At 59.5% G+C, this 86,003-nt stretch carries 100 protein-coding genes, 1 tRNA gene, 1 pseudogene and 1 riboswitch; of the genes and pseudogenes, 10 read left to right on the top strand and 92 right to left on the bottom strand.

All coding sequences use genetic code 11. From position 1 onward, the window contains the following. Positions 1 to 637 precede the first annotated feature (637 nt). From ABH944_RS39250 to ABH944_RS39220, 7 genes are all read right to left on the bottom strand, one after another. Positions 638 to 713 (bottom strand) — tRNA-Thr (locus ABH944_RS39250). A gap of 18 nt (positions 714 to 731) precedes the next feature. Next, positions 732 to 1,247, bottom strand: a complete 516-nt coding sequence (locus ABH944_RS39245) for a ClpXP protease specificity-enhancing factor (RefSeq protein ID WP_404613542.1) — start codon at positions 1,245 to 1,247, stop codon at positions 732 to 734. Positions 1,248 to 1,310: 63 nt separating this feature from the next. After that, positions 1,311 to 1,922, bottom strand: coding sequence for a glutathione S-transferase N-terminal domain-containing protein (locus ABH944_RS39240; protein ID WP_031362199.1), 612 nt, complete (start codon positions 1,920 to 1,922; stop codon positions 1,311 to 1,313). A 97-nt stretch (positions 1,923 to 2,019) separates the two neighbouring features. Then, positions 2,020 to 2,772, bottom strand: a complete 753-nt coding sequence (locus tag ABH944_RS39235) for a cytochrome c1 (protein WP_404613545.1) — start codon at positions 2,770 to 2,772, stop codon at positions 2,020 to 2,022. A 32-nt stretch (positions 2,773 to 2,804) separates the two neighbouring features. Then, a complete protein-coding gene (locus tag ABH944_RS39230) occupies positions 2,805 to 4,187 on the bottom strand; it encodes a cytochrome b (protein ID WP_404613547.1) in 1,383 nt (460 codons plus the stop codon). After that, positions 4,187 to 4,807 (bottom strand): ubiquinol-cytochrome c reductase iron-sulfur subunit, encoded by a 621-nt coding sequence (gene petA, locus ABH944_RS39225; RefSeq protein WP_404613549.1) that lies wholly within the window; start codon positions 4,805 to 4,807, stop codon positions 4,187 to 4,189. Before petA ends, ABH944_RS39230 begins: the two co-directional genes overlap by 1 nt. A 204-nt stretch (positions 4,808 to 5,011) precedes the next feature. Next, positions 5,012 to 5,758: a Nif3-like dinuclear metal center hexameric protein gene (locus ABH944_RS39220; protein WP_404613551.1), complete on the bottom strand. Its 747-nt coding sequence runs from the start codon at positions 5,756 to 5,758 to the stop codon at positions 5,012 to 5,014. Between the two features lie 20 nt (positions 5,759 to 5,778). Here ABH944_RS39220 and ABH944_RS39215 point away from each other — a divergent pair, with 20 nt between their 5' ends. Then, positions 5,779 to 7,002 carry a Do family serine endopeptidase gene (locus tag ABH944_RS39215; RefSeq protein WP_062092247.1) on the top strand — a complete coding sequence of 408 codons (1,224 nt, stop codon included), beginning with the start codon at positions 5,779 to 5,781 and terminating at the stop codon, positions 7,000 to 7,002. Between the two features lie 111 nt (positions 7,003 to 7,113). Here the strand turns inward: ABH944_RS39215 and tatC are convergent, their stop codons facing one another. The 29 genes from tatC to ABH944_RS39070 form a co-directional block, all read right to left on the bottom strand. Then, positions 7,114 to 7,914, bottom strand: a complete 801-nt coding sequence (gene tatC, locus ABH944_RS39210) for a twin-arginine translocase subunit TatC (RefSeq protein ID WP_404613554.1) — start codon at positions 7,912 to 7,914, stop codon at positions 7,114 to 7,116. 69 nt (positions 7,915 to 7,983) lie between these two features. Further along, positions 7,984 to 8,529, bottom strand: coding sequence for a Sec-independent protein translocase protein TatB (gene tatB / locus ABH944_RS39205; RefSeq protein WP_404613557.1), 546 nt, complete (start codon positions 8,527 to 8,529; stop codon positions 7,984 to 7,986). 81 nt (positions 8,530 to 8,610) lie between these two features. Then, positions 8,611 to 8,841: a Sec-independent protein translocase subunit TatA gene (gene tatA / locus ABH944_RS39200; RefSeq protein ID WP_050381548.1), complete on the bottom strand. Its 231-nt coding sequence runs from the start codon at positions 8,839 to 8,841 to the stop codon at positions 8,611 to 8,613. Between the two features lie 192 nt (positions 8,842 to 9,033). Continuing rightward, positions 9,034 to 9,396: a histidine triad nucleotide-binding protein gene (locus tag ABH944_RS39195; protein WP_062092250.1), complete on the bottom strand. Its 363-nt coding sequence runs from the start codon at positions 9,394 to 9,396 to the stop codon at positions 9,034 to 9,036. 54 nt (positions 9,397 to 9,450) lie between these two features. After that, a complete protein-coding gene (locus ABH944_RS39190; protein ID WP_097265561.1) occupies positions 9,451 to 9,843 on the bottom strand; it encodes a DUF4870 family protein in 393 nt (130 codons plus the stop codon). Between the two features lie 45 nt (positions 9,844 to 9,888). After that, positions 9,889 to 10,269, bottom strand: a complete 381-nt coding sequence (locus tag ABH944_RS39185; protein ID WP_047845404.1) for a phosphoribosyl-ATP diphosphatase — start codon at positions 10,267 to 10,269, stop codon at positions 9,889 to 9,891. Further along, a complete protein-coding gene (gene hisI / locus ABH944_RS39180) occupies positions 10,269 to 10,682 on the bottom strand; it encodes a phosphoribosyl-AMP cyclohydrolase (protein ID WP_404613560.1) in 414 nt (137 codons plus the stop codon). Before hisI ends, ABH944_RS39185 begins: the two co-directional genes overlap by 1 nt. Before the next feature lie 3 nt (positions 10,683 to 10,685). Further along, complete coding sequence (gene hisF / locus ABH944_RS39175) at positions 10,686 to 11,459, bottom strand: imidazole glycerol phosphate synthase subunit HisF (protein ID WP_404613562.1); 774 nt, start codon at positions 11,457 to 11,459, stop codon at positions 10,686 to 10,688. Positions 11,460 to 11,707: 248 nt separating this feature from the next. Further along, complete coding sequence (gene hisA, locus ABH944_RS39170) at positions 11,708 to 12,460, bottom strand: 1-(5-phosphoribosyl)-5-[(5-phosphoribosylamino)methylideneamino]imidazole-4-carboxamide isomerase (protein WP_062092255.1); 753 nt, start codon at positions 12,458 to 12,460, stop codon at positions 11,708 to 11,710. Positions 12,461 to 12,632: 172 nt separating this feature from the next. Beyond that, positions 12,633 to 13,283 carry an imidazole glycerol phosphate synthase subunit HisH gene (gene hisH, locus ABH944_RS39165; RefSeq protein ID WP_404613564.1) on the bottom strand — a complete coding sequence of 217 codons (651 nt, stop codon included), beginning with the start codon at positions 13,281 to 13,283 and terminating at the stop codon, positions 12,633 to 12,635. A gap of 31 nt (positions 13,284 to 13,314) precedes the next feature. Next, the gene (locus tag ABH944_RS39160; protein ID WP_404613566.1) at positions 13,315 to 13,935 is read right to left on the bottom strand and encodes a MarC family protein; all 621 of its coding nucleotides are present in this window, start codon (positions 13,933 to 13,935) and stop codon (positions 13,315 to 13,317) included. 105 nt (positions 13,936 to 14,040) lie between these two features. Further along, entirely contained in the window at positions 14,041 to 14,628 is a 588-nt protein-coding gene (gene hisB, locus ABH944_RS39155) for an imidazoleglycerol-phosphate dehydratase HisB (RefSeq protein ID WP_031362181.1), read from the bottom strand. Between the two features lie 29 nt (positions 14,629 to 14,657). Then, entirely contained in the window at positions 14,658 to 15,728 is a 1,071-nt protein-coding gene (hisC, locus tag ABH944_RS39150) for a histidinol-phosphate transaminase (protein WP_404613569.1), read from the bottom strand. Positions 15,729 to 15,809: 81 nt separating this feature from the next. Further along, positions 15,810 to 17,135, bottom strand: a complete 1,326-nt coding sequence (gene hisD / locus ABH944_RS39145) for a histidinol dehydrogenase (protein WP_404613571.1) — start codon at positions 17,133 to 17,135, stop codon at positions 15,810 to 15,812. A 32-nt stretch (positions 17,136 to 17,167) separates the two neighbouring features. Further along, positions 17,168 to 17,860: an ATP phosphoribosyltransferase gene (hisG, locus tag ABH944_RS39140; protein WP_097265573.1), complete on the bottom strand. Its 693-nt coding sequence runs from the start codon at positions 17,858 to 17,860 to the stop codon at positions 17,168 to 17,170. Beyond that, the gene (murA, locus tag ABH944_RS39135; protein ID WP_404613574.1) at positions 17,857 to 19,125 is read right to left on the bottom strand and encodes a UDP-N-acetylglucosamine 1-carboxyvinyltransferase; all 1,269 of its coding nucleotides are present in this window, start codon (positions 19,123 to 19,125) and stop codon (positions 17,857 to 17,859) included. The genes hisG and murA overlap by 4 nt, the downstream gene beginning before the upstream one ends. A gap of 131 nt (positions 19,126 to 19,256) precedes the next feature. Further along, positions 19,257 to 19,496, bottom strand: coding sequence for a BolA family protein (locus tag ABH944_RS39130; protein ID WP_031362176.1), 240 nt, complete (start codon positions 19,494 to 19,496; stop codon positions 19,257 to 19,259). 52 nt (positions 19,497 to 19,548) lie between these two features. Further along, on the bottom strand, positions 19,549 to 20,304 hold the full coding sequence (locus tag ABH944_RS39125; protein ID WP_404613576.1) for an ABC transporter permease: 756 nt from the start codon (positions 20,302 to 20,304) through the stop codon (positions 19,549 to 19,551). Next, positions 20,301 to 21,227: an ABC transporter ATP-binding protein gene (locus tag ABH944_RS39120; protein ID WP_062092262.1), complete on the bottom strand. Its 927-nt coding sequence runs from the start codon at positions 21,225 to 21,227 to the stop codon at positions 20,301 to 20,303. Before ABH944_RS39120 ends, ABH944_RS39125 begins: the two co-directional genes overlap by 4 nt. A gap of 219 nt (positions 21,228 to 21,446) precedes the next feature. Next, the gene (locus ABH944_RS39115) at positions 21,447 to 21,716 is read right to left on the bottom strand and encodes an STAS domain-containing protein (protein WP_404613579.1); all 270 of its coding nucleotides are present in this window, start codon (positions 21,714 to 21,716) and stop codon (positions 21,447 to 21,449) included. After that, complete coding sequence (locus tag ABH944_RS39110; RefSeq protein ID WP_062092263.1) at positions 21,713 to 22,342, bottom strand: MlaC/ttg2D family ABC transporter substrate-binding protein; 630 nt, start codon at positions 22,340 to 22,342, stop codon at positions 21,713 to 21,715. The genes ABH944_RS39115 and ABH944_RS39110 overlap by 4 nt, the downstream gene beginning before the upstream one ends. Positions 22,343 to 22,464: 122 nt before the next feature. Next, positions 22,465 to 23,361 carry an MlaA family lipoprotein gene (locus ABH944_RS39105; RefSeq protein WP_404613581.1) on the bottom strand — a complete coding sequence of 299 codons (897 nt, stop codon included), beginning with the start codon at positions 23,359 to 23,361 and terminating at the stop codon, positions 22,465 to 22,467. A 97-nt stretch (positions 23,362 to 23,458) separates the two neighbouring features. Then, positions 23,459 to 24,022 carry an outer membrane lipid asymmetry maintenance protein MlaD gene (gene mlaD, locus ABH944_RS39100; protein WP_404613583.1) on the bottom strand — a complete coding sequence of 188 codons (564 nt, stop codon included), beginning with the start codon at positions 24,020 to 24,022 and terminating at the stop codon, positions 23,459 to 23,461. A gap of 112 nt (positions 24,023 to 24,134) precedes the next feature. Beyond that, entirely contained in the window at positions 24,135 to 24,902 is a 768-nt protein-coding gene (mlaE, locus tag ABH944_RS39095) for a lipid asymmetry maintenance ABC transporter permease subunit MlaE (protein ID WP_062092266.1), read from the bottom strand. Beyond that, complete coding sequence (locus tag ABH944_RS39090; RefSeq protein ID WP_404613585.1) at positions 24,899 to 25,717, bottom strand: ABC transporter ATP-binding protein; 819 nt, start codon at positions 25,715 to 25,717, stop codon at positions 24,899 to 24,901. The genes mlaE and ABH944_RS39090 overlap by 4 nt, the downstream gene beginning before the upstream one ends. 117 nt (positions 25,718 to 25,834) lie before the next feature. Further along, positions 25,835 to 26,893 carry a thiamine phosphate synthase gene (gene thiE / locus ABH944_RS39085; RefSeq protein ID WP_404613659.1) on the bottom strand — a complete coding sequence of 353 codons (1,059 nt, stop codon included), beginning with the start codon at positions 26,891 to 26,893 and terminating at the stop codon, positions 25,835 to 25,837. 2 nt (positions 26,894 to 26,895) lie between these two features. Beyond that, positions 26,896 to 27,708: a thiazole synthase gene (locus ABH944_RS39080; protein WP_404613587.1), complete on the bottom strand. Its 813-nt coding sequence runs from the start codon at positions 27,706 to 27,708 to the stop codon at positions 26,896 to 26,898. A 21-nt stretch (positions 27,709 to 27,729) separates the two neighbouring features. After that, positions 27,730 to 27,927 carry a sulfur carrier protein ThiS gene (gene thiS, locus ABH944_RS39075; protein WP_062092273.1) on the bottom strand — a complete coding sequence of 66 codons (198 nt, stop codon included), beginning with the start codon at positions 27,925 to 27,927 and terminating at the stop codon, positions 27,730 to 27,732. An 8-nt stretch (positions 27,928 to 27,935) separates the two neighbouring features. Further along, entirely contained in the window at positions 27,936 to 29,087 is a 1,152-nt protein-coding gene (locus ABH944_RS39070; RefSeq protein ID WP_404613589.1) for an FAD-dependent oxidoreductase, read from the bottom strand. A gap of 207 nt (positions 29,088 to 29,294) precedes the next feature. Further along, positions 29,295 to 29,425, bottom strand: a riboswitch (TPP riboswitch). 350 nt (positions 29,426 to 29,775) lie between these two features. Between ABH944_RS39070 and ABH944_RS39065 the strand changes: the two genes are divergently transcribed. After that, on the top strand, positions 29,776 to 31,527 hold the full coding sequence (locus ABH944_RS39065) for an ABC transporter ATP-binding protein/permease (RefSeq protein WP_404613591.1): 1,752 nt from the start codon (positions 29,776 to 29,778) through the stop codon (positions 31,525 to 31,527). Between the two features lie 153 nt (positions 31,528 to 31,680). Beyond that, a complete protein-coding gene (locus ABH944_RS39060) occupies positions 31,681 to 32,934 on the top strand; it encodes an MFS transporter (RefSeq protein WP_404613661.1) in 1,254 nt (417 codons plus the stop codon). A 76-nt stretch (positions 32,935 to 33,010) separates the two neighbouring features. On the opposite strand, the gene ABH944_RS39055 is transcribed toward ABH944_RS39060, so the two are convergent. The 4 genes from ABH944_RS39055 to ABH944_RS39040 all read right to left on the bottom strand — a co-directional run bounded on the left by ABH944_RS39055 (position 33,011) and on the right by ABH944_RS39040 (position 41,329). Then, a complete protein-coding gene (locus ABH944_RS39055) occupies positions 33,011 to 33,781 on the bottom strand; it encodes a carbonic anhydrase (protein WP_404613593.1) in 771 nt (256 codons plus the stop codon). A gap of 231 nt (positions 33,782 to 34,012) precedes the next feature. Further along, entirely contained in the window at positions 34,013 to 35,479 is a 1,467-nt protein-coding gene (locus ABH944_RS39050) for a glutamate synthase subunit beta (protein WP_404613595.1), read from the bottom strand. Between the two features lie 90 nt (positions 35,480 to 35,569). Beyond that, a complete protein-coding gene (locus tag ABH944_RS39045) occupies positions 35,570 to 40,273 on the bottom strand; it encodes a glutamate synthase-related protein (RefSeq protein ID WP_404613597.1) in 4,704 nt (1,567 codons plus the stop codon). A gap of 348 nt (positions 40,274 to 40,621) precedes the next feature. Next, on the bottom strand, positions 40,622 to 41,329 hold the full coding sequence (locus tag ABH944_RS39040; RefSeq protein WP_062091285.1) for a transposase: 708 nt from the start codon (positions 41,327 to 41,329) through the stop codon (positions 40,622 to 40,624). A 267-nt stretch (positions 41,330 to 41,596) separates the two neighbouring features. Between ABH944_RS39040 and ABH944_RS39035 the strand changes: the two genes are divergently transcribed. Together ABH944_RS39035 and ABH944_RS39030 are read left to right on the top strand one after the other, a co-directional pair. Next, a complete protein-coding gene (locus ABH944_RS39035; RefSeq protein WP_404613599.1) occupies positions 41,597 to 42,322 on the top strand; it encodes an OmpW/AlkL family protein in 726 nt (241 codons plus the stop codon). 309 nt (positions 42,323 to 42,631) lie between these two features. Further along, entirely contained in the window at positions 42,632 to 43,009 is a 378-nt protein-coding gene (locus tag ABH944_RS39030) for an ElaB/YgaM/YqjD family protein (protein WP_404613601.1), read from the top strand. Between the two features lie 78 nt (positions 43,010 to 43,087). On the opposite strand, the gene ugpQ is transcribed toward ABH944_RS39030, so the two are convergent. The 13 genes and pseudogenes from ugpQ to ABH944_RS38965 form a co-directional block, all read right to left on the bottom strand. Further along, positions 43,088 to 43,831, bottom strand: a complete 744-nt coding sequence (gene ugpQ / locus ABH944_RS39025; protein ID WP_404613603.1) for a glycerophosphodiester phosphodiesterase — start codon at positions 43,829 to 43,831, stop codon at positions 43,088 to 43,090. Between the two features lie 13 nt (positions 43,832 to 43,844). Then, positions 43,845 to 44,927 (bottom strand): sn-glycerol-3-phosphate import ATP-binding protein UgpC, encoded by a 1,083-nt coding sequence (locus tag ABH944_RS39020; protein WP_404613605.1) that lies wholly within the window; start codon positions 44,925 to 44,927, stop codon positions 43,845 to 43,847. A gap of 10 nt (positions 44,928 to 44,937) precedes the next feature. Then, positions 44,938 to 45,246, bottom strand: coding sequence for an antibiotic biosynthesis monooxygenase family protein (locus tag ABH944_RS39015; RefSeq protein ID WP_404613607.1), 309 nt, complete (start codon positions 45,244 to 45,246; stop codon positions 44,938 to 44,940). A 14-nt stretch (positions 45,247 to 45,260) separates the two neighbouring features. After that, positions 45,261 to 46,106: a sn-glycerol-3-phosphate ABC transporter permease UgpE gene (gene ugpE / locus ABH944_RS39010; RefSeq protein WP_404613609.1), complete on the bottom strand. Its 846-nt coding sequence runs from the start codon at positions 46,104 to 46,106 to the stop codon at positions 45,261 to 45,263. Next, complete coding sequence (ugpA, locus tag ABH944_RS39005) at positions 46,103 to 46,987, bottom strand: sn-glycerol-3-phosphate ABC transporter permease UgpA (RefSeq protein ID WP_031361536.1); 885 nt, start codon at positions 46,985 to 46,987, stop codon at positions 46,103 to 46,105. Before ugpA ends, ugpE begins: the two co-directional genes overlap by 4 nt. 6 nt (positions 46,988 to 46,993) lie before the next feature. Next, on the bottom strand, positions 46,994 to 48,316 hold the full coding sequence (gene ugpB, locus ABH944_RS39000; RefSeq protein WP_404613611.1) for a sn-glycerol-3-phosphate ABC transporter substrate-binding protein UgpB: 1,323 nt from the start codon (positions 48,314 to 48,316) through the stop codon (positions 46,994 to 46,996). A 75-nt stretch (positions 48,317 to 48,391) separates the two neighbouring features. Beyond that, the gene (locus ABH944_RS38995; RefSeq protein ID WP_404613613.1) at positions 48,392 to 49,618 is read right to left on the bottom strand and encodes a deoxyguanosinetriphosphate triphosphohydrolase; all 1,227 of its coding nucleotides are present in this window, start codon (positions 49,616 to 49,618) and stop codon (positions 48,392 to 48,394) included. A 182-nt stretch (positions 49,619 to 49,800) separates the two neighbouring features. Beyond that, positions 49,801 to 50,877: a 3-dehydroquinate synthase gene (gene aroB / locus ABH944_RS38990; RefSeq protein WP_472975147.1), complete on the bottom strand. Its 1,077-nt coding sequence runs from the start codon at positions 50,875 to 50,877 to the stop codon at positions 49,801 to 49,803. Positions 50,878 to 50,885: 8 nt separating this feature from the next. Continuing rightward, positions 50,886 to 51,392 carry a shikimate kinase gene (locus ABH944_RS38985; protein WP_404613663.1) on the bottom strand — a complete coding sequence of 169 codons (507 nt, stop codon included), beginning with the start codon at positions 51,390 to 51,392 and terminating at the stop codon, positions 50,886 to 50,888. A gap of 152 nt (positions 51,393 to 51,544) precedes the next feature. Beyond that, positions 51,545 to 52,528: pseudogene (gene pilQ, locus ABH944_RS38980) on the bottom strand (type IV pilus secretin PilQ); the annotation flags it as partial. Beyond that, positions 52,527 to 53,108 (bottom strand): fimbrial assembly family protein, encoded by a 582-nt coding sequence (locus tag ABH944_RS38975; protein ID WP_404613617.1) that lies wholly within the window; start codon positions 53,106 to 53,108, stop codon positions 52,527 to 52,529. The pseudogene pilQ and the gene ABH944_RS38975, both read right to left, overlap by 2 nt. After that, positions 53,105 to 53,449, bottom strand: coding sequence for a hypothetical protein (locus ABH944_RS38970; RefSeq protein ID WP_404613619.1), 345 nt, complete (start codon positions 53,447 to 53,449; stop codon positions 53,105 to 53,107). The genes ABH944_RS38975 and ABH944_RS38970 overlap by 4 nt, the downstream gene beginning before the upstream one ends. 27 nt (positions 53,450 to 53,476) lie before the next feature. Next, positions 53,477 to 53,956, bottom strand: coding sequence for a type IV pilus biogenesis protein PilM (locus tag ABH944_RS38965; RefSeq protein ID WP_404613621.1), 480 nt, complete (start codon positions 53,954 to 53,956; stop codon positions 53,477 to 53,479). Between the two features lie 323 nt (positions 53,957 to 54,279). On the opposite strand from ABH944_RS38965, the gene ABH944_RS38960 reads away from it, so the two are divergent. Further along, a complete protein-coding gene (locus ABH944_RS38960) occupies positions 54,280 to 56,685 on the top strand; it encodes a penicillin-binding protein 1A (RefSeq protein ID WP_404613622.1) in 2,406 nt (801 codons plus the stop codon). A gap of 58 nt (positions 56,686 to 56,743) precedes the next feature. Here ABH944_RS38960 and cyaY read toward each other — a convergent pair whose 3' ends face one another. After that, entirely contained in the window at positions 56,744 to 57,061 is a 318-nt protein-coding gene (gene cyaY, locus ABH944_RS38955) for an iron donor protein CyaY (protein ID WP_404613624.1), read from the bottom strand. Between the two features lie 35 nt (positions 57,062 to 57,096). On the opposite strand from cyaY, the gene lptM reads away from it, so the two are divergent. Both lptM and lysA read left to right on the top strand, forming a co-directional pair. After that, positions 57,097 to 57,420 (top strand): LPS translocon maturation chaperone LptM, encoded by a 324-nt coding sequence (lptM, locus tag ABH944_RS38950; protein ID WP_404613626.1) that lies wholly within the window; start codon positions 57,097 to 57,099, stop codon positions 57,418 to 57,420. Positions 57,421 to 57,481: 61 nt separating this feature from the next. Then, positions 57,482 to 58,744, top strand: a complete 1,263-nt coding sequence (gene lysA, locus ABH944_RS38945) for a diaminopimelate decarboxylase (RefSeq protein ID WP_404613628.1) — start codon at positions 57,482 to 57,484, stop codon at positions 58,742 to 58,744. Between the two features lie 79 nt (positions 58,745 to 58,823). On the opposite strand, the gene msrQ is transcribed toward lysA, so the two are convergent. The 5 genes from msrQ to ABH944_RS38920 all read right to left on the bottom strand — a co-directional run bounded on the left by msrQ (position 58,824) and on the right by ABH944_RS38920 (position 65,003). Further along, positions 58,824 to 59,489: a protein-methionine-sulfoxide reductase heme-binding subunit MsrQ gene (gene msrQ, locus ABH944_RS38940; RefSeq protein ID WP_404613630.1), complete on the bottom strand. Its 666-nt coding sequence runs from the start codon at positions 59,487 to 59,489 to the stop codon at positions 58,824 to 58,826. A 16-nt stretch (positions 59,490 to 59,505) separates the two neighbouring features. Continuing rightward, positions 59,506 to 60,495 (bottom strand): protein-methionine-sulfoxide reductase catalytic subunit MsrP, encoded by a 990-nt coding sequence (msrP, locus tag ABH944_RS38935; protein WP_062091267.1) that lies wholly within the window; start codon positions 60,493 to 60,495, stop codon positions 59,506 to 59,508. Between the two features lie 165 nt (positions 60,496 to 60,660). Continuing rightward, positions 60,661 to 61,863 carry a c-type cytochrome biogenesis protein CcsB gene (gene ccsB, locus ABH944_RS38930; RefSeq protein WP_404613633.1) on the bottom strand — a complete coding sequence of 401 codons (1,203 nt, stop codon included), beginning with the start codon at positions 61,861 to 61,863 and terminating at the stop codon, positions 60,661 to 60,663. Between the two features lie 4 nt (positions 61,864 to 61,867). Then, complete coding sequence (locus tag ABH944_RS38925; RefSeq protein ID WP_404613635.1) at positions 61,868 to 64,096, bottom strand: cytochrome c biogenesis protein ResB; 2,229 nt, start codon at positions 64,094 to 64,096, stop codon at positions 61,868 to 61,870. Positions 64,097 to 64,325: 229 nt separating this feature from the next. After that, positions 64,326 to 65,003 (bottom strand): c-type cytochrome, encoded by a 678-nt coding sequence (locus ABH944_RS38920; protein WP_062091264.1) that lies wholly within the window; start codon positions 65,001 to 65,003, stop codon positions 64,326 to 64,328. 311 nt (positions 65,004 to 65,314) lie between these two features. On the opposite strand from ABH944_RS38920, the gene yihA reads away from it, so the two are divergent. Both yihA and hemB read left to right on the top strand, forming a co-directional pair. Next, positions 65,315 to 65,980, top strand: a complete 666-nt coding sequence (yihA, locus tag ABH944_RS38915) for a ribosome biogenesis GTP-binding protein YihA/YsxC (RefSeq protein ID WP_404613638.1) — start codon at positions 65,315 to 65,317, stop codon at positions 65,978 to 65,980. Positions 65,981 to 66,293: 313 nt separating this feature from the next. Continuing rightward, positions 66,294 to 67,295 carry a porphobilinogen synthase gene (hemB, locus tag ABH944_RS38910; RefSeq protein ID WP_097265639.1) on the top strand — a complete coding sequence of 334 codons (1,002 nt, stop codon included), beginning with the start codon at positions 66,294 to 66,296 and terminating at the stop codon, positions 67,293 to 67,295. Between the two features lie 279 nt (positions 67,296 to 67,574). Here the strand turns inward: hemB and ABH944_RS38905 are convergent, their stop codons facing one another. The 33 genes from ABH944_RS38905 to ABH944_RS38745 all read right to left on the bottom strand — a co-directional run. Then, positions 67,575 to 68,429, bottom strand: a complete 855-nt coding sequence (locus ABH944_RS38905; RefSeq protein WP_404613641.1) for an AraC family transcriptional regulator — start codon at positions 68,427 to 68,429, stop codon at positions 67,575 to 67,577. 263 nt (positions 68,430 to 68,692) lie between these two features. Further along, entirely contained in the window at positions 68,693 to 70,543 is a 1,851-nt protein-coding gene (gene dsbD / locus ABH944_RS38900) for a protein-disulfide reductase DsbD (RefSeq protein ID WP_404613643.1), read from the bottom strand. Next, positions 70,536 to 70,862, bottom strand: a complete 327-nt coding sequence (gene cutA, locus ABH944_RS38895) for a divalent-cation tolerance protein CutA (RefSeq protein WP_404613667.1) — start codon at positions 70,860 to 70,862, stop codon at positions 70,536 to 70,538. The genes dsbD and cutA overlap by 8 nt, the downstream gene beginning before the upstream one ends. A 194-nt stretch (positions 70,863 to 71,056) precedes the next feature. Next, positions 71,057 to 71,452, bottom strand: a complete 396-nt coding sequence (rplQ, locus tag ABH944_RS38890) for a 50S ribosomal protein L17 (RefSeq protein ID WP_062091258.1) — start codon at positions 71,450 to 71,452, stop codon at positions 71,057 to 71,059. 142 nt (positions 71,453 to 71,594) lie between these two features. Continuing rightward, a complete protein-coding gene (locus ABH944_RS38885; RefSeq protein WP_047845349.1) occupies positions 71,595 to 72,572 on the bottom strand; it encodes a DNA-directed RNA polymerase subunit alpha in 978 nt (325 codons plus the stop codon). Positions 72,573 to 72,697: 125 nt separating this feature from the next. Continuing rightward, positions 72,698 to 73,321, bottom strand: coding sequence for a 30S ribosomal protein S4 (gene rpsD, locus ABH944_RS38880; RefSeq protein ID WP_062091257.1), 624 nt, complete (start codon positions 73,319 to 73,321; stop codon positions 72,698 to 72,700). A gap of 158 nt (positions 73,322 to 73,479) precedes the next feature. Then, a complete protein-coding gene (rpsK, locus tag ABH944_RS38875) occupies positions 73,480 to 73,884 on the bottom strand; it encodes a 30S ribosomal protein S11 (RefSeq protein ID WP_006052224.1) in 405 nt (134 codons plus the stop codon). Between the two features lie 28 nt (positions 73,885 to 73,912). Then, positions 73,913 to 74,278: a 30S ribosomal protein S13 gene (gene rpsM / locus ABH944_RS38870; RefSeq protein ID WP_031361562.1), complete on the bottom strand. Its 366-nt coding sequence runs from the start codon at positions 74,276 to 74,278 to the stop codon at positions 73,913 to 73,915. 41 nt (positions 74,279 to 74,319) lie between these two features. Further along, positions 74,320 to 74,436 carry a 50S ribosomal protein L36 gene (rpmJ, locus tag ABH944_RS38865; protein ID WP_004199844.1) on the bottom strand — a complete coding sequence of 39 codons (117 nt, stop codon included), beginning with the start codon at positions 74,434 to 74,436 and terminating at the stop codon, positions 74,320 to 74,322. A 20-nt stretch (positions 74,437 to 74,456) separates the two neighbouring features. Continuing rightward, positions 74,457 to 74,675 (bottom strand): translation initiation factor IF-1, encoded by a 219-nt coding sequence (gene infA, locus ABH944_RS38860; RefSeq protein WP_047845346.1) that lies wholly within the window; start codon positions 74,673 to 74,675, stop codon positions 74,457 to 74,459. Positions 74,676 to 74,683: 8 nt separating this feature from the next. Beyond that, on the bottom strand, positions 74,684 to 76,030 hold the full coding sequence (secY, locus tag ABH944_RS38855) for a preprotein translocase subunit SecY (RefSeq protein ID WP_062091256.1): 1,347 nt from the start codon (positions 76,028 to 76,030) through the stop codon (positions 74,684 to 74,686). A 44-nt stretch (positions 76,031 to 76,074) separates the two neighbouring features. Next, a complete protein-coding gene (rplO, locus tag ABH944_RS38850) occupies positions 76,075 to 76,509 on the bottom strand; it encodes a 50S ribosomal protein L15 (protein WP_050382046.1) in 435 nt (144 codons plus the stop codon). Positions 76,510 to 76,538: 29 nt separating this feature from the next. Next, positions 76,539 to 76,721 (bottom strand): 50S ribosomal protein L30, encoded by a 183-nt coding sequence (gene rpmD / locus ABH944_RS38845; protein ID WP_047845343.1) that lies wholly within the window; start codon positions 76,719 to 76,721, stop codon positions 76,539 to 76,541. 14 nt (positions 76,722 to 76,735) lie between these two features. Next, positions 76,736 to 77,254: a 30S ribosomal protein S5 gene (gene rpsE / locus ABH944_RS38840; RefSeq protein ID WP_031361566.1), complete on the bottom strand. Its 519-nt coding sequence runs from the start codon at positions 77,252 to 77,254 to the stop codon at positions 76,736 to 76,738. A gap of 14 nt (positions 77,255 to 77,268) precedes the next feature. Next, positions 77,269 to 77,634, bottom strand: a complete 366-nt coding sequence (gene rplR, locus ABH944_RS38835; RefSeq protein WP_047845342.1) for a 50S ribosomal protein L18 — start codon at positions 77,632 to 77,634, stop codon at positions 77,269 to 77,271. Between the two features lie 12 nt (positions 77,635 to 77,646). Beyond that, the gene (rplF, locus tag ABH944_RS38830; protein WP_056355422.1) at positions 77,647 to 78,180 is read right to left on the bottom strand and encodes a 50S ribosomal protein L6; all 534 of its coding nucleotides are present in this window, start codon (positions 78,178 to 78,180) and stop codon (positions 77,647 to 77,649) included. 19 nt (positions 78,181 to 78,199) lie between these two features. Then, positions 78,200 to 78,595: a 30S ribosomal protein S8 gene (rpsH, locus tag ABH944_RS38825; RefSeq protein ID WP_031361569.1), complete on the bottom strand. Its 396-nt coding sequence runs from the start codon at positions 78,593 to 78,595 to the stop codon at positions 78,200 to 78,202. A 14-nt stretch (positions 78,596 to 78,609) separates the two neighbouring features. Then, on the bottom strand, positions 78,610 to 78,915 hold the full coding sequence (gene rpsN / locus ABH944_RS38820; protein ID WP_031361570.1) for a 30S ribosomal protein S14: 306 nt from the start codon (positions 78,913 to 78,915) through the stop codon (positions 78,610 to 78,612). A gap of 7 nt (positions 78,916 to 78,922) precedes the next feature. Beyond that, complete coding sequence (rplE, locus tag ABH944_RS38815) at positions 78,923 to 79,462, bottom strand: 50S ribosomal protein L5 (protein WP_035933066.1); 540 nt, start codon at positions 79,460 to 79,462, stop codon at positions 78,923 to 78,925. 13 nt (positions 79,463 to 79,475) lie between these two features. Beyond that, entirely contained in the window at positions 79,476 to 79,784 is a 309-nt protein-coding gene (gene rplX / locus ABH944_RS38810; protein ID WP_047845340.1) for a 50S ribosomal protein L24, read from the bottom strand. Between the two features lie 9 nt (positions 79,785 to 79,793). Next, entirely contained in the window at positions 79,794 to 80,162 is a 369-nt protein-coding gene (rplN, locus tag ABH944_RS38805; RefSeq protein WP_006052212.1) for a 50S ribosomal protein L14, read from the bottom strand. Positions 80,163 to 80,450: 288 nt separating this feature from the next. Next, entirely contained in the window at positions 80,451 to 80,723 is a 273-nt protein-coding gene (gene rpsQ, locus ABH944_RS38800; protein ID WP_031361574.1) for a 30S ribosomal protein S17, read from the bottom strand. Continuing rightward, positions 80,720 to 80,914, bottom strand: coding sequence for a 50S ribosomal protein L29 (gene rpmC, locus ABH944_RS38795; RefSeq protein WP_047845339.1), 195 nt, complete (start codon positions 80,912 to 80,914; stop codon positions 80,720 to 80,722). The genes rpsQ and rpmC overlap by 4 nt, the downstream gene beginning before the upstream one ends. 9 nt (positions 80,915 to 80,923) lie before the next feature. Next, complete coding sequence (rplP, locus tag ABH944_RS38790) at positions 80,924 to 81,340, bottom strand: 50S ribosomal protein L16 (RefSeq protein ID WP_031361576.1); 417 nt, start codon at positions 81,338 to 81,340, stop codon at positions 80,924 to 80,926. Between the two features lie 2 nt (positions 81,341 to 81,342). Then, on the bottom strand, positions 81,343 to 82,155 hold the full coding sequence (gene rpsC, locus ABH944_RS38785) for a 30S ribosomal protein S3 (RefSeq protein WP_062091254.1): 813 nt from the start codon (positions 82,153 to 82,155) through the stop codon (positions 81,343 to 81,345). 11 nt (positions 82,156 to 82,166) lie between these two features. Beyond that, entirely contained in the window at positions 82,167 to 82,496 is a 330-nt protein-coding gene (gene rplV / locus ABH944_RS38780) for a 50S ribosomal protein L22 (protein ID WP_031361578.1), read from the bottom strand. Positions 82,497 to 82,508: 12 nt separating this feature from the next. Next, complete coding sequence (rpsS, locus tag ABH944_RS38775) at positions 82,509 to 82,784, bottom strand: 30S ribosomal protein S19 (RefSeq protein WP_031361579.1); 276 nt, start codon at positions 82,782 to 82,784, stop codon at positions 82,509 to 82,511. 10 nt (positions 82,785 to 82,794) lie between these two features. Then, on the bottom strand, positions 82,795 to 83,622 hold the full coding sequence (gene rplB, locus ABH944_RS38770; protein ID WP_062091253.1) for a 50S ribosomal protein L2: 828 nt from the start codon (positions 83,620 to 83,622) through the stop codon (positions 82,795 to 82,797). Positions 83,623 to 83,624: 2 nt separating this feature from the next. Then, a complete protein-coding gene (rplW, locus tag ABH944_RS38765) occupies positions 83,625 to 83,939 on the bottom strand; it encodes a 50S ribosomal protein L23 (RefSeq protein WP_031361581.1) in 315 nt (104 codons plus the stop codon). Beyond that, complete coding sequence (rplD, locus tag ABH944_RS38760; protein WP_047845336.1) at positions 83,936 to 84,556, bottom strand: 50S ribosomal protein L4; 621 nt, start codon at positions 84,554 to 84,556, stop codon at positions 83,936 to 83,938. Before rplD ends, rplW begins: the two co-directional genes overlap by 4 nt. Further along, positions 84,556 to 85,215 carry a 50S ribosomal protein L3 gene (gene rplC / locus ABH944_RS38755; RefSeq protein WP_062091252.1) on the bottom strand — a complete coding sequence of 220 codons (660 nt, stop codon included), beginning with the start codon at positions 85,213 to 85,215 and terminating at the stop codon, positions 84,556 to 84,558. Before rplC ends, rplD begins: the two co-directional genes overlap by 1 nt. 200 nt (positions 85,216 to 85,415) lie before the next feature. Further along, a complete protein-coding gene (rpsJ, locus tag ABH944_RS38750) occupies positions 85,416 to 85,727 on the bottom strand; it encodes a 30S ribosomal protein S10 (protein ID WP_031361584.1) in 312 nt (103 codons plus the stop codon). A gap of 138 nt (positions 85,728 to 85,865) precedes the next feature. Continuing rightward, positions 85,866 to 86,003 (bottom strand): EF-Tu C-terminal domain-related protein (locus ABH944_RS38745; protein ID WP_472975146.1); only part of this gene is annotated, 138 nt, incomplete at its 5' end.

The raw sequence follows: 86,003 nt of genomic DNA, 5'->3' as shown, positions 1-86,003 counted from the left end.
AACCACCAGAACCCTGCCGCTTTCGCGTCGCTGCATCTGCAGCACAGAAACGAGATTATGTCCTGCGTTTCGCTTTTCGTCAACAGGTTTTTTACCGCTTCGTGACAAACATCATCTCGACTACCTGGACTTTTCAATTCCCTCGAAGCGCCGCCCTGCTTGGCTCTCCGGCTACCGAAATTGAACAGCTAACGCCCTTACTTCCCGCTTCTCTTCGCCTCATCCAGAAGCGAAGAGGCCGAATTCTAGTGCCCTCCCAGACGTTGCGCAAGCGGTTTGTGAAAAGAATATTAAGAGTACGTGAAGAGTCCGCGCGAATCCGGCGAAATACGAGGAAGAACCAGGCCCGTGCGTGATTCCATCGAGAAAACCTCCTGAAGGAACGTCGAGGTTGAATCAGGGGCCAACTCGCTATCGTTTCGGAAATTTGCTCCCGGACGCCATCTCAGAAACGGACCCGCTCTTCGAACCAAGGTCCTGCCTTGCGGCGAACGACGACGCGAATGTCCCGTCACGAACAACGCCAAGCGCGTCATTCAACGCCAAACGGTTTAATGCCCGCCAAAAACAAAAACCCCGCGAACCGTTACCGGGCGCGGGGTCGAACAACATCTTGGTACATCATGAAACGCCAAACTGGTGCCGGCTGCAGGACTCGAACCCGCCACCTTCTGATTACAAATCAACTGCTCTACCTGATGAGCTAAGCCGGCGAAGTCAGCGATTTTACTTCATTTGACGACCTTGAGGTGACCTCGACCAGATGATTTAGATCCATCGTCGTCAGGAGGAGACTCATCGTCATCTCGTGCCTCTCTTGCAGACGCGACCGTCTCACGTTGCTCGATCCGCTCAGTCCCGTTTTCGTCCGGACCCAGCTCCGACGATCGCGGTCCGTCCTCGCCCGACACGTCCGGCGCAGCACCAATCGCAGCGGGATCAACGGGAAAGGCCATGCCCTGGCCATTCTCTCGTGCATAGATAGCCAGCACGTTGGTGACCTGCACCTCGATCTTGTGCGACTTGCCAGAAAAGCGCGCACTGAATTCGATCCACTCATTACCCATCTGCAACTGGCTCGTAGCCTCGAAGCTGATGTTCAGAACGATCTCGTCGTTGCGCACGAATTGACGCGGCACGCGCGTGCCGTTGTCGACCCGCACCGCAATATGCGGCGTAAAGCCGTTATCCGTGCACCACTCATAGAGCGCGCGCAGTAGATAAGGCTTGGTGGATATTTCTTGCATCGACTTGCCCTCTATCGAAGGGGCGCGCGCCGGTCGAGCCGGCGCACCCCGCCATCGAAAATATTAGCGACGCATCACCTTTTCCGAAGGCGTCAGCGCTTCGATGTAAGCCGGCCGGCTGAAAATCCGTTCAGCATACTTCATCAACGGCGCAGCGTTCTTCGACAGCTCGATCCCATAGTGATCCAGACGCCACAGCAACGGCGCGATGGCGACGTCGAGCATGGAAAACTCTTCGCCGAGCATGTACTTGTTCTTCAGGAAAATGGGAGCGAGTTGCGTCAGACGATCGCGGATGGCGTTGCGCGCCTTCTCGTGATTCTTTTCCGCTGCCTTGCCCTTTTCGTTTTCCAGCGTGCCGACGTGCACGAACAGCTCTTTCTCGAAGTTCAGCAGGAACAGGCGAGCGCGGGCGCGCTGCACCGGATCGGCCGGCATGAGTTGCGGATGCGGAAAACGCTCGTCGATGTATTCGTTGATGATGTTCGATTCGTACAAGATCAGGTCGCGTTCGACCAGAATGGGAACCTGGCCGTACGGATTCATCACCGCGATGTCTTCCGGCTTGTTGAACAAGTCAACATCGCGGATTTCGAAGTCCATGCCCTTTTCGAACAACACCAGCCGGCAGCGCTGGGAGAACGGGCAGGTAGTGCCGGAGTACAAAACCATCATGATTAAAAGTCCCTTCAGAAAAACATAAGGGCCAGCGTGCGAAAAGCGCCTGCTAGGAGGCGCTTTGCCGACGCTGACCCACACCGATCGCGGCGTGTTATTTAATTTGCTTCCAGTATGCCGCGTTGAGGCGCCACGCCAGAAAGCTCAAAACTCCCAAGAACATCAGGACCCAGACACCCAGTTGCTTTCGCTCCTGCTGGGCCGGTTCCGCCATCCACGAAAGGTACGAAACCAGATCGGCCATAGCCGAATCATAATCTACTGGCGACATCGTCCCCGGAGTCACTTGGGTATAACCCGCGAAATGTTTGGTCTTTTCACCGGTTTTTTCGTCGACTTCGGTATCGAATTTCGCCGTCCGTACACCCTGCAACTCCCACAGCACGTGCGGCATAGCGACGTTTTCATACACTAGATTGTTCCAGCCGGTCGGCCGGGTATCGTCGCGATAAAAACTGCGCAAGTACGTGTAGATCCAATCCTTGCCGCGTGCCCTCGCCTCCACCGACAAATCCGGCGGCGCTGCCCCGAACCACGTTTTTGCGTCATCGGGGCGCATGGCGATCGTCATCGTGTTACCAACCTTGTCCGTGGTGAACAGCAAATTCGCCTGGATCTCCTTCGGATCGATGCCGATATCCGTCAGCCGGTTGTATCGCATCAAATTGGCACTGTGGCAATTCAGACAATAGTTTACAAACAATTTTGCGCCATGTTGAAGCGAAGCAAAATTTTCGGAGCTATCGGGCGCGGCGTCTAGCGGAACTTCCTGCGCGTGCGCCGGCGTCAAGCCGAACGACAGCAGTGCCACGCCAATCACCGCGAGGGTAGAAAACCATTTTTTCATCGTCATGTCTCCTGTTGCTGTCTGGGCGCGGGTCAATGCGGCTTGAACCGCACGCGGTCGGGCGGCTGCTTGAAGCGGCCGCGCGTCGTCCAGAAGGGCATGCCGAGGAAAAACCCAAAATAAATCAACGCACAAATCTGCGCAATCAGCGTGCTCGCCGGCGACGGCGGTTTCGTGCCCAGATAGCCCAGCACCAAAAACGCAAACACGAAGACGCCGTAGAACACCTTGTGGAAAAGCGGCCGGTACCGGATCGACTTGACGGGACTTCGATCAAGCCATGGCAAGAAGAACAGCGACACCACGGCCGTGCCCATCACCACCACGCCCCAGAATTTCGATTCGGTCAGCGCCATGAACACGACCAGCAGCAACGCCAGCACCGGCAAGCCAAATCGCCATTTTCCACGCGCTCGCAGCAGCGCCAGCACGCCCAGCAAAGCCACCACGATCATCAGCACGATCTTGAACGGGTCGGTGGTCGCGCGCAGCATGGCGTAGAAGGCGGTGAAGTACCACACGGGCGCGATCTCGTTCGGTGTCTGCAGCGAGTTCGCCGGCACGAAATTATTGGCTTCCAGGAAGTAGCCGCCCATTTCCGGCGCGAAGAAAATGATCGCGGCGAAGATGAACAGGAACACGCAGACGCCCATGAAATCGTGGACGGAGTAATACGGATGGAACGGGATGCCGTCGAGCGGAATGCCCTTTTCGTCCTTCTTGGCCTTGATCTCGATGCCGTCCGGGTTATTCGATCCCACTTCGTGCAACGCGACCAGATGAGCAACCACCAGACCGATCAGCACGAGCGGAATGGCGACCACATGGAACGCGAAGAAGCGGTTGAGCGTCACGTCCGACACCACGTAATCGCCGCGAATCCAGAGCGACAGATCCGGGCCGATGAACGGAATGGCCGAGAACAGGTTCACGATCACCTGTGCGCCCCAGAACGACATCTGGCCCCACGGCAGCAGGTAACCGAAGAACGCTTCGGCCATCAGGCACAGGAAAATCGCGCAGCCGAAGATCCACACGAGTTCGCGCGGCTTGCGATACGAGCCGTATAACAGCCCGCGAAACATGTGCAGATACACGACGACGAAGAACATCGACGCGCCGGTGGAGTGCATGTAGCGGATCAGCCAGCCCCACGGCACCTCACGCATGATGTATTCGACCGATGCAAACGCAAGCGTTGCATCGGGCTTGTAGTTCATCGTCAGGAAGATGCCGGTGACGATCTGGTTCACGAGCACGAGCAGCGCCAGTGAGCCGAAGAAGTACCAGAAATTGAAATTCTTTGGTGCGTAGTACTCGGAAACGTGCGTCTTCCAGGTCGATGTCAGCGGAAAGCGCCGGTCGATCCAGCCCAAAAAACCTGTTGTTTCCACTTCTTTATCGGTCGCCGCCATTACGCTTCTCCCTTTTCGTCCTTGCCAATCACGAGTGACGTCGCCGAAGTGAACATGTAAGGCGGAATGTCCAGGTTGTCCGGTGCGGGCTTGTTCTTGAACACACGGCCGGCCAGGTCATAGGTCGAGCCGTGGCACGGGCAGAGAAAACCGCCGGGCCAGTCGTCGGGGAGATTGGGCTGGGCGCCTTCCTGAAAGCGCGGCGTAGGGGTGCAGCCAAGGTGCGTGCAAACGGCCACGGCAACAAGCAGGTTCTTGTGATCAGTGCGCGAGCGGTATTCGTTATTGCAGTATTCCGGCAGCGGCATGCTGAATACTTTCTTCGACTGCGGGTCGGCGAGCTCGGGATCGGCCTTCTTCACGTCGGCGAGCATTTCGTCGGTACGGTTCAGAATCCAGACCGGCTTGCCGCGCCAGGCGACCGTCATCAGGTCACCAGGCTTGAGACCTGATATATCGACTTCGACCGGCGCGCCCGCTGCCTTGGCCTTCTCCGACGGTGCAAACGACCCGACGAACGGGACGCAAGCCGCTACGCCACCAATTCCGCCCATTACGGTCGTCGTGATCAGCCAGGTTCGGCGGCTGCCGTCGACGCGTTGATCTTCGTTGTCTCGCATCACACGCCCCACTTCTGAGTTGGATTTATACCGTCAGTTCGTTCTACCGACGCTAGTGTGCGCGAATGGAGTCGTCATTTACAAGAGTTGAATAGCAAAAAACGCTCGAAGTCCTTCATTCTTAAGGGTTTCCCCGCACTTATCGTGACTATCGAATGAAGGGGTCATTTAACCCATTCGATTATTTATTGCACCGCAAGATAATCACACCGGATTATCAATATCGATAAAGACATGCTCGATATCGAAATGCTCGGCCACATGGGCGCCGAGCGCCTGGACGCCGTACCGTTCAGTGGCATGATGCCCTGCCGCAACGTAGGCCACGCCGCTTTCCGCCGCGATGTGCATGGTCTGCTCGGAGACTTCGCCGCTGATGTAGACGTCGGCACCGGCGGCAATGGCTTCGTCGAAAAAGCCCTGCGCGCCGCCTGTGCACCAGGCCACGCGACGCAGTTCCCAATCAGGATTGCCGAACACGAGCGGCTTGCGCCCGACTTCGTTCTCGACCGTGGCGGTGAAATGCTCAAGCGACAACGGCACCGGCAACGACGCGATCCACCCGAGTTCCTGGTCGCCGAAGCGGTTATCCGCGATCAACCCAAGACGCGCGCCGAGTTGGGCGTTGTTACCGAACTCGGGATGCGAATCGAGCGGAAGGTGGTACGCGAACAGGTTGATATCGTGGTCCAGCAGCGTTTTCAGCCGCCGGTATTTGCGCCCGATGACCTGCGGCGCTTCGTTCTTCCAGAAGTAGCCGTGATGGACGAGCACGGCGTCGGCGCCCCACTCGATGGCCGCATCCAGGAACGCTTGCGACGCCGTGACGCCGGTCGCCAGTTTGCTCACGCGACGTGAGCCTTCAACCTGCAGACCATTCGGGCAATAGTCCTTGAAGCGCCCGATTTCAAGCAGATTGTTCAGATACAATTCTAGTTCGATCCGATCCATGAATTCCTCTATTCCATCAAATGCTTAGACGCTTCTGGCTGTTTTTTGCCCAAGCGGTGACCGTGCTTTTGGCGCTGATGTTCATCGTCGCGACCTTGAAACCGCAGTGGCTTCAACGCCAGGGAACGTTCGGCAAGCAACTCGCCGAACCGATCGTCGCGTTGCAGGAAGTTGCGCCGAGCATCGGTTCCCGGCCTGCCCAGTCGTCCTATGCGGATGGCGCACAGAAAGCCATGCCCGCCGTGGTCAACGTGTTTTCGAGCAAAGACGGCACGTTACCGCCCGATCCGCGCGCGAAAGACCCGCTGTTCCGCTATTTCTTCGGTGACAAGAACAAGCGCAAGGGCGACGAAACGCCGGCGTCGAATCTCGGCTCAGGCGTGATTGTCAGCTCCGAAGGCTACATTCTAACGAACCAACATGTCGTCGATGGGGCTGATCAGATCGAAGTTGCTTTGGCTGACGGACGGACGTCGTCGGCGAAAGTGATCGGCGTGGATCCGGAAACCGATCTCGCCGTGCTGAAAATCAACATGACGAACCTGCCCACCATCACGCTCGGCCGCATGGACCAGACGCGCGTGGGCGACGTGGTGCTGGCGATCGGCAATCCGTTCGGGGTCGGGCAGACGGTGACCATGGGTATTGTCAGCGCACTCGGGCGCAATCACCTCGGCATCAATACCTTCGAGAATTTTATCCAGACCGACGCGGCCATCAACCCGGGGAATTCGGGCGGTGCGCTGGTGGACGTGAACGGCAATCTGCTTGGCATCAATACGGCAATTTATTCGCGCAGCGGTGGCTCGCTCGGGATCGGCTTCGCCATTCCCGTGTCAACGGCGCGCAGCGTGCTTGAGAGCATCATCACCACAGGCACGGTCACGCGCGGCTGGATTGGCGTGGAACCGCAGGACGTGACGCCGGAGATCGCGGAATCGTTCGGGCTCGAGCAAAAGTCCGGCGCGATCGTGGCAGGCGTATTGCAGGGCGGACCGGCCGACAAAGCGGGCATCAAGCCCGGCGACATCCTGATCAGCATCAACGACGACACCATCACCGACACCACGCGCCTGCTGAACGTAGTCGCGCAGATCAAGCCGGGGACATCGGTGAAGGTGCATCTGATGCGCAAGAGCAAGGAGCTGGACTTGAGCGTGGTGATCGGCAAACGGCCGATGCAGCCCAAACAGCCCCAGCCGCCGGACGATGACAATGGCGGTGGAGATCAAAGCGACGAGTGAGGCGATCTGCAACTCGCCATGACGTGTGCGATACAAAGACAAAGGGGCCGTTCCAAACGTGGTTTGGAACGGCCCCTTCGCTTTCCCACCGTCATCCGCCCGCTGAAACCCTCAATCCCCTTCTCGTTTCGCGTCCTCCGCGGCTTCCGCTTCCTGCTCCTTGATCTTGTCCTTGCCCACGATCAGCCGTGCCGCAATGATGCCGACCTCGTAAAGAATGATCAGCGGCACGGCCAGGATCAATTGCGAGAACACGTCCGGCGGCGTCACCACAGCGGAAATCACGAACGCACCAACAATCACATACGGCCGGATCTGCCGCAGTTTCTTGATCGTCACGAACCCCATGCGCGCCAGGATCACCACGATGATCGGCACCTCGAAGGTCACGCCGAATGCCAGGAACATGGTGAGGACGAAACTCAGGTAATTGTCGATATCCGTCGTCATTTCCGCACCGAGCGGCGCGTTGTAATGCGCCATCACGCGGAAAATAGTGGGAAACACGACGAAATACGCGAACGCCATGCCGCACAGGAACAGGACATAGCTGCTTCCGACCAGCGGCACGACCAGCTTCTTCTCATGCTGATACAGCCCCGGCGCGATAAACGCCCAGATCTGATACAGCACGATAGGCAGCGCTATCACCAGCGCGACCATCATGGTCACCTTCATCGGCACGAAGAACGAGCCGGTGACGTCGGTGACAATCATCTTGCCGTCCTTCGGCAAATTCTGCATCAGCGGACGCGCGAGCAGCCGGAAGATATCCGGTGCCCAATAAACCAGCCCGATGAACACGACGATGACTGAAGCGCCTGCGCGGATGATGCGGTCACGCAGTTCGACCAGGTGCGAGATAAACGTCTCTTCGACGGGCTCGTCTTTAATCTGTTGCGGGTCGCTCACGCCGGCCCTCTGCTGGGATTCATCGATGGAAGGGAAGTAGGTATTCGCGCAATGAAAGCGAAGCAAACATCAGAAAAACCGCGTGGGACGGCGCAGCGTCTCAGGTGTATGCCGCGCCACGCGCGCCGCACCTGACTGAACGCGCGTCTTGCGCAACGTGGTGCGCTTGTACCAGTTCGGAATGGCGGCCTGCTTGACGCGCCAGTTCTTGCGTTTCGTAGGCGACGCGTTGCTGCTGAACGTGTTGTCCGCGTTCGAACGCCAAGTGTCGCCGGAAACGTGCGTCAGATTCGGGTCACCGCCGCCCGCCACGCTGTCGGACACCGACGTGCCCTGGTTCCACGCCTCGTTGAGTTCGTTTTCGTGCTGGCGAAGATTGTCGTGAATCTTGTTCTCGACATTCGATGCCGCCGTTTCGAACTCGGTACGCATCTTCTTCAACTCGTCGAGTTCCATCTCGCGCGAGACTTCGGCCTTGACGTCGTTGATATACCGCTGCGCGCGGCCGAACAGCGCGCCCGCAGTTCGCGCCACGCCGGGCAAGCGTTCCGGCCCGAGCACTACCAGCGCGACGACGCCGATCAGCGCCATTTTGGTCAGACCAAGGTCGAGCATGGAATCGAAGATCCTGAGGGTGGCGAGTGGGAGTGGCCGGTGCCGGGCTTAACCGTGCTTAATCAGTTCAATCAGCTTGGGTTAGCGGTAGTCGCTCGAACGGGTCTTGTCCTTCGCTTCCACGTCGACCGTGCCGTTGCGCGGCAATTCACGCTGCTCGGTCGGTGTTGCTTCGCCTTCCTTCATGCCTTCCTTGAAACCCTTTACCGCGCCGCCCAGATCGCCGCCGATGTTGCGCAGTTTTTTCGTGCCGAAAACCAGTGCCACGATCAGCAAAACGATCAACCAATGCCAAATGCTCAACGAACCCATGACTGAAAACTCTCCTTGGCTCCGCCACGCATGTCGCTCGCGACGAAGAATGTGGACCTTGCGGCCCGAGTCGGAGCGTCTACGCCCCGATGATTAAACCTATATTTTGCGCGCCCAATATTGCGCTGGAAAGACGCTTTCGTTTTCATTACATCCTGACCGGACGATCACGTACATTCGCAAAAAAACCCGTCACCCCATCCGGCGCCACGGACGTTCCCCGGCGAGGATATGGGCGTGAATGTGATACACCTCTTGCCCGCCGCCCGGCCCGGTGTTGATGACCGTGCGGAAACCGGTGTCGCCGCCGGTGTACGCCACGCCCAGCTCGTCAGCAAGCCGCGCCGTCAGGCTCAGCATTCTACCAAGCAGCGGCGCATCGGCTTCGGTGCAGCTCGACAGCGTCTCAATATGTTTACGCGGGATCACGAGCACATGAACGGGTGCGGCCGGGTTGATATCGTGAAAAGCAACAAATTCATCGTCCTCATGGACTTTCTTGCTTGGAATTTCTCCCGCAGCGATCTTGCAGAAAATGCAGTTCTCTTGGCTCATGTGTGTCGTGTGATATCCCGATATGAATGCAAGTTAAGGGGCCAGCGTTCAGCCTCAAACCCAGGCACCCGGTTGCAGGGGCTTGTTCTCGTACAAGAACAGCCAGCCCTTTATAACGCGATAAAGTGTCCAGATCCCGACAACGAACAAAATGGGGAAGCCGATAAACACCCAGATCAACGCTATGCCGATCACGTGACCGAGCAGCGCCAGCCAGAACGTGCGGATTTGCCATCGGAAATGCGCTTCGTAAGGTGTTCCGGCGACATCATCGCGTTTCAGGTAATTGATGATGACGGCGACCAGCACAGTCAGTCCACCCGTCAGCCAGTAGGCGGCGTAGAGCGCGTAAAGCACATGGGTCAACGTGCGCAAGCTGCGCAGGCGCTCGGATTCGGGCGAGTTTTGATAAACAGGCGGCGGATAAGGCTCGTAAGACTGATTCATTTCATCCTCCTCGGCGACCGGTCGAACGTGACTCGACCTTGCAACTTAGCCGCCGTTTTCGTTCTGCTCGCGATCGCGGGATTTGCGTAGCGCCTTTTCTTCGATTCCCGACATTCCTTCCCGCCGTTCCAGCTCGGCAATGACGTCTGCCGGACCGAGGTCGAAATGGGACAGCATCACGAGACAATGGAACCACAAGTCGGCCACTTCGCCGACAAGTGCCTTGGGTGCACCACCGTGTCGCGTGTCCTTGGCGGCCAGCACGACTTCGGTTGCTTCCTCGCCGATCTTCTTGAGAATAGCGTCGTCACCTTTATGAAAGAGTCGGGAAACGTAGGATTGTTCCGGGTCCCCGCCCTTGCGGCTATCGATAATCGCCGCGAGGCGCAGTAGCGTGTCTTGCGTGGAAAGCGTGGCTTGAGTCATTACTTATAGATATGTTCGGGGTCCATCAAGACCGGTTCAACAGCGACCCAGTCGCCCGTTTCCACCGACCCCTCGAATTTCTGGAAAAAGCACGAATGGCGGCCTGTGTGGCATGCAATGCCCGACACCTGTTCCACTTTCAGTAGTACGACGTCTTCGTCGCAATCGAGCCGCACTTCGTGCACGTGCTGGACGTGTCCCGATTCCTCACCCTTGAACCATAAGCGCTGGCGCGAACGCGAGTAATACACCGCGCGCTTCAGTTCGATGGTTTTCGCCAATGCTTCGCGGTTCATCCACGCGAACATCAGTACGTCGCCCGTTGTGGATTCCTGCGCGATCACCGGTACAAGGCCGTTCGCGTCCCACTTGACCTTCTCGATCCAGGCCGCCTCTTCAGTTTGTGCAGTCACCGCTTAAATCCTCACCGATATGCCCTGAGCGGCCATGAAGCGTTTTGCCTCGCCGACCGTGTGTTCGCCATAGTGGAAGATGCTGGCCGCAAGCACCGCATCGGCGTGACCTTCGGTGATGCCGTCGGCCAGATGCGCGAGGGATCCCACGCCGCCCGAGGCGATCACAGGAATGGAAATGGCGTCCGATACCGCCCGTGTCAACGCAAGGTCGAAGCCGCTTTTCGTGCCATCGCGATCCATGCTGGTCAGCAGGATCTCGCCCGCGCCAAATTCCGCCATCTTGCGAGCCCACTCGATCACGTCAAGCCCTGTGTTCTTGCGGCCGCCGTGCGTGAAAACTTCCCAGCGTGGGGTTTCGTCCGCGGCGCTGACGCGCTTCGCGTCAATGGCCACCACAATGCACTGTGAACCATGTTTATCCGACGCGTCGCGTACGAGTTGCGGATTCGCCACCGCCGATGAATTCATGCTGATCTTGTCGGCGCCCGCGTTCAGCAGCCGGCGCACGTCTTCCACAGCGCGCACGCCGCCGCCAACCGTCAGCGGGATAAAAACCTGTGACGCCACTTGTTCGATGATCGGCAGAATCAGGTCGCGCTGGTCGGAGGTGGCGGTGATATCGAGGAACGTGAGTTCGTCAGCGCCCTGGTCGTCGTATCGGCGAGCAATTTCGACAGGATCGCCCGCGTCGCGCAATTCGAGGAAATTAACACCCTTGACCACGCGGCCGGCGGTGACGTCGAGACACGGGATAATGCGTTTAGCGAGAGCCATGTTGGTGCGAATGCCGTTTTGTTGCGAACGAGTGCTTAGGAAAGCGAGGCGGTTTAATCGAAATTGACCGTCGCGAGAAGAAACCACGAAACGCCGCCCCGCCTGAACGAACTTGCGGCATGCCCTCGGTCAAGCCGAGCGAAAAGCCATCCGCCAAGCACATGAGGCGCTTAAATCAGGCGTGCTGAAAAGCTCACCGCGATGTCAGGTTATCCGCGACCGCCGGCGCCCTCGCAGCATGCTGCAGCTCAGGCGTCGTCGGCTTCGCGCAGCTTGTCGGCGCGCGCTTGCGCAGCCGCGAAATCCAGGTCGCCCGAATAGATCGCACGTCCACAGATCACGCCTTCAATGCCCTCGTCTTCCACTTCGCACAGCGAGTCGATGTCGCCCAGGTTCGACAACCCGCCGCTCGCGATCACTGGAATCTTGACGGCTTGCGCGAGGCGCACAGTGGCTTCAATGTTGATGCCCTGCAACATGCCGTCGCGGCCGATATCTGTGTAGATGATCGCCTCGCAGCCGTAGTCTTCGAACTTGCGGCCAAGGTCAATGACTTCATGACCGGTCAGCTTGCTCCAGCCGTCGGTGGCAACCTTGCCGTCCTTCGCATCCAGCCCGACGATGATATGACCCGCGAACGCGGTGCACGCATCTTGCAGGAAGCCCGGATTTTTCACCGCCGCCGTGCCGATGATCACGTACTCCAGACCGTCGTCAAGATATCGCTCGATGGTGTTCAGGTCGCGAATGCCGCCGCCGAGCTGCACCGGAATGTCGTTGCCGACTTCCTGGATGATGGCGCGGATGGCTTCTTCGTTTTTCGGCTTGCCGGCGAATGCGCCGTTCAGGTCGACGAGATGAAGCCGCCGCGCGCCCCGATCGACCCATAGCCGGGCCATTGCCGCCGGATCTTCGGAAAAAATGGTCGCCTGGTCCATATCGCCTTGTTTGAGGCGTACGCACTGACCGTCTTTTAGATCGATGGCCGGAATGAGCAACATAGAAATAGCATTATCGGATAAGGGTTAATCGAACGGTTGCAAACTTGGGCACAGCGCCTTTGTTTTGCTTGCCGTCTCGCTAGTGTAGTACAAGTGATGCAAGGCTCGCCGCTGCAAACGGCATAAGCCAAAACGTCAAACCAACGCTAAAACAGCACCAAAAACGCGAACTTTACGGTTTCCAGTGTACGAAGTTTCGATACAGCTGCAAGCCCGCGTCCGCGCTCTTCTCGGGGTGAAACTGGGTCGCGAACAGATTGTCCCGTGCAATGGCCGAGGTGAACGGTGCGCCGTACAGGGTTTCGCCGGACGTATGCGCCGGATTGTCCGGGACGCCGTAATAACTGTGCACGAAATAGAAAAACGATTCGTCGGGCACGCCGTCCCACAATGCATGTCGCTGCGTCTGGCGCACGCGGTTCCAGCCCATTTGCGGCACTTTGAAACGCGAACCGTCGTCCTGCAGCTGGCCTTGCAGGTCGAAGCGCAAGACCTTGCCGGGTATCAGGCCAAGGCCGTTCGTACCCTTCTCGCCCCCTTCCTCGCTCCAATCGAACAGCATCTGCTCGCCGACACACACGCCCAGCATGGGTTTGTCGCGCGCGGCTTCCATCACGGCTTCCTGCAAGCCCGACGCGCCGAGGTGTGCCATGCAGTCGCGCATGGCGCCCTGTCCCGGCAGCACGACACGCTCAGCTGCACGGATCGCTTCGGGCTGCTCGACTATCGCCACGTCCGCTTCGGGCGCGGCCTTGCGGAGCGCCTGATATACGGAGCGCAGGTTGCCCATGCCATAGTCCACGATTGCTATTGAAGTTTTCATCGAAGTATTCAATTCAGCACGTTCCAGAACGCTATTTCAAAGAGGGCAACAACACCTTCAATCCATTGACGATAAATTCCACCGCCAGCGCCGACAACATCAAGCCCATCAGCCGCGTGCCGATGTTGATGCCGGTGCGCCCGACCCAGCGCGCAATGGGTTCGGCGAGCATCAACGCGCCGAAGCACAATCCCGCCAGAACCGCGCCGATCACGACCAGCCCGAGACGGTCATACCAGTGCACCACACTTGCAGAATAGACGATCACCGTGCTGATGGAACCCGGCCCCGTCAGCAGCGGAATGGCGAGCGGCACGACCGCGATGCTGTTTTTCATCTCGGCTTCGTGTCGCTCTTCCGGCGTGGAGCGCGTGTTGCCGACTTGCGCGTTCAACATGTTGATCGCCATCAACAACATGATGATGCCGCCGCCCACTTCAAGAGAACCGACCGAAATCCCGAAGAACGCGATGATCTGCTGTCCGAGCAGCGCGGTCACCGCAATCACGCAGAAGACTGAAATGGACGCAATCCGGATCGTGCCGGCCTTTTCCGAGCTCGACATGTCGGTCGTCAGGCTCAGGAAAAACGGGATGGCGCCGACCGGATTGATCAGCGCGAGCAACGAAATAAACGACTTGAGTAGATTCATCGCAGGCCAGCATGGCTCGTATCGACGCGGACGGCCGGAACGTGCTCGATCACGCTTGAGAGCACGCCCTTCGTTTGCCGGTTTTCCGCGTTATTTAGAAGGCGCTTAAAGGCTGCCCTTGGTCGATGGAATCTGCCCGGCCGCGCGCTCGTCCAGCTCAACAGCCATGCGCAACGCGCGGCCGAATGCCTTGAAGACGGTTTCCACCTGATGATGCGCGTTGATACCGCGCAAATTGTCGATATGCAGCGTCACGCCCGCATGATTCACGAAGCCGCGGAAGAATTCGATGGTGAGATCGACGTCGAACGTACCAATACGCGCACGCGTGAACGGAACGTGAAATTCCAGTCCCGGCCGGCCCGAAAAATCGATCACTACGCGTGACAGCGCTTCGTCGAGCGGCACGTAGGAATGTCCATACCGGCGAATACCCTTGCGGTCGCCGATCGCCTTCGCCACTGCCTGGCCCAGCGTGATACCCGTGTCTTCCACCGTGTGGTGGTCGTCGATATGAAGGTCGCCATGCGCTTCGACTTCAAGGTCGAAGAGGCCGTGACGCGCGATCTGGTCAAGCATGTGATCGAGAAACGGCACACCCGTGGCGAGCTTTTGCTTGCCGGTGCCGTCCAGGTCGAGCTTCACACGGATCTGCGTTTCGCTGGTGTTGCGAACGACTTCCGCAATGCGCATGGTGTTTCCTTCGAGGCTTTTAAGAGATTTCAGTGCAGCGCGAGTTTCAGGGCAGCGATCATTTGCGCATTCTCTTGCGCCGATCCAACCGTCAAACGCACGCAATTTGCCAATAACGGATGCATTTTACTCACGTTTTTGATCAAAACCCGCGATGTCAACAGGGTTTCGAATACAGCAGCGGCATCGGGAACACGAACGAGCAGGAAGTTGCCGGCACTCGGGAAAACGGTCGTGCCGGGCAGCGCCTTGATCGCGTCTTCCAGGCGCGTGCGCTCGGCGCGGAGCTCGGTTGCCTGAGCGTCGAGTACGTCGAGGTGATCGAGCATGAAATCCGCGGCCGCCTGCGTCAGCACATTGACGTTGTATGGCGGGCGCACTTTATCGAATTCGGTCGTCCACGACGCCTTGCCCGCCAGATAGCCCAGGCGAATACCCGCCAGACCGAGCTTCGACATGGTCCGCATCACGACAACGTTGTCGAAGTCCGCCGCGCGCGGCAGCCAGCTTTGCTGCGCGAACGGTTGATACGCTTCATCGATCACGACCAGGCTATTCGATGCCGCCGCGATCACGCATTCAATGTCCGCGTCATCGTAGAGCGTGCCGGTCGGATTGTTCGGATACGCGAGATATACCAGCGCGGGGTTGTGCGTTTCGATTGCGGTAATCAGCGCATCGACGTCGAGCGTGAAATCCGCGTTCAACGGCACGCCGATAAACTCAAGCCCCGCGAACTTCGCCGACATCGCGTACATCACGAAGCCGGGAACCGGTGCAACAACTGCAGCGCCGGGTTTCGCGCACGCCATCGACATCATGCTGATCAATTCATCCGAACCATTGCCGAGCAGCAATTCGCACGCGGCGGGCACCTGCATGACGCGCTTGATCTTCTCGATCAACGCAGTTGGGCGCGGTTCGGGGTATCGGTTCAACGCAACGTCCGCCAGTCGTTCGCCCAACTGAACAGCCAGGTTCGCCGGCAACCGATACGGATTTTCCATCGCGTCGAGCTTCACGAGGCCGGTTGAATCCGGCACGGGATAACACGTCATCGCGAGGACGTCGGGGCGCAGAATGTCTTGTGGTCGTGTCATGGTATTGCCGGACTCCAGCGCCGGACGTTGGGCGGCTCTAAGGCCGCCTCGGTGTTTAACTCGGTTTGCGTCGTTGCTCAGTTACTGCGACGTATTTTTCATCCGGTATTCAGCGCTGCGCGCGTGCGCCTGGAGGCCTTCGCCATACGCCAGTTCGGCCGCAATCTCGCCAAGCGTCTGCGCGCCTTCCGCGCTGACTTCAATCACGCTCGAGCGCTTCAGGAAGTCGTACACACCCAGCGGCGATGAGAACCGTGCAGTCCGCGACGTCGGCAGCACGTGATTCGGTCCCGCGCAGTAATCGCCGAGACTTTCGCTCGTGTAGCGGCCAAGGAAGATAGCGCCCGCATGACGGATCTGCGCCGCCCAGTGATGCGGATCGAGCGCGGAAATTTCGAGGTGTTCCGGCGCGATGTCGTTGGCGATCGCGCAGGCTTCGTTCATGTCCGCGACCTTGATCAGCGCGCCGCGGTCTTCGAGCGAGCGCTGGATCACGTCGCGACGGGGCAACGTGGGCAGCAATTCGTTGATTGCGTCTTCCACGCGCTGGATGAATGCGGCGTCCGGGCACAGCAGGATGGATTGCGCGAGTTCGTCGTGTTCGGCTTGCGAGAACAGGTCCATCGCGACCCAGCGCGGATCCGTGGTGGCGTCGCAGATAATCAGGATTTCCGACGGTCCCGCGATCATGTCGATACCGACCGTGCCGAACACGCGTCGTTTTGCCGATGCCACGTACGCGTTGCCCGGGCCGCAGATTTTGTCGACGGCAGGAATGGATTGCGTCCCATAGGCCAGCGCGCCAATTGCCTGCGCACCGCCAATCGTGAACACGCGATCCACACCGCCCAGCAACGCGGCTGCGAGCACCAGCGGATTTTTCACGCCGTCCGGCGTGGGCACGACCATCACGATTTCCTTCACGCCGGCAACGCGCGCGGGAATCGCGTTCATCAGCACCGACGACGGATACGCCGCCTTGCCGCCCGGCACATAGATACCCGCGCGATCCAGCGGCGTGACTTTCTGGCCGAGCACCGTGCCGTCGGCTTCCGTGTACTGCCAGCTATGACTGCCGCACTCGATCCGCTGTTTCTCGTGATACCCGCGCACGCGCGCCGCCGCGGCTTCCAGCGCGGCGCGGCGCTTCGGTTCGAGCCCTTCGAGCGCCGCTTCCAGTTCGGCCGCCGGCAATTCCAGCGATGCGACGCTTTCGGCCTTCAGCCGGTCAAACTTGTTCGTGTAGTCCAGGACGGCGTCGTCGCCACGCTTTTTGACATCGGCGAGAATCTGCGCGACCGAGCGCTCAATGGCTTCGTCCTCGCTCGCCTCGAACGCGAGCACCGCGTGCAGCGCCGTGTGAAAACCATTGGCACTGGAATCGAGTTTGCGAATCTTGATAGACATGCTGGTATCCGTTTGTTTGCCCTGCTCTACTTTTACGCGCCGGCCGACGCGCGCTCGAACGCATCGAGATACGGCTTCAACGCAGCACGCTTCAACTTCAGCGCGGCCTGATTGACGACCAGACGCGACGATATTTCCATGATTTCTTCGACTTCGACCAAATCATTCGCACGCAACGTATTACCTGAACTGACCAGGTCGACAATGGCGTCGGCCAGACCGACCAGCGGCGCCAGTTCCATCGATCCATACAGCTTGATCAGATCGACGTGAACGCCCTTCGCCGCGAAATGCTCACGTGCCACTTCAACATATTTTGTCGCGACGCGCAGCCGGGCGCCTTGCCGCACTGCAGTGTCGTAATCGAAGCCGTTTTTCACCGCCACCGACATCCGGCAGCGCGCAATATTCAGATCGATCGGTTGATACAACCCGCCGCCGCCGTGCTCGATCAGCACGTCCTTGCCCGCCACGCCGAAGTCGGCTGCGCCGTACTCGACGTAGGTCGGGACATCGGTCGCACGCACGATGATCACGCGCAAATTCGGATTCGTGGTCGGCAAGATCAGCTTGCGTGACGTTTCGGGATCTTCGGTCACTTCCACGCCGGCTGCGGCGAGCAGCGGCAGGGTTTCATCGAAGATCCGTCCCTTCGATAACGCCAGCGTCAACATCGCGCTGGACGGCACCGAGCTCAGCGACCGGGAAGTTTGCAGCGAACTCATTGCTCGCCTCCGCTACCCTTGATGCGCCGCACGTTCGCGCCAACCGCCGTGAGTTTGCTTTCCATACGGTCGTACCCGCGATCGAGGTGATAAATACGATCAATCAGCGTTTCGCCATCCGCGCACATGGCCGCGATCACCAGGCTCGCCGATGCCCGCAGGTCAGTCGCCATCACCTTGGCACCCGACAGTTTCTGTACGCCGGTCACCAGCGCCGTGTTGCCGTCGATAGTGATGCTCGCGCCCAGCCGGTTCAGTTCCTGCACGTGCATGAAACGGTTTTCGAAGATGGTTTCCACCGCCTGCGACGTACCGGTCGCGAGCGTGTTGAGCGCCATGAACTGCGCCTGCATGTCGGTGGGGAACGCCGGATATTCCGATGTACGGAAGCTGACCGCACTCGGACGTTTGCTCATGCGCACGCGAATCCAGCTCTCGCCTTCTTCAACAGATACACCCGCTTCGTGCAGCTTTTCAATCACTGCTTCGAGCAACGAGGGATTCACGTTGCGCAACGTCACGTCGCCGCCGGTCGCCGCGACCGCACACAGGAACGTGCCTGCTTCAATCCGATCCGGCACGACCGAATGACGCGCGCCGTGCAACTTGTCGACACCTTGAATCACCAGCCGGTCCGACCCGATCCCATCGATCTTCGCGCCCATCGCGACAAGCAGATTCGCGAGATCGCTGACTTCCGGCTCGCGCGCCGCGTTTTCGATGACCGTTTCGCCTTCCGCCAGCACCGCCGCCATCAGCAGGTTTTCCGTGCCGGTGACGGTGATCATGTCGGTGACGATGCGCGCGCCCTTAAGCCGCTTCGCCCGCGCTTCAATGAAGCCGTGCTCGATCGTGATCTCGGCGCCCATCGCCTGCAGGCCCTTGATGTGCTGATCGACGGGACGCGCGCCGATCGCGCAGCCACCCGGCAACGACACCTTCGCTTCGCCGAAACGCGCAAGCAACGGCCCGAGCACGAGGATTGATGCCCGCATGGTCTTGACCATTTCATAGGGCGCTACAAGATTGTCGACCTTCGATGCATTCAGCCAGACCTTTCCGTCCGCTGATTCGGAACGCAGGCCCATCTGGTTGAGCAATTTGAGCATCGTGCGCACGTCTTGCAGGTTCGGCACGTTCTCCAGATGGACGTCGTCAGCGGTGAGCAAGCTGGCGCAAAGAATGGGCAACGCCGCGTTCTTCGCACCCGATACGACGATTTCGCCCGAGAGCTTCGCGCCCCCGACAATCACGAGTTTATCCATGCTTGGCGTTCCTTCTACGGAGCTTCCTGCTGCGGCGCCGTTATCGGCGTCGCGGTTGTCTTGAGTGAATCGCACTAAATTGTCAGCCAGTCGGTTACGGGTGATGCGTGGACATTAAATGTGAAGAACGCTCAGACGGGTTTCCACTCGGCCGGGGTCAGCGTTTTCATGCTCAGCGCGTGGATTTCCGCGCGCATGCGGTCGCCGAGCGCCGCGTAGACGAGTTGATGGCGCGCGATAGGCCGCTTGCCTTCGAATGCGTCGCTCACGATGGTCGCGAAGAAATGCTGGCCGTCGCCTTCTACTTCGACATGCTGGCAAGCGAGGCCGCCAGCAATGTATTCCTTCACTTGTTCCGGAGTCGGCAACATGGAAGTCTCCTGAAAATTATGCGAACTGATGAGTGACTGTTCGCTGACGGTATCAATGACGCAGTTTGTAACCGCTTGCCAGCAAGCGCATGGCGATCACAGCCAGAACGATGAAAAACCCGCCGACAATGCCAAGGCTCACGAGCGGATCGATGTCGGACATGCCGAAGAAGCCGTAGCGGAAACCGTCGATCATGTAGAAGAACGGATTCAGCCGCGACACTTCGCGCCAGATGGGCGGCAGCGTATGGGTGGAGTAAAACACGCCCGACAGGAAAGTCAGCGGCATGATCAAAAAGTTCTGGAATGCCGCAAGCTGGTCGAATTTATCGGCCCAGACCCCGGCGATCAATCCGAGCGTTCCTAGAATTGCAGAGCCGAGGATCGCAAAGCCGAGAATGTAGAACGGCGCGGCGAAGCTCATGGGAATGAACCATACCGTGACAATAAACACGCCGAAGCCAACCGCAATCCCGCGCACGACGGACGCGAGCACGTACGCGAAATACATTTCCCAGTGAGAGAGCGGCGGCAGCAGCACGAACACCAGGTTGCCCGTGATCTTCGACTGAATCAGCGACGACGAACTGTTCGCGAACGCGTTCTGCAACACGCTCATCATCACGAGGCCCGGCACGAGGAAGCTGGTATAGGCCACGCCCGGATAAACCTCGACGTGATTCGTCAGCGCGTGCCCGAAGATCATCAGGTACAAAAGCGCCGTGATGACCGGCGCGAGCACCGTTTGAAACGCAACCTTGTAGAAGCGCAGGATTTCTTTGTAGAACAGGGTACGAAAGCCGCTCATGAAAGACCCTCGATCACTTCCGGCTCGTTCATCACCTGCACGAACACATCCTCCAGATCGGCTTTGCGCACGTCGATTTCATCGAACGTGCAGCCCGCCGCGCGGCATTTCGCCAGAATCGGCTCGACGTCGTCATAACTTGCAAGCCGCAGCAAATGATTGGTCCCGGAGGCTGCGCGCGGATCGACTTCCAACGCGCGCAACTCAGCGGGCAATACGCCCTGCGTAAAACGCAACGAAAGCTGCATTCCGGCGAAGCGCTGCAACAGTGTGCTGGTCCGCTCAAGTGCGACGACTTCACCGCGACGCAACATGGCGAGCCGGTCGCACAGCGCCTCGGCTTCTTCAAGATAGTGCGTCGTCAGCACGATGGTGTGGCCTTCGCGATTCAACCGGGAGATGAACTTCCACAGCGTCTGGCGCAATTCGACATCGACGCCCGCGGTCGGCTCGTCGAGCACGATCACCGGTGGCTTGTGGACCAGCGCCTGGGCCACCAGCACACGACGTTTCATGCCGCCTGACAGTGCGCGCGTGTTGACGTCGGCTTTCTCGGTGAGATCGAGATTGGCCATGATTTCGTCGATCCAGTCATCGTTCTTGCGCAGGCCGAAATAGCCGGACTGGATGCGCAGCGACTCGCGGACCGTGAAAAACGGATCGAAGACGAGCTCCTGCGGCACGACGCCCAGCGAGCGGCGCGCCTGGCGAAAATCCGTGATCACGTCGTGGCCGAGCACGGAAATGGATCCGCTATCGGCGCGCGCGAGACCCGCAAGGATGCTGATGAGGGTAGTTTTACCGGCACCGTTGGGGCCGAGCAGGCCGAAAAACTCGCCTTCTTCGACGACGAGGTTCACGCCTTTGAGCGCTTGCAGCTCTTTGTAGCGCTTCTTGACGTTGCGTATTTCTATGGCTGACATGACAGTGCGCGCGCCGGCGGGGGCTGCGCCTCGATGTGTGCGGATCGGAACCGGAACCGGCCTTTACAAAAATGAAAGGCAGACAGCGGGCCGAAAAAACGGTTGATTATAGGCCAAACGCGGCAGAGCTTAGCCGCTAGCGAGTCCAGAACAACCCTGCCAACCCTGCGAGGCACGTTCGTCGATATCGAAACGCGCCGATGATTCAGCAGGACAGGGTCAATGTCGGAAGGTGAGGAGCGTATCTACGCCATAGGCTTGCGCGAGACTGGCAAGCCCGGAGGGAAGGTTGATGACGATGAGCGCTGCGCCGCGTGCCGCTGCCGCGCGTTGCCACGCGAGCAGCACGGCGAGCGCCGACGAATCGAATTGTTTGAGCGACGCGCAATCCACTTCGGTCGCGCCCGCTGCAATCCGCGACAAACCCGCGTCGAGCGCGCTTCGTGCGCTCTCGTGCGTGAGCGTCGCGGCGGTTTCGAAGCGACTCACGATGTCTTGCCGCTCGCCAGTTGCTGGTTGCGCTGGGTGAGGAACTGCAGCAGCCCGTCCACGCCGTGTTGCTGGATCTGCTCGTTGAACTGCTGCTGGTAAGCCTGGATCAGCCACGCGCCGAGCACGTTGATGTCATAGACCTTCCAGCCCTGCGGCGTCTTGTACAGACGGTAGTCGAGTTCGATCGGCGAACCGTTGTTCAACACCACCGAACGCACCACCACGTCTGTGTCGCTAGGATCGGCACGGAACGGCTTGTACTGGACCTGTTGATCACGAACCTGCGCCAGCGCACCCGAATACGTACGGATCAGCAGCATCTTGAACTGCTCGACAATGTCCTTCTGCTGCTGCGGCGTGGCCGTATTCCAGTTGCGTCCCATGACGAGACGCGTGGTCCGCGTGAAGTCCGTGTAAGGCAGGATCTTCTCGTTCACCAGTTCCGTGATGCGCGTGATGTTGCCCGACTGGATCTGCTTGTCGGACTTGATCTGGTCGAGCACTTGCGACGTGACTGTCTTGACCAGCCCGTCGGGGGTGGACATGTCCGCGGCCTGCGCGAACGCACCGCTACAAAACGCCATCAGCAAAGCAAACAGGGGAAGTAGAAATAGTTTTTTCATTACGGGCTCTGCAAAAAAAGTGGCCTGAGTTTGAGCGCGGTGTTCAGCACGAGTTCATCTCGCGCCCTCTATTCATCGGTCACAACACTTTCGTTATATTACCGGGCCGCCATTATCCACGCTTATCGCAGCCTAAACGACGGGAATGACGGCACCCGCGGCGGCACCATTTGGTCCGGCCGCACCGAAGTCGCGCCCGGTTCGCTCGCAGCCGCCGCACCGGAAGCCGCTTCGGATCCTGACGCGGCTGTAGCTGCGGAAGCAGGCTCCGCGCCCGCTGCCGCGCCGCCTACATCTTCGTACTTCGGCAGCGATTCACTGCTTGCGCTTGCGCTGTTGTCGCCGCCAATCAGATACTGGCGGCGCTGCAGATACGCGTTACGCACGAACGAATACTTGTCGAGCGCGGCACCGGACAGCACATCGCCTGCACCAAGCAGGTTGGCCCGCGTGTTGACCAGTTGCACACCGAATAACGTGGTGCGGAACCAGGTCGGGTCCACGTAGCTCGTCACACTGCCGAAATAATCGACAACCGTGCCCGCCGTATCCCGCACCGTGCTGGGTCCGAGCAACGGCAGCACCACATACGGACCCGCCGGCACGCCGTAATGGCCAAGCGTCAAACCGAAGTCCTGCGTGTGTTTCGGCAGCCCGGCAACGCTCGCTACGTCGAACAAGCCGGCCACGCCGAAGATCGAGTTCATCACGACGCGCATGATGTCCGACACGCCGTCGGCAATCTTCAACTGCACTAGGTTATTCGCGGCCGTATAAATATCGCCGATGTTGCCGAAGAAATTCGTGACGCTGTCGCGCACCGGCTGCGGCGTAACGTACACGTAACCCTTCGCAATCGGCTTGAGCGCGACCTCGTCGATCTTGTCATTGATCTTGAACATCGTCCGGTTGTAACTCTCGAACGGATCGCCCTTGGTCGGCGTCGTGACGGTTGCGCACCCGGCAAGCACCGCCACTGCGATCATCACAGCCACGCTGTTTACGCGCATTGCCTGCATTTCTTTTTCTCCTTATTGATGCTGCCCCGAAGGCAGGCCCGTACTGCGAGATCGGCCCGACTTCGACTGGCTGGAATCTGGATTTGCCCGACCAGGCTCATTGAGCGGCCGCGCTAGCGCCCATCGCGCTCGCCGCGCCCGGGAAAGCCGGTGCGGCAGGCGTGGCAGGCGTCGCAGGCGTCGCAGGGCTTTTTGATGCACCCGAATCCGCCGCCTTGTTGTACAGGAATTGCCCGATCAGATTCTCGAGAACCACGGCCGACTGCGTCATCGAAATGGTGTCGCCGGCCTTGAGCATCTGGTCGTCACCGCCCGGCTCCAGGCCGATGTACTGCTCGCCGAGCAAGCCCGACGTCAGGATCTTCGCGGACGAATCCTTCGGAAACTGATACTGCTTGTCGATATCGATCGTGACCAACGCCTGATACGTGTTCTGGTCAAAGCCGATGGAATCCACGCGGCCCACCGTCACGCCAGCACTCTTGACCGGCGCACGCGGCTTCAGCCCGCCAATATTGTCGAATTTCAGCTTGACCGCGTAGGTCGGCTGAAACGACAGCGAACTCATGTTGCCCGCCTTCAACGCAAGGAATAACAGCGCCACGAAGCCCAGCACCACGAAGAGGCCGACCCAAAAGTCGAGAGCAGCAGTCTTTTTCATCGTCTTCCCAAAGAATCTTGTCGCAGTTTTTTGCGTGAAGGACCGTGTCCTTCACAACATCCACGAACCGGTGAGCAGAATCGCCCCGCAAAGAGCGTCCCGGCCGGAGTAGTCAGTTGAACATCAGCGCGGTCAGCAGGAAGTCCAGCCCGAGCACGGCCAGCGAGCCGTACACCACCGTCTTCGTGGTCGCGCGCGAAACACCTTCCGGTGTCGGCTGGGCTTCATAACCCTGGAACAACGCGATGAACGTGACGGCGAAGCCGAACACCAGGCTCTTGACCACGCCGTTACCTACGTCGCTCCATACGTCGATGCCGCCTTGCATCTGAGACCAGAACGCACCCGAATCCACGCCGATCATCAGCACGCCAACCACATAACCGCCGAAAATGCCGACCGCACTGAAAATGGCGGCCAGGATCGGCATGGCGATGATGCCCGCCCAGAAGCGCGGCGCCACCACCACCTTGAGCGGGTCAACGGCCATCATTTCCATGGCCGTAAGCTGCTCGCCTGCTTTCATTAGCCCGATCTCGGCGGTGAGTGACGTTCCCGCGCGGCCCGCGAACAGCAGCGCGGTGACCACCGGCCCGAGTTCGCGCACCAGCGAGAGCGCGACCAGGAGGCCGAGCGCCTGCTCGGAGCCGTATCGGTTAAGGGTGAGATACCCCTGCAAGCCGAGCACGAACCCCACGAACAAGCCGGAAACCGCAATGATCAACAGCGAATAGTTACCGACAAACAGGATCTGTTTCGTGACAAGCCGCGGCCGGCGCATCAACGGGAAGAATTCGACGACCAGGCGCAGGAACATGCGCGTGGCGTAGCCAATGGTGCCGAAGCTGCCGAGCACCGTACGTCCGATGGCGCTGATCATGCTTTTGCTCCGAGTCCAAAGTCCGCCGCCAGCGGCGTCGTGCTTGGATAGTGAAATTTGAACGGCCCGTCCGGCGCACCGTCGATGAACTGCCGGATCGACGGCTCCTGGGACGCCCGCAACTGCGCCGGCGTACCTTCAGCCAAAACCGCGCCGTTCGCGATGAAATACACGTAATCGGCAATGGCGAACGATTCCGGCACGTCGTGCGTCACCAGAATGGACGTGGCGCCCAGCGCGCTGTTCAGCGTGCGGATCAAATTGGCCGTGATGCCGAGCGAAATGGGATCGAGGCCTGCGAAGGGCTCGTCGTACATCATCAGTTCGGGATCGAGCGCGATGGCGCGGGCAAGCGCCACGCGGCGTGCCATGCCGCCCGATATCTCCGACGGCGCAAGATCGCGCGCGCCGCGCAAACCGACCGCGTTGAGCTTCATCAGCACGAGGTCGCGCAGGAGTTCTTCGGGGAGATCGGTGTGTTCCCGGAGCGGGAACGCGACATTGTCGAATACGGACTGGTCGGTGAAAAGCGCGCCGAACTGGAACAGCATGCCCATCTTGCGGCGAAGCTCGTAAAGGCCGTCACGGTTCTGGGTGCCGACGTCCTTGCCGCCGAACAACACCTGCCCGCGCCGGGCCTTGACCAGGCCGCCGATCAAGCGCAGCACGGTCGTCTTGCCACAGCCGGAACCGCCCATGACAGCCACGACCTGACCGCGCTTGAAGCGCATGTTCAGGTTCGATAATACGAGCCGGTCGCCGTAGCCGAAATCGACGTCGCGAAGCTCTAGCAAGGTCTCGGGAGAAGCTGACACGGAGGCTGACAATCCTTTTACGCAAGAGGCCGAATTATAGGGCCTCTACGCGACGGGTGTCGTGGCGGTCCCTTTCGGCTGGTTTAGCGGGCTGAACTTCTTTCCGAACGCGGGGCATTATCGCCCGAATTCGTGTTGCAGCGCAGAAATGGCAGCAGCCAGTTCCGGCGCCTCTGTAACAGCCCGCACGACTGCTGCGCTTCCGACACCAGTCGACAGAACCTGCCGCAGAACCGCACCGTTCACGCCACCGATTGCAACGAGCGGCACGATACCGTCGAGCAGGCGCACATAACGGGCGAGGCGCGGCAAACCTTGCGGCGCTGTCGGCATGACTTTGGTCGTGGTCGGGAACACCGCGCCGAGCGCGAGATAGCTCGGTTTGAAATGCAGCGCCTTCAGTATTTCATAGTAGCCGTGCGTTGAAAGGCCAAGGCGCAAGCCCGCTTCGGCGATCGCATTCAGGTCGGCCGTGTCCACGTCCTCTTGGCCGAGATGCACGCCGTATGCGCCGGCCTTGATGGCCTCCTGCCAATGATCGTTGATGAAAAGCCGTGCCTGGTGCTTCGCGCCCGCAGCTACCGAACGTTCTATTTCTCGTTTGAGATCGCCGGAATCGGTGGTTTTGCGGCGTAATTGCGCCGTTTCAACACCTTGGTCAAGTACCCGTTCGACCCATTCCGCGCTCGGCAGGACGGGGTATAGGCCCAATCTGTCCGGGCAATGGGGGAAAGGCTTTGAAGGCGCTGCCGGCAAATTCGCGACCCTCGGGAAGGTGGAAAAATCGACAGGCCAGGCGTCGAGTTCATCCAGGTTGGCCGGACGCCACGCGAGCGCCAGCACAAGCGCGTCGTGCGGCTCGAACCCGCAATCGAGGAAGGCCGCCAGTGCGGCCGGCCAATCATCCGACCATTCGCCTTCCAGCTCGTATTCGACATCGTCCAGATGCAGGGTCGCCCGTCCGGCGCCTACCGTCAGCCGTCCCACTCCGTCGGGTAGCGGCTCGACATTGCCGACGATCAAATCGCCTGAGCGCGGATGATCCGGCTCGCTCAGGCAGATTCGCCATGCCTTCGACCCCGCCGGCCACTCACCCAGCCGACGCCGGATTCGCTCGGCGGCTTCCAGCAGTTCGTCGGCGGGCGGCCAAAATACTTCCTTATCCAGCAACACCATACTCATGCAGCACTCCCGTCTTGATGCCAGAACGGCATGCCGACCACCGGCGTGCTCGCTTGTGCGCTATCACGCTCGGCCATTGGCCCGGCGAGATAGGCCATCCGCCCCGCTTCGACGCCCAGCGCAAACGCGCGGGCCATCTGCGGCGGAAACGTCGCCTGTGAGACGGCCGTGTTCAGCAATACGCCGTCGAAACCCCACTCCATCACCTGACACGCATGCGACGGCACGCCAAGACCGGCGTCGACGATAAGCGGCACGTCCGGCAACCGCTCGCGCAACGTGCGCAATCCGTAGGGATTCGTTACACCTTTGCCCGTCCCGATAGGCGCACCCCACGGCATCAAGGCTTCGCAGCCGACATCGAGAAGACGCCGGCCGATCACCAGATCCTCCGTGCAGTAAGGCAGCACCTTGAAACCTTCGCGGATCAGTATTCCAGCGGCTTCCACGAGGCCGATAGGGTCGGGCTGCAGGGTGTAGTCGTCGCCAATCAGTTCGAGCTTCAGCCACGGTGTATCGAAGAGTTCGCGGGCCATGCGCGCCGTGGTCAGCACTTCGTCCACGGTCTGGCAACCGGCCGTATTGGGCAGCAACGCGACGCCGTGACGCTTGAGGACATCGAAGAAACCGGCCTCACCCGTGTTCGACTGGCGCCGCAACGCGACGGTCACCATGCCGGGACGGGCGGCATCGATGGAATCCGACAGTGACTGCAGCGACGGATAGCGCGATGTTCCCAGCAGCACCCGGCTCGGGAACGGCGTGCCATAGAGCGTGAGGGTATCGGCTGTGGTGATGGTGGAAGTCATGATTCGATTCCTGTTGGTGGATCAGCCGCCGGCGACCGGCGAGACGATGTCGAGTTTGTCGCCGGCGGCAAGCGCCTTCGATGCATGCTCGCCACGCGCGACGAATTGTCCGTTCAGCGCCACGGCGAACGGCGGTTTTGCGCCGAAAGCCGCGAGGGCGTCGGTGACGGTGGCGGCGTCGGGCATGGAAAACGGCTGCTGATTGATATGAATGTTCATGATGAAAGTCAAAGCACGGGCGCCGCGTGTTCGCAGCGCAGCAAGGCGGACCAGCGGGCTTGGCGGCGCCAGTCGTCAAAGGAATCCGGATCGGAGATCACGCCGCCGAGAAGCGCTTCGGCGAGTGCGCGGGCGGAGTCGGCAACTTCGGGCGCGATCATATATCCGTGCCGATACAGCCCGTTCACCCGCAAGGTTCGTGCGCCGTCCCAGACAATCGCCGGGCGATGGTCGGGCAAGGTCGGCCTGCATTGCGAATTGAGCTCGAGAATGCGCGCCTCACCGAAACCGGGATGCACGGCGAACGCCGCGCTCAGGAGTTCGAGCGCTGAGCGCACGGTCACGGGCGACATGTCTTCGCCCTCCACTTCGGTTGCGCCAATCACATAAAGGTCGTCCTGTTTCGGCGCGATATAAAGCGGATAACGCGGATGCAGCAAACGCACCGGCCGCGTCAGGCCGATACCCGGCGCATGCACACGCGCCACTTCGCCGCGAACGCCTCTTAACGCCGGCCACGCCGGTTTCCCGCCGAGACCGCGGCAATCGATAACAAAACGCGCGTCCGGCGGGGTATCGACTGAGGTATTCCAGTGAAGATCCACATTTCGTTCGGCCAGCCCGGCCGCCAGCGCCGTCAGCACCTGCCGGTTGTCGAGCTGGCCTTCGTTCGGCAACAGCCAGCCTTGCGGGAAGCGCGTGCCCAGTGCAGGCTCCGCCGCCGTGACTTGCGCACCGGAGAGTTTGACAAAGCCGTCCTGGAACAGCTCGGAAGGCGCGTTCGCGCGCAAACGCCGCTCGAATAGCGGCGCTTCGGCGCGGTCGCCGGCATGCCAGACGACCAGCGTGCCGTGGCGCTGGAAAAACACCGGCTCAGGCATATCGGCGATAAAACCCGGCCAGCGCTCAAGCGACGCCGCCCCGAGCTCGGTGATCAGCAGTTCGGCGCTGGCGGCCTCGGCGAGCGGCGCAAGCATTGCCGCCGCGACCCACGCGGCGGATTGCGTGCCGGCGGCGTCGCCGCGGTCGTACAGCGCCACGCGACGCCCGGCGCCCGCCAGCAGCCAGGCGACCAGCCGCCCGCACAAGCCACCGCCGACGACGGCAAAATCGTCTCGCCCGGACGCACGGGAGTGAGTGGAATGCACAACGGTGTTCACGATGACGATGCCTCCTCAGCAAACGCTGCAGAACGCACGGAGCACACAGCACGGAAATCGAGATCGGGAGTCATGCCCGTTTCGAACCCTGGTTGCACGCGCGGCGCACAAAACCTGTTTCAGGGACGAAACCACGGCGAGAAAGCGGCCTCGGAGCGCATGACCTGCGGCTCCTGAGCCAGCCAATACTGGAAGAAACTGGAAACGCGGCGGTTTCCGGAAACTTCCCTCGCCGGTATTACCCGGATCGGGTGCAAAGGGACTCTCTCAGCCTCGCCGCGCGTTTTTCCCTTCTCATGAGCCGGGAGACGCGTGCCGAAGCACCCCTGTTTCGTCGTCGATCATTAAAACATAAAAGCGAAACGCCCCGCAAACGGGGAAAAGCCAGGGGCGGGAGTAAAGGAAAGCGGACCGCCTTCCCTTTCGTTCCGTCGGCGCGCACTCTGGCACAATGCCGCGAACACCAGGACGCGTCTGCAGCACATGCGTGCGGCAAGCGCCTCGCTGTTGCACTGCGTTGGCAGCTCAGCCGGGCGAGGATTAAGGAACAATTAAGCCACGCCCGAAACAATGCTCCGGCGCGCCGACTTTAATGGTCTCTTACGATCGTTGAGACGGAGCAGGACCATCCGCATCGATACCGCCAAGTTACAACCTGCCGCCGAGCCGGCACGTCTTCAGGAAGCTCATGACCACCACACCTCCAGGCAACACAGAACAAAACGGCGACAAAGTGTCGGCGTGGAGTCTTATCAAGCCTTACTGGGTATCGGAAGAACGCGGCGTTGCATGGCTTTTGCTGATCGCGATCATCGCGATCAACATGACGGTCGTGTACATCAACGTCCGCCTGAACAAATGGAACGCGGACTTCTACAACGCGCTGCAGAGCAAGAACGTCCACGATTTTCCGCAGTTGCTGCTGGTCTTCACGGGACTCGCGTTCGCGTACATCCTGCTCGCCGTGTACGGCCGGTATCTGCGCCAGATGCTCGGCTTCCGGTGGCGCCAGTGGCTGACGCACCGGTACCTCGAACAATGGCTTGGAGACAAAGCCTTCTATCGGATAGAACGCGATCGTCTCGCCGATAACCCCGACCAGCGGATCAGCGATGACCTGCAGTCGTTCGCCACAACCACGCTGGCGTTGTCGCTGGATTTGCTGTCCACGCTCGTCACGCTCGTCACCTTCATCACGATCCTGTGGACGCTGGCTGGTGCGCTGACCCTCTCGTTGTTCGGCACGCCACTCACGATTCCGGGCTACATGGTCTGGGCCGCCGCGCTGTACGCGGTGCTCGGCTCGCTCGTGATCCAGCGCTTTGGCCATCCGTTGGTATCGATCAATTACCAGGCTCAGAAGGTGGAGGCCAACTTCCGTTTCGGCCTGATCCGCATTCGCGAGAACGCCGAGCAGATTGCCTTCTACGACGGTGTCTCGACGGAAACCCAAAACGCCAAGACCATCTTCCAGACGATCCGCCAGAACTACTGGCAGATCATGAAGTACACGAAGCGGATGACCTTCGTGCTGTCCTTCTACGGTCAGATCGCGATTATTTTCCCGATCATGGTCGCAGCGCCCCGCTACTTCGCGGGCGCGTTCTCGTTCGGCGTGCTGATGCAGATCAGCTCGGCGTTCGGCACGGTCAGCGACTCGTTTTCATGGTTCATCAACAGTTACTCGACCTTGGTCGAATGGCGCGCCACCGTGAACCGGTTGCGCGAATTCAAGCGTGTCATGCGCTCCACCCACATCAAGGAAGCGATCTCGCCGGCGACTGCCCACGGCGGCATCAACCTGCATTACACCAGCACCAGCGCGCTGACCACGACCGGGTTGAAGCTCGCGTTGCCGAACGGTACGCCGCTTGCGAACGTCGCGGATGTAGTAGTGAAGCCGGGCTCGCGCTGGCTGGTGCAAGGTCCGTCCGGCTCGGGCAAGAGTACCTTGATGCGGGCGCTGGCCGGCCTGTGGCCATTTGGTGACGGCACGATCGACGCGCCCGTCGACGCCAAGCTGATGTTCATTCCGCAGCAAAGTTACTTGCCGATCGGCACGTTGAAGGCGGCGTTGACTTATCCGTCGGCAGCGGAAGTCTTCTCCGATGAAGCCTGCCGCGAAGCCTTGCGCGCCTGCAACCTGAACGCTTACGGCACGCGCCTGGAGGAGTCGGGACACTGGGCGAAGATGCTGTCACCGGGCGAGCAGCAGCGGCTGGCGGCGGCCCGCGTGCTGCTGCACAAGCCCGACTTCATGTTCCTCGATGAAGCCACCAGCGCACTCGATGCCGAGAACGAGATGCTGATCTATACGGCGATTATCGACGCGTTGCCGAACGCGGCCATTGTCAGCGTCGCGCATCGCGAGTCGGTGTCAGGGTTCCACGAGAGCCGGATCGAGATCGAGCGTGCGAGCGCTGAAACCGCGGTGGTGTGAGATAGAACCGCTGGTTCGATGGCCGGTGACCATGGGCATCAACGCCGTGTGAATTGCCGCAAGCAGGTTCTTTTTTGGCTTGCTTTTCTCGTTTGACGACGCACCGTAGAATGCTCCTGCGCCTGCATGGCAGGCTTTGAACGGGAGACCGGATTGCGAGCGTTCGAGTGGTTCACCGAGCTGACGACGCGTGAGCGCCGCACGCTTTACGCGGGTTTCGGCGGTTACGCCGTCGATGCCTTCGACTTCATGATCTACTCGTTCCTCATTCCCACGCTGATCACCGCGTGGGGCATGACGAAGAGCGAAGCCGGGATGATCGCGACGAGCTCGCTCATTTCATCGGCTATTGGCGGCTGGCTCGCCGGCATTCTCTCTGACCGGTACGGCCGCGTCCGCGTACTGCAATGGACCATCGGCACGTTCGCGTTCTTCACGTTTCTTTCCGGCTTCACCCATTCGTTCGGACAGTTGCTGACCACGCGCACGCTGCAGGGCGTGGGCTTCGGCGGCGAGTGGTCCGTGGTCACCGTGATGATGGCCGAGACCATTCGTTCACCGCAGCATCGGGCGAAAGCCGTGGGTACGGTGCAAAGCAGCTGGTCATTCGGCTGGGGCGCGGCGGCCATTCTCTATTGGGCGTTCTTCGCCTTGTTGCCCGAAGATACCGCCTGGCGTGCGTGCTTCTGGATCGGTATCTTGCCGGCGCTGTGGATCCTCTACATTCGCCGCAACGTCAGCGATCCCGACATCTACATCGCGACACGCCGCGCCCGCGATGCCGGCACTGAAACCGCCGCGTTCACCGATATCTTCAAAGGCTCGCACCTCAAGACAACGCTGCTGGGCAGCGCGTTGTGCACCGGCATGCTCGGCGGCTATTACGCCATCACCACGTGGCTGCCAACGTATCTCAAGACCGAACGCCATTTGTCCGTGTTCAACACCAGCGGTTATCTGGTGGTGCTGATCGTCGGGTCGTTTCTGGGTTATGTGTTCGGGGCCATTCTCTGCGACAAGATCGGGAGGCGCGCGTCGTTCGTGCTGTTTGCCGTCGGCTCGTTTCTGCTCGGGATGATCTACACGATGATCCCCATCACCGATCACGCCATGCTGCTGCTCGGCTTTCCGCTCGGCATTGTCGTGCAGGGGATTTTTGCGGGCGTAGGTGCGTATTTATCGGAGCTGTATCCGAACGCGATTCGCGGCTCCGGACAGGGTTTTTGCTACAACCTCGGGCGCGGACTCGGCTCGTTTTTCCCGATACTTGTCGGCGTGCTTTCGCAGGGAATGTCGCTTGTCAAAGCGATTGGCGTGGTGGCGGGGACGGGGTATCTGCTGGTGATCGTTGCGGCGTTGTTGTTGCCGGAAACGCGTGGCAAGGCGCTTGGTGCGGTGACGGGATGACTAGGCGACGTTGGACCGTCAGAAAGTAAAGGCCGTTTAACTCAGGTTAAACGGCCTTTTGTCTGGCGCAGTCAGATCACTCCACTTCCCAGATGTCGCGCCCGTTGAGCGCTTGCACCGGACGTTGATTGCCGTGATAGAAACGTTGCATGGCATCGAGTTGCTGCTGCGTAATACTCACCCGTTGCTTGAACTCGATCCACGTCACCCCTTCCGAACAAGGCGGCGTATTCAGCGAACCGCTGTACGTGTAATAGCTCGTTTGTCTGGGCAGCAGGTCGAGCGGATTTACCATCACAGCATTCACCTTGAACTCAGCCCCCTTCTCCTTCGGGATGCGGTCCAGCATCGTCTGGATGACAGGGTTGGGTTGATTGCCGACCTGGAATTGAACAGCCAGCACAAGGAGCTTGCCGTCTTCGGAACGATGCACGAGATGTGCGTCCATCACGCTGTCCTTGCCGGCGAAACGTTCTTCGCCCGGCGAATGGAAGTGAAACTGAACGAGTTGATAAGCTTGATCGCCGAGGGTGATGCTGTCGGAACCGGGCGTCGCGTTGAATTGAACGGCGTGTCCCGTGTTGATGATATCGATGGGAAGGGGCCGGTAGTTGACCTTAAGACGGGGCATATCGGCGGACGCTTTCTTTGCCTTCTCGATGTCAATCGGCGATTCAGCGCGGCCGCTTTCGCAAGTGTGAAAATCTTTGCTGATTGAGCCCCAGTGCGCCGGCCCGTGTTCGCCTTCGTACGCCCACCCGTGACCCGTGGTTTCAGCCGATGCGGTGAGTGAAACGAAAGCGGATAACAGGAACGCGCCGCCGGACAATCGTTTGATCTTGTTCATTCCATGCCCCTGAAATTGTGAGGGCATTAGCATGCGCGGATCTGCGAGGGGGTGATATCGGAGAAGTCGTAATTGTGGGAAAGGAAAGGGAAACAATGGGACGGACATAAGCGCACACATTTGTGCGTTGTGCTCAACGTTTCTATATCGTCTCCCGAGCGCTACAGCCAATAAAAAACCGGGCTCAAACTTCGAGCCCGGTTTCTCATCACACATCTCACGCCAAAAATCTCAACGCGGCAACTCACTAGACCCCATCAAAAACGCATCGACTGAACGGGCGCACTGCCGTCCCTCGCGAATCGCCCAAACAACCAGCGACTGGCCGCGCCGCATATCGCCCGCGGTGAACACCTTCGGCACCGAAGTGAAGTAAGCCTTCTCCCCTTCGGTCGACGCCTTCACATTCCCGCGCGTGTCTTTATCGACACCAAACGCCTCGAGCACCGGCGACGCCGGCTGCGTAAAGCCCATCGCGAGCAACACCAGATCGGCTTTCATTTCGAACTCCGATCCCGCCACTTCCTGCATCTTCCCGTCCTTCCACTCCACGCGCACGGCAATCAGCTTTTCAACCTTGCCGTTCTTGCCTTCGAAGCGCTTGGTCGCCACCGACCAATCGCGCTCGCAACCTTCCTCGTGCGACGACGACGTGCGCAGCTTGATCGGCCAGTACGGCCACACGAGCGGCTTGTTTTCCGTCTCAGGCGGCTGCGACAGCAACTCGAACTGCGTTACGCTTTTAGCACCATGCCGATTCGATGTCCCAACGCAATCCGAACCCGTATCGCCGCCACCGATCACAACAACATGCTTGCCTTTCGCAATCAACTGATCGACGACTGTATCGCCGGCATTGACCTTGTTCTGCAGCGGCAGGAATTCCATCGCGTAATGGATGCCTTGCATCTCGCGCCCGGGCACCGGCAAATCACGTGGCGTTTCCGAGCCGCCCGCAATCACAACAGCGTCGAATTGCTCACGCAACTCATCGGGCGAAATGGTTTCACGCGATGAATTCGCGATATGCCCCGGCAGCGGTTCTTTACCAATAAACACATTGGTCCGGAACGCCACGCCCTCGGCTTCCATCTGCCGCATGCGGCGATCGATCAGCCACTTTTCGAGCTTGAAATCGGGGATGCCATAGCGCAGCAATCCGCCGATGCGATCGTTCTTCTCGAACACCGTCACGTCATGTCCAGCACGCGCGAGTTGTTGCGCAGCGGCCAAGCCGGCGGGACCAGATCCGACCACGGCCACTTTCTTGCCGGTCTTGTGCTTCGACGGCAACGGCGCGACCCAACCTTCGGCCCACGCTTTGTCGATGATCGCGTGTTCGATCGACTTGATGCCGACCGGATCGTCGTTGATACCAAGCGTGCACGCGGTTTCGCACGGAGCCGGACAAATGCGCCCGGTGAACTCCGGGAAGTTGTTCGTGGAATGCAGCACTTCAATGGCGGACTTCCAGTTCTGCTGGAACACCAGGTCGTTGAAGTCCGGAATGATGTTGTTCACCGGACAGCCGTTGTTGCAGAACGGAATGCCGCAATCCATGCAGCGCGCGCCCTGGATCTTCGCGTTCTCGTCCGACAGCGCGTGGACGAATTCCTTGTAATGCTTGACGCGAGCGAGCGGCGCTTCGTACGTCTCATGCTGGCGCTCGAACTCGAGAAAACCGGTTGCCTTGCCCATGTGGTTCTCTTTCTCTGTATTGGGGGTTGATCCACCCTTCCGCGCTCAACGCCGAAGGGCCGTACTAGTCATTGGATGTCAGCAGAAGACTCAGGCCGCGATCGCATCCTTCGCTTTCTTCGCGCCCAACTCGCCAAGCGCGCGCTTGTACTCTGTCGGGAATACCTTCACGAATTGACGACGCGACGCGTCCCAGTTCTCGAGCAGCGCTTTCGCGCGCGGCGAACCGGTGGACTGGAAGTGCTGCTCGATCAGATCCTTGAGCAACGCTTCGTCGGTCTTGCCGGTGTGCCACAAAGCCCGATCCACCGTGCGTTCCTGCTCTGCCTGCTGCAAGACCGGATCGAGTGCGACCATCGCCTTGTTGCACTTGCTGCCGAAGGTGCCGTCCGGATCGAAGACAAACGCCACGCCGCCCGACATGCCCGCTGCGAAGTTGCGCCCGGTTTCGCCGAGCACCACCACCGTGCCGCCGGTCATGTATTCGCAACCGTGGTCGCCAGTGCCTTCCACAACCGCCGTCGCACCCGAGTTACGCACGGCGAAACGCTCGCCCGCGACGCCCCGGAAATACGCTTCGCCTTCAATCGCACCGTACAACACCGTGTTGCCGCAGATGATGTTTTCCTCCGACTTGCCGCGGAAGTCGTTGGTCGGGCGAATGATGATGCGACCGCCCGACAGACCCTTGCCGACGTAGTCATTGCCGTCGCCGACGAGATCCAGCGTGATGCCCTTCGCCAGGAACGCACCGAAACTCTGTCCCGCCGTACCCTTCAACTGGATATGGATCGAGTCGTCCGGCAAGCCGTCATGACCGTACTTGCGCGCGATCAAACCGGACAACATCGCGCCGACCGTGCGGTTCACGTTACGCACCGGCTGGATGAACGAGACGTGCTCGCCCTTCTCGATAGCCGCCTTCGACTTCTCGATCAGCACATGATCCAGCGCCTTCTCGAGCGCGTGATCCTGCGCCTCGACGTGCTTCGTCGCAATGCTGCCGTCGTTCGGCACTTGATAAAACACCTTCGAGAAATCCAGGCCCTTCGCCTTCCAGTGCTCGACGCCCTTCTTCGTATCAAGCAATTCGGCGTGGCCGATCAGATCGTCGAACTTGCGGATGCCCAGTTGCGCCATGATTTCGCGCACTTCTTCAGCGATAAAGAAAAAGAAGTTCACCACATGTTCCGGCTGCCCCGTGAACTTGGCGCGCAGCACCGGATCTTGCGTCGCAACGCCGACCGGGCACGTGTTCAGGTGACACTTGCGCATCATGATGCAACCCTGCACGACGAGCGGCGCGGTCGCGAAACCGAATTCATCGGCGCCGAGCAGCGCACCGATCACCACGTCGCGGCCGGTCTTCATCTGGCCGTCGGCCTGCACGCGGATACGGCCGCGCAGACGGTTGAGCACCAGCGTTTGCTGCGTCTCGGCCAGACCCAGTTCCCACGGCGTGCCGGCGTGCTTCAACGACGACAACGGAGAAGCGCCCGTGCCGCCGTCATGGCCCGCGATCACGACGTGATCGGCCTTCGCCTTCGCAACGCCGGCGGCAACGGTCCCAACCCCCACTTCCGACACAAGCTTCACCGAGACGCTCGACGACGAGTTCACGTTCTTCAGGTCGTGAATAAGCTGCGCCAGATCTTCGATCGAATAAATGTCATGGTGCGGCGGCGGTGAAATCAGGCCCACGCCCGGCACCGAATACCGCAGCTTGCCGATGTAATCGCTGACCTTGTGACCCGGCAGTTGTCCGCCTTCGCCCGGCTTCGCGCCCTGCGCCATCTTGATCTGGATCTGATCAGCCGACGACAGGTACTCCGCCGTCACGCCGAAGCGTCCGGACGCGACCTGCTTGATCCGCGAGCGCAGCGAATCGCCGTCTTTCAACGGGATGTCCGTAACGACTTCGTCGCCGATCACGGATTTCATGGTGTCGCCGTTCTTGATCGGAATGCCGCGCAGTTCGTTGCGATACCGGTTCGCATCTTCACCGCCCTCACCCGTGTTCGACTTCCCGCCGATACGGTTCATGGCCACAGCCAGCGTGGCGTGCGCTTCGGTGCTGATCGAGCCCAGCGACATGGCGCCGGTCGCGAAACGCTTGACGATTTCCTTCGCCGGCTCCACTTCATCCAGCGGGATCGCCTTGGCCGGATCAACCTTGAACTCGAACAAACCACGGAACGTCATGTGGCGGCGGGTCTGGTCGTTGATCAGGTGCGCGTATTCCTTGTACGTCTGGTACGAGTTGCTGCGCGTGGAATGCTGCAGCTTGGCGATGGCGTCCGGCGTCCACATGTGCTCTTCACCGCGCACACGATACGCATACTCACCACCGGCATCGAGCATTGTCGCGAGCACGGGGTTATCGCCAAACGCCTCGCGATGCAGGCGAATCGCTTCCTCGGCCACTTCAAAAATGCCGATACCGCCGACCTTCGACGCCGTACCCTTGAAGTACTTCTCCACGAGTTCGCTGGAGAGCCCGACCGCCTCGAAAATCTGCGCGCCTGTGTACGACATATACGTGGAAATGCCCATCTTCGACATGACCTTGTACAAGCCCTTGCCGACCGCCTTCGTGTAGTTGTAGATGGCTTTGTCGGCGGAAAGGTCGCCTTTCAGGCCTTCGGCCATTTGAGCGAGCGTTTCCAGCGCGAGGTACGGATGGACCGCTTCCGCGCCGTACGCCGCGAGCAACGCGAAGTGATGCGTCTCGCGCGCCGATCCCGTTTCCACGACCAGACCCGTGCTCGTGCGCAAACCGTGCTGCACGAGATGCGTGTGAATAGCGGACGTGGCGAGCAGCGCCGGGATAGCCAGGTTGTCGCGATCCATCTTGCGATCGGACACGATCAGCATGTTGTAACCGGACTTCACCGCATCCACAGCTTCCGCGCACAGCGAAGCCAGGCGTGCTTCCACGCCTTCGTTGCCCCACGCCACCGGATAGCAGATGCTCAGTTCGTACGAGCTGAACTTGCCGCCCGTGTATTTATCGATAGCACGGATCTTCGCAATGTCCTTGAAGTCGAGCACAGGCTGCGAGACTTCCAGACGCATTGTCGGGTTGATGTTGGTCGTGTCGAGCAGGTTCGGCTTCGGGCCGACGAACGACACCAGCGACATCACCATGTTCTCGCGGATCGGATCGATCGGCGGGTTCGTGACCTGCGCGAAGAGCTGCTTGAAGTAGTGATACAGCGTCTTGTTCTTGTTCGACATGACGGCCAGCGGCGAGTCATTGCCCATTGAACCGACGGCCTCTTCGCCCAGCTGCGCCATCGGCGCCATCAGGAATTTGACGTCTTCCTGCGTATAGCCGAACGCCTGCTGGCGATCCAGCAAGGCAGCTGCTTCGCGGCGCTGCGTCTCGACGTCTTCCGCCTTCGGCTCGATTTCGTCGAGCTTGATGCGCACGGCGTCAATCCAGCTCTTGTACGGCTTGCCGTTCGCGAGGTTGTCCTTGAGCTCCTTGTCGTCGATGATCCGGCCTTGCTCCATGTCGATCAGGAACATCTTTCCCGGCTGCAGACGCCACTTCTTAACGATCTTCGATTCCGGCACCGGCAACACGCCGGACTCCGATGCGAGGATCACGAGGTCGTCGTCGGTGATGACGTAGCGCGCCGGACGCAGGCCGTTACGGTCGAGCGTCGCGCCAATCTGGCGGCCGTCCGTGAACGCGATCGCGGCGGGGCCGTCCCACGGCTCCATCATGGCGGCGTGATATTCGTAGAACGCGCGGCGGTTGTCGTCCATCAGCGTGTGCTGTTCCCAGGCTTCGGGAATCATCATCATCATTGCGTGGACGAGCGGATAACCCGCCATGACCAGGAGCTCAAGGCAGTTATCGAACGATGCCGTGTCCGACTGGCCCGGATAGATCAGCGGCCAGAGCTTCGGCAGGTCGTCACCCAGCACGTAGCTAGCGATTGCGCCGGTACGCGCGTTCAGCCAGTTGACGTTGCCCTTCACGGTGTTGATTTCACCGTTGTGCGCAATCATGCGGTACGGGTGCGCGAGTTCCCACGCGGGGAACGTGTTCGTGGAGAAGCGCTGGTGAACGAGCGCGAGCGCCGAGACCGTGCGTTCGTCCTGCAGGTCGCGGTAATACACGCCAACCTGACCGGCCAGCAGCAGGCCCTTATAAACGACAGTGCGCGCCGACATGGACGGCACGAAATATTCCTTGCCGTGTTTGAGCTTGAGCGCCTGGATTCGATGGCTGGCGGTCTTGCGGATCACGTACAGCTTCCGCTCGAGCGCGTCCGTCACAACAATATCCTTGCCCCGGCCAATGAAGATCTGCCGGATCAGCGGCTCGCTGGCCTTCACGGTCGGCGAAATGGGCATGGTGGCGTCGACGGGAACATCGCGCCAGCCAAGCACGACCTGGCCTTCGGCCTTCACCGTGCGCTCCAGTTCCTGCTCGCACGCGAGACGCGACGCATGTTCCTTCGGCAAGAAGATCATGCCGACGCCGTACTCGCCTTCCGGTGGCAGCGTCACGCCCTGCTTCGCCATTTCCTCACGATAAAACCCGTCGGGGATCTGGATCAGGATGCCCGCGCCGTCGCCCATCAGCTTGTCGGCGCCGACTGCGCCGCGATGGTCGAGGTTTTCAAGGATCTTCAGACCCTGCTCGATGATTTCGTGGCGCTTCTTGCCCTTGATGTGAGCGACGAAGCCGACGCCACAGGAGTCGTGTTCGTTCTCGGGGTCATACATGCCCTGCGCGGCGGGAGCGGAACCGAGAGTCGGCGGCAGTTGATCGTTCATGGGTCACCGTGTTCTGTGGGGGGCCGCGGGCGGCCGTTGAACATGTTTTGTGTTGCTTATGTGCGTTGCTCGCGCCTCCGGCAGGCCAAGACCCCGAACCTGGACGAAAACCGCGAAGCCCGTCGTGCAAACAGACGCGATGCGTCCTGAACTGCCGGAAAACGAAATATACGCGATGAATCAAAAACTTGGCAATCAAAATCAGATGATATGACACCTATTATCGAGTTGGTGCATGATTGCCCCATTAAATTGGTTCCATATCAAAATAGATCGAAAATAAAACGGCATGCCGATTTTTGTCGTCATGCCGTTCAGTCATTCTTCAGTTGCGGCGCAAAAACTCCGTTAACGAGTCTGAGGAGTCTCTCGGATCTTGCGTGGACGGCCGCGGGGCAACGGTGAGACGCGCCGGTTGGCGGCTCGCCCGGCCCACTCCCTGTAGGAATCGCTACCGAGCACCCAGCCTTTGAGCGTTGCCTGAAGCAAGCGGTTGGCTTCGCGTTGGTCGAGCGGTTGCTCGCACAGCTCCGTGTAGGCGCGCTGGCGTTCGAAGGGCGTATTGCCGAGCTTCCAGTACAGCGGATGGTCGGTGATGAGGCTGTCGAGCGTCAAACCGATGTGATGACGGTAGCTCGACCATTTGTAGTCTTGCGGCAGGGCCGCGAGTTCGGCGTGCACCGGCGCCATCTCGACTACCCGGCTCGCGAGCAGGAAGTAGGTTTCACCTTCGATCACCGTCGCCCGGTAGCGGCCTTCCCACAAGGTGCCGCGGCGGGCATAACGGCGATTGAAATGCGCAACGTAGCGCCTGCCGACCGCCTGCATGGCTTTCGGAAGGCTGGCTTCGTCGCGGGGCGTAACGAGAAGGTGCACCGCACCGGGCATCAGCGCGTAAGCGTGGATGGCGAGATGGTGGTCGCGGGAGGCGGTGCGCAGGCATTCGATGAAAAGCTCGTAGTCCGGAGCTTCGACGAAAGCGGGCTGCTGGTCGAGACCGCGCAAGATGACATGCTGCGGCTGTTCGGGAACGTAGAGTCGTGCTAGCCGTGCCATGCTGGATTTTCCGTTGGTCGAGCGTTGGTCGGGTTCGGGGTATTCCGGCGGTCCGTCAAAGCCACATTCTGGGCCACCTTGAAATTTTTCGTTCAAGTCGTGCGGGACAAGTATCAACCGATGCGTCAGGCGGGGAAATCAGGAACCTGGCACCGCGCTAACCCAATTGGAGCCGGCATTCTTCTTAGGGAAAACGCTCTGAGGCCAAGCATGGTTTGTTTCAAGTGTTCTGTTCATAATTAGCGTGCTTTTTCGGAGGAGCACTCAATGAAAATAAAACGGGTTGTTACGGGGGTCGCCACATTCGCGTGTGTATCTGGCGCAGCACATGCACAGTCGGCGAACACTTTCTACGTCACCACCGGCTGGTTCCATTTCGCCCCTATCTCCAGCAGCGGCCCGCTCAAGGAAACGAGCGTAGGCGGATCACCAGTCGGCATTGAAGTACCCAACACCGGCGCGGACCTCTCTAGCGCCGACACCGCCGGCTTCACCGCCGGCTACTTTGTCACCGACCATATTGCTGGCGAATTCGTTATCGGTATTCCGCCCACCTTCAACCTGCAGGGTGAAAAGTCATATTCGCAATATGGCACGCTCGGTACGGCCAAGCAGTGGAGCCCGACGCTGCTGCTGAAGTACTACTTCATGCAGCCGCAGTCGAAGATTCGCCCGTACGTGGGTATTGGCGTGACACGCGTGTGGTTCACCGACGCCAAGATCACGAATGGCTCCTTCGAAACGAATGTACTGCATGGTCCGACCGACGTATCGACGGATAGTTCGTGGGCTCCCGTGTTTAATGCAGGCCTTACATACGCCTTCAACGACCACTGGTTCGCCGGTTTTTCCATCTCCTTCGTGCCCCTCCACGCAACGGCCAAGCTGACGACCCAGGCGCAGACGCCGGTTGGCCAGCTCACCGTGAAGTCGGAAGCAAAACTGAAGCTGAACCCGATCGTGACGTACCTGAACGTCGGATATCGGTTTTAAGCAACTCCGTCCGCCCTGTTTTCGCGCTGTTCCGTCAAAGCAAGCCAAGACAAACGCCGTTGCGAGGATTCCTCGCAACGGCGTTTGTCTTTCGGCGTTTGTAAAAATGATACGCGCCAGACTATTTTTCTCACTCATCCAGGTAGTTTCTACTTTCCCTGATTTTCTGCTTTTTCCCGGATGCCTTGCGTGGCAAGGCTCCAGCATGCAATGTTGAACGCGGTGGATGAATCGGCATCCAACTTGCTCACCTTCTGTTTTCCGCACTTCCGCGGCCCATCCACATTCACCCATCGACGGAGCGATCCTATGAACGCATTCCCTAATACGCGAGATGCCATCGGAGATTCATGGAACTCCACCAGCCGCCATGCGCGCCGCATTTCGCGCCACAGCCAGGACGCGGCGCAAGACATTGGCGGCGAATTGCGCAAGCTGATTTCGGAGATTGAAGAGACGCTGTCAGAAGGGACGTCGGCCGACGTCGCCGCGCTGCGGGCTCAGTTGAGCAAGAGCGTGGATTCGGCACGCGAGCGTTTGAATAATACGCACGACGCGGTACGCGCTCGCGCGAATACGGCCCTGGCCGATGCGGACACCTATCTTCATGACAAACCGTGGCAAGTCATTGCCCTGGTGGGCGGTCTGGCGCTGGTGACGGGCGTATTGCTGGCCCGCGCCCGATAAGCTTCTTGCTTGTATCAATGGAAAACGCGCGCCCGAATTGCTCGGGCGCGCGTTTTTTATGCGTTCACCGGGTTCCGCTCAGTCCAGGAAATCTGCACCGATCACATCGATACGGTCCGTGCAGATCGCGTCCACGCCCCAAGTCGCGAGCTCGCGCGCCCGCTCCGGGTCGTTGACGGTGTAGGCCAGGATCCGCAAGCCGGAATCCTTGATCTCGGCGACCAGACGCTCGTCCAGCCTCTTGTGATCCGCATGCAGCGATACGCACGCCAAAGCCGCGGTCTGGGTCCGCCAGTCGCCGGGAATGGCTTCGTAAAGCATGCCGCGCGGCAGATCAGGGGCAGCCCCGGCAGCGGCCTCAAGCGCCGCGTAGGAAAACGACGACAACAGCGGCGCAGGTTCCGCGCCCGACCACAGCCGCGCGGCTTCCTGCGCCACTAAAACGCCCGTTTCAACATCGCGCCCTTCGCACGGCTTGATTTCGATATTCGCCGCCAATCCGTGCGAAAAACACCGCTCCGCGACCTCGGCAAGCGTAGGCATGCGCGCCCCCGCGAAACTCGGATCGAACCAACTGCCGGCATCGAGTTGCTCGAGTTCTTCGTAGCGAAGGTTTTTCGCGGCGCCACGCCCGTTCGACGTACGGTCGACGAGGTCGTCATGTAGCAAAAATACGACATTATCCGCCGATAATTTCGCATCGAATTCGATCATTTTCAGACCGAGCCGCGCGCCGGTATCAATCCCGTCGAGCGTGTTTTCCGGCGCGACCTTCCCTCCGCCGCGATGCGCGACGATGCGCGGATAAGGCCAGATTTTCATGTTCCTGTATTCCTCAATTGACGCGCAAACCCGTCGCCGGATCGAAGATGTGCAGCCGGTGCGCCGGCAGCGCCACTTCAAGCGCCTCGCCCCGCGCCGGACGATGTTCGTGCGGCAAACGCGCCGCGACGTCATGTTTGCCCCAACGGCCGTGTGCCAGATTATCCGCGCCGAGGAGTTCGCAGGAGTCGACAGTCAACGTGACGTGCGCGCCCTGGTGCTCCGGCAGCATGTGTTCCGGCCGGATGCCCAGCACCCACTCGCGGCCCTTCAGATCCTGCTGCAGCGACTGCATGCCCGCGAGCGGCAGGCGTGGCCCGTTACCCGCGACCTCGAAGCTCAACCCGTCGTCCGATACGCGGCCTTCCAGCAGATTCATGGCCGGTGAGCCAATGAAACTCGCGACAAACACCGTCGCCGGCCGCTCGTAGACTTCGGTCGGCGGCCCGATCTGCTCGGCCCGGCCGCGATTCATCACGATCACGCGCTGCGCGAGCGTCATTGCCTCGATCTGGTCGTGCGTGACGTACAGGCTCGTGGTTGCGAGACGCGCGTGCAGCCGCTGGATTTCCAGCCGCATTTGCACGCGCAACTTGGCGTCGAGGTTGGACAGCGGTTCGTCGAAGAGGAACACGGCCGGTTCGCGCACGATCGCGCGGCCCATTGCCACGCGCTGCCGCTGCCCGCCGGACAGCTCGCGCGGCTTGCGGGCGAGCAACGGCTCGAGTTCCAGGATCTTCGCGGCATTCTGAACACGCCGGTCAATTTCCGATTTACTGACACCGCTGATCTTCAGCGCATACGCCATGTTCTGCGCGACGCTCATGTGCGGATACAGCGCATAGTTCTGGAACACCATCGCAATGTCCCGATCCTTCGGCTCGAGCGTGTTCACCACTTTCTCGCCGATGGAAATCGTCCCTTCGGACACGCTTTCCAGCCCCGCGACCATACGCAGCAAAGTCGATTTCCCGCAGCCGGACGGACCGACCATCACGACGAATTCGCCGTCCGTCACTTCCACATCGATGCCGTGAAGAACGAACTGCTTGCTGTCGTAGGTTTTCTTGACGCCTTGAAGGCTCAGTGCAGCCATCGACCCGCCTTCATTTAAGAGCGCCCGCGACCGTCGCGAAATGCGCGACCGCGATGCCCGGTTCATAGAATTTATGCAGCAGCGCACGCCACGTCTGGTAGTCGGCCGAATTGCGGAAGCCTTCCTGATGCGCGGCCACCGTTTCCCACCGTACGAGCAGCACATATTGCGAACCGTTGTCCGCGTCGGCGCCACGCACCAGTTCGTGCGAGAGATACCCCGGTTGCGCCGAGATGATCTTTTCGGCTTCAGCGAACGCCGCTTCGAACGCGGTCTCTTCGCCCGCCTTCACCGGCAATTGAGCAACTTCAAGGATCATTGAATGAACCTCCGTTATTTTTCGGAATCGACGAGACCGCGCACGAACCAGCGCTGCATGGTCAGTACCACCGCGAGCGGCGGCAACATTGCCAGCAGTGTCGCGGTCATGACCAGATGCCATTCGGTGGCGGTGTCGCCGGAAGCGATCATGCTCTTGATGCCGACCACCGCGGTTTGCAGCGACTGGTCGCTCGTGATCAGGATCGGCCACAAATACTGGTTCCAGCCATAGATGAACGTGATCACGAACAGCGCGGCAATGTTCGTCTTCGACAGCGGCAGCACCACGTCCCACAGGAACCGCAATGCCCCGGCGCCGTCGATGCGCGCCGCTTCCATCAGTTCATCGGGCAACGTCATGAAGAACTGGCGGAACAGGAACGTCGCCGTCGCCGATGCAATCAGCGGCAGCGTCAGGCCGGCATACGTGTTGCTGAGATGCATCGATGAAACGACCTGGACCGTCGGGAAAATGCGCACTTCCACTGGCAGCATCAGCGTGATGAAGATGAGCCAGAAGGCTAGGTTTTTAAACGGGAAGCGGAAGAACACGATGGCGTAGGCCGACAGCATCGAGATGGCGATCTTGCCGATCGAAATCACCAGCGCCATGACAAGGCTGTTCAGCAGCATATGGCCGAACGGCGCCGCTGCATTGCCGCTGCCGTGCGTCCAGATGTTCGCTATGTTCTCGAACAAGTGCGTGCTCGGAACCAGCGAAAGGGGCACGCTGAATACTTCCTTTTCGCTCATGGTGGCGGCGCAGAACGCGATGTACACCGGAAACACGACCAGCACCACGCCCACGATCAGCACCGCGTGGCAAAACAGGTCAAAACCGCGACGGTTCTCGATCATGAGTACTGCACCCGACGTTCAATGAAGCGGAATTGCACGACAGTCAGCGCCACCACGATCACCATCAGCACAACCGACTGCGCGCCGGAACTGCCGATATCGAGACCCTGGAAACCCTCGGCGAAGATCTTGTAGATCAGCGTTTTTGTGGACTGCGCAGGACCGCCGCCGGTGGCTGCATCGATAACCGGGAAGGTATCGAAGAAGGCGTAGACCACGTTCACAGTCAGCAGGAAGAAGCTGGTCGGTGAGAGCAACGGCAGCGCGATCCCGAAGAACCGCCGCACGGGTCCGGCGCCGTCAATAGCCGCCGCCTCAATCAGCGAACGCGGGATGGCCTGCAGGCCGGCATAGAAGAACAGGAAGTTATAGCTGACCTGTTTCCACACCGACGCCAGCACGACCAGGAACATGGCCTGGGAACCGTTGAGCGCATGGTTCCAGACAATGCCGTATTTCGCGAGCGCATAAGTCACCAGACCAATACTCGGGTTGAACAGGAACGACCACAGCACGGCGGCAATCGCCGGGGCGACCGCGTACGGCCAGATCAAAAGCGTCTGATAGACCTTCCGGCCACGCGTCACCCGATCGGCGCACGCGGCGAGCAGCAGCGAAATCACCAGGCCCGACACGGTGACGAGCGTGCAGAAGATGATCGTTGTATTGAACGAGGCGAGGTAAAGCGGATCGGTGAAGATCTGCTTGAAATTCGCCAGTCCGACAAACTCGCTCGATGTACCGAACGCATCCTGGGTCTGCGTGGCCTGCCACAGCGCCTCGCCGGCCGGCCACAGAAAAAAGAGCGCGGTGATGGCGAGTTGCGGCGCGACCAGCAGATAAGGCAGCAGGCTCGTATTGAACCGCGATCGTTTTTCCATGGCGAGTTAGTTTCCGGCCTTTTCGAAGCGGCGCAGCAGGTCGTCACCACGCGATGCAGCCGAATCCAGCGCGTCCTTTGGCGTTTTCTTACCCGCCCAGACCTGCTCGAGTTCCTCGTCGACGATCGTGCGGATCTGCGGCATGTTGCCCAGGCGCAAGCCCTTGGTGAACGGCAGCGGCGGTTTGTTCAGCATCTGTTTGATCGCGGTATCGGCACCGGGATTCTTTTCATAGAAGCCCTGCTTTTGCGTCAACTCGTAAGCGGCTGTCGTAACCGGCAGATAACCCGTGTCCTGATGCCATTTAGCTGCCACTGCCGGCGAGGTCAGGTAAGCCAGGAACTTGGCGACACCCTTGTAGGTGGCCGCATCTTTCCCGGACAGAACCCAAAGACTCGCGCCGCCGATAATCGCGTTCTGCGGTGCGCCCTTCACGCTCGCGTCGTACGGCATCATGCCCGTGCCGAAATCGAACTTCGCATACTTCTTGATGTTGGCGAGCGACCCCGACGAGTTGGTCAGGATGCCGCAATCGCCGCTATAGAACTTCGACACCGCCTCGTCCTTGCGGCCGACATACGTGAACGTGCCGTCCTTCGCCATGTTCTGCATGAACTGGATGTGCGCGATCTGCAGCGGCTTGTTGAATTCGAGCACCGCGTTGGTGCCGTCGAAGCCATTGTTCTCCGACGCAAACGGCAGGCCGTGCCATGCGCTGTAGTTCTCAAGCTGAATCCAGCTCTGCCAGCCGGACGAATAACCACACATGCCAATCGCTTTCAGCTTTTTCGCATCGGCTGCGAGCTCGTCCCAGGTTTTCGGCGGATGGGTCGGATCGATGCCGGCTTTCTTGAACGCGTCTTTGTTGTAATACAGGACCGGCGTCGAGCTGTTGAACGGCATCGAAATCAGGTGACCCGTCTTCGAGTCGCTGTAATAACTGGCGATGGTTGGTACGAACGCCTTTTCATCGAGCGGAACACCGGCTTGCTTGAATACGTCGGAGACCGGAATGACGGCTTTCTTGGCCTGGATCATCGTGGCGGTGCCCACTTCATACACCTGCAGGATGGCCGGCGCGTTGCCGCTGCGATACGCCGCAATGCCCGCGGCCATCGTCTGGTCGTAGCTGCCCTTGAAGACCGGCACGATCTTGTAGTCGCTTTGCGATGCGTTGAAATCGTTTGCGATGTCGTTCACGCGCTCGCCGAGCGCAGATTCCATCGCGTGCCAGAACTGGATTTCGGTGGCGGCTTGTGCCTGACTGGCGCCAAAGGCGAATACAGCGGCAATGGAAAACGCGCTGACCAACAACTTGCGACTACTCATGACTAACCTCTCCTTGAACCCCGGTGGAGTTTTTTTGGTTGGGACAAACGCAGAAAGCGCCTGGAACGCGGCATTCTAATTGTCGTCTATGACGAATAGACGTCCATATTCTTTTAATGCGTATCGATCCGTCATGCCCGCGATGTAATGGGCGATCAGGCGCGCTTGCGGGCTGCCCGACGCGCTCTCGCTGCCGCGGGGGTCGTTGGCCGACTCTTCCGCAATCGGTCCGCGCGCCTGATAGGCCGGTGGCAGCAGGCGCGGGTCGTCGTTGAACGCCTTGAAAAGGCCACTCACCACGCGTCCCGCTTTGTTAGCCATCCGCATGACCTTGTAGTGCCGATACAGGTTCTTGTAAAGGAAGCGCTTGAGTTCGGTCGCCTGGGCGGCGACTGTCTCGCTGTGGGTGACCAGCGCCGGGGCGTCGCGCACGTCGTCGACCGATTGCGGATTCAGCCGCGCCAGGTTCTCGCTCGTCGAGTCGATCAAATCCACGATCAGCGTGTTGATGATCCGGCGGATGGTCTCGTGAATCAGCCGGCGCCCTTCAATATCCGGATACTCCCCGCGCGCTGCTTCGTAGTGCGTCTGCCACAGCGCGACATCGGCGAGCTGGTCGAGGGTGATCAGGCCGGAGCGCAGGCCGTCGTCGACGTCGTGATTGTTGTAGGCGATTTCGTCGGCTACGTTCGCGATCTGGGCTTCTATCGACGGCTGCTTGCGATTCAGAAACCGCTCGCCCAACGCGCCGAGCTTCAGCGCATTCTCATGCGAGCAGTGCTTGAGAATGCCTTCGCGGGTTTCGAAGCAGAGGTTCAGGCCGTTGAATGCGCCGTAGTGTTCTTCCAGCTCATCGACCACCACCAGGCTCTGCAGATTGTGTTCAAAGCCGCCGTGATCGCGCATGCATTCATTTAGTGCATCCTGCCCGGCATGGCCAAACGGCGTATGGCCGAGATCGTGCGCCAGCGAAATGGCTTCGACCAGATCTTCGTTCACGCGCAGGTTACGCGCCACGGAACGGGCGATCTGCGCGACTTCCAGGCTATGCGTCAGGCGGGTGCGAAACAGGTCGCCTTCGTGATTCACGAAAACCTGTGTCTTGTATTCGAGCCGGCGGAACGCCGTGGAGTGAACAATACGATCACGATCGCGCTGGAACTCGGTGCGCGCAGCGGGCGGTTTTTCTTCGAAGCGCCGGCCACGCGACTCGGCCGAATGCGCAGCATACGGGGCGAGATGCGCCTCGAGTGCGAAGGACGTCGGCGTGACGCTGGAAAACTGAAATGTCTTGTCGCTCACCGGCTGCTCCGAATCATCGTCGTTTCGTTGTTGGCTTCGTTTGTGGCCATGAACTGTGGCGTTCTCTGCCGCGATGGCTACGGCCGACGGTCAGCCGGTGTAACGAAAGTCAGCGCACAGGTAAACCCGGAAGTCTCACGACTGAGCTTTGTCGCAACAACCCGCTGCTGAACGCAGCCGCGTCAGACGCTGGCGGCGAGCGTTGCGCGCACTGCATCGTCAGGCGCACCCGCGATCTTTGTATTGCCGAAACGCTCGAGCAGGATGAACTTGATCTCGCCTGCTTCGGCTTTCTTGTCGACCTTCATCAAGTCGATATAACGATCCGCGCCAAGCGCCGGCGCCTTGACCGGCAGCTTCGCCGCAGCGATCACCCGGGTAAGCCGCTCACGCGAGGTTTCATCGAGCCGGCCAAGCCGTACGGACAGGTCGGCTGCCATTACCATGCCGCAACCGACTGCCTCACCATGCAGCCACTCCCCATAACCAAGGCCGGCTTCAATTGCATGACCGAACGTGTGGCCGAAATTGAGAATGGCGCGCAAGCCGCCTTCGCGTTCGTCGGCGGCTACCACCGAAGCCTTCACTTCGCATGAGCGCTTCACTGCATGCGCGAGCGCAGTCGGATCGCATGCGTTCAAAGCCGCGACGTTCGTCTCTATCCAGTCGAAGAATTCGCTGTCGGCAATGGCGCCCGTCTTGATCACTTCCGCAATTCCCGCTGCGAGTTCGCGCGGCGGCAGCGTGCGCAGTACCCCAATGTCGGCGATGACCGCTTGCGGCTGATAAAACGCGCCGATCATGTTCTTGCCGAGCGGATGGTTGATGCCAGTCTTCCCGCCCACCGACGAATCGACCTGCGCGAGCAGCGTGGTCGGCACCTGGATAAAGGGCACGCCGCGCATATAACTGGCAGCGGCAAAACCCGTCATGTCGCCGATCACCCCGCCGCCCAGCGCAATCAGCGTGGTCTTGCGGTCGGCGCGGCCGGCCAGCAGCGCGGTGAAAATCTGGTTGAGCGTCTCGAGATTCTTGTGCGCCTCACCGTCGGGCAGAACGATGGTCGTGACTGCCTTGCCGAGCGGCGCGAGCGCGGCGCGGAGCGCTTCGCCGTACAGCGGATCGACAGTCGTGTTGGTGACAATAGCGACCGACGAGCCCGCAATATGCGGCGCGTACAGTTCGGTCCGGTCAATCAGCCCGGTGCCAATATGGATGGGGTAGGCGCGATCGCCCAGTTCGACGTTGACGGTAATCATGGCGGACATTATGACGTAGCCGGCTTGACGATACCGGCCATCTCCAGTTGCATCAACACCATGTTGACGAGGTTATTCACGGTCGGCCGGCCGGTTTCCACGATGAAATGCGCGCACTCCTGATACAGCGGATCACGCGTCTTGTAGAGCGCTTCCAGCTTGCCGCGCGGGTCGTCGGTCTGCAGCAGCGGCCGGTTTTTATCGCGTCGCGTACGTTGCCACAATTCGTGCGGCGTGGCGCGCAGGTAGATCACCAGCCCGCGACTCTTCAGATGTTCTCGATTCTCCGCGCGGAGAATCGCGCCACCGCCGGTCGCAAGCACAATATTCTCGCGCCGCGACAACTCGTCGATCACATCCGCTTCGCGCTGCCGGAAGCCGTCCTCTCCCTCGACCTCCCAGATCACCGGGATGCGCGCACCCGTGCGCACCTCGATTTCGTGGTCGGAATCAACGAAAGAACGTTGTAACCGGCGCGCGACCGCCCGCCCCACGGTGGTCTTTCCAGCCCCCATGAGTCCGACAAAAAATACGTTCGCGTTCGCTTGCCCGGCTTCCAACTCGCTTCCTTGTGCATTGATTCCGGTCCCGATTCTGGTCCCGTCCGTGCGGGAGCTTAAGGGCAAAAGGGCCGCTTTGTCGAGTCGGGAAGGCTTGCCGGCGGCCTTCACAGAGGCGCCGGAACGATATGTGGGGTGATGAAAATGACCAGTTCGCTGCGTGCATTGCGGCGCGCGGTGTGACGAAAAAGCCAGCCCAATACCGGGATTTTACCGAGCAGCGGGACCCTCGTGACATCCTCGCGTTCATCAGTGGAATATATCCCGCCGATTGCCACCGTGCCGCGGTCCTCCACCTCCACGCGCGTCTGGACGTGCTTGGTGTTGATCGCCGGGCCGGCCGCCGTCTGCTCATCGACACTGTCTTTCGAAACATCGAGATCCAGGATCACGTGACCATGCGGTGTTATTTGGGGCTCGACCTCCAGTTTCAGCGCGGCCCGGCGAAACTGGACGCCCGACACGCCGTTACCCACTTTTGCCTGATACGGTAATTCCGTGCCCTGCTCGACTATCGCCTTCACGCGATCCGCCGTGATCACGCGGGGACTCGACACAATCTGACCGCGCCCCTCGTTTTCAAGCGCGCTCAACTCGACGTTCAGCAAGCGCGTAGCCTGCGCGGCGAATAGCGTCAGGCCGGCGGTCGCGGCGTCGAACCCGCCAATCGGCCGCGCCGATAAGTCGAATACCGCGCCGTCCGCGCCTGCTACAAGACCGCGCGCGGTGGAGTCGCCGGTGGGCGTCATCGATAGTTTCACGCCGAGATTGCGCGAAAAACCGGCGTCCCCTTCCACAATGCGCGCTTCGATCATCACCTGCGGCGTCGGTCGGTCGATCTGCGCGATCAGCTCGGCGATCTGCGCGACGCGGGCCTCCAGGTCAGTTACGAACAGCAGGTTGGTGCGGGCATCGGCCATGACTGAACCGCGCTTCGATAACACCCGCTGGCTGCCCGAGCCCGTCAGGAGCTTGCGCACGTCGTCGGCACGCGGGTAGCGCAAAACGAACGTGCGGCTGCCGAGCGGTTCGAGATCGGCTGCACGGGCGTGCGCTTCGTAGCGAAGGCGCTCGCGCGCCGCCAGTTCGCTAGTAAGGGCCCGTCTTGCCCGGCGAATTCACCGCGCCCGGTTGCGCGACAGCGACTGCCGCAGGTCGCGCAGCAGCCACCCGCCGGCGCATTTCCACGATCTCCACAGCTCGTACGCCTGTCACGTTCTCAAGCGCTTTAAGCCACACGGCGGCCGTGTGCGAATCCGGTGCGCTGGCGGCAAGCTCAACTTCGCTCACACGCTGCGTCACCCGCTGCAAGCCGATATTCCCCCGCGATGCCCCCTGCGCCAGCGCGTCGAGCAAGCCGAGACACCGGGCACGCGGCTCGGCTATCGGCGTGGCGGCGGCCTGTGCTCGCCGCTCCAGCGCCTGGCGCTCGACCAGACGCGCATGTTCCGCGACCGGCGCACTCAACTGCCGCAACGCGACGTGAAGCGAGTCTCGCTTCTCTTCCATATGCACCCGTTCCAACGCGTCCCAGCCAGCCACCGCGCCGACAGCAGCACACCCGGCCAGACCCGCTCCCGCAAGCAGCGACAGCGCCCGGTTACGTGCTCGACGCCGGGCACCTGACCGGTACGGCAGCAGATTGAATGCATGCAAACCGACCGCGCTCATGGCATCACCTCGCGCAGCGCAAGTCCCATTGCCACGGCAAACAGCGGCGAATGCGCGAGACGTTCGTCCACCCGTTGCGCGCCGTTGCAAAACGGCGCGCATTCAAACGGCATGACCGGACACCCGAACAACGCGGCCAACATAGGTGTGGAAACGCCGGCTCGATTGAGCAGTTCGATATCTCCGCCGATATAAATCCAGTACACGCGTGGATCGTCGCCAACCAGATCCGTCAGCGCTTCAGCCGCGCTCGAATATTCCGGCGACGGGTAACGTATCTCGTTCTCCACGCCATCCTCTCCGACAAGCCACGCATGCAGCCCGGCGCTCTCTACCAGCAAGCGACGAAACGCTCCAGCGGATCAATCTCAATAGACGCCGAATAGCGCAGGGCGCGCAGCGCCGCGCCGGGTTCGATCCCCGCCACGCGCTCGGCTGCCGCCAGCACGGCCGGTTCGAGCAAACCGCGCGGATCGTGTCCCCGCCACCGAAATGGACAGCTGGCTGGCCTGCGTAAGCCGCGCGAGCGGCGCTCGCGTGGTGAACGTAGCCGACGCCGGCAACGCCATTGCACACCGCAGCGAGCGCAGCGGGGCTCGCGCCGGCAACCGTGAAAACGCTTCGCGCAGCGCAGCCGAGATAGCCGGCCGGTCGATGAAATCACCGCCTATCACTGCGCCCGGTTCAAGCAGAACCTCCCCCAGCCGCTCGACACAAACCGGCCGGTCCGCCTGCAACCGCTTGCTGACAACGGCCAGCCTCACCGCCCCTTCGGTAATGTCGATACCCGCCGCGAACCGGCGCGTGACGGTCAGGACCGATCCGCGCAATGGTGTTTGCGTACCCATGCTCATTCTCTCTTTCAAGGCCGCGCACCGAACCGTTCGGGCGCTGGCAATGAAACGATTGTGGGCAGCAGAGGTGGTTGCCACCATTCGTCCAAGTGGCTAACGTAAAGGGTGGACGAGGATTAAACGCCGGACGGCAGCGAGCATGAAACGAGCGTGGACAGCATCGAAACAATGCGATGCAAACGTTAGCCGCGTCAGTCCGTCAACGCTTATCGTGATGAAAAAGGTGTCGCCGCACCCTGTGCGCAACACCTAAGTAAGCCAGACGAAAGCCTTAAAGTTGGGCAGCTATAATCGCGGGACCGTTTTTTGGTGGTGCCATGCAATCTCAGTCTCCGTCGTCCCCTCCGTCCCGTCATCCCGATTCCCCGAAGCGTGTTCGCCCGCTCTGGATCAGGCTTCTGCTCGGATTGTTAATTTGTATTGTCGGATTGATTGTGAGCGCGGGGCTCGTGCTCGGTTACGCGCTGGTCGTGGCGCAGCCCAATCTGCCGTCGCTCGAGGCGCTCACCGACTACCGCCCGAAAGTGCCGCTGCGGGTCTACACGGCCGATCACGTGCTGATTGGCGAATTCGGCGAGGAACGGCGCAGCGTCGTGCGCATCCAGGACGTGCCGGATTATCTGAAGAAAGCGGTGCTCGCCATTGAGGACGCGCGTTTCTACGACCACGGCGGTGTCGACCTGACCGGTATCCTGCGCGCCGGCACGGTGGCGTTGACGAACGGCCATGCGTCCCAGGGCGCAAGCACGATCACGATGCAGGTCGCGCGAAATTTCTTCTTGTCGAGCGAAAAGACCTACACCCGCAAGATCTACGAGATGCTGCTCGCGTACAAGATCGAGCGCGCGCTCACGAAGGACCAGATCCTCGAGGTCTATATGAACCAGATTTATCTGGGACAGCGGGCCTATGGGTTTGCGAGCGCCGCGCGGGTCTATTTCGGCAAAGATCTGAAGGACATCACGCTAGCCGAAGCAGCCATGCTCGCCGGCTTGCCGAAAGCGCCCTCCGCGTACAACCCGGTGGTCAATCCGAAACGCGCGAAGGTGCGCCAGCAATACATCCTGGAACGGATGCTCGAACTGCACTACATCACGCAACAGCAGTATGAGGACGCGGCGAAACAACCGCTCGTGGTGAAGGGCGCCGGGCGCGAGTTCAGCGTGCACGCCGAGTACGTGGCGGAAATGGTGCGCCAGATGATGTACACGCAGTATCGCGAAGAGGCCTACACGCTGGGCCTGAACGTGGTGACAACCATTGATTCCGCCGATCAGGACGCAGCCTATCGTGCCGTGCGCAAAGGCCTGATGGATTATGAGCACCGGCATGGGTATCGCGGGCCGGAAGGGTATATCGATCTGCCGACTGACGCCGACGATCGCGAGCAGGCTATTGACGACGCCCTCGTCGACCATCCCGACAACGGCGAAATCGTGGCGGCGGTCGTCACCGAGGCAAACCCGAAGCAGGTGAAGGCAAGCTTCATCGATGGCAATGTGGCCGTCGTTCAAGGCAACGATCTGAGGTTTGTCTCCAGCGCCCTCAGCACGCGGGCGCAACCGAACCAGCGTATCCGGCCGGGCGCGATCGTACGCCTGATGAAAAACGACGACGACAACTGGGTCATCACCCAACTGCCGCAGGTGGAAGGCGCATTCGTTTCCATCGTGCCGCAGGACGGCGCGATCCGCTCGCTGGTGGGCGGCTTCGACTTCAACAAGAATAAATTCAATCACGTCACTCAGGCGTGGCGCCAGCCGGGTTCGAGCTTCAAGCCGTTCATCTATTCGGCGTCGCTGGAAAAGGGCTTGTCGCCGGCGACCATCATCAACGACGCGCCGCTGTTCTTCAGCGCTGCCGAGACCGGTGGCCAGGCATGGGAGCCGAAGAACTACGGCGGCGGTTTCGACGGCCCCATGCCCATGCGCACGGCATTGATGAAATCGAAGAACCTGGTTTCCATCCGGATCCTGAACAACATCGGTCCGAAGTATGCGCAAGGCTATGTGACGAAGTTCGGTTTCGACGCTTCCCGTCAACCGGCGTATCTGCCAATGGCGCTTGGCGCAGGCCAGGTTACGCCGCTGCAGATGGCGACGGGCTATTCAGTGTTCGCAAACGGCGGATACCGTGTGAATCCCTATCTGATCGCCGATATCACCGATCCGCGCGGCGCCGTGGTCTCGCATCCGCAGCCGCTGGTCGCCGGCAACACCGCGCCGCTCGCCATTACCCCGCGCAACGCCTACGTGATGAACAGCCTGCTTCAAAGCGTGGCGCAACGCGGTACAGGCGCACGAACCAACCAGTTGAAGCGGACCGACCTTGCCGGCAAGACCGGCACGACGAACGATTCCCACGACGCATGGTTCGCCGGTTACCAGCATTCACTGGTGGCCATCGCGTGGATTGGGTACGACGCGCCGCGCAGTCTCGGCGACAAGGAAACGGGTGGCGGACTAGCCCTGCCGGTGTGGATGGAGTACATGAGCCGGGCGTTGCGCGGCGTGCCGGAATACAAGTCGACCATGCCTCCCGATGTGGTCTCGCTCGGGGGCGAACTCTATTTCGACGACATGACGCCGGGCCACGGATTCGTGGCAACCATCGGTGTGAGTCAGGCCGCGCCGGAAGACGTCAGCGGCACAGCGCCCGCGCCCGCGCCGCAAGTCGGCGAGCAGGAAAAGCAGGACATCATGAATCTGTTCAAGGGTCAGTAAGTCCTGAATTCAAGCCCCGGCCAGCCCGGGGCTTGAACGCCAGATCAAACGGCAGATATCACGCTGAAAATCGAATCGCCTCGCCAGCCTGTTCGCTGGCGTATTGGCTGAGTGCCTCAAAAAACTCGCTGCCGTCCCGCGTATTGCGCCATGCACCGTCCACATAGCGGTAGTGAAAACCGCCCGCCTTTGCGGCGAGCCAGAGCTCGTGCATTGGCGGCTGCAAGTTGACAATCAGCTTCGAGCGGTTCTCGAATTCGAGCGTCAACACATTGCCGCTGCGCTCGAATTCGACATCGGCTTCGAGGCCGTCCACGTCCCGCTCGATGGCCGCCAGCGCAGCCTCGGCGAGGGTCAGGTATTCGTTGTCGGTCATGCTAAACTCCATCGATTAATTAGTCAGGGACAGCAATGCAAGTCGTCTTCCGGATGAGCGCGATTGTAGCGGCTTTGGCCATTTCCGCCGGCACGCTGCTCGCCGCCTGTGGTCAGCGCGGACCGCTCTATTTGCCCACCACTCCACCCATTCCGGCGCGTCCCGCCAGCATGCCCCCATTGCCGGCGAGCGATGCGAAAAGCGCGAGCGCACCGGCAGCAGCATCGTCCGCCTCGTCTGCTGTCAGCGTCGGCGACGTGCCCGACACATCCGGCACGGCGCTGTCGCTCTCCCCTGACGACAATTTGAAATCACCCGAGTCGGCATCGGCACCCAAAGCCGCCTCCTCCGGCGAATAATCGTTGCCATACCGCGCTTGGGCCGAATCCGGCCAAGCGCGTCAGCAGAACCAGAAAACTCATGACTCAATCCGCATTCTCGCGCGCCGAAGGCGTGCTGCAGGTCGAAGGCGTTTCGGCCGCGTCGCTGGCCGACCAGTTCGGCACACCGCTCTACGTCTATTCGCGCAGTGCGTTGAGCGACGCGTATAAAGCTTACGCCGATGCCTGCAACGGCCGCCGCGCCACTATCCACGTAGCGGTGAAAGCCAACAGCAACCTCGCGGTACTGAACGTATTCGCGCGACTGGGCGCGGGCTTTGACATCGTCTCGTCGGGTGAGCTGGCGCGTGTCCTGGCCGCGGGCGGCAAGGCCGAAAACACCGTGTTCTCCGGCGTGGGCAAATCGGCGGCGGAAATGCGCGAAGCACTCGATGCCGGCGTGAAGTGCTTCAACGTCGAATCGATTCCCGAACTGCATGCACTCAATGAAGTGGCCAAGGCGGCGGGCAAACAAGCGCCGGTGTCGCTGCGCGTGAATCCCGATGTCGATGCCAGGACGCATCCGTATATTTCCACGGGCCTGAAGTCGAACAAGTTCGGCGTGGCTTTCGCCGACGCTCGCGCGACCTACGCGCAAGCAGCAGCCATGTCGCATCTCGACGTAATCGGGATCGATTGCCATATTGGTTCGCAAATCACCGAAGTGAGCCCGTATCTCGACGCCGTCGACAAATTGCTGGACCTCGTCGAGCAGATCGAGGCTGACGGCACGAACATTCATCACGTCGATGTCGGCGGTGGACTCGGCATCACGTACGACGACGAAACGCCGCCGGCTATCGGAGAATTCGTACGTGCGGTGCTCGCGCATATCGATGAACGCGGACACGGTCATCGTGAAGTGTATTTCGAGCCAGGCCGCTCGCTGGTCGGCAATGCGGGCGTGTTGCTCACGCGCGTGGAATACCTGAAGCCCGGTGCGGAAAAGAATTTCGCCATCGTCGATGCCGCCATGAACGACCTCGCGCGTCCTGCGATGTATCAGGCATTCCATCGCATGGAAGCAGTGGAACAGCGTGCGACAAAAGCGCAGCTCTACGACGTGGTCGGTCCCGTGTGCGAAAGCGGCGACTGGCTCGGCAAGGATCGCATGCTCGCAATAGAACAAGGCGACCTGATCGCGATTTTCTCGGCGGGCGCCTACGGCTTCGTGATGAGCTCGAACTACAATACGCGCCCGCGCGCCGCCGAAGTCATGGTCGATCGCGAACGTGCGCGCCGAGTGCGTGAGCGAGAAGAAGTGACGCAGTTGTTCGCAGGCGAATCGATTTTCCCGGACTGACTTCAGTTGGTCCGAGCAGCATGAAAAAGGGCGACGCCATTAAGCGTCGCCCTTTTTCATGTGCGCTCCGATCGATCCGCTAAACCGGGCGTGCCCGCGTGATCCGCGAGCGCAGCCAGACGACCACCCGCCACGCCAGCAACACCACCACGATCGAGCCATAGATCTTTGGCAGGAAGAGATCGTGCTTGCCCGCTTTCATCCACCAGAAGTGCAGGATCGCGAGCACGGCGATCGGATAGATCAGCCTATGCAGCGTTTGCCAGCGGCGCCCCAGCTTCCTGACCATGGCTTTCGGCGACGTCACGGCGAGCGGGATCAGCAGCACGAACGCCGAGAAACCAACCAGGATGAACGGCCGCTTGACGATGTCCTTGAGGATGGCGAAGACATCGAACCATTTGTCGAACCAGACGTATGTGGTGAAGTGCAACACGACATAGAAGAACGCAAACAACCCGAGCATCCGGCGAAAACGCAGGAGCGCGTTCAGGCCTGTCAGCCGGCGAACCGGCGTGACGGCAAGCGTGATGCACAGGAACACGAGCGTCCACAGGCCGGTCGAGCGGGTGATGAATTCGATCGGATTTGCACCCAGTCCGCCCGTGAAGCCCAGCAGCACGATGCGCGCGAGCGGATACAAACCGCCAAGAAACACAGCCACTTTCGCCGGCACGATCCAGTTGATGCCACCTGCGGCAACGCGCGTTGCCGGCTTTCTTTTGACATCGGAAGCCACAGCCATCCTCTTCCCCTAAACCCTAAAAATTGGCCTTGAGATCCATGCCCCGATACAGCGACGCAACCTGGTCGCCGTAGCCATTGAACATCAGCGTCTTGCGCTTTGGCGTGAAGAAACCGTCCTCGCCAATGCGCCGTTCCGTTGCCTGGCTCCAGCGCGGATGATCGACATTCGGATTCACGTTCGAGTAAAAACCGTACTCCTTCGGCGCATATTCGCTCCAGCTCGTCTTCGGCTGCTGCTCGACAAACCGGATCTTCACCAGCGATTTCGCGCTCTTGAAGCCGTATTTCCAGGGCACCACGACACGCACCGGCGCTCCGTTCTGATTCGGCAGCACTTCACCGTACAAACCAACGGTCAGCAGCACGAGCGGGTTCATCGCCTCGTCCATGCGCAAACCTTCGGAGTACGGCCAGTCGAGAATGGGATCGGACAGCCCGGGCATCTGCGAGGGATCAGCCAGCGTGATGAACTGCACGTACTTCGCGTTGCCCGTCGGCTGTGCGCGCTTGATGATTTCGGACAACGGAATGCCGATCCACGGAATCACCATCGACCACCCTTCCACGCACCGCAACCGATAAATGCGCTCCTCGAGCGGCGCGAGTTTCAGGATTTCGTCGATGTCATACACCTTCGCGTTCTTGATCTCGCCTTCCACCGATATCTTCCACGGCCGAGGCCGCAGCGTATGCGCGTTTTGCGCCGGATCGGCCTTGTCCGTGCCGAACTCGTAGAAGTTGTTGTAGCTCGTGATGTCCTTGAACGGCGTCACCTTGTCCAGCGCGACGAATTTCGTGTTCGTGGTCGCCGCGAGCTTCTGACCCTTTGCATCGGGCGATGTCATGGTAGCGAGCGCTTCGCCGTTCACGCCTACAAGCCCGGTCGCGGCCAGCACACCCGCGGCCCGCAACACGCGCCGGCGGTTCTCGAAGAACGCGCGCGGCGTAATCTCGCTTCGGGCGATGTCGTCGCCGAAAAGCTGGCGTGTGTGTTTCATACCCATTTCGATACTCCTGGAATTCGTGTTTCGGCCTGCGTCAACGCCGCCGTTGCTATAGCTATATTCGTGGCAAACACCGAATCGGTTTCAGCTATTCCGCCCAGGCAATAAAAAAACCGCCAGCAAATCTTGCATGGCGGTTTTTTTGACGGCGTTTAGCGGCAGATGTTACAGCTTGCCGTAACTATGCAGGCCGGAGAGGAACATGTTGACGCCAAGGAAAGCGAACGTGGTGACCAGCAAACCGGTTAGCGCCCACCATGCGGCCACCGAGCCGCGCAAGCCCTTCATCAGGCGCATGTGCAGCCATGCGGCGTAATTCAGCCACACGATCAATGCCCACGTTTCCTTCGGGTCCCAGCTCCAGTAACCGCCCCACGCTTCGGCGGCCCAGAGCGCACCAAGAATGGTCGCGATGGTGAAGAACGCGAAACCGACTGCAATCGACTTGTACATCACGTCGTCGAGCACTTCGAGCGACGGCAGGCGATCCGCCAGAATGCCGCGTTCCTTGACCAGATAGGCCACCCCGACCATGGCCGCCAACGCAAAGCTGCCATAACCGATGAAATTCGCCGGCACGTGGATCTTCATCCACCAGCTTTGCAGCGCGGGCACGAGCGGCTGGATCTGCTGAGCATCGCGGGCAATGGAATACCACATCAGGAAACCGACGGCCGCGCTGATCACCAGCAACACGAACGCGCCCATGGCACGCGTGCTGTAGTGCTGCTCGTAGTACAGGTAAAACAGCGATGTGATCAGGCAGAACAGCACGAAAACTTCATACAAGTTCGAAATCGGGATATGGCCCACGTCCGAACCGATCAAGTAAGACTCGTACCAGCGCACCATCAGGCCGGTGAAGCCCATCAGCACTGCTGCCCAGGTCATCTTCGAGCCGATCGCGCCGCCGGTAGGCGAACGCGAAATCAGGCCGATCCAGTAGAACACCGTGGCCAGCACGAGCAGCGCGCTCATCCACAAGATGGCCGACTGGCTGGACAGAAAGTATTTCAGGAAGAAGTTGGTGTCGGCGCGCGCGAGGTCGGAGTGATAAAGCTGAAGCGACGACAGCGACAACAACGCAATGCACGCAATCAGCAGCCGCACCGGCTTCCAGCGCCATCCGAGCACCACGAACGTGGGCACGGCGCAGCAGAGCACCAGCTTGTCGTAGTAGTTCATGAACGGGTGATACCGGAACAGCGCGAAACCCGCCCCGGCGACCATTGCCAGTGCGAACAGCCAGTCGGTCGGGCCGAGACGCTTCAGAAACGGACGTTCGTCGAAGAGGTTCGGATCGACGGGTACTTTGCCCGCGCGCTGTTGCGCCGAAGTCGAATGCGAGGAGGCTTGTGTGAGGTCCATGTTCTTACCGAGTTGAATCCTGCGAGCCGGTGGACTTGGTGTCCGCGGGCGTTTCCGGTGATGAAGGTACCGGCTGTGACTTGACGCCCAGCATGGCGCCGATCGCGTCGCGCGTTTGCGCGAATTCCTTCTCGAAATCGAGCGTGCGGCGTGCGGTGGACATTGCCATCAATACGCTCGTGCCGCCCGCTGGCGTGTCTTTGAGCCAAAACCAAAGACGACGTTCACGCACATAAAACATCGAGAAAATGCCAAGCACGAGTAGCAGGCTGCCAAGATACACCACTTTTTTGCCCGGCGCGCGCGTCAACTGGAACACGGAAGCCTGGATCTGCTTGAATGAATCGAGTTGCAGAAAAACCGGTGATCCGTACAGAAAGCTGTCCGAAAGTGCATTGATTGACGATTGCACGAATTGCGTGTTTTTCGCGTCCGGTTGCGCTTCCGGCAGGCCATTCTGGGCACGCGAGATCTGCCAGAGGTCCCAGGTCGCGCCTTCCAGCATGCGCAGCAACAAACCTGCCGCTTTTTCCTGCTCGCCCTTGGGCACTGATTTGTCGATAAAACCTGCTATTGCCTGGAAACCGCCCAATGTAGCGCCCGGTTGCCCCGATACCGCAGCCACGCCGGTTTCGTCCGCGCCGGCAAACAGGTTCAGCACCCGGGACGCGCTCTCTTCCAGATGCTTCTGCAAGTCCGCGTTGGCTTCCGGCACCGAGCGCTTCGCGAAACGACGTGCGGCTTCGTCACGCATGGCGGGCGTTTCCAGAGCGGCGCGCAGGTTCATCCACTGCTTGATCGAGCTCTGGTCGTCGGCGGGAATGCGCAAATAGCGGAACGGATCGTTCGGGCTCAAGCGCATGCCGGCGAGGAACATTGGCTGGCCTTGTACGTCGACGGGCAGCATGTAGTTGTTGAACTCGCGCGCCTGGCCGTCCGTGCCCCGCACCTTGTATTGCACCGATGGCCCGACGTTACGCAGATCCGTGGGCTTCGACGTCTTCGCGCCGGAACCCAGCCGTTCATCGAAGGCCTGCTTCAGCGTCTGCGTCTGGCCGACACCGCGGGCGTCGATCGAGCCGTTGCCGTCAGTGACGTTTTCCACGTTGATGGCGCGGAAATCGGTGAATTCCACGGTTTCACCCTGCCCGCCGATGATCTGCGGGCTCATCGGCGCCGTGCCGCCAATGGCGCCGTCGAACGGCGTGGTTTTAGCGCTGCCGCCGGTCATGGGCCAAGCGGTCATCGACAGTTTCGAGCCACCATCCTGAAAGCTCGATTGATAGATCGAAATGCCGTCGTAGGTGAACGGTTTGTTCACTTCCACGCGTGCCGGGATACGCTTGCCGGTCGCATGATCGATCACGACAATGTCGCTCGCGAACAGCTTGGGCATACCCGTCGAGTAATAATCGACGATGAATTTATTCAGCTGGATCGAGAACGGCAGATCCTGGATCAACGACCCGTCCTGCTGATTCAGGATGGCGGTTGCGACATGCTGCCCTTCCGGCACCCAGGCATAACCGCGGAACGTGAGATTCGACGTCGGCAGCCGGTGATTCGGCGCAATGTCGTTGATGACTTCATTCGATGCAATAGGCGTCTTGTTGAAGAGCCACATCTGCAGCTTGATGGGCAGGTTGCTGTCCAGCAGGCCGCCAATGCAGATGATCACGATCGCCAGATGCGCCGAGATATAACCGAGCTTCGTCAGTGCGCCGCGCTTGGCCGCGATCAGCGTGGCGCCGCTATCCGTTTCGCGCGTGACGAACTTGTAGCCCATCTTGGCGGCGAGCCGTTGCAGGCTGGCGGAGGTCTCGGCGCGATTTCCCGCGACCGGCGAGAATTCACCCTTGTGATGGAATGCGCGCAGGCTGCCTTCGCGCACCCGGTCCTTCCAGCTCTTCATATCCGCGATCATCTTCGGGCCGTTGCGGATCACGCACAGCGACACCGAGATCACCAGGAAAATCAGAATCAGCATGAACCACCACGCGCTATACACGTTGTAGAGGCTCAGGCCGCGGAAGATATCGGCCCAGAACGGACCGAACTGATTGACGTAGTTCGGATACGGATCCTCTTGCGTAAGAACCGTACCGATAATGCTTGCTATCGCAAGGATGACGAGCAGCGAGATGGCGAAGCGCATCGAACTTATTGTTTCGATGGCATGACGGACGCTGCTACGACTCGACTTCGACTGCAATCCCGACGTGGTGACGCTCATTCAAACTCCGGCTGAACAGCAAAAAAGGGTGGAGACGCAAGCGGTCTTTGACCGGCGTCCCACCCTTTTTCTTATTTTGCGTGCCGGCCTCGTCGGACCGGCTCGTACATCATTCGACTGCGACTATGACTTGCGCACGTGACGTCCGGGCGACGCTGCGCGCATCTTAATGCAGACCCGCGATTGGTGCAGGCGGGTCGTGCGGGCCATTACAGACCGTTAGAAGCCGTCAATGAAGGCCTGCAATGTAGTCTGCGACCGCCTTCACTTCCGCCTCATTCAGGCGCAGCGCGATAGTGTGCATTGGCTCACTGTTGTTGCGCGTACCTTGCGCAAACGCGGTGAGTTGCGCTGCCGTGTAATCCGCCCATTGTCCCGACAGCCGCGGATACTGCACCGGCACGCCCATGCCCGTTGCACCATGACACGCGGCACACGCGGGCACGCCCCTGTCCGCAATGCCGCCACGGTAAATCTTCTGCCCGACCGGTACGGTGGCCTTGTCACGCGCGTAGCCCGGCTTGGCCTTCTGCGTCTCAAAATAGGCGGCCACGTTGACCATGTCCTGATCGTTCAACGCACCCGCAATACCCGCCATGATGGGGTTCTTGCGCGCCGGCTCTTTCGCGCCCGGCTGCGTCTTGTAATCCTTTAACTGCTTGACGATGTACTCGGCATGCTGGCCTGCGAGCTTCGGAAACGCGCCGCCGGCACTGTTGCCGTCCGCCCCGTGACACGATGCGCAAACCTGGGTGGCTATTGCCTGTCCCCGTGTCACGTCAGGCTTGACGGGGGCTCCGGGAGCACCCGCATCTGCTGCTTGCGCTGTGACTGTCCAGCCTACCAACCCCGCTCCTAATGCTGCTGCCACTTCCAGGACCATCAGAGTCTTGTACAGTCGGTTCATTCGCGTACCCTGTTTTTCGTCTTGTGAGAATGTGAGGTTCTGCAAAAAACGACGGTTACCGATGCACTGCAAGACACCAGACAGAGGACTCGGCACGGATTCAAAAGTCACCCGGCGCGCGCCCTGAAATCTGTCTTCAAACCTGTCTCACTCCTTATCCCGCTTGGGTCTTGCGTGCCCTGGCTGGTCTTCGTACAACCGTCGTATTGTACAATAACTCGCTAAACGCAAAGACGCCAGTCGGGGCAAGCCCAGTATTCAGTGGCTCCTTACAGCTCGAGTTTCCACAGAATTTCACTTTCGGTCTTCCCATGTCGTCATTCCTGCTCCATCAAGCCCGTTTCTTTACAACGGTCAACCACCTGAAGGACCTGCCTCCGACACCCCAGCCGGAGATCGCTTTCGCGGGTCGCTCGAATGCGGGCAAGTCGACGGCCATCAACCTGCTGTGCAACCAGAAGCGGCTGGCCTTCGCCAGCAAGACACCGGGGCGCACGCAGCACATCAACTACTTCGCCATAGGCCCCGCGGACCAGCCCAAGGCGCATGTGGTCGACTTGCCGGGGTATGGGTACGCAGAAGTTTCGGGTAACGCCAAGCTGCATTGGCAGCAGTTGCTGTCCACGTATCTGCAAAGCCGCGCACAGCTCGTCGGCATGATCCTGATGATGGATTCGCGCCGTCCGCTGACCGAACTCGACAAGATCATGCTCGACTGGTTTGCGCCAACGGGAAAGCCAATTCACGCTTTATTGACCAAATGCGACAAATTGACGCGTCAAGAAAGCATCAACACGTTGCGCGCGACCAAGAAGGCATTCGATGAGTACACGGCGGCCGGATATCGCGGCGAATTGACGCTGCAGCTCTTCTCCGCGCTCAAGCGCGTCGGGCTCGATGAAGCCCACGAGAAAATCGAAAGCTGGTTGATTCCGAAGTCTACCGAGGAAGTCGCGCCGGAAGACGAAGCGCAGTGAACCAGGTCGGGGACCGCCTGCGGGAAGGCTTTGAGGCGAATATTGAGATGCTTCGTGTCGCCCGGCATAAAAAAACCCGCCGCATGACGGCGGGTCAAACAGCCTGATCGAATCCTTTACGATCATCACAGGCACCCGCTCAGGGAGGAGAAGCGGGGAGTTCGGCGCCAGGCGCCTACCTCGATCGGTATGATATACCATTGTCTCGAAAAGGTTCTGGAGGCTGTCGCGCCCCGTATCTGCGGCGGTCGCGGCGGTTGAGCCAGCATCCATTCCCCCGAATCGCGTTATCCATCATCCCTCAAGCCAAGTCATGAGCTTCTATCCCCATCATCGTCCGCGCCGCATGCGTCGTGACGACTTTTCGCGTCGCCTGATGCGCGAAAACCTGCTGACCACCAACGATCTGATCTATCCCGTGTTTATTGTCGAGGGATCGAATGTGCGTCAGGCCGTCCCGTCCATGCCTGGCGTCGAGCGCACATCGGTCGATCTGCTGATGAAGGTGGCCGAGCAATGCGTCGAGCTGGGTGTGCCCGTCATTTCGCTGTTCCCGGCCATTGAACCCTCGCTGAAAACGCCCGATGGCCGTGAAGCGACGAACCCAGAAGGTTTGATTCCTCGCGCCGTTCGCGAGTTGAAGAAGCACTTTCCAGAACTGGGCGTACTCACCGACGTCGCGCTCGACCCTTACACCAGCCACGGTCAGGACGGTGTTCTCGACGAACATGGCTACGTCATCAACGACGAAACCAGCGAAATTCTCGTCGAACAGGCTCGCGCGCAGGCTGAAGCGGGCGTGGATATCGTTGCGCCGTCGGACATGATGGACGGCCGGATCGGCGCAATTCGCGAAATGCTCGAGAGCGATGGACATATCCACACGCGGATCATGGCGTATGCCGCAAAGTATGCATCGGCGTTCTACGGCCCGTTCCGCGATGCCGTCGGCTCCGCTGCGAACCTCGGCAAGAGCAACAAGATGACGTACCAGATGGACCCGTCGAATTCCGATGAAGCCCTGCGCGAAGTGCGGATGGATATCGAGGAAGGCGCGGACATGGTGATGGTCAAGCCGGGCATGCCGTATCTGGATATTGTGTATCGCGTAAAGGAAGAGTTTCGCTTTCCGACCTACGTGTACCAGGTCAGCGGCGAGTACGCGATGATCAAGGCCGCCACGCAGAATGGCTGGCTTGATCACGACAAGGCGGTGATGGAGTCGCTGCTGGCATTCAAGCGCGCGGGCGCGGATGGCGTGCTGACGTACTTCGCGCTGGATGCCGCTCGGCTTTTGCGGGCGTCGTCGAAGTAAAAGGGACGGCAGGTTGCAGGGGTTTGAGGCGGCGATGCGGTTGCTCGTTGCCTGATGCTTGATGTGGCGTTGCCACCCCATTACCCGGAGTTGTCAGGAGGTGGGGTTGAGGGGCGAAAGCCCTTCAGCACCCAGCGACAGATGCTATCCAGATTCCTGCGACACGGTTGCTGCGGGCCAGCAATGCCGCCTGCCCGTCCGCCTGGTAGCGGACTTTCTCCCGCCCCCGTCCGAGTGGCACACCGACCGGTTGTCAATTCAAACTATCGCCGCAAACACTCACACCAGCGGCAAACAGATCTCCGTCACCAAGTCGGCAGGTGCCACCTCCTTGGGATTGTTCAGATATTCCTCGAATACCGGCGCATCGGCGGCCTCGCGGCCCGACTGAACTAGCCATGTGCCATATAGCCACTGATAAGCCGCGTGCATATCGCTGTAGGGTCCTTTATGGCGGAGCACCGCATACTGGCCACCACGTAACGGCGTCACGCTGACCGGTGCGGCAACATCGATATCCCCAGGTAACACCACCCCTGCCTTCGATCTCAACTCCGCTTCAGCCACGATCCCCGGATCGTCATAGTAAATGCCGACCGTCCGAAACTCGGCCGGCAATAAATTCCTGGCGGCCAGCCAACCGAACAACGAATCGAACGCCTTGCCAATCTGCATATACGACCCGACGTGGTCGACAGACACAACGTTCATCGCCGGTACGTCACGAATCACCACTTCATGCATCGCCATTTGATCGTCTCCTGATAACGTCGGCCGAAACCGGCTGTGAGTGCCTTCTTTGCGGTACTGTGCCGGCGGCATGCCGAACGCAGCCCTGAACGTGCGCGAAAACGACTGCAAGCTGCTATACCCGGAACGCTCGGCAATCTCCGGGATCGGCATCGATCCATTAGCCAGATAGCCGCCCGCGCGATGCAACCGCAACCGCCGCACGGTCGTGGCGATAGTCTCGCCGTACATCGCCTGATAGATCCGATGCCAGTGATACGGCGACAAACACGCAATCTCAGCCAACCTGTCGATATCCAACGGCTCGTCGAGGTGATCGTAGATATGGTCGAGCACGCGGCTCAGTCGCGCTTCGTAGCGGGCTTGATAGGTGAGATCGTTCATGGGCGTCTCGATGAGAGCGGGCGTTGAGTACAGACAAAAGTATCACGACGCGATTTACCAAATCCTGCGGACTTGACGCGAGAGATTGAGACTTCTTCGGTGAAGGTCTGCGGTGAAGGCGGCCCGAAAAGCCGCTTCAGTGTTGATAGTGCTAGGTTATGGTCGGTTAATACGGCGACGGATCGAGGGTTCGAATCGCGGATCCCGAAAAAACGCGACGTGCGTCCGGTTCCGAACGCACATCAGGTTCCGCATGTGGAAAATCACGTCGTAGGTGCGGAAAGCTTGGCCAGGCTCTTCAAGAACGTATCCGCCGACTCGTACCCCACGACCCGCACCACTTCGTTGCCCTGCGCGTCGAAGAAGATGATGCCCGGCGGCCCGAACAGCTTGAAGCGCTTGAGCAACGCCTGATCGTCGGGATTATTCGCCGTAACGTCAGCGCGCAGCAGGTTAAGTTGCGCCAGGCGCGCGCGTATCCGCGGATCGCTGAACGTGAGATGTTCCATCTCCTTGCACGACACGCACCAGTCGGCGTAGAAATCCAGCATGGCGGGGCGGCCCGCGGCCTTGAGCGCCAGATCCAGTTCCGCCGATGACCTGACCGGTGCGAACGTCTCCCCCGGCGCGGATTGCTGCGCGCCGGTTCCAGCGCCGGAACCCGTTCGCGCAGCAAATACGGCCAGCGGCCGAAGCGGATCGGTGGATCCCGCAGCGAGTCCAACGAGCAGCGTAGCGCCCCAGATAGCGAGCGCTGCGCCGAATCCACGACCCAGCTTGCGCCATATCGACGCCGCCGCAGCAGCCGATGTAAACAGCCCCAGCGCCGCGGCCGCTATAAGCAGCCACAAAGCCGCCAAACTCATTTGCACGACAGTACCCAGCACCGGCCACACTATCCATAATGCCGCCGCGAGCAGCACGACGCCGAAAAACACCTTCACGCCGTCCATCCAGTTCCCAGCGCGCGGCAACAGCGTCCCCGCGCCGAGCCCAATGATCAGGAGCGGCACGCCGAGTCCGACGCCCATGGAAAACAATGCCGCACCGCCGAGCAGCGCATTGCCTGTATGCGCGATGAATGCGAGCACTGCAAAGAGCGGCGCGGTCATGCACGCACCGACCACGAGCGCTGACAACGCGCCCATGACGACAACCGCCGCGACCTTCCCGCCCGAGCGCTTCTGCGATGCCTGGTTGACGCTGTTTTGCCAGCGCGCGGGCAATGCAATATCGACACCGGCAATCAGCGTGAGCGCGAATATGGCCAGCAGCACGCCGAACGCGCCGAGCACCCAGGGGTTCTGGAGCCACGCGCCAAGACTCTGCCCGATCATCGCGGCGAGCACCCCTAGCACCGTGTAGACAAGCGCCATGCCAAACACATACGCGGCCGATAACCCGAACCCTCGCGATCGCGTTACGCGTGCGCCTTCACCAATAATGATCGCCGAGAGAATGGGAATCATCGGGTAAGAGCAAGGCAGCAAGCTCAACACGACGCCCGCCACGAAATACAAGCCGACGATCGCAAAAAAGCCGCCGCTTTCCAGCAAGGATTGCGCGTAATCGGCGTTGGTCGCGCGGTCGTACCAAGGCACGTCACTGGTGCTGGCCACCGGTGCCTGACCATTGGCACTGGCCGCCTGCAGGGCCGCGCCGCTTACGCGGTAAACGCGCTCCATCGGCGGATAACAAATGCCTTGGTCGGCACAGCCCTGCGACGTGACAGCAATATCGAACGGGCCGGAAGCCTGCTTCACCGGAATCCGGATCACGAGTTCGCCGCGATACGTTTCCACATCCTTGTTAAACGTCTGATCGAAGTGAACCTTGCCGGCGGGCAATTGCGGTTCGCCCAGCGTCGCCGTGCCATTCTTCACCGCAAACGCAAAACGCTCGCGATACATGTAATAGCCATCTGCGACCTTATATCGCACATCGATCTCGCCCGGTTTCTCCGTTGCACTAAATTTGAAAGCGACCGCCGGGTCAAGAAAATCGTCGGCCGCCTGGCTTGGCGAGATCGAGCAGAGCAGCAACACGAAGCACGACACCAGCATGAGAACTGCGTCGAGCGGCCGGCGCGCGAAGAAGGCAAAGGACTTAAACATTAAGAGGACGTGGAGTTTCCGCGGTAATCCATTGTCCATATGCAGCCGATGCATCCGCCTGCCACGAGACAATTTCAGGTGTTTCATAAGGATGATTTGCTTCGATAAAGCGCGTCAGTTCGTCGCCGCATGCGAGGCTCGTCTTGAACAGGAGCTGAAGCTCCTCGGCAAGCTCTACCTTACCTTTCCAGCGATACCGCGACTTGACCGTGCCCAGCTCCGTTACACAGGCGGCAAGCCGTGCGTCTATGGCTTGCTGTGCGAGCGTTGATGCCGCCTCGCTGTCGGGCAACGTTGTAAGAACGAGGACAACGGGCATGTTCAAGAAAAGCTCCGATGCGGTAGATATGCATGCAATCCTAGCACTGGACGTCAAAAGCCCGCATTCGGCCAATCGGCCTATCGCGCCGGATGCGAGCCGCGGACTACCGGCAGTTCAAACCCGGCGCGCAATAGAAAAAGGCCAAGCAAAGCTTGGCCTTTTTCTATTGCGAACAACACCGTGCTACCAGCTTATTCAGCTTCTTGCACGTCGTCGCCTTCAGCGAGTTCCGGACGATCCATCAGCATGACCAGTGCCATCGGCGCATTGTCGCCTTGGCGGAAGCCGAACTTCAGGATGCTCAGATATCCACCCGGACGCTTTTCATAGCGCGGGCCCAGGACTTCGAACAGCTTTGCGACGGAGTCACGATCGCGCAGGCGGTTGAACGCCAGACGACGATTTGCCAGCGACGGCTTCTTGCCGAGCGTGATCAGTGGCTCAACGACTTTACGGAGTTCTTTAGCCTTCGGCAGCGTCGTCTTGATGACTTCGTGCTCGATCAGCGAGTTCGACATATTACGGAGCATAGCCAGACGGTGGCTGCTCGTGCGGTTCAGTTTCCGCAAACCATGTTTATGGCGCATTTTGAATTTCCTAATTAACCAAGTTTAGATCCAGCTCTTCTATTGCGTCTCTTTTGAGCGCACGGGCCGGTCGTAGAAAAAGCAAGATGCGGATTCTAAAGGAAAATCCGCATCTTTGCCAGTCAAGCGTACTGCTTGAAGCTTACTTGTCGAGACCAGCCGGCGGCCAGTTTTCGAGCTTCATACCCAACGTCAGACCACGCGAAGCCAGGACTTCCTTGATCTCGTTCAACGACTTGCGACCGAGATTAGGCGTCTTGAGCAATTCGTTTTCCGTGCGCTGAATCAAATCACCGATGTAATAGATGTTCTCGGCCTTCAGGCAGTTCGCGGAACGAACCGTCAGTTCGAGATCGTCCACCGGACGCAACAGGATCGGATCGATCTGCGGCGCACGCGACGGTGCTTCTGCCGCTGCTTCCGTGCCTTCCAGTGCGGCGAACACTGACAACTGGTCGACCAGGATACGAGCCGATTGCCGAATTGCTTCCTCGGGCGAAATCACGCCGTTGGTTTCAATGTTCATCACGAGCTTGTCGAGGTCGGTACGCTGCTCAACGCGAGCGCTTTCAACGGCGTAGCTCACGCGGAGAACCGGCGAGAACGACGCATCCAGCACGATACGGCCAATGATCTTCGCCGAATCTTCGCCATAACGGCGCACGTTGCCCGGCACATAGCCGCGGCCCTTTTCAATCTTGATCTGAACGTCGAGCTTGCCGCCCTTCGACAGATGCGCAATCACATGACCGGGATTGATGACTTCGCAATCGTGAGCGAGTTCGATATCGCCGGCCGTGACAACGCCTTCGCCTTCCTTGCGCAGCGTGACCGTGACTTCGTCGCGGTTATGCAGCTTGAAAACGACGCCCTTCAAATTCAACAGCAGGTTGACCACATCTTCTTGCACGCCGTCGAGCGTAGAATATTCATGCACGACGCCAGCAATCGTCACTTCGGTCGGCGCATAACCAATCATCGACGACAACAGCACACGCCGAAGCGCGTTACCCAAGGTGTGACCATAACCGCGTTCGAACGGCTCCATGACCACTTTCGCGTGACTGTCGCCAAGCGATTCGACTGCAATAATCTTGGGCTTCAACAAACTGGTTTGCATAGGTTTTCCTTTTCAATACCCTCGGCTCGTTACGCCGATAAGGCTGACCGGTGACAACCCGAAAATAGACAGCCGAGGTAGCCCCTTGCCTTCGGCAATCAGGGCTCCCCGGCCGTTAATCCGATTTACCGCGAATACAATTCGACGATCAGGCTTTCGTTGATGTCGCCAGCGATATCGCTGCGTTCCGGCATCGACTTGAACGTGCCTTCGAACTTCTTGGCGTCGACAGAAACCCAGCTCGGCATTCCGCCTTGTTCAGCCAGGTTAAGCGCTTCCAGAATCCGCACTTGCTTCTTCGACTGTTCGCGAACAGCAACCACATCACCTGCCTTGACTTGCATCGACGGGATGTTGTTCACAACGCCGTTCACCGTGATCGACTTGTGACCGACCAGCTGACGTGCTTCAGCGCGCGTCGAGCCGAAGCCCATGCGATAGACGACGTTGTCGAGACGCGACTCAAGCAATTGCAGCAGGTTTTCGCCCGTCGGGCCCTTGCGGCGATCAGCTTCAGCGAAGTAACGACGGAACTGACGTTCGAGCACGCCGTAAATACGCTTCACTTTTTGCTTTTCACGCAACTGCGTACCGTAGTCGGACGTACGAGCGCCAGACGTACGGCCATGCTGACCCGGCTTGCTATCGAGCTTGCACTTGTCAGCGAGCGAACGACGTGCGCTCTTCAGGAAAAGATCAGTACCTTCACGGCGGGACAGCTTTGCTTTAGGACCGGTATAACGTGCCACTTTGCATCCTTAATAATTGATCACGCGAAATACATTCGCGCTAGTTCGAACTCAATGGATCGAACGGTGGGCTTAGTCAGTATTCTTAACGCTGAATCCATAACGCAAGCAACCTGTCGACGCGCGAGCGTCAACAGGTCAAGGCGCTACGCGACGTCTTAGATACGACGACGCTTCGGCGGACGGCAACCGTTGTGCGGAACCGGTGTCACGTCGGAGATTGCGGTGATCTTGATGCCAAGACCATGCAGCGCACGCACCGCCGATTCACGGCCAGGACCGGGGCCCTTGATCCGCACTTCGAGGTTCTTCACGCCGTATTCCATCGCCACGCGACCAGCCGATTCGGCTGCGACCTGAGCAGCAAAGGGAGTCGATTTACGCGATCCCTTGAAGCCCTGGCCACCCGACGTTGCCCAGGCGAGTGCATTGCCTTGGCGATCGGTGATCGTGATGATGGTGTTGTTGAACGACGCGTGAACGTGAACTACGCCCTCGGCGACGTTCTTCTTTACCTTCTTGCGAACGCGTTGCGCCGCGGAGTTGTTCGAAGCCTTAGCCATTACGTTTTCCTGTAACTATCAATTCCGCTTACTTCTTCAGCGATTGCGCTGCACGACGCGGACCCTTACGGGTACGGGCATTCGTACGTGTACGCTGACCACGCATGGGCAAGCCCTTGCGATGGCGCACGCCACGGTAGCAGCCCAAGTCCATCAGGCGCTTGATGTTCATCGTCACTTCACGACGCAGGTCGCCTTCGACGATGAACTTACCCACTTCTTCTCGCAGCTTTTCGAGGTCTGCGTCAGTGAGGTCTTTGACCTTCTTCGAAAATTCCACACCAGACGCCACGCAAATGTCGCGAGCGCGCGTGCGACCTACACCGAAAATTGCCGTGAGGCCGATTTCAGTATGCTGGTGATTCGGGATGTTAACCCCTGCGATACGAGCCATTGTTTTTCCTCAAACAAAAAGCGCAAGCAAAAGCGCGGCGTTCAGCCTTGACGCTGTTTGTGGCGCGGATCAGAGCTGCAAATCACGCGCACAACGCCCTTGCGCTTGATGATCTTGCAATTGCGGCAAATGCGCTTAACCGATGCCATCACTTTCATGATATTACCCTTTTTTCAAATCACTTCGCCCGGAACACGATCCGTGCACGAGACAGATCGTAAGGCGTCAATTCAACCGTTACCTTGTCGCCTGGAAGAATGCGGATGTAATGCATCCGCATCTTCCCGGATATGTGCCCAAGAACCACATGGCCATTTTCCAACCTAACCCGGAAAGTAGCATTGGGAAGGTTTTCCACCACCTCACCCTGCATCTGGATTACATCGTCTTTGGCCATAGTCCTTACTAGCGCATAGGGACGTTACTGCCTTTGAAGTTGGCCTTCTTGAGCAGCGATTCATACTGTTGCGACATAACGTAGGACTGCACCTGCGCCATGAAATCCATCGTGACCACGACAATGATCAGCAGCGACGTTCCACCGAAATAAAACGGTACGTTCCAGCGCAGCACCAGAAACTCCGGCAGCAAGCAAACGAACACGATGTAGATCGCACCGGCCAGCGTCAAACGCGTGAGGATCCGATCGATATACCGAGCCGTCTGGTCACCAGGACGAATCCCGGGAACGAAGGCACCGCTTTTCTTCAAGTTGTCGGCCGTCTCCCTGCTGTTGAACACCAACGCGGTGTAGAAGAAGCAGAAGAAAACGATCGCCATTGCGTACAACAACACATACACCGGTTGACCAGGCTTAAGAGCCTCGGCAACACCGTGCAGCGTGTTTGCAAACCAGCCGGTCCGCGTACCCGAACTAAACCAGTTCAGGATAGTTGCCGGGAACAGGATGATCGACGACGCAAAGATCGGCGGAATCACGCCCGACATATTCAACTTCAGCGGCAGATGCGACGACTGACCGCCATAAATCTTGTTTCCGACCTGACGCTTGGCGTAGTTCACGAGGATCTTGCGTTGGCCGCGTTCGATGAACACCACCACGAACGTGACCGCCGCTATCAGCACGACGACAATGATCGCCGAGATGATACTCATGGAGCCGGTGCGAACCAGTTCGAAGAGACCACCGATTGCGTTCGGGAAACCCGCCGCAATACCACCGAAAATGATGATCGAGATACCGTTGCCCAGTCCGCGCTCCGTGATCTGCTCACCCAGCCACATCAGGAACATCGTGCCGGTCACCAGCGTCACGACTGTCGTCAACCGGAACACCATGCCTGGGTCAATAACGAGCCCGGCTTGATTTTCCAGCGCCACCGCAATACCAAATGCTTGAAAGGTAGCCAGAACAACCGTGAAGTAACGCGTGTACTGCGTAATCTTCCGCTGCCCCGCCTGACCTTCTTTCTTCAGCGCTTCCATTTGCGGCGAAACGATCGACAGCAACTGCATGATGATCGACGCCGAGATGTACGGCATGATCCCAAGCGCGAAGATCGTGAACCTGGACAGTGCGCCACCCGAGAACATGTTGAACATGCCAAGAATGCCGCCTGACTGGCTCTGGAAAAGCTTCGCCAGCTGATCCGGGTCGATACCCGGCACCGGAATATGCGCACCGATACGGTAGACGATCAGCGCCAGCAGCAAGAACATTGCACGCCGACGCAGATCGCCGAACTTCGCAGCGCTTCGACCGGATTTTGCGAGACTCGGGCTATTAGCCAAGAACCTTCTCCGATGCTTTCGCTAACAACGACAACACGCGCTCGTTACTCAGCGACCGAGCCGCCGGCGGCTTCAATCGCAGCACGGGCACCCTTCGTAGCAACGAGGCCCTTGACCGTGATCTTGCGCGTCAGTTCGCCCGTCTTGATGATCCGTGCGCTCGTAAAGAGCACGCCGAGCAGACCGGCTTGCTTCAAAGCCAACAAATCGATTTCGTCGACCGGCAGCTTCTCAAGGTCCGACAAACGCACTTCGCCAACGAACTCATGCGTCAGCGAGCTGAAACCACGCTTCGGCAGACGACGTTGCAAAGGCATCTGACCGCCTTCGAAGCCGACTTTATGAAAGCCCCCCGAACGCGATTTCTGACCCTTGTGACCACGACCTGCAGTCTTGCCCAGGCCGGAACCGATACCGCGGCCAACGCGACGCTTTGCGTGCTTCGCGCCTTCTGCCGGCTTAAGGTTATTCAAATCCATATTCAACTCCTTGATCCTTGGTCAGCCGCTTAGCTGAGGACTTTGACAAGGTACGAGACCTTGTTGATCATCCCGCGCACTGCCGGCGTGTCCTGCAGTTCGCTAACCGAGTTGAGTCGGCGCAGGCCCAGACCACGCACCGTTGCACGATGCGTTTCACGGGTCCCAATCAGGCTCTTCACGAGCTGAACCTTGACAGTTTTATCAGACATGGTGACCACCTGGCTTAGCCCAAAATATCTTCGACGGACTTGCCGCGCTTCGCCGCGATGTCACCCGGCGTGGACTGCTTGCGCAGACCGTCGAGCGTTGCACGAACGAGGTTGTACGGATTCGTCGAACCGTGGCTCTTCGCCACAACGTTTTGAACGCCCATCACGTCGAACACTGCGCGCATCGGACCGCCGGCGATAACACCCGTACCATCCTTGGCCGGAGCCAGGAGGACTGCGGATGCGCCGTGCTTACCGTGCACTTCGTGTTGCAGCGTACCGTTCTTCAACGGTACCTTGAACATGTTGCGGCGTGCTTGTTCCATTGCCTTTTGAACAGCAACCGGAACTTCCTTCGCTTTGCCCTTGCCCATGCCGATGCGTCCGTCACCATCGCCAACCACGGTCAGTGCGGCAAAACCGAGAATCCGGCCGCCCTTCACCACCTTGGTCACGCGGTTGACCGCGATCATCTTTTCACGGAGGCCGTCGTCGCGTTCTTCAGCCTTCACATTCGCTTGCATCTTTGCCATGACGAATTCTTCCCTTAGAACTTGAGTCCGGCTTCGCGTGCCGCATCAGCCAGCGCTTTCACGCGGCCGTGGTAACGGAAACCCGAACGGTCGAAGGCGACGGATTCGACGCCGGCAGCCTTGGCCTTTTCAGCAATACGCTTACCGACAGCGATCGCAGCGTTGACGTTGCCGCCCTTACCGGTCTTGTCGGCCAGTTCGGCACGCACTTCAGCTTCGAGCGTCGACGCGCTTGCTAGCACCTTGGTGCCGCACGGCGAGAACACTTGCGCATAGATATGCGTGTTCGTGCGATGCACAGCCAGACGTGCGACCTGCAGCTCAGCGATCTTGACGCGCGTCTGTTTAGCGCGGCGCAGGCGAGATTGAGTCTTATCCATGATTGCGCACCCTTACTTCTTCTTCGTTTCTTTGAGGATGACGACTTCGCCGAAGTAGCGCACGCCCTTGCCCTTGTAGGGCTCCGGCGGACGGTAACCGCGAACTTCCGCGGCGACCTGGCCAACTTTCTGCTTGTCGATCCCCTTGATCACGATTTCGGTTTGCGTCGGGGTTTCAACTTTGACGCCTTCCGGCATCGCGTGCACCACGGGGTGCGAGAAACCCAGCGACAGATTCAGCTTGTCGCCCTGCGCCTGCGCGCGATAACCAACGCCAACCAGCGTCAGCTTGCGCTCGAAACCCTTCGTAACGCCATTCACCATGTTCGCCACGAGGGCGCGCATCGTGCCCGACATCGCATTCGCTTCACGACTTTCATCAGCCGGGGCGAAGTTGAGCGTGCCGTTGTCGTTTGCTACCGTAACAAGCGGGTTGGCCGCTTGCGTAATCGTACCCAACGGGCCCTTGACGGTGATTACTTCGCCGCTAAAGGCCACTTCCGCGCCTTGCGGCAGCGTAATCGGGCTTTTACCTACTCGAGACATGTTTCTTCTCCTTTTCGGCTTAAGCGACGTAGCAGAGGACTTCGCCGCCGACGCCGGTCTGGCGCGCCTTGCGGTCGGTCATCACACCCTGGGGCGTCGACACGATTGCAACGCCAAGACCGTTCATTACAACCGGAATGTCGTTACGACCGCGATACACACGCAGACCAGGCTTCGAGACGCGTTCAATGCGCTCGATAACCGGACGGCCGGCGTAGTACTTCAACGCGATATTCAATTCCGACTTCGCACCTTCAGACTTCACTGCGAAATCGTCGATATAACCTTCGTCCTTCAAAACCTGCGCAATCGCAACCTTGACTTTCGACGAGGGCATTGTCACCGATACTTTCTCAACCATCTGCGCATTGCGGATGCGAGTCAGCATATCGGCGATAGGATCACTCATACTCATTTAGATATCTCCTATTACCAGCTCGCCTTGGTCAGGCCAGGGATTTCGCCGCGGAAAGCGATTTCGCGAATCTTGCTGCGTGCCAATCCGAATTTGCGGAACGTGCCACGCGGACGACCCGTGATCGCGCAGCGGTTACGCTTGCGAGTGGGGTTCGAGTTGCGGGGCAGTTGTTGCAGTTCGAGACGAGCGGCATAACGCTCTTCGTCCGACTTGCTCGCGTCATCAATGACCGCCTTCAGCGCAGTACGCTTGGGAGCGTACTTTGCAGCCAGGCGCGCACGCTTCTTTTCACGTTCGATCAGTGCCAGTTTAGCCACGGTAACCTCAGTTTCTGAACGGGAACTTGAAGCTGGCGAGCAGTGCCTTCGCTTCATCGTCAGTCTTCGCGGTCGTCGTGATGCTGATGTTCAGCCCACGAAGCGCGTCGATCTTGTCGTAATCGATCTCGGGGAAAATGATCTGCTCTTTCACACCGATGTTGTAGTTGCCGCGACCGTCGAACGCACGACCCGATACACCGCGGAAGTCACGAACCCGGGGGAGCGCAACCGTCACGAAACGATCGAGAAATTCGTACATGGCCTGGCCGCGCAGCGTAACCATCGCGCCGATCGGGTAGCCCTGACGAATCTTGAAGCCAGCGATAGCCTTGCGTGCCTTCGTGATAACGGGCTTTTGGCCAGCAATCTTCGTCAGGTCGCCAACGGCGTTTTCGATGATCTTCTTGTCGGCGACGGCTTCTCCAAGACCCATGTTCAGGGTGATCTTGGTGATGCGCGGCACTTCCATGATGGACTTGTAGCCGAACTTCTCAACGAGGCCGGGTACAACCTTCTCTTTATAAAATTCTTGCAGACGTGCCATTTTTTACTCCGCGTCAGACGCTAAGCGTGGCACCGGTCGACTTCAAGAAGCGAACCTTCTTGTCGCCTTCGACCTTGATGCCTACACGTGACGCCTTGCCATTCGCGTCGACCAATGCGACGTTCGAAATATGCAGCGGCATCGTCTTGGCTTCCACGCCACCCGTCGTACCCTTCATCGGGTTCGGCTTGACGTGCTTCTTGACGAGATTGATACCCTCGACCGTTACACGCTCTTCGCCAACGGACAGCACGACGCCGCGCTTGCCTTTGTCTTTGCCAGTGGTGACGATAACTTCGTCACCTTTGCGAATCTTGTTCATCGCGACTCCTTACAGCACTTCCGGCGCGAGTGAAACGATCTTCATAAATCGTTCACTACGCAATTCACGCGTAACCGGTCCGAAAATACGCGTACCGATAGGCTCGAGCTTGGCATTCAAAAGTACGGCGGCATTACCGTCGAACTTGATCAGCGAGCCGTCCTGGCGGCGCACGCCCTTGGCCGTACGAACGACCACGGCGTTGTAGATTTCGCCCTTCTTCACGCGTCCGCGCGGCGTTGCTTCCTTGACGGTCACCTTGATGATGTCGCCAATGCTAGCGTAACGACGCTTCGAGCCGCCGAGCACCTTGATGCACATCACTTCACGTGCACCCGTGTTGTCGGCAACTTCAAGCCGAGTTTCGGTCTGAATCATGGTTTATCTTTCCCAACTTAATCCAGTTACGCCACCATGGCGCACCCGGTCAGTCTTGGTCCCGTCAGCCTGGTGGCTGCTTGGGTTAGAACAGGCAGCGAGGGCAGACGAAACCCGCCATCGCAATCCGGTGAATCTGTCAGTACGAACTGGCGCCCGTACCGGCTTCCCCCACCTACTTCGCCCGCGATGGGGCTCCCACAAAGAGGGAAGACCGAAATTATAACGCATAATTTCGGTCTTGCAAGCGAAACTTACTGCGACACTTCTTTTAACGCATTTTGACGCTTAGATGACGCGCGCCGACTCCAGCAACTTCGACACAACCCAGGCTTTCGTCTTAGAAATCGGACGGGTTTCCTGGATCTCGACGAGATCGCCTTCGTTGTACGTGTTCGCATCGTCGTGAGCGTGGTACTTCTTCGACCGTACGACGTACTTGCCGTAGATCGGATGCTTTACGCGGTGCTCGACCAGCACGGTGACCGTCTTTTCCATCTTGTTGCTGACGACCTTGCCGACCAGCGTCCGCTTGAGCGAGGTTTTTACGCTATCGTTCATTTCTGGTTCGCCTTCTCAGTCAGGACGGTCCGCACACGAGCGATGTCGCGACGAACCTTCTTCAATTGACTGTTATTGGTCAATTGCTGGGTCGCGAGTTGCATGCGCAGGCCGAATTGCGCCTTCAGCAGGTCCGTCAGCTCTTGATTGAGAGCGGCCTGGTCTTTCTGGTGAAGTTCGGAAGCCTTCATCATTGCTCCTTAGGCGCCGAGCTGGCGTGAAACGAAGTACGTCTTCAGCGGCAGCTTAGCTGCAGCCAGACGGAACGCTTCACGTGCCAACTCTTCAGTAACACCGTCCATTTCATACAGCATCTTGCCCGGTTGAATCTCTGCGACGTAGTACTCAGGGTTACCTTTACCGTTACCCATCCGTACTTCAGCCGGCTTTTGCGAGATCGGCTTGTCCGGGAAAATGCGGATCCAGATACGGCCGCCACGTTTAATGTGACGCGTCATTGCACGACGCGCCGCTTCGATTTGGCGCGCGGTCAAACGGCCGCGACCGATAGCCTTCAAGCCATATTCACCGAACGACACCGCGTTGCCGCGCGTCGCCTTGCCGGTGTTACGACCCTTTTGCTCTTTGCGATACTTTCTGCGTTTCGGTTGCAGCATCGTTATTCTCCAGTCTTCCCGTCGCCGCCGGCACCGCCAGCACGACGGGGAGCGCCACGGCGCGCACCTGCGTTTGCCGGGCCACCACCTTCACCGTCACGACGCGGACGGCGATCGCCACCCGGACGTGCGTTGCGGCGCGGACGCTTGTCTTCGGCTACTTCTTCGACCACCGGTGCATCATTGCGGCCCAGCGTGTCGCCCTTGTAGACCCACACCTTGACGCCGATGATGCCGTAGGTCGTCTTCGCTTCCGAGGTTGCGTAGTCAATATCGGCACGCAGCGTGTGAAGCGGAACGCGACCTTCGCGATACCACTCCGTACGGGCGATTTCGATACCGTTCAACCGGCCGGCGCTCATGATCTTGATGCCCTGGGCACCCAGACGCATGGCGTTTTGCATCGCACGCTTCATCGCGCGGCGGAACATGATCCGGCGCTCGAGCTGTTGCGTGATCGAGTCGGCGATCAGTTGCGCATCGGTTTCCGGCTTGCGGATTTCTTCGATGTTGACGTGGACCGGAACGCCCATGCGGCGCTGCAGTTCCGTCTTCAACAGTTCGATATCCTCACCCTTCTTGCCGATCACTACACCCGGACGCGAGCTGTAAATCGTGATACGTGCATTCTTCGCCGGACGCTCGATGACAACCCGACCTACCGAAGCGTTTTTCAGCTTCTTCTTCAGGTATTCACGAACGCCGATGTCTTCCTGCAGCATCGATGCGAAATTGGTGTTGTTCGCGTACCAACGCGACGCCCAATTTCGGCTGACAGCCAGACGGAAGCCTGTCGGATGAATTTTTTGTCCCATCGTATGGCTCCTTAATTCCCGACTGTCACAGTGATGTGACAGGATTGCTTCTCGATGCGGTTACCACGGCCTTTTGCGCGCGCGGTGAATCGCTTCAGGGAAGCGGCCTTGTCGACCATGATGCTCGTTACTTTGAGCTCGTCGATGTCGGCGCCTTCGTTGTGTTCCGCATTCGCGATCGCTGACAGCACGACCTTCTTGACAATACCCGCCGCCTTCTTCGGCGAGAACGTAAGAACGTTCAGCGCCTTGTCGACCGGCAAACCACGGATCTGGTCAGCCACAAGACGCGTTTTCTGCGCCGAGATGCGGGCACCGCGATGAATAGCTTTTACTTCCATCTTGATAGCCCCTTATTTCTTGGCCTTCTTGTCGGCTGCATGACCCTTGAACGTACGGGTCAATGCGAACTCGCCAAGTTTGTGGCCGACCATGTTTTCCGAAACATATACCGGGACGTGTTGACGGCCGTTATGCACGGCGATCGTCAGACCGATGAAGTCCGGCAGGATCGTCGAACGACGCGACCAGGTCTTGATCGGTTTCTTGTCACGCGCAGCTGCGGCAGCCTCAACCTTCTTCAGCAAATGAGCGTCGCAGAACGGACCTTTTTTAACAGAACGTGCCATTGCTTACTCCTTAGCGCTTGTGACGGCGCTGAACGATCATCGTCGTCGTGCGCTTATTGCTGCGGGTGCGATAACCCTTAGCCGGGGTTCCCCACGGGCTGACCGGATCGCGACCTGCTGCCGTCTTACCTTCACCACCACCGTGCGGGTGATCGACCGGGTTCATTGCAACGCCACGCACCGTCGGGCGGATACCGCGCCAGCGGTTAGCACCAGCCTTACCGATTTGACGGAGGCTATGCTCTTCGTTGCCAACTTCACCAATCGTCGCGCGGCACTCAACGTGCACACGGCGAATTTCACCCGAACGCAGGCGAACCTGAGCGTACGTGCCTTCACGAGCCAGCAGCATGGCGGACGTACCAGCCGAACGCGCCATTTGCGCGCCCTTGCCCGGCAGCATCTCGATGCAGTGAATCGTCGTACCGACCGGAATATTGCGGATCGGCAGGGTGTTACCCGAGCGGATCGGCGCTTCCGAACCAGACATCAACGACTGACCCACCGTCGCACCCTTCGGAGCGATGATGTACTTGCGCTCGCCGTCTGCGTACAGAACCAGCGCAATGTTTGCGCTACGGTTCGGATCGTACTCAAGACGTTCGATCTTTGCCGGAATGCCGTCCTTGTCGCGACGGAAATCGACCATACGGTAGTGTTGCTTGTGACCGCCACCTTTGTGACGCGTCGTGATGCGACCGGAGTTATTCCGGCCGGCGGTCACGGACTGTGCGTCGAGCAGCGCTGCGTGCGGCTTGCCCTTGTACAGATCCTTGTTGACCACCTTGACCATCGCGCGGCGACCCGGCGAAGTCGGCTTAACTTTTACGATTGCCATGATTACTTGGCCTCCGCTTCAAAGTTGATTTCCTGGCCGGGCTTCAAGCAGACATACGCCTTCTTCACGTCTTTGCGCTTGCCCATGAAGCGGCCAAAGCGTTTGGCTTTACCCTTCGTGACCAACACGTTGACGGAATTGACTTCTACCTTGAACAGCAGCTCGACAGCAGCCTTCACTTCCTGCTTCGTGGCATCGGGCGCGACTTCGAACACAACCTGCTCGTTCTTGTCGGCCACCAGCGTCGCCTTTTCGGAGATCACCGGCGCGAGCAGGACCTGCATCAAACGATGATCGTTCTTGCGAATCTCGCTCATGACAGCAACTCCTCGATCTGGGCGACCGCAGCCTTCGTAATCAGGATCTTCTTGAAGTAGATCAACGAGAGCGGGTCGGCGTAACGCGGCTCGACAACGGCCACGTGGGCCAGATTGCGTGACGCGAGGTACAGGTTTTCGTCGACCGTGTCAGTGATGACCAGGACAGACTCGAGACCCATTGCCTTGAATTTTTCGGCCAACAGCTTGGTCTTCGGCGCTTCGAGCGTGAGCTCGTCGACTACCGAGATACGGCCTTCACGTGCCAACTGCGAGAAGATCGAGCAGAGACCTGCGCGATGCATCTTCTTGTTGACCTTGTGCGAAAAGTTTTCTTCCGGCGAATTCGGGAAGATACGGCCACCGCCGCGCCACAACGGGCTCGACGACATACCGGCACGAGCGCGGCCCGTACCCTTTTGACGCCACGGCTTCTTGGTCGTGTGCTTGACTTGCTCACGATCCTTCTGCGCGCGGTTACCGCTACGTGCGTTGGCTTGATAGGCCGTGACGACCTGATGGATCAGGGCTTCGTTGTAATCGCGACCGAACACGACGTCCGATGCGTTCACACCCGTGCCTTCCTGACCATTGGCGCTCAGGAGCTTAAGTTCCATTATTTCGCTCCTTTCACAGCGCGTGCCTTGACAGCCGGCGTCACGAAAACCTTGCCGCCCTTAGCGCCAGGAACAGCGCCACGGACCAGCAACAGATGACGATCAGTGTCGATACGAGCGATCACGAGGTTTTGCACCGTAACCGTTTCGTCGCCCATGTGACCTGTCATGCGCTTACCCGGGAAAACACGACCCGGATCCTGCGCCATACCGATCGAACCAGGGACGTTGTGCGAACGCGAGTTACCGTGCGATGCGCGACCCGAAGCGAAGTTGTGACGCTTGATGGTACCGGCGTAGCCCTTACCGATCGACACGCCTTGCACGTCGACTTTCTGGCCTACTTCGAAGATGTCCGTACCGATCACGGTACCGTTCGACAACTCGGCAGCCTTAGCGGAATCGATCTGGAATTCTTTGAGAACTTCACCAGCTTGTACGCCGGCTTTGGCAAGGTGACCTGCCAGCGGCTTCGTCACGCGCGATGCGCGGCGAGTGCCGAATGCAACTTGAACGGCGATGTAACCATCCGTTTCTACAGACTTGATCTGCGTCACGCGGTTGTCCGACACGTCCAATACGGTGACGGGAATCGAATCCCCTTCAGGCGTAAAGATACGGGTCATGCCAACCTTGCGACCTACGAGTCCAAGGCTCATCGTTTTCTCCATTCCCAACTGCGATTGGTCGGGGCTGATTTACAAAATGCCGACTCATTCTTGAGAACTCATTCTTAAGAAATAAACCGACTTTTTTGCGCAAATGCGCGAAAAGCCTTGGAGTATAACAAGGCTTTTCGTTTTCCGCAAGCAATCAAAGACTTAGCGCCGCTCCTCGCGAGAGCAGCGCCGGGTGAAACTTATTGCAACTTGATTTCCACGTCCACACCAGCCGGCAGGTCAAGCTTCATCAACGCGTCAACGGTCTTGTCCGTCGGATCGACGATATCCATCAGGCGTTGGTGGGTACGGATTTCGAGCTGATCGCGCGACGTCTTGTTGACGTGCGGCGAACGCAGGATGTCAAAACGTTGGATACGGGTCGGCAGCGGCACCGGACCACGCACGATTGCGCCAGTCCGCTTAGCCGTATCGACGATTTCGGCAGCCGATTGATCGATCAGACGATAGTCGAAAGCCTTCAGGCGAATGCGGATTTTCTGGTTTGCCATGACAATTCCTTGAAAGAGCGAGACGGTGTTGCACCGTCGATTTGGTAAAAGAGCATGGAGCCGGGCACCAGCAAGGTGCGTGTACCCGGCTCCGGGCACGACTACAAATTACAGCTTTTCTGAAGCAAGCTCAGGATTTTACTCGAGAACCTTAGCGACGACACCCGCGCCGACGGTACGACCGCCTTCACGGATAGCGAAGCGCAGACCTTCTTCCATCGCGATCGGCGCGATCAGCTTCACCGTGATCGACACGTTGTCACCCGGCATGACCAT

This window comes from Caballeronia udeis, from assembly GCF_044909315.1.
Taxonomy (GTDB): Bacteria; Pseudomonadota; Gammaproteobacteria; order Burkholderiales; family Burkholderiaceae; genus Caballeronia; species Caballeronia udeis_A.
The sequence above is the reverse complement of the archived record's forward strand: the minus strand, read 5'-3'. Positions and strand labels throughout refer to the sequence as shown.

Excerpts from the sequence above, each read along its gene's own strand:
- ABH944_RS39245 (WP_404613542.1), bottom strand. The coding sequence starts at position 1,247 with ATGCAAGAAATATCCACCAAGCCTTATCTACTGCGCGCGCTCTATGAG.
- ABH944_RS39240 (WP_031362199.1), bottom strand. The coding sequence starts at position 1,922 with ATGATGGTTTTGTACTCCGGCACTACCTGCCCGTTCTCCCAGCGCTGC.
- ABH944_RS39235 (WP_404613545.1), bottom strand. The coding sequence starts at position 2,772 with ATGAAAAAATGGTTTTCTACCCTCGCGGTGATTGGCGTGGCACTGCTG.
- ABH944_RS39230 (WP_404613547.1), bottom strand. The coding sequence starts at position 4,187 with ATGGCGGCGACCGATAAAGAAGTGGAAACAACAGGTTTTTTGGGCTGG.
- petA (WP_404613549.1), bottom strand. The coding sequence starts at position 4,807 with ATGCGAGACAACGAAGATCAACGCGTCGACGGCAGCCGCCGAACCTGG.
- ABH944_RS39220 (WP_404613551.1), bottom strand. The coding sequence starts at position 5,758 with ATGGATCGGATCGAACTAGAATTGTATCTGAACAATCTGCTTGAAATC.
- ABH944_RS39215 (WP_062092247.1), top strand. The coding sequence starts at position 5,779 with ATGCTTAGACGCTTCTGGCTGTTTTTTGCCCAAGCGGTGACCGTGCTT.
- tatB (WP_404613557.1), bottom strand. The coding sequence starts at position 8,529 with ATGCTCGACCTTGGTCTGACCAAAATGGCGCTGATCGGCGTCGTCGCG.
- tatA (WP_050381548.1), bottom strand. The coding sequence starts at position 8,841 with ATGGGTTCGTTGAGCATTTGGCATTGGTTGATCGTTTTGCTGATCGTG.
- ABH944_RS39195 (WP_062092250.1), bottom strand. The coding sequence starts at position 9,396 with ATGAGCCAAGAGAACTGCATTTTCTGCAAGATCGCTGCGGGAGAAATT.
- ABH944_RS39190 (WP_097265561.1), bottom strand. The coding sequence starts at position 9,843 with ATGAATCAGTCTTACGAGCCTTATCCGCCGCCTGTTTATCAAAACTCG.
- ABH944_RS39185 (WP_047845404.1), bottom strand. The coding sequence starts at position 10,269 with ATGACTCAAGCCACGCTTTCCACGCAAGACACGCTACTGCGCCTCGCG.
- hisF (WP_404613562.1), bottom strand. The coding sequence starts at position 11,459 with ATGGCTCTCGCTAAACGCATTATCCCGTGTCTCGACGTCACCGCCGGC.
- hisA (WP_062092255.1), bottom strand. The coding sequence starts at position 12,460 with ATGTTGCTCATTCCGGCCATCGATCTAAAAGACGGTCAGTGCGTACGC.
- hisH (WP_404613564.1), bottom strand. The coding sequence starts at position 13,283 with ATGAAAACTTCAATAGCAATCGTGGACTATGGCATGGGCAACCTGCGC.
- ABH944_RS39160 (WP_404613566.1), bottom strand. The coding sequence starts at position 13,935 with ATGAATCTACTCAAGTCGTTTATTTCGTTGCTCGCGCTGATCAATCCG.
- hisB (WP_031362181.1), bottom strand. The coding sequence starts at position 14,628 with ATGCGCATTGCGGAAGTCGTTCGCAACACCAGCGAAACGCAGATCCGT.
- hisC (WP_404613569.1), bottom strand. The coding sequence starts at position 15,728 with ATGACACGACCACAAGACATTCTGCGCCCCGACGTCCTCGCGATGACG.
- hisD (WP_404613571.1), bottom strand. The coding sequence starts at position 17,135 with ATGTCTATCAAGATTCGCAAACTCGATTCCAGTGCCAATGGTTTTCAC.
- hisG (WP_097265573.1), bottom strand. The coding sequence starts at position 17,860 with ATGAGTTCGCTGCAAACTTCCCGGTCGCTGAGCTCGGTGCCGTCCAGC.
- murA (WP_404613574.1), bottom strand. The coding sequence starts at position 19,125 with ATGGATAAACTCGTGATTGTCGGGGGCGCGAAGCTCTCGGGCGAAATC.
- ABH944_RS39130 (WP_031362176.1), bottom strand. The coding sequence starts at position 19,496 with ATGTTGCCGACTCCGGAACAAGTGAAGGAATACATTGCTGGCGGCCTC.
- ABH944_RS39125 (WP_404613576.1), bottom strand. The coding sequence starts at position 20,304 with ATGAGCGGCTTTCGTACCCTGTTCTACAAAGAAATCCTGCGCTTCTAC.
- ABH944_RS39120 (WP_062092262.1), bottom strand. The coding sequence starts at position 21,227 with ATGTCAGCCATAGAAATACGCAACGTCAAGAAGCGCTACAAAGAGCTG.
- ABH944_RS39110 (WP_062092263.1), bottom strand. The coding sequence starts at position 22,342 with ATGAAAAAACTATTTCTACTTCCCCTGTTTGCTTTGCTGATGGCGTTT.
- ABH944_RS39105 (WP_404613581.1), bottom strand. The coding sequence starts at position 23,361 with ATGCAGGCAATGCGCGTAAACAGCGTGGCTGTGATGATCGCAGTGGCG.
- mlaD (WP_404613583.1), bottom strand. The coding sequence starts at position 24,022 with ATGAAAAAGACTGCTGCTCTCGACTTTTGGGTCGGCCTCTTCGTGGTG.
- mlaE (WP_062092266.1), bottom strand. The coding sequence starts at position 24,902 with ATGATCAGCGCCATCGGACGTACGGTGCTCGGCAGCTTCGGCACCATT.
- thiE (WP_404613659.1), bottom strand. The coding sequence starts at position 26,893 with ATGGTGTTGCTGGATAAGGAAGTATTTTGGCCGCCCGCCGACGAACTG.
- ABH944_RS39080 (WP_404613587.1), bottom strand. The coding sequence starts at position 27,708 with ATGACTTCCACCATCACCACAGCCGATACCCTCACGCTCTATGGCACG.
- thiS (WP_062092273.1), bottom strand. The coding sequence starts at position 27,927 with ATGAACATTCATATCAATCAGCAGCCGTTTTCCATGCCCGACGCCGCC.
- ABH944_RS39065 (WP_404613591.1), top strand. The coding sequence starts at position 29,776 with ATGACCACCACACCTCCAGGCAACACAGAACAAAACGGCGACAAAGTG.
- ABH944_RS39055 (WP_404613593.1), bottom strand. The coding sequence starts at position 33,781 with ATGAACAAGATCAAACGATTGTCCGGCGGCGCGTTCCTGTTATCCGCT.
- ABH944_RS39050 (WP_404613595.1), bottom strand. The coding sequence starts at position 35,479 with ATGGGCAAGGCAACCGGTTTTCTCGAGTTCGAGCGCCAGCATGAGACG.
- ABH944_RS39045 (WP_404613597.1), bottom strand. The coding sequence starts at position 40,273 with ATGAACGATCAACTGCCGCCGACTCTCGGTTCCGCTCCCGCCGCGCAG.
- ABH944_RS39040 (WP_062091285.1), bottom strand. The coding sequence starts at position 41,329 with ATGGCACGGCTAGCACGACTCTACGTTCCCGAACAGCCGCAGCATGTC.
- ABH944_RS39035 (WP_404613599.1), top strand. The coding sequence starts at position 41,597 with ATGAAAATAAAACGGGTTGTTACGGGGGTCGCCACATTCGCGTGTGTA.
- ABH944_RS39030 (WP_404613601.1), top strand. The coding sequence starts at position 42,632 with ATGAACGCATTCCCTAATACGCGAGATGCCATCGGAGATTCATGGAAC.
- ugpQ (WP_404613603.1), bottom strand. The coding sequence starts at position 43,831 with ATGAAAATCTGGCCTTATCCGCGCATCGTCGCGCATCGCGGCGGAGGG.
- ABH944_RS39020 (WP_404613605.1), bottom strand. The coding sequence starts at position 44,927 with ATGGCTGCACTGAGCCTTCAAGGCGTCAAGAAAACCTACGACAGCAAG.
- ABH944_RS39015 (WP_404613607.1), bottom strand. The coding sequence starts at position 45,246 with ATGATCCTTGAAGTTGCTCAATTGCCGGTGAAGGCGGGCGAAGAGACC.
- ugpE (WP_404613609.1), bottom strand. The coding sequence starts at position 46,106 with ATGATCGAGAACCGTCGCGGTTTTGACCTGTTTTGCCACGCGGTGCTG.
- ugpA (WP_031361536.1), bottom strand. The coding sequence starts at position 46,987 with ATGGAAAAACGATCGCGGTTCAATACGAGCCTGCTGCCTTATCTGCTG.
- ugpB (WP_404613611.1), bottom strand. The coding sequence starts at position 48,316 with ATGAGTAGTCGCAAGTTGTTGGTCAGCGCGTTTTCCATTGCCGCTGTA.
- aroB (WP_472975147.1), bottom strand. The coding sequence starts at position 50,877 with ATGATTACCGTCAACGTCGAACTGGGCGATCGCGCCTACCCCATCCAT.
- ABH944_RS38985 (WP_404613663.1), bottom strand. The coding sequence starts at position 51,392 with ATGGGGGCTGGAAAGACCACCGTGGGGCGGGCGGTCGCGCGCCGGTTA.
- ABH944_RS38975 (WP_404613617.1), bottom strand. The coding sequence starts at position 53,108 with ATGAGCGCGGTCGGTTTGCATGCATTCAATCTGCTGCCGTACCGGTCA.
- ABH944_RS38965 (WP_404613621.1), bottom strand. The coding sequence starts at position 53,956 with ATGGGTACGCAAACACCATTGCGCGGATCGGTCCTGACCGTCACGCGC.
- ABH944_RS38960 (WP_404613622.1), top strand. The coding sequence starts at position 54,280 with ATGCAATCTCAGTCTCCGTCGTCCCCTCCGTCCCGTCATCCCGATTCC.
- cyaY (WP_404613624.1), bottom strand. The coding sequence starts at position 57,061 with ATGACCGACAACGAATACCTGACCCTCGCCGAGGCTGCGCTGGCGGCC.
- lptM (WP_404613626.1), top strand. The coding sequence starts at position 57,097 with ATGCAAGTCGTCTTCCGGATGAGCGCGATTGTAGCGGCTTTGGCCATT.
- lysA (WP_404613628.1), top strand. The coding sequence starts at position 57,482 with ATGACTCAATCCGCATTCTCGCGCGCCGAAGGCGTGCTGCAGGTCGAA.
- msrQ (WP_404613630.1), bottom strand. The coding sequence starts at position 59,489 with ATGGCTGTGGCTTCCGATGTCAAAAGAAAGCCGGCAACGCGCGTTGCC.
- msrP (WP_062091267.1), bottom strand. The coding sequence starts at position 60,495 with ATGGGTATGAAACACACACGCCAGCTTTTCGGCGACGACATCGCCCGA.
- ccsB (WP_404613633.1), bottom strand. The coding sequence starts at position 61,863 with ATGGACCTCACACAAGCCTCCTCGCATTCGACTTCGGCGCAACAGCGC.
- ABH944_RS38925 (WP_404613635.1), bottom strand. The coding sequence starts at position 64,096 with ATGAGCGTCACCACGTCGGGATTGCAGTCGAAGTCGAGTCGTAGCAGC.
- ABH944_RS38920 (WP_062091264.1), bottom strand. The coding sequence starts at position 65,003 with ATGAACCGACTGTACAAGACTCTGATGGTCCTGGAAGTGGCAGCAGCA.
- yihA (WP_404613638.1), top strand. The coding sequence starts at position 65,315 with ATGTCGTCATTCCTGCTCCATCAAGCCCGTTTCTTTACAACGGTCAAC.
- hemB (WP_097265639.1), top strand. The coding sequence starts at position 66,294 with ATGAGCTTCTATCCCCATCATCGTCCGCGCCGCATGCGTCGTGACGAC.
- ABH944_RS38905 (WP_404613641.1), bottom strand. The coding sequence starts at position 68,429 with ATGAACGATCTCACCTATCAAGCCCGCTACGAAGCGCGACTGAGCCGC.
- dsbD (WP_404613643.1), bottom strand. The coding sequence starts at position 70,543 with ATGTTTAAGTCCTTTGCCTTCTTCGCGCGCCGGCCGCTCGACGCAGTT.
- cutA (WP_404613667.1), bottom strand. The coding sequence starts at position 70,862 with ATGCCCGTTGTCCTCGTTCTTACAACGTTGCCCGACAGCGAGGCGGCA.
- rplQ (WP_062091258.1), bottom strand. The coding sequence starts at position 71,452 with ATGCGCCATAAACATGGTTTGCGGAAACTGAACCGCACGAGCAGCCAC.
- ABH944_RS38885 (WP_047845349.1), bottom strand. The coding sequence starts at position 72,572 with ATGCAAACCAGTTTGTTGAAGCCCAAGATTATTGCAGTCGAATCGCTT.
- rpsK (WP_006052224.1), bottom strand. The coding sequence starts at position 73,884 with ATGGCTAAGGCTTCGAACAACTCCGCGGCGCAACGCGTTCGCAAGAAG.
- rpsM (WP_031361562.1), bottom strand. The coding sequence starts at position 74,278 with ATGGCTCGTATCGCAGGGGTTAACATCCCGAATCACCAGCATACTGAA.
- rpmJ (WP_004199844.1), bottom strand. The coding sequence starts at position 74,436 with ATGAAAGTGATGGCATCGGTTAAGCGCATTTGCCGCAATTGCAAGATC.
- infA (WP_047845346.1), bottom strand. The coding sequence starts at position 74,675 with ATGGCCAAAGACGATGTAATCCAGATGCAGGGTGAGGTGGTGGAAAAC.
- rplO (WP_050382046.1), bottom strand. The coding sequence starts at position 76,509 with ATGGATTTGAATAACCTTAAGCCGGCAGAAGGCGCGAAGCACGCAAAG.
- rpmD (WP_047845343.1), bottom strand. The coding sequence starts at position 76,721 with ATGTCTGATAAAACTGTCAAGGTTCAGCTCGTGAAGAGCCTGATTGGG.
- rpsE (WP_031361566.1), bottom strand. The coding sequence starts at position 77,254 with ATGGCAAAGATGCAAGCGAATGTGAAGGCTGAAGAACGCGACGACGGC.
- rplR (WP_047845342.1), bottom strand. The coding sequence starts at position 77,634 with ATGGATAAGACTCAATCTCGCCTGCGCCGCGCTAAACAGACGCGCGTC.
- rplF (WP_056355422.1), bottom strand. The coding sequence starts at position 78,180 with ATGTCTCGAGTAGGTAAAAGCCCGATTACGCTGCCGCAAGGCGCGGAA.
- rpsH (WP_031361569.1), bottom strand. The coding sequence starts at position 78,595 with ATGAGTATGAGTGATCCTATCGCCGATATGCTGACTCGCATCCGCAAT.
- rplE (WP_035933066.1), bottom strand. The coding sequence starts at position 79,462 with ATGGCACGTCTGCAAGAATTTTATAAAGAGAAGGTTGTACCCGGCCTC.
- rplX (WP_047845340.1), bottom strand. The coding sequence starts at position 79,784 with ATGAACAAGATTCGCAAAGGTGACGAAGTTATCGTCACCACTGGCAAA.
- rplN (WP_006052212.1), bottom strand. The coding sequence starts at position 80,162 with ATGATTCAGACCGAAACTCGGCTTGAAGTTGCCGACAACACGGGTGCA.
- rpsQ (WP_031361574.1), bottom strand. The coding sequence starts at position 80,723 with ATGAACGATAGCGTAAAAACCTCGCTCAAGCGGACGCTGGTCGGCAAG.
- rpmC (WP_047845339.1), bottom strand. The coding sequence starts at position 80,914 with ATGAAGGCTTCCGAACTTCACCAGAAAGACCAGGCCGCTCTCAATCAA.
- rplP (WP_031361576.1), bottom strand. The coding sequence starts at position 81,340 with ATGCTGCAACCGAAACGCAGAAAGTATCGCAAAGAGCAAAAGGGTCGT.
- rpsC (WP_062091254.1), bottom strand. The coding sequence starts at position 82,155 with ATGGGACAAAAAATTCATCCGACAGGCTTCCGTCTGGCTGTCAGCCGA.
- rplV (WP_031361578.1), bottom strand. The coding sequence starts at position 82,496 with ATGGAAGTAAAAGCTATTCATCGCGGTGCCCGCATCTCGGCGCAGAAA.
- rpsS (WP_031361579.1), bottom strand. The coding sequence starts at position 82,784 with ATGGCACGTTCTGTTAAAAAAGGTCCGTTCTGCGACGCTCATTTGCTG.
- rplB (WP_062091253.1), bottom strand. The coding sequence starts at position 83,622 with ATGGCAATCGTAAAAGTTAAGCCGACTTCGCCGGGTCGCCGCGCGATG.
- rplW (WP_031361581.1), bottom strand. The coding sequence starts at position 83,939 with ATGAGCGAGATTCGCAAGAACGATCATCGTTTGATGCAGGTCCTGCTC.
- rplD (WP_047845336.1), bottom strand. The coding sequence starts at position 84,556 with ATGGAACTTAAGCTCCTGAGCGCCAATGGTCAGGAAGGCACGGGTGTG.
- rplC (WP_062091252.1), bottom strand. The coding sequence starts at position 85,215 with ATGAGCCTTGGACTCGTAGGTCGCAAGGTTGGCATGACCCGTATCTTT.
- rpsJ (WP_031361584.1), bottom strand. The coding sequence starts at position 85,727 with ATGGCAAACCAGAAAATCCGCATTCGCCTGAAGGCTTTCGACTATCGT.